This is a genomic window from Natrarchaeobaculum sulfurireducens (assembly GCF_003430825.1).
In the GTDB taxonomy this organism is placed as follows: Archaea; Halobacteriota; Halobacteria; order Halobacteriales; family Natrialbaceae; genus Natrarchaeobaculum; species Natrarchaeobaculum sulfurireducens.
Genome location: NZ_CP024047.1, coordinates 786,845 through 898,636, shown reverse-complemented (window position 1 = coordinate 898,636; position 111,792 = coordinate 786,845). Strand labels below are relative to the sequence as shown.

The window sequence follows — 111,792 nt, the reverse complement described above, 5'->3', positions numbered from 1 at the left end:
CGTACGGCCGAACAGTCGTTCGACGCGTCGTTGGCGTTGCGGTGAGAGGGTGGGCCCAACGGCGTCGAGTTCGCCCCGCAGCCAGTCGACGAATTCACAAAACGGCTCGACGGCGTGGAGGTCGATCCACTCTGCGTAGTAAAACGGCAGGTCGGCACCTGCACTCGGCGGGCCGTCGGCGTCCGGGTCGCCGTACTCGGCGGCGACGGCCGTCGCCCACGTCTCGTAGATCCACTCGGCGGGGACCAGCACGGCGAGCGTCTCGGCGTAGCCACCCTCGTGAACTGCCCGCCCGAGCAGGTCGACGAACGCGGCCGTCGGTTCGGTGAGGTCGGGGTCGATTCTGTCGACCTCGAGAACGTCGAGCGCATCGAACGACCGCTGGAAGTAGTCGTTTTCCTCGTCGGTCACCGTCTCGAGGAACTCGACGAACGGCCGCTTCGAGTCCATGCCGGGCGCCTGGCCGATCGCGTGGCCAAACGCCCCCACGAGTTCGTCGACGAACGCGTAGTCCTGGACGAGATAGGCGGTGTAGGCGTCCGTCGAGAGCGTCCCGGCACCCAGTTCGTCGACGAACGAATGCTCGATTGCCGCCGACCAGGTCGGCTCGGATCGCTCTCGAAGCCAGTCGGTAAACCGGGCCTCCCCGTCGATTTCGGCGGTGTAGGCCCCGAAGCTCTCTGGGACGGATGCCGTATCGGCTGCGTCGCTCACAGCTCCCACCCCTCGAGCGTGTACGCCATTTCCCAGAAGCGGTACTCGAGTTTCGCGCTCGTGAGGAACGCCTCTCGCATGGGCTCGTGCGCACCCGGATAGCGCTCGCCACACTCGTCGACGAACCGACGACACCACGCAGTCGCCTCGCGAAATTCATCGCTGGTGTACGTTTCGATGAACGGAGTGTAGCGATGTTCTTCCTCGGCGAGGACGGCCATATGCTCGGCGACATCGAGATACCCTTGCATACACGGGAACAGGGCGGCCGCGATCTCGGCGACCGATCCCTCGTAGGCCGTCCGCAGGAGGAAGCTCGTGTACGCGACGCAAGTCGGGGCTTTCTCGACCCTCTCGAGTTCGGCTCTGTTGATGCCGTAGTCAGCCGCGAACTCGCGGTGGAGATCCAATTCGAAGTCAAGCACCTCGTGGGCGACGCCCAAGAGGTGGGTCATCGTCTCCTCGTCGCGCGCTTTCGCACCCGCGATCGAGAACAGCCGCGCGTAATCGAGCAGATACCGGTAATCTTGCTCGACCCAGTGGCGAAACGCGGCCTCCTCGAGCGTCCCGGCGGCCAGTTCCGTCACGAACGGGTGGCGCTTCTGTGCGTCCCAGATCTGTTCGCCCTCCTCGAGCAGGTGTTCGCTGAACATCATCGAGCCGGACTACGCGATTCACACAGATATAACTAGCTAGTATAAGCCGGTTGTACGCATGGTGGCAACGTCGATAGCGGTGTGCCAGCCACCGTGCTCATCGACCGCACGCCGCGTGAGATGCTCGAGGGCGATTTTTGAGCCAACAGGTCGAAACACAGGCATGACAGAGTCGCTCACCGTCGTCGCAGTCGCACTCGTCGCCGGCTGTGCCACCGGTCTGAGTGCACTCCCGACGCTGTACACCGAGCAGGTGAGCCACCGCGTCTACGACGGGGCGCTCGGATTCGCCGCTGGCGTCATGGTCGGTGCCGCGGTGTTCGCGCTGATCGTCCCCGGACTCGAGTTCGGCACGCCCTGGGAGGTCGTCGTCACGGTGACCGCGTAGCGGTACTCCCCTGGCGGCGAATCGGGAGAAGTCCGAATCGGGACGCGTCCCTCGGCACTCGAGCGTGGGACCCGCCAGTGCCAGATCGGCAGATACGACTCGGCGACCGAGGACGGCCTGGGACTGCTCGACAGCGTCGAGATCGAAAATTTCGTGCGCTTCATCCGGCAGATCCTCGAACCGAATCCGTCAGAGCCGCTTGCTCACGTACGGCCCGTCCTGGTGGTAGCCCAGCTTCTGGCGGTAGTACTCTCGAGCGCCGATACCCGAAATAACGCTGAGTTTGTCGTATCCGGCGTCGGCGGCGAGGTCCTCGGCGCGTTCCATCAGACGGCGGCCGTAGCCCCGGTGTTGGTGCTGGTCGGACGTCCCCTCTTCGCCCATCGTGACTTCCGAGCCGTAGACGTGGAGTTCGCGCACGAGCGCGGCGTTCTCGAGTTCGGCCCTGACCGGATCGTTCGGGAACCGAAGCCGGCAGAAGCCGATCAGCAGGTCCTGCTCGAAGTCCTCGACGGAGATGAAGTGTTCCGTGCCACCACAGGCGTCGTACTCCAGCACGTCGAGGTCGACCTCCTCGGGTTCGGCGTCGTTCATCCCGACCTCGCGACAGCGGATACACTCACACGACCAGCCGTGTTCGTCCATACGCTTTCGGGCGAGTTGCCGGAGGTTCGACTTCCAGACGCCAGCGTCGATGAAGTCAGCCGGGATGTCTCGCTGGACGCGCTGGAGACGCGTGTAGCGAGGGATCATGTCCTTGATTTCGGCAACGAGTTCAGCGGCTTCCTCGTTGCCCAGCGGCTCGAACTCGCCTTTGTGCCACCAGTCGTAGGTCGCCGTTCCGCGGACGATCAGCGTCGGGTAGATCTTGAGGTAGTCGGGCTTCCAGGCATCTTGCTCGAAGATCCGTCGGAAGTCCTCGAGACACATCTCCGTGCTCATCCCGGGCTGGCCGGGCATCATGTGAAAGCCGACCTTGAAGCCAGAGTCACGCAGGCGCTGGTTGGCCTCCATCGACTCCTGGACTCCGTGGCCGCGGTGCATCTCGCGGTTGATCCGCTCGTAGGTCGTCTGGACGCCGACTTCGACTTTGGTGCCGCCGAGTTCGAGCATCCGGTCGATCTGTTCGGGATCACACCAGTCGGGTTTGGTCTCGAAAGTCGTCCCGATGTTGCGTATGTCCGCCGTTTCGTTCTCGGCGATGACGTCTTCGACGTATTTCCACTCGTACTCGTCGGGATCCTGGGCGAAGCTGACGCCCTCTGCGGGCTCGGGTTCTTTCTCGACGTCGAAGTCGTTCATCGCCTCGAGTGCGCGCTTTACGAACCACTCCTGATAGTCGTGAGAGCGGGCGGTCATCGTCCCACCCATCAGGATGAGTTCGACCTTGTCGACGGGGTGGCCGATCTCGCGCAGTTGCTCGAGTCGAAGCGTGACCTGTCCGTACGGATCGTAATCGTTCTGGACCCCGCGGGCCGCGGCGGGCTCTTCGCCCGTGTAGCTCTGTGAGGACGAAAACTCCGAGTCCGGTCCACCAGGACAGTACAGACATTTCCCGTGGGGACAGCGCTCGGGCGAGGTCATGATCGCGACCGGGGAGACGCCCGATGCGGTGCGGACGGGCTTGCGCTGGAGGACCGCCTCGAGCGTCTCTCGGTGTTCCTGGGGGGCGTAATCGAGCAGTTCCGAGTTTTTCGGCACCTTCGGTGCCGAGTGTTCCGAACAGGCCTCGAGTTTGGCCTTTTCGACGTCGTCTTCGTCGATCTCGCCGGCAAGGATTCGCTCGACGAGCGTCTCACAGACCTGCTCGAACGCCTCTGTTTCGGTAGGTTCGGGCGTCTCGGTGCTCACTACACGAGGATGGTCTCCCGTCGCGAATAAGCGTGTCGGAGTCGAAACTGGCTGTTTCCCTCGACTCGTCTTACGTCTCGCTCGAGTCGGGAGCGTGCATCACAATGCCGATGATTTTTGCCGACCGGCACCTAGGCTCGACCGATGCACGAGGTCGAGGTCACCGTCGTCGTCGAGCCATCGCCGCGGGAACTGCTTGCAATCCTGTCGCCGCGGGCCATCCTCGAGGCCGCCGAGATTTACGACGTTCGCTCGCTCGAGCCGACAACCGACGGTGAGCGCGCCGTCGTCGTGTTCGACGGCGAGGAGCTGACGATCAGCTTCGTCGAGCGCGAAAACGGCTACGAGTACACCTTCGTCGACGGTGGCGACATGTTCGCGAAACGCCACTCGGCGATTACCGTCGAACAGGGAGCGAAAACCCAGGTCGAGGCGACCACACGCTACACGTTCGACTCGTTCTGGTCGTTCGTCCTCGACCGACTGGCGGCCAAGACGGTAACGAAAGAACTCGAGACGACGATCGCGAACCTCGTCGCGGAGGCAGCCGATCAGGACGCCGACGCAAGCGCGTCGACCGACTCGCTCGAGAACGCAACCGACGGCTCACACGAACCCGTCTCTGACGGTTCTGATCACTAGTTCTCTCGCGTCGGCACGCGCTGTAGGGTTTGTCCGTCACCCGCAGGGTTGGAAGAGAGCGGCCGCTTTCTGGGTGTCGGTCGATAACGTCGAGAAGTGTCGCGGATCAGCTTTCGGGGCCTGATCAGGCCAGCGTTTCGACGAGGGCGTCGATCGCTGCGTCACGAACGGCACCGCGTGCGCCCGGCAGGAACGCGACGTGGCCGTCGGCACCGCCGACGACGTGAACGCCAGCATCGGGGACCTGCTCGGCGATTGCGTCACCGAGTTCGCGGACGTCGACGGCGTCGGTCGCTCGAACGTGGAGTTCGTCTTCGCCGACACCGAGGGTCGCAAACGGCGCGTCAGAGCGGTCGCGTTCCTGTCGGTGAAGTTCGTCGAGCAACAGCACCGTCGTCGGGAAGTTGTACCGGTGCGTGAACGCGGCCGTGTCGAGAACCGTCAACGTCACGCCGTCCTGACCGCGGATCGTGCTGTTGTCCCGTGCAGTCTCGAGTTCGGTCTCGAGTTTCGCGCGGAACTGTTCGGAGACGTGAGCCGCGAGGTCGCCCTCTCGTGCCTCGCCGTTGAACAGCAGGTCGGCGACGAGTTCGCGTTTGTCCTTGTACGACTGGTAGTAGGCCTCGAGCGAGACGGCCTCGCGTCGCTCGGAGAGTGCGGTCTCGTCGTAGCCGGCGTCGGTCGCCAACTCGAGGTACGCCTCGGGAGTGTCCTCCCAGTAGCTGACCGCGGGCAGGTGGCCGAGGTCCTCGCGAACGTCGTCGTTGACGTGTGCAGCGACGTTGGCGGCGAGCGCCGTCGAGGTGAGGTCGTCGACGTTTGCGCCCTCGAGCGAGGGGGCAACGGCGACAGAGACGGCGTCGGTGACCGCTTCGTCAGCGCGACTGTCGTCGATGACGATCGCTTCGGCGTCGTACATCGAGAGCAGGTCGTAGCCGTGGACGGACTCCTCGGTCGAGCCAGCGTCGACGAGGATGACGAGCGGGAGCTGCTCGCCGTGGCGGTCGCGAGCCTCGAGCATCGAAGTGACGTCGTTCGTCGCGGCGTCCATGTCGTAGACGCGGTCGTCGAGCGGTCGGCGCTCGAAGTAGTGGTACTCCGCGTCGTCGCGGGTGTGTTTCTCGCGGATCAGCGGGAGTACGGCACGCTCGATCGCAGCGCCGGCGACGTAGCCGTCGGCGGTTGCACAGTGGCGGACAACGATCGGACGAGCTTCCATGACGGCTCGTCGGATCGCCGTCGCAGCCTCGACGATCTGGCTCTCGACGGCGGCGATGGCACCGTGGTCGGCCAGCAGCGATCGGTCGTCAGGGCTGGCTTCTCGCTCGATTGCGGTTTCGAGGCGGTCGACGACGGCCGCGCGCTCGTCGGCTTCGAGGACGTCGAGCGTCTCGGTTTCGACCTGGAGGTCGCCGTGGTGGCGTTCGACCTCGCCTTCGAGGGCGACGACGTCGTCGACATCGACGTCGGGGTAGGCGCGGACGCCGGCTTCCTCGAACGCCGCACACTCGACGGTGCCAGTCTCGTCGCGGAGTTCGAACACCGTCGGGCCGCTAGTCTGGCGAACGCCGGTGATTTCGCCCTCGAGCCGGACGACGGAGCCGACCTGATTGTTGATCGCTTCGATCGTCGTTCGCTTGAGCGCCGGTTCGGGCTCGGGCGTGGCGTCGGCCGCATCGTCGGTCGACGGCGTCGACGCGGCGGCGGTTTCGGTTGCGACGGAGCCGCTGGCGCTGGCGACGGCTTCCGTCGCGTTCGCGGTGGCGGCACCCTCGTCGGGTGTGCCCTGGGACGGTTCGGACGACGTGTCGGCTTCGCCATCGTCGTCGGCCGAGTCCGCGTCAGCGTCCGCGTCGTCTTCGAGGTCCGCTGGACGGAACTCCTCGTCGGCGGTTTCGATCAGTTTTCCGCGGAATTCGCGGTCAGACTGTCGGATCGACCAGCCGAGGTCGACGTTCCCGTTGTCGCGGACGTCGAGAACCTGGACGAAAACCTCGTCTCCAGGTTCCCACTCGAGGCTCTCGAGTCGTCGGTCGAGTTCGCTTCTGTGCAACAGTCCAGTAACGTGATCTCCGACGTCGATGAAGACGCCGAAGTCGGCGTAGCCGTCGACGGAGCCCCGGTAGTAGCGGCCGGGGGTGAGGTGCGAAGGTGCGGTGCCACGAAACTCGAAGACAGCGTCCTCCTCGTGACTCTCACAAATCTCGCCGTCAACGGGCGTGCCGCAGATGATACAGTTACCCATCTACTCGGTTCAAACAGGTTCGGCCTAAAACGGTTGTCGAAATGCTTCCGCGATGGGTGCCCGCGACGATCACTCGAAGACCGGCGAGTCGTCCTCGAGTGCCTCGACGTCGCGGACGATCTTTCGGACGTCCTCAGGGAACAGCGACACCTGTATCTCGTTGCCGTCGTCGTCCTCGAAGACGAGTTTGACGCGTTTGTCACCGAACTCGCGCGCCTCGGCCGATTCGACGTCGAACAGTTTGACGGTCGCCGACTTGTTCGACGGTCCGACGTTCTTGATCGATCCCTCGTTCAGCTCTACCATGAAGTCCTCGAGCGTCAGCGCGAGCATACGCGCTGTACGGGCCGCTAGTAAAAAACGCCACGGCATCGTCGACGGTGTCCGCCGATCACCAGCGAAGCGACTGTCTGTGCCGCGGCCGCCGTCTGTCGAATGGCCGGCCCCCATCCAGAAGTGGATGCTCGACCATGCACGGTCGCGAATGCGACCGACCGCATGCGTGGTGTGTCAGGTCCGCCTGCGGCATCTCGACCATCCAAGAGCGGACGTATAAATGATGGTGATTGTACACACGCGACAGCCAGTCGTTTACCGCGACTCGAGTGTGCCGACCCCGACAGGAACGCGGCTCGAGCATGTGACCTCGCGGCCGATATCGGTACGTGATCGCTCCCAGCCGCACACATCTCCCACCCACTTTTAAGGGAGAGACACGCTAACCAGTAGAGTGATATGGAGCTCACCTGGCATGGCCACTCGACGTGGCACGTCACCGTCGGGGGTACCGACCTGTTGATCGACCCGTTTTTCGACAACCCGAAAACCGATCTCGAGCCGTCGGACGTCGACACGCCGGACTACGTCCTGTTGACCCACGGTCACGCCGACCACATCGCCCATGCGGGCGAGTTCGCCGAGGCGACGCTCGTCGCGACGCCAGAGATCGTCTCCTACTGCCAGGCGGAGTTCGGCTTCGAGGACGCCGTCGGCGGAATGGGGATGAACCTCGGCGGCACCGTCGAGTGTGGCGATGCCACCGTCACGATGGTCCGGGCCGACCACACGAACGGCATCATGACCGAGTACGACGTCGACGCGGGCATGCCCGCCGGGTTCGTCATCGCCGACGGTGACCCAACGGCGTCCGATTCGACGACCATCTACAACGCCGGAGACACCGCCTTGATGTCCGAGATGCGCGACGTGATCGGCGATCACCTCGAGCCGGACGCTGCGATCGTCCCCATCGGCGACCACTTCACCATGGGCCCGAAACAGGCCGGCGTCGCCGTCGACTGGACCGGCGCCGACCACGCGTTCCCACAGCACTACGATACGTTCCCGCCAATCGAGCAGGATCCCGCAGACTTCGAACGCGCGGTCTCCGACGCCGACGTCCACGTCCTCGAGGCCGACGAGCCGTTCGAGCTGTAATCACGTTCCAACAACTGGGGTTTTTCAACGGACTTGACGGTACTGTCCTCGAGAACAACGTTTAGGAAGCCGGCCGTGGACTGCTCCAGTGTCATGGCGAAAACCGTCACCACCGTCTCTGAAGAAGGGTTCAGTGCCACGAACGAGATCCGCGAGTTCGAGACCGCGATCGACGCCAACGGAGAGGACGCACCGGACACACTCGGGGCGCTGCTCGCCGCGTACGCCTCCTGTTACGTCCCTGCGCTGCGCGTCGGCGGCCAGCAACGCGGCGTCGACGACCTGGGCAAAGTCAAAATCGAGTCGACCGGCGACCTGAACGACGACGACAAACTCGAGTCCGTCTCGTTCGACGTACACGTCGAAGCCGACGTCGACGACCAGACGGGAGAGAAGATCATCGAACGGGCCTTCGAACTCTGTAAAGTCCACGACGCGCTCAAAGACGAGTTGCACGCCGACTGCACGATCGAAGGCGACGCGTTCTAACCAGAGTCGGCTGACGACGGATCCGACCGCGCTCGATTCTCTGGAGTGGCTAACGACAGCGATGTCGAACGAACAGTGGGTGAGTACGGGCGACGACACCATCGCGGTGGCGGCGCAGCCGGGATCGGGCGATAGGAAGCCACCCTCGATGAGCTGGTCGATGAGCCCGCCACGTGATCGGCCGTCCTTCTCGTCGCGGTCATTCGAGGGGAAATCCGGAGCGGATAGCAGCGGTTTTCTCCGCTCGGGAGCGCCCACGTATTTGAAAAAAGCTGACGTCGGCGGGCTGTCAGAGGCGATTTGCCCTGTGGAATTGTCACTCGAGATAACCCAGGCCGCGTAGCTGTTCGGTGATCTCTTCGAACTCGGCTTCGGTTAGCTGGCCCTGTTTCTGGTGCTGGATGACGATGCTGCGAAGCAGGAAGCGGACGAGGTCGCTCGTGCTCTGAAAACTCGTTCCGTCGATCGTCTCTTCGACCCGTTCGGCGAGATCTTTCGGGATCGAAACCGTGGTGTACTCGGTCATATACGATACTCCGTCGCCGCCCCCAAATGCGTGTCGACGGGCGACGGGCGTCGGCAGTCTTCGTAGCGGTTTTGCTACCGGACGACGAATCGGGTTCTATGGGAGTGCGGCCACCATCGAGCGGAGACGACGAGGAACCGAAAAGCGTCGAGTTCGGAATCGCTGCCGTCGACGCCCGACTACGGGACGGCGACCTCTCCTTTCCGGCGACGAAAGACGACGTCGCAGCGGAGCTCGGTCACGAACGCATCCCCTACGACGTCCACGGCAACGACATCGCGCTAGGCGAGATGCTCGCAGAAGTCGACACCGAGGAGTTTCGGTCCCGACAGGAGCTATTGAACGACCTGCATGAACCCTTCGAAGCGTATCGAGAGGCCAATTCCGGCGGCGTCTTCCAGCAGGTCCGGTCGATGCTTCCGTTCTGAAAAACGTCGTATTACGGTTCGATCGACGCATCCTGTTCGTCGACGCCAACCGTCGATCGTCGCTCTCCGATCGTCTCCGGCGGTCGAGCGGCCTCGCCCGCTGCCAACGGTTCTTTCTTACTCGTCGTCGGACTCGCGTGCTTCGCGCGTGATCTGCTCGAGCCGGCGTCGCTGTTCCCGGTGGAGCGTGACGAGCATGTCCGACAGAACGCCGAACATCAGGAGTTGAACGCCGACCAGGATTGCGGCAGCGGAGACGACCGCGAGAATTTCGTGGCCGATGCCGTACTGGAGCCACCGCCAGAGCACGTACACGGCGATGAGGCCGCCAGTGACGATCCCCGTGAGACCGAGACTCCCGAAATAAAACAGCGGGTTGTTCGTCTTCGCGAGCGAGTACAGCGCGAGGATAATGGTTCCACCGTCCGTGATTGGATGGAGATTCGTCTCTGACTCTTCGGGGCGGGCGCTGTAACTGATCGGGACGACCGTCGTCTCGACGCCGTGTTTGACACACTCGACGGCGAGTTCGGTCTCGATCGTAAAGCCATCGGAGTCGAGCGAGAGCCGTTCGAAAGAGTCCACCGTGAACGCACGGTAGCCCGACAGGATGTCGTCGTAGTCCGGGCCGTGGATGAACCGGAACGCGCGGTTGATCATCCGGTTGCCGAAACCGTTCAACGCTTTCATCGCGTCGTCGTCCATGTCCGCAAAGCGGTTCCCGATGACGTGTTCGTAGCCGCGTGAGAGAGGCTCGAGCATCGTCTCTGCGTCGGCGGGATCGTACGTCCCGTCGCCGTCGACCATCAGGACGTACGGCACGTCGAGATACTGGACAGCTTCACGAACCGCCTGCCCTTTCCCATCGCCGGACTGGACGATGACACCAGCGCCGCGCTCACGAGCGATCTCCTGGGTCTCGTCGTCAGAGTCGCCGTCGACGACGACGACGTTCGTAAATCCCTCCTCGTAGAAGCCGTCGATCACGTCGCCGATCGTGGCGGCTTCGTTCAGCGTGGGGATAAGGACGCAGACGTCCTCAGCCGAAATTTCGCGCGTCTCGTCGGTCATCGTGAAGACCTCGCCACCGTCTCCACGGAGCCGTGAATCCGCGCGAACCGCGTCGTGTTCCATCGACCGAACTGTCTCCCCTGTGCCCGCAAAAGACTACTGATTGCCCAGTGGGCTCGACGAGGCGAGGACATCGTCACGCTCACTGACTCACCAGGTCAATCCCTCGTACACCTCGAGATCGGCCGCGTCGACGTCGATCCGGCGACCGTCGACGACCACCCGCCGGGCCATCCCCGCGAACGAGCAGTCGTCGAACTCGGGCCAGTCGGTCGCGACGACTGCGCCGTCTGCTTCTTCGAGTGCCTCGCTCGCCGAGTCGGCGTACGCGGCCGGCAGATCCGGATAGCGCTCGCGGACGTTGTCGATCGCAACCGGATCGTAGGCGACGGGCCGGGCACCTCGTTCGTCGAGCCGGCGGATCACGTCGAGCGCACGGGACTTGCGGACGTCGTCGGTGCCGGGCTTGAACGAGAGGCCGAGAACGGCGATCCGGGCTCCCTCGAGGTCGACGTGGTCGGCGAGCAAGTCGACCAGCCGTCGTGGCTGGCCGTCGTTGACGGCGACGGCGGCGTCGAGCAGGTCTGGCTCGTACCCCTGCTCGCGAGCACCAGCACGGAGGGCGTCGACGTCTTTCGGGAAACAGGACCCACCCCAGCCCAGCCCCGAGCGCATGAAGCGTGCAGAGATTCGGTCGTCGAGACCGACTGCCTCGAGCACCTCGTAGGCGTCCGCGCCGTACTCCTTGGCGACGTTGCCGAGCTCGTTCACCAGCGAGACCTTCGCGGCGAGGAAGGCGTTGTTGGCGTACTTGATGAGTTCGGCCTCCCGAAGGTCCGTCTCGACGAGGTCCGTCTCCTCGCTCGACAGGATAGGATCGTAGAGCGCTCGCAGTGTCGACGCCGCGTCGTCGCTGGTCGTGCCGAGTACGACCTTGTCGGGCGCTAAGAAATCCGAAACGGCCGTGCCCATCCGCAGGAACTCGGGGTTCATCGCGAGTTCGAGCCCCTCGCCGACCTGGGTGCCGGATTCGGCCTCGAGGATCGGGCCGACGACCTCCTCGGTCGTCCCGGGGAGGACGGTCGACTTGACCACCACGAGGTGGTCGTCCTCTTTCGTCGCGAGCGCCCCGCCGAGCGATTCCGCTCCGGCTCGCATCGGCCCCAACTCGAGGCTGCCGTCCTCGGTACTCGGCGTCGGGAGACAGAGGAAGGTGACGTCGGTGTCACGAACTTCGCCGTAGTCGGTCGTCGCCCGGAGCCGCGTCCCGGCGTGGTCGGCGATTCGTTCTTCGAGCCCCGGTTCGTGGATCGGGGCGTCGCCAGCGTTGATGGCGTCGACGATGTCCTGATCGATCTCGACGTTGACGACCTCGTGACCGAGGTCTGCGAGACAGGCGGCGATCGTCGTGCCGACATAGCCGCTGCCGACGATAGAGACGTTCATACGGAGCGAAACGACGGCGTCCGGTTAGTCGTTTTTGGGTGCTGGCCTCGAGCGGACCGTTCCCTGCGATCGGAACGACGGAGCGATCGGCCGAGAGCAGAGGCCTCGAGACGGGTGTGAACCCCCATATGGCGTGTCCGACGAGCGACTCTCCAACACGAGCGGGGTACGGCGTGGGCTGTGTATCAGGACGATACTTCCCGGCGTGAAGCAGTAGTTTTGACTGAGAAAACTGTTATCATGCGAGCATATGTATGTAAACCATGGTAAGTAATGGCATACAACCGACTCCCTCGAGTTCTCCGATCGGAGACGTCGCGTATCTCGCGCGGTCTGAACACCGCGTTCCGGCGCTCGTCGCGGTGACCGACCGGCCGCGGAGCCGATCCGAACTCTGCGAGCTGACCGGCGTTTCATCGTCGACGATCCGACGGACGCTCAGGGAGTTCGAAGACCGATCCTGGATCCGAAAGGAGGGATACCGGTACACGACAACGCGGCTCGGCGACGCGATCGCGTCGGGGATGACGGATCTGATCGGCCTCGTCGAGACCGAACGAAAGCTGCGCGACGTCTGGCACTGGCTGCCGGATGAGGTGAGTGCGTTCCCGGTCGAGACGTGGGCGAAACTGACGGTGACTGTCGCCGAGCCCGATTCGCCGTACTGTCCGGTAAATCGGTTCGAGTCGCTCCTCACACAGACGAGCAAGCTACGCTTTCTCCGGCCCGAGGTCGCCCTCATGGAGCCCGTCCTGGACGAACTCTTCGGGCTGATCGACGACGGTGCGGCCGTCACGCTGGTCGACCGGCCGAGCTGTCACTCGTACTTTCGATCGACGTATCCAGAGCGAAGTTCGGAGATGATGAGCCGAAATAATTTCACGGTTCTGGAACACGACGAACTCCCGTCGTACGGAGTTGGGCTCCTCGACGACCGCGTCATCATCAGCTGTTACGGGCGAGACAGTGGGTCAGTCAGGGCAGTGATCGATACCGACGTCCCGGCGATTCGCGAGTGGGCGGAGTCGGTTTACGCGTCCTACGAGTCGGACGCTCGGCCACTCGAGCCCCAGCCTCTCGAAGAGCCACTCGAGTGAGCGAGCGACGACCTGGCTCACGGCGTTTTCGACGAGTTCCCCGAGATAGCAAGTGGCGGCGTTTTCGACGAGTTCCCCGGTAGAAGGAGAGCGGCGCGTGAAACGGGGACACGGTACGGTGAGATCGCAGCCGGTGGCGTCCGTGCAGGGAGTGAGCGGGCGGCACCACTCGCCGAAACACCACTGAGTAGCTACACCGGTTTCGACCCGGTAGCGCCTTTCGGGACGACGGTCGCGCCGTCGTCTTCGACGCCGACGCAGAGCACCGAGTGGGGTGCAAAGTGGGTGTCGGTCTCGAAGTACCCGAGGTAATAGATGTCCGTACAGACCATCACCGGATCGCCGGCCGCGAGACGGTCCCGGATTCGTTCGCGGACCGGGCCCCACGCCTCGCCCTCGTGGTTGTCGACACCGATCTCGAGCAGTTCGAAGAACGTCCCCTCGATACGCGGTGGTCGGCCGACGAAGCCACGAGACGGGCTGTCGGGAAGCTCGAAGTACGTGAAACCGAGACCGGTAGCCAGTCCGAAACAGGTCTGTTCGTCGTCTTCCCAACCGTAGTGGTCGGAGAGATTTCGAAGCGACGTCGACCCGCAGTGGCGACCGGTCCGGTGACGGTAGTCAGACACCAGCACGTCCATGCTTGCTCGTATCGTCGCAAAGCGAAGAAAGATTCCGTGGGTGTGCGTCGACCCCGTCGAAGACGACACCTCGAGGGGTCGACGGAACCGTTCAGGGCCAGAGTCCCCTCGAGTCGTGTGCGTCGGCGATCCGGGAGAGGGCAACGACGTACGCCCCGTCACGCCAGGTCACGTCGCGGTCTTCGACCGCCGTGCGGACGGCGTTCCAGGCGTTTTGCATCTCGGTCTCGAGTTCCTCCTGGACGCGCTCGGGCGACCACTTGCGGCGGTTGATGTCCTGGAGCCACTCGAAGTACGAGACGGTGACGCCGCCGGCGTTCGCGAGGATGTCCGGGATCACCGTGACGTCGCGTTCCTCGAGGATGGCGTCGGCGGCGGTCGTCGTGGGTCCATTCGCGCCCTCGACGACCAGGTCGGCCTGGATCTCGCCGGCGTTGTCCGCCGTGATCACGTTGCCGACGGCCGCCGGTACCAGGACGTCGACGTCGAGTTCGAGGAGGTCGTCGTTCGAGAGCGTGACCAGGTCGTCGCGTTCGGCGGCATAGCTGGTGACCGCCTCGGGCTCTTCGTCGTGGGAGGGAATTCCGGCAACATCGAGCCCATCTGGGTCGTAGATCGCGCCGTTGACGTCCGAGGTGGCGACGACAGTCGCTCCCCACTCCTCGAGCAGGCGGGCGGCGTTCGCCCCCACGCTGCCGAAGCCCTGGACGGCCACGGTGACGTCCTCGAGCGGGCGGTCGTAGTACTCACAGGTCTCTCGGGTGACGATGGCGACGCTGCGGCCGGGAGCCTCTTCACGGCCGTAGGAACCGCCGACTGCGGGCGGTTTTCCGGTGACGACGCCGGGAGTGGTCTCGCCTTCCTGCATCGAGTACGCGTCCATCAGCCAGGCCATCGTCTGCGGGTCGGTTCCCATGTCGGGAGCAGGGATGTCGACCGTCGGACCGATCACCTCGCGCAGCTCCTGGGTGAACCGCCGAGTGAGTCGCTCTTTCTCGTCGGTAGAGAGCGATTTTGGATCGACGACGATACCGCCTTTCGCGCCGCCGAACGGGAGATCCATCACGGCACACTTCCAGGTCATCCACATCGCGAGGCCAACACACTCGTCGCGGCTGACCTCGGGGTGATAACGCAGTCCGCCCTTGTATGGGCCGCGGACGCTGTCGTGCTGGGCGCGAAAGCCGGTGAAGACGTCGACGGTCCCGTCGTCGCGCTCGAGTGGTACCGTCACCTCGTGGACCGACGCCGGGTGCTCGAGCCGTTCGTGGATCGCGTCGTCGATCTCGAGCGCCGCGGCCGCGCGGGCGAGCTGGCGGCGTGCAGTCTCGAGGGCGCTCTCGTCCGCAGATTCAGTCGGTACTTCGTCCGAAACGGGCTGGTATTCGCGTCTGGTCGCCATCGTCACTCGATCGCCGTCCCTCGGTTGCGCATGTCTGTCCCACAGTTCGGACACGACTGTGGGGCTGTCGCACACACGATGGTTCCGCAACTAAAGCACTCGTACGTCGATTCCTCGAGGGTCTCGAGTTCGATCGTTCTCGTAGGCATGGATGGATACGCCTCTGTCGCGTACTTCCGTCCGCAACGTTATAGGCGTTAAAGGGATATTAGGATATAGGTTTTGGTTAAACATTCGTAGCTCGCCACTCGCCTGGCATCGAGTACAGTCCGATGGTCGGGTGGCAACCGATTCGGCCTGTAGTCGCGACCCTGGCTCCGCTGGTGGGGGGCCGTCGAACTCACACGAACGTGCGGTCCCAGGCGGGGAAACCGACCGAAATGACCATACTTGTGGAACCGTGGATACCGGTATGAACCGCGCGGAGAAGGCTGGCCTCCAGTTACGGGCCGTCGACGTGTTGCGGATGTTGAAAGAGACGCGAACGTACGACGAACTCGCTGCCGAAACCGGGCTTCCAGCGGGAGACCTGAACCGGTACGTCAACGGTCACGTCCTTCCGGGGACCGATCGTGCGCGCGAGATCGTCGAGGACCTCGGACGGGACGCACTGGCGACGGAACTCGAAGCACGCATCCGAGTCGACGACGAGGGCTACGTCGACAACACCGGGACGGTCTTCGACCAGCCGTTTCTCGACCTCGCCGCGCCCGTCGTCGCGAACAGCTTCGAGTTCGAGCGGCCGGACGTCGTGCTCACTGCTGCGACCGACGGCATCACGCTCGCCGCGTCGCTCGCGAGTTACTACGGAACTCGCTGTGCGTACGCAAAAAAACGCAAGGAGACCGCCGTCGAGGAGTTCATCGAAGCCCGCGAGCGCCTCGAGTCCGGCATCCAGCTTACTTACTACCTGCCGGCGTCGGCGATCGAACCGGGCTCGTCGGTACTCGTCGTCGACGATCTGATTCGATCGGGCGAGACCCAGGAGTTGCTGCTCGACATCGTCGAGACGGCAGAGGCCGACGCCGCAGGGGTGTTCGCACTCATCGCCGCGGGCGACGACGGAATCGAACGCGCACGCGAGCGAACCGGCGCACCTGTCGGGGCACTAACGTCGATCTGAACGACGGGCGGTGTAGTTGGGCGACTGTAACAATTTATCATATACGATCGTTTGCGAGGAGATGTTCAACTCCCCACCGTCGTTTCGATACAATCCGGCCGAAAGTATTCGCTCGGGGTCACCGTTTGTCGACCTAAACACGACCTAAAGCGTCTGAAGACCGTGCTAGCGACTAGCACATCATTAATCATTAAGTTTATGCTGGTGCCCCTTGTTCGTGGAGGTACGCGCATGACCAAGACAGTCATCCTCGGCGTGATCGGTTCCGACGCCCACGTCGTCGGAATCACCATCCTAGAACGGGCGTTTGAGGCAGCCGGATTCGACGTCGTCAACCTGGGCGTCCAGACCTCTCAGGAAGAGTTCGTCGACGCGGCAACCGAAGCCGATGCCGAGGCCGTACTGGTCTCGTCGCTCTACGGCCACGCCAAACAGGACTGTCAAGGCTTCCACGAGCGACTCGTCGACGCGGGCCTCGAGGACGTGACCACCTACATCGGCGGTAACCTGGCCGTCGGGCAGGACGACTTCGACGAGACCCGCCGATTCTTCCGCAGTCTCGGATTCGATCGCGTCTTCGACTCCGAGACCGACCCAGAAGAGGCGATCGCAGCACTCCGGGCCGACCTGGACATGCGCTCCTCGGAAGCCGAACAGGAGAGTCACACCGTCCGCGCCTGAGTGGCCGAAATAACGCTGCGCTTTGCAGTAGTGACCTGCCTCGGGATCAAGCCCTGAGCTACTCGCCTCGTTCATCTGTAGCCTACCAGAAAACTGTTCGGTACGGCGAACGAAAACGGATGAGAGCGACGCTTAGCGAACGATCGCGACCGGTACCGGCGAGCGGCGAGCGACGGTTTCGGCGACGCTCCCCAGAAGGATTCGACTCGCACCGGTCCGGCCGTGGCTGCCGATCGTGATGTGATCGACGTCGTGGTCTGCCGCGTACTCGACGATCGAGTCCGCTACGACGCCGACGGCGTGTTCGGTCTCGATCTCGCGGTCGAGGGCAGCCGCCTGCTCGCGGGCTTCCTCGAGGAGTTCCTCGGCTCGCTCTTTGTTGCGTGTCTCGAGTGCTTCGTAGTTCGTCTCGGCACTTTCCTGGATGTTCGCTACACCGTAGAAGCCACGCGGGTCGAGGACGTGCAAAGCCGTGATTTTCGTGTCCGGATACTCCCGGCAAGCGAACTCGAGGGCCTCGGTCGATTGGTCGGAGTCGTCGACGGGGACGAGAACGTGTTCTGGCATACTCGCTATTCTTTGGGGGAGACCCGTAAGTTCGTTCCCCTCTTCCCACGGTGAGGGAACGACGACTATCGGCTAGCGAACGATCGTCACCGGCACCGGTGACCGTCGCGCAATCGTCTCAGCGACGCTTCCCAGGAGGATCCGACTCGCACCGGTCCGGCCGTGGCTGCCAACGGCGATGTGATCGACGTCGTGGTCGGCCGCGTACTCGACGATCGTTCGCGAGACGCCACCGACGAGCTGTTTGGTCTCGATCTCACGGCCGTGGTCGGCCGCTCGCTTCCGGGCCGACTCGAGAATCTCTTCGGCGTAGTTCTCGTGGTGTGCTTTGATCTGCTCGTAGTTCGCCATCGCACCGCCTTCAACGCCTGTCGCCGCATAGAAATCGCCGGGATCGACGACGTGGAGCGCGGTGATCGACGCGCTCGGGTACTCGGTACACGCGAACTCGAGGGCATCGATCGACTTCTCGGAGTCGTCGACGGGGACGAGAACGTGGTCTGTCATAGGAGCGACTACTACGGGCTCGGGTTTAACTTCCGGTGGGTCCGGTCGCCGGTCTACCGAGGTACTTCACAAAAAACGGTTCTCGTTCGGACGGTGGGTCTGGTCGATCGACCGCGTTATTTCGCGCGGCCCTGGCCGCCGTTGTTGGACGGACGGACCTTTTCGGCACCCTTGCCGCGGGTGCGGAGGCCGCGGTTGTCCTTGCCTGCGTTCGTCAGCCCACGGAACGCACGGTTCGTGTGGGCGTCGTCGCAGATCCAGTTGAGATCGTCGTCGTTCTCGATCGCCGGGTGGTTCGGATCCACGAGGATCACTTCGAACCACTTCTGGCTGCCGTCTTCCCCGACCCAGTAACTGTTGAGCACGCGCAGGTTGGGGTACTTGCGGGAGACGCGCTCTTCACCGATGCGCTGGATGTTTTTGCGTCGACCGATGCGGTTGACGCCCTGGCGCTTGGATCGACGACCGGCCTTGAACCGCTGCTTGCGGGCCGTCCCTTTGCGGACGGACACGCGAGCGACGACGATGCCCTGTTTGGCCTTGTAGCCGAGTTCGCGGGCCTTGTCGAGACGCGTCGGTCGCTCGATGCGCTCGATCGCGCCCTGCTTTCGCCATTCCTGTTTGCGCTGCCACTGGAGCTCCCCGAGCTTGCCGTCGTCGGGGTCCTTCCAGGCGTCTTTGATGTGTGAGTAGAAGCTCTTTGCCATGGATTTGCCTGCGGACGTTTCCTGGTTCAATCTCGCGTCGCGAGATCACATCCCGACCTGTGGGCGTGATGCCGTACAGGTGCCCGCTGTCGTCCGCGTTCCCAGCGAGTCTGACAGAAGGTATCCAGCGTTCGTGTATAAGCGCTTCGAAGCCGCCGGAACCGGTCGGCAACCTCGAGTTTGTGCCCGCTTTCGACGTTCTCACAGCCGTCTGCGATCGGTCGAGCGTCCGGTCGTCACCGCTCGATCGGGACCGTATAATCCGAGAGAATCCAGGCGTCGTCGTTCGTCGGGTGACCGATGATCGCGAACGTCGTCGAGTCGATCCGGTACTCGTCGTACGTCTCTTCGATCGTCGGGACCTCCGCTCGAGATGGATTCGTCCGACTCATTACCCCTCGCCCCTGAACTCGGGGGCCGAGTCGTGGACGGTATCGTCGACCGTCACTCGCCCCTCGCCCTCGACGAGGACCGAGTGCCCGGCGTACTCGAAGGTGACATCGAGGGCATCGGCAGCCGTCGAGTCGAAGAGGCGGTCGAGTGCCTCGGGATCGATCGCAGCGTACAGGGGAGCGTGGAGTTCGGTCGGGTGGACCTCTCGGTGCCTTGCCACCGCGTCGACGATCCGCATACTCGCCCGATCACCGTCCGGGATGTCGCGCAGCCTCGTACTGTGAGCCATTGTCACTACGGTAGTCGACAGTTCGGTTGTGGCTATCCGTTACGTGTATACGGCGCGCCCGCGCGGGCAATTACAGGTATAGCCCCCGGCCAAAACGCGGCTGGTAAGCCGCGATACGCTCGAGTTACAGCGGAGAGCGCGCGAACGCCCTCGAGTTGGTGGATCGGTGCGTATGAACTCACCTGCCGGACTCCGTGCGACCAGCCACGACGTGTTGCGAAGATAGGGAATAATGCATAGGCCCAGGGAAGACCAGTCGCCAGACTGAGTGGTCTCGCGTACCTCTGGTCACGAGTGACTAACCTGATTTTATTAGAATTGTGGAAGACAGTTTCCGCGAGCAACAAACAGACTTTCAATCAGAACACTAATCAAATGATTGTAATCAGTTTCGGGGGCATTTATCCATTATATTTTAATATTTGATATATTACTGCTTTTGTGATTTATATATTACTCTGCAGGTGGGATATAAAAAATGAATAAAAGCATAGCTAATACAATTCCTAATAATAATCCAAATAAGACAGACTGGTTTGTTGAATACCCAAGAAATAAACTAGTGGCAATTGCCGCTAAACTAGCGCCAACTCCACCAGCGATTGCTCGCTTTATTCTGCTAGTTGAGATTCTCATCGGCTAACAGAACGAAAGCTGGGAGCAAAATTCTTCGGATTCAACGATATCGCTTCCTGGCGCACATGCATCTGTCCCAAGATAATCAATAACAATACATGCGATGCTAACGATAGCAGCACAAGCTAACGCACCAATTCCACCTGTAACAATAATACAAATGGTTCCAATAGTTACTCCGCATCCTACAATACAAGCCGTCTCAAAGAGTTCTTCACATTCTCCACACGACACGTCAATACTTGGGGCACCAGGAATGTCGTCATAGCTTGGAAGATCATCCCAATCATCAATCTCTGGCAATTCAATATCTCCGTGTCCAACAAGTGGTGATACATCCCCAGACTCAAACTCAGCAGAATCTTTCTCTACTCCATCTTCGGAGAGCGTATATCGTGTCACTGCTACCAGCGGTTCGTGATCCTCGGAAACCACTTTGATTTCAGCTTCATCCTCTCCTTCTTCAATTGATCCATTGAATTTTGTTTTCACAGCTTGTGTTGCCTGAATTTCACCGTCACTAATAAGAAAGGCAACGTCCGCGATATCTTCCCCTTCTTGTTTAACTGGGAAAGATACACCGTAAACTTCAGAGTCTTCATCGTTATTTCGTTGATAAACATCTGCTTGACCTTTGTTGATTGTTGCATCCAGTTCATCCCTGATGAATGTCTTATACTCATCAAACTCAGGACTTTTTTTAGCAATTTGAATTTGTTCGCGAGCCTCATTATTTTCAACTGGAACAACAAGTGGATCACTGTCTTCACCAGCTGCTATCCCTGAACTTCATTAATCCTATACCGGCAGCACTAGCTGCGCCTACCCTTTGAAGGACTGAGCGACGTGATGGAGCATTATTGTCATAGTTGCTGGCTTCAGATTCTGTTCTACGGTCAGTATGGTTATTTTCTGCCATCGCTCTTCTGTAGGAGATTGTTGATACTGCTCAGCTGTCGCTGTGGAATCGAAGAGAGCAAGGACACCGCGTCAGCGGTGTCCGTTAGGCATGATTCCGCTAGATGTGTTTGGGTCGGAATCGGTCGCAGCGGACCTGTTGCAGCAGGTTCGCTGGCGTAACGGTGTTACTTGCCCTCGCTGCCGTTCTGACCTGACGGTCAAGAACGGCAGCTATGGGCACTTTCAGCGCTATCTCTGTAAGAATTGCGACCGCACGTTCAACGACAAGACCGGCACGATCTTTGCCCATTCGAAGGTCGCGCTCAGGAAGTGGCTGTTCTCGATTTACGCATTTCTCCGGTTTAACACGAGTCTTCGCCAACTTCAGCTAGAGATCGATGTTCAGTACAAAACGATCTACCAGCGCGTCGAGCGCTTCACGAAGGCGCTCGACGCCCCGTCACTCGACCTCGTCGGGCCGGTCGAAATCGACGAGATCTACGTTTCTGCAGGGTTGAAAGGCCGCGAGCGCGACCAAGAGTCGCGCTCGCGTGGCCTGTCCACGCGTGGACGAGGATCGTACGACCAGGACAAACCGCCGGTGTTCACGATCGTCGATCGTGGTACCGGCGATCGGTACGTGATCCCAGCGAAATCCGCCGATGAATCGACTATTCGGCTCCTTCTCGCAAACCGCGAGAAGGAGCCACTGACCATCTACACGGACGGATTTCGTGCCTACGATCCGCTGGCCGAGGACGACGCATTCGACCGCGAATACGTCGTCCACGGCGACGGCGAATACGCCGACAAAGACGTTCACGTCAACACCTGCGAGAGCCACGGATCGCTGCTGCGACCGTGGTTCTCGCCTCATCGAGGCATCTCAAAAGATAAGCTCACACAGTATCTCCGAGCGTTCCAACTTCGACGAAAACTACTGCGGAAACCAGGGCGAGAGGCACTCAAACACGCTGTCAAAGCTACGCTGTGAAATCAACAAAGTGCTACACAAGAGCGAATCAACAAAGTGCTACACAAGAGCGTTCTGCCATACATTCAGATAGTAATGACAATTACCAATAAGTATTTCTAACGATATTTGACTATTCATAGGTCTTGGCACTATCTAGTTTACCCCCTCCGTTGGCGTCTGTCCGGTTAGTCTCTGGTGTGGTCGCTGTGTGTTATAGTAGTCTACGAACTGTTCAATCTATTCTCTGATACTTGTCCGACTGCCGACTCACGAGTCATGGAAGCGGTCGATCCGGATTTTGAGAGTATGAAGCCACTTTTCGATGTGGTCCCGATCGACATAACCAAGGGACCGTTCAATCCTAATCGAGAAAAGGAAGTCAGATAGCCAGCACTATCAACGAGAAGCTCAGACTCGGCGAGATCGTGTTTCTCAGTGAGTCCATGCAGAAACGCAGCAACTAAATCGGTTCCCCCTCGTCCAATGAGCACTACGTCGGGAATAATTTTCGTGTCGAGATCCATTGTAGCATAGATCAAGGACCGGTCGCCGCTAATCCTGACAGTGGTTTCATCAACCGCGACCCGCGACGGCTACGCTGTCGGAAGATCTGGTACGCTGTCAGCCAGCCGACGTGCCCAGTTCCAGAATGCTTGGTGAGTGCATTTAGTACCAGATAGAAAAATCAAATTAATCTTTTTAATCCAGTTTAACATCGACAGATGAACAAAATCCGACGATGTTATGGATCTCACCCATCGGTTGACGGACGCAACGATATTAGTCCTCAGACTCGGTCACCGGATGCTCGAACAGTCGCTCACCTGATTTCGCACAAGTGACCGCTATCACATCGTATGATCGACAGCAGGACTCGACCGTTTCTTCATCCATCGTGACATCACCACCGGTCATCGGACACGTCTCGAGGAAGAGCCGCAAGCCGTTGAGCAGCGCCCCTTTTTTGTCGATGGTGAGCGATGTCCACTCCTCGACCCACGAATCGAGAACACGAGCGGCGGTCACGTCCGCGACGAGGGCTGCCTGTGATGGCCACTGTCCAATTCGGCGGTTGTCGCGTCGGAGGACGCGGGCATCACCATGATGGACAATCTCGAAGCCCCCCTCTTCATCCGTGAGTCCGACCGCAACTGCTGCGTCCTCGGCCTTGAGCGCGTCCGCATCTATGCGATTGATCTCCTCGTGCCACTCGATTCTGAATGACTCGGTGAGACAGAGATCCTCGACCTCCGCACACGGTTCGATGATGTCGTGCTCGAGGAAGAACGCTTCGGGGGTGATCGGGTCTGCGTCCGCATTTGTCCGGTCCTCCGTCTTCGTTCTATCACCGTCCGCAACGGCTGCGTCGGTGGACTCGGTGTCGCCCTGCGTCGACGGCCGCGATTGTGGTGCCGCAGGTGACTCGTTGGGTTCCGACTCAACGGGCCCGAAGCCGCTGTAGGTCGTCGGTTCCGGTTCCTTTCCAAACAATCGGAGCAACGACGGTGAGAGGTATCGCTTCGTGAGTGTCGGGGTTCCCGGGACGAGATATCCGCGTAGGTAGATCAGCACTGCCGAAACGCCGATAGTGATTGCTGCAATGAACTTCGATTTTCGCGCGACGATGGCACCGAGAACGGCTGCGATGATCGCATTGACTACGGTACAGGCTTCGCAACGGTTCTCACCGGTATACTCCGGCTGATGTAGTGCCCCGAGTACGGGTTTTTTCATGGACATATGATTGGCACCATTTATTTATCATGCTTACGGTAACAAGCTTTCGCTGTGAATATTGAAGATGGCCACTAGTACCGTTCCAAGCGCCGACTGATGGGTGAAACCGGCCGACTGCCATCAGTTCCACTTATCAGTTCAGGTTTGGAACGCCACTAAGTTAACACGGGTACTCTTTAGGATGGCAGAGCACCAATCTGTGCTGTGAATTTATATACTATGCTACGTAATTCTTGAGTAGTGACAGCAAGCGCGGCACAGGCCCCGACGGGGTCACGGTGGACGCGCCTCGGTCCACCCAAGCGTCTGGATTCTGCTGGCTACGAATCTACACCGAAGGATTACGAAGTAGAAGGCCTCTACGCGACGAACACTGGCGACCTTGTCGAAGCCCGGTCGTTCGACATGACGTTCCGGGAGATGGTCGATGGGGCTCTCAAGTCCTATCCCTACGAGCAACAGCACCGCTACGACCGCGACGTCTCTCTGGAGGACCTCGTTGCTGAAGTCCCCGCTTGCTACTTGCGCTTCTACGATACGTATGATCACGAACAGGGCAGCCCAAAGCCCTGGGAAGCTATCTTCCGAGCGCACGTGCTCCGCTGCGTCAAGGGCTGGAAGAACGCAACAGCCCTGTACAAGTACCTGAAGCAGAAGCCGTTCCTCTGCACGCAGCTTGGCTTCGAGGACATCCCCGACCAGTCCACGCTCTGGCGGGCGTGGGAAGATCGCCTCGCCGAGGTTCAGGATGCCGTCCGGGACGCTGCCGAGGTCGTGGTAGACATCGCCCGCTACCATGACATTCCCGCTCCTGACCCGGATTTTCTACCTGACCAGCCAACGGGGACGGTTACCAAATCCAAGAGCAAGGATACGCTTGCCCGCGAGAAAGCCCGGGAAGTCTGGAAGGGTGCGAAGCCGATCGTCGAGGACTGCTTCGAGCTGGAGCGTGGCTCGAACGCGTCGATTCCAGAGGGCGCGTTCTGGGAGCAACAGGCGTACCTGGGGATGCGAGTGGACATGCACCCGAACGATGGCGCAGGAAACTTCGCCGACGAATCCACCCGCGACAAAACGCCGTCAGGCGATTCGCACCGGCTCCAGACCCGAACGCTCGGCGTCGAAAAGATCCGTACGATGCTCCGCGAGACTGCCCGAACACTCGTCGCCCGCGCGAAGTCGAAGGATAAGATGGGCCGGGAGGTGATGGCCGCGATCGACATCACCAAGGGGAGTCCGTGGCAAGGCGAGGTCGAGCGCGACGAGGACGGGAAGAACAAGGACCCGTGGATTCTCGGGTACAAGGGCAACGACGGCCCGTTCTTCCAGTGGGCCGCGATCAAGATCGTCGGCCATGACGTGCCGCTGATCCTCGATGCGGTCCCGGTAAAACGTGGCCGGAAGCGGGCCGACATCGTTGATAATCTCCTCGATGGCGCAACCGACATCGTACCCGGACTCGACCTCGTGATGATGGATCGGGAGTTCGCACATGACGCCGTGAAGGACGCCTGCGAGAAGCACGGCGTGGCGTATCTCAACCCTGGAAAGGTTCTCTCCAGCAGCGACCACGAGCGCCACATCGCCCGACTCACAACTGAGGACAAGGACTTCGACGTTGTCGAGCAAGAGCGCCTCGACGACGGCCCGACGCGGAAGGCGATCTATCTCCCGAAACGCGAATGGGAACGCGAAGACGAGGGCGACGATGGAACGGATGTAACAATCCGCCAGGAACTGCTGGACGAGTTCTCGGATGTCGCCGATGCCGATCCACTCTCGGAAGACCGAGACAGCGACTCGCCGCTCTCCAACCTGCTCGACGACATCCGTGAAGAAGAAGAGGCCGAGAGCGACGAGAAGGTCGAAGCACCGACGGTGCCCTTCGAGACGAACTACGAGCTGGTTGACGTCGATCCCGACGACGAGCAGGAAATGAAACACCAGATCGGGCGCATGATGGCGAAGTACCGGCGCAGATGGGGGATCGAGAACGGCTTCAAGAAGCTGAAGACGTTCCTCGCGGAGACACAGTCGCCCGACCACCGGTTCCGGTACTTCAACTTCGCGTTCGCGTGCGTGCTGTACAACTGCTGGCGGCTCGTCGACATCTTGGTGCAGCTGGAGATGGACGGCGAGGTCTCTGACGAGCCGTCGATCACGGCGAACTCGTTCCTGACGTTCGCCAAGAACAGCTACGGCCTCGACCCGCCGGACTAACCCCCTCGTTTCCTCTGGGTCCCCCTCACTCGGGAGCGGAAGCACTGTCCTGAGCGGGACTTCTCCGGTAATTTTCTAAACGCTATCCGATAGGTTTCTCTGAAGCGCGTTCTCAACGACTCTCGAACATTTATTTCGGTATCCTTAGTCGTGGAACCTGTGCATTATAGAGCCACCTTAGCAACATCAGAGCCACCATTTTGTATAGCGAATAAGCGTTTATCTGGGTCCGAGAGTGGAAGTGAGATCGCTCTCCCTCGAGAGGTAGACTCCCCGGGAGAGCTGCTCGAGGACACCCGCGGGAGTGAGAGTCGTCCCACACAGGGTTCGTAACGGTCGCGAGTGGACGACCGTGGAATTCGCCGAGTGTCTCGGTCCCACGGCGGACGTCCATCGGCTGTGGGTTCCTCGTCTATCGATCCGGCTGGCAGTCGAATCGTGGTCACAACCCATCGCCTCCAATTCATCCTCTGTTCAATTGAAGCGCTACTCATTTATTCACCCACAGGACTGATTTGGCCATACACATCTTTTAGCCACTTTCGCCCCGATAGCGCATCTAACTGCACTGCGTCTGAGAGCATGTCGCAACAGTTAATTGAAAGAGCACTCAAGTGACTGGCGATGGCACAAGCGACCGACCGATTGCAGCGGTATCTCGACGACGAACTCGGGGAGTGTCGCAGCGAGGACGTCGAGCGCCGACTCGAGGAACTCACCACGTTAGAGGCCGGACTCGGGATGGAACGAGTCGAGGCCGAACTCGACGTCCTGTCGGCGCTGTCCAACGAGACGCGGTATACCCTCGTCCGCGTCCTCGTCGCGGCCGAAGAAGAACTCTGCGTTTGTGAACTGAACGCCGTCGTCGACGTGACCGAAAGCGGCCTCAGTCACGCCCTCTCGGCGCTCGTCGAGGCGGGACTCGTCGAGGGACGAAAGGACGGCCGCTGGAAGAAGTATCGGGCGACCAACCGGGCTGTGGCGCTCGTCACGGTTCTCGAGGGGAGCGTGAGCGTCGATGAGTGACCTCGACCACGACCACGGGGCCGACTGTGACTGTCCGGACTGTGGCGACCCACGGTCGATGGATTTCCTCGATAAGTATCTGACCGTCTGGATCTTCCTCGCGATGGGGATCGGTGTCGGACTCGGCTACGTCGCCCCCGGTGTCGTAGAACCGATCCAGCGGTTCCACCTCGTCGAGATCGGGCTGATCGCGATGATGTACCCGCCGCTGGCGAAGGTCAACTACCGCCAGCTGCCCCGCGTGTTCAGCCAGTGGCGCGTGCTCAGCCTGAGCCTGCTGCAGAACTGGTTGATCGGCCCGACGCTCATGTTCATTCTCGCGGTGATCTTCTTCAGCGGACTGGTCCCGCCGTTCCCAGCCCACCCCGAGTACTTCCTGGGCCTGATCTTCATCGGGATGGCCCGCTGTATCGCGATGGTGCTCGTCTGGAACGACCTCGCCGACGGCTCGAGCGAGTACGCAGCCGGCCTGGTGGCGTTCAACAGCGTCTTCCAGATTCTCACCTACGGAGTCTACATCACGTTCTTCGCGCTGTTTCTCCCGGAGGCGCTCGGGATGGACGCGCTGGTGGCTGGCATCGACGCGTTCGACATCACGATCACCCAGGTGTTCTGGGCGATCGCGATCTTCCTCGGCATCCCCTTCGCTGGCGGTATCCTGACCCGGCTCGGTGGGGTTCGCGCCAAAGGCGAAGAGTGGTACGAAGAGCGGTTCGTCCCGAAGATCAGCCCCGTCACGCTGATCGCGCTGCTGTTTACCGTGATCGTGATGTTCGCCACGCAGGGCGACCGAATCCTCGTACAGCCACTCGACGTCGTCTGGCTCGCGGTCCCGCTGACGATCTACTTCGTCGTGATGTTCCTCGTCAGCTTCGCGATGGGGCGTGGCATCGGCGCGGATTACTCGACGACGACCGCCATCGGCTTCACCGCCGCCTCGAACAACTTCGAACTCGCGATTGCGGTCGCCGTCGCCGTCTTCGGCGTCGGCTCCGGGGTCGCGTTCGCGACCGTCATCGGGCCGCTGATCGAGGTGCCGGTGCTGCTCGCATTGGTCTACGTCGCCATCTACTTCCAGGAGAAGTTCGACTGGGCTGGCTACGAGACCGGACAGCTCGAGAGCACGAAACCGACGGACAAAGACGTGACGCCAACAAAAACGGACGATGACTGACACACACACTACGACGTTCGAGACGCTCTTGATCCCGACCGACGGAAGCGAGCCGGCCGAAGCCGCCGCGCGACGCGGGTTCGACCTCGCAACACAGTGTGACGCGGACGTCCATCTCCTCTCGGTCGCGGACAGCAGTATCGCTACCGGGGCGGGCTACGCGGGCGATTCGCCGTCGATCCGCAACCGACTTCGAGAGCTGTCGAGTAACCGGGCGGCGTCCCTGCGTGACAGCGCGGTCGAACAGGGAATAGCGGCGACTGCGGCGGTCCGCGAAGGGATACCAGCCAAGGAGATCATCACATACGCTACGGAACAGGATGTCGATGCGATCGTGATTGGAACGGCCGGACGTGGGAGCGTCGGGCGTGCGGTCGTTGGTAGCGTCGCCGACAAGGTCGTCCGAACTGCACCGGTTCCGGTGATAACAGTTAACCCGAAAGCGACGACGCCCGGGTCCGTCGACTCGGTTCTCGTCCCGACGGATGGGAGTGAAATCGCGGCAGCAGCAGGCCGTGTCGGCTTCGGTTTCGCCGAGGAGCTTGCTGCGACCGTCCATCTGCTTTCGGTCGTCGAGGCTGCTCGCCCAGCGTGGCTATCGGCGCTGACCGACGGTGAAGACACATCCGACGAATCGCTCCGTGCGGATTCACGCGAGGCGTTGGATACACTCGCTGCGGATGCACGGGAACGCGGCCTCGACGTCGAGACGACGGTCACGGAGGGGACTCCTGCCGACGGGATCACTGACTACGTAGAATCTGAGGGGATCGACCTGATTGCGATGGGGACGACAGGTCGTGGCGGACTCCCCGTGAAATCACGTTCGAAGGAATCCAGGAGAGCGACTACGTCTCACCATGGGCTGTTCAGCCGACGACGTCTGTCCGGCGGGCTGGGCCGGCGAGAACCGGGACTGGAACCTCGAGGACCCGGACGGGAAATCGGCGGCCGACGTCGGTCGAATTCGCGACGAGATCCAACAACGTGTGATCGACCTGGTCGACGAAATCGAATCGGCGTAGGAACCACCTCTTTCCAGTCAGCAACCCGGGAAGGTCGACTCGACAACCGTCTTTTTGAACCGCCACGAGGTCGCATGTCGTTCGTGAGCTCCGACCAATGAATTCGAGGTCCACGATTCGCGAGACTACCACCGTCTCAGCGGGTCATCGGCGAGACTACCACCTTCTCGGTGCTCACCGACGAGCCGACCAAGGATCTCCGAAACGAGGCTCACAAAAGAGTGCACTAGACGACGTTCGCCACACTCTCGAACGACCCGTCGGCGATCGACGTCGCGAGGTCCCCACTCGAGACGTCCTCCGGGACTTTCCGTGGATACTTCCGACGGAAGTAGCCGAGGAGGTTCTCGACGTCGCGAGCCAGGAACTCCGCGGCGTTTTCGTGGTCAGTCGGGACGGCCTGTGGCCAGTCGAAGATCGTCACGCCGTCCTCGCCGACGAAGACGTTGTACTCGCTCATGTCCGCGTGGACGTATCCCGCGTCGTGAGCACGCGTGAGTTCGGAGAGTAACAGATCGAGCACGCCCAGCACCTGCCCGTCCGTGAGTTTGACCCGCGAGAGTTCGACGCCGTCCATCTTCTCCATAACGATGGCATGGCGGTTCTGGTCGATCGGGCGCGGGACCGAGACGTCGGGAAACAGCGACTCGAGGATCTCGTATTCGCGTTCGGCCGCCTTCCGGGCCGTGTACATCCAGGAGACGTGGCGGTTGTCGGATGTGTAATCTCGTTCCTTGTGGACCTCCCGGAAGTTGGTGTAGCCCTCGCGGTGGTACTTCAGGGCCAGCGGCTTGTAGGATTTGACCTCGTAGACGTCGCTTTCCTTGCCGACTCCGAGCGGCGAACCGAACTCCGAGATGGTATCGCGCTCGACGAGTGCGCGCAATGCGAGCAGATCGTAGCCCTCGAACTGGAGGGTGTAGCCTTCGTACTGAATGGTCTTTTTCTCGACCAGGCCGCGTTTGAGACAGCGCTCGAGTCGATACGTCACCTCTTCGTCGGTGAGGCCGGTGAACTTCGGGAGCTTCTCGCGCTGGACCCACTCCGAAAAGCGCATCCCCTGTTCGATCCCCGAAAGGAGATAGAAGTCCTCGTCTTCGAGTTCCGGGAGCGTTCCGGCGACGTTCCGCACCATGACTCGAGATAGCCGGTGTGAACGTAAAAACGTCGTGACACGGGCGTTGGCCGAGAGAGTAGTCATCATAAACAGAATTATGCGATATCAAATACGAGTAGGTTCACAACCCCCGGCTTCGCAGTCTGGAGTTCGACAAACCACCAACTGAGTAACAGCTATCTGATGCAACGGCTCGAGAACACTTGGGTACAAACTATGGGATGACGGAGGACTCTCACTGGCGGATGATAAAAAGACTGTCTCGGCGGTCTCTGGAGACCTACTTCACCTCACAAACTCGGTTGAGAACCATCGTCCCACGGGGGAGTGGTTGCCAATCCGTGAGCAGATCGTCCAACCCAAAGAACCGATAGAGAAGACAGCAATCAGTTGAAACAGTTCTCCTCGCTGAAGGCGGTTTGGTGTCTTCGAGACGGTTTGGACTCGGTGGTGACGTTTGTTGAGACCACGACTGACTGGTTCGAGGTGACTAAACGGTTTTCAGACGTGGCCACATGATCACACCGACTGATGGGAGATTAGCTCTCACAGGCCTTGCATTCGAGGATGTCCTGACTGAATTTCTGTGCCGCATTGACACTGTGTTGGTAATACAGGCTTTTGATTCCTTTCTTCCACGCACCGATGTAGAGCTCATTAATCTGCTTGACACTCACTTCACTAGGGTCAATAGAGACATTGATGCTCTGTGCTTGGTCGATGTGTTTCTGTCGCTGTGCAGCCTGATTTATGATGGCCATTTGTGGGATTTCCGAGAACGTCTTGAACACCTCCTTTTCCTCATCGGTGAGGAACTCGAGATGCTGAACGCTGCCGTCCTTGGCCGCGATACTATCCCAGACGTCTCGAGTATCCTTTCCACGTTCGGCTAACAGCGCTTCGAGGAACCGGTTTTTCTGCGTCGCCTTCAACTTGGCACCATCTCGAACGAAGTAGTTCGACTTCAGTGGTTCAACGCTCGGACTGACTTGTCCAAGAATCACACTGCTGGATTTCGTTGGTGCGACGGCCATCGTCGTGGCATTCCGTCGCCCGTACCCCTCAAGAACTTCCGGCTCACCAAGCTCTTTAGCAAGCTCTGCACTCGCCTCGTAGCTATGCTCCTTGATGGTTTGGAACACTTGCTCGTTCTTTTGCATTGCCTCCATGCTGTCGAACGGAATCATGTTCTTTTGAAGGTAGCTGTGCCAGCCGAGGACACCGATCCCAATAGCTCGGTGGCGTTTGGCAAACCGGACAGGACGCTCCATGAATTGTACGTCGGCTGCCTTCTGGATGAACTCCTCCATTACAGCGTCGAGGAAACGGGTCAGTGTGCCGACCGCATCAGTCTCTTTCCACTCATCAAAGTGGAGCGCGTTCATGCTTGAGAGACAGCAGACGAAGCTCTCATCCGGTGTGGCAGGGAGCGCGATCTCGGTACACAGGTTTGAGGCGTTAATCTCGTAGTCTTTGTCCTTGTAGACCTGAGGTTTCCCCTCGTTCATGTTGTCGCGGAAGATGATGTAGGGGACACCAATGTTGATCCGCGTTTCGACGATTTTGGCCCATGTCTCTCGCTTTTCTGCATCGCCGTCAAGCATCGCTTGGAACCACTCATCACCGATGATGACACCGTAGTAGATGTCCTGTACCGGGTCGCCTTCGGTTTTGATGTTCAGCCACTCATCAAGGTCATCATGCTCAACGTCGATGTATCCAGCGAACTGGCCTCTCCGGGTTTCGCCCTGGCTGACAACGTTGATGATGGTGTCGAAAAGTTGCGTGAAGCTGTAACTTCCGTTACTCTTCCCGTTGTTGGTGATCGGACTGCCTCGAGGTCGAAGTTCGCCGAAATAACCGCTTGTCCCACCACCGAGCTTGGTCATTTCACCCACCTCGGCTTGTGTGAAAAGAACACTCTCCATACTATCCTGCATATAACTGCCGAAACAACTGATGGGGAGGCCTCTGTCAAGTCCGAAGTTCGCCCAGACCGGGCTGGCAAGGCTGTAGTACCCCCGGCTCATGTACTCGTAGAACTTGTCTGCGAAGCCACCCTCATCGAGGATCTCTTCGGCACGTTCTGCAATCTGTCGAATGCGCTCTTCAGGCTCAACGCCCTCGAGCAGGTATCCTTCTCTGAGGAATTCCCTGCTGTTTTCGTTTAGCCAGTAAAACGGTTTCTCCTGTTGTTCCGTGACGAGTTTGTATGCTTGTTGTGACATTTTAGAACATATCCTCCGCAGTAACGCTCTGGGTGTGCTTGTTGTACGTGGTAGATCGCTTGCTGAAGAAGTCGTTATCCTTCGTCATCATGATGTCCTCATCGAACCAACGCGTCTCTTCGAGTAACGCTTCGTCGGGTTCGAAGATGGGTTCGACGCCCACGTTTTCGAGGCCCTGGTTGAATCGGTCCCGGAGATACGCGTTCACGTGTTCTCTGGGGAGGAATTCCAGTTCGCCCTCCTCAAAGATCCAGTCAAGAATTTCCATTTCAGCCTCGTATGCCTGCTCACAGGCCTGTTTGACATCGGCCTCGAAGTCCTCATCGAAGAGACCGGGGTTTTCCTCGCGGATGGTCTCTACGAGTTCGACACCGAACAGGCCGTGAATCTGTTCTTCCTTGCTCGTTGCCTCGACAGCGTTTGCAATCCCTTTGAATTTCTTTTCGTGCTTATCGAAACTCGTCATGATGAGAAACTGGCTGAACAGCGAGACGTGTTCAACGAACGTGCTGAACAGCAGAATACTCATTACGTACTCTTTGCGGTCATCAGTCTGACCGCGCTCTAGGTACTCGTTGAGGTAGTCGATTCGCTGCTTGATCGCAGGCTCTTCCGTGACTTGCTTGAAGTCCTCTGTGATACCGAGTACGTCGAGGAGATGACTGTAGGCATCCATGTGACGGACTTCACTATCGGCAAACGTCATGCCCACACTCCCAATTTCGGGTTTGGGCATCTGCTTGTAGATGTCCGACCAAAACGTCTTCACCTGCACTTCGATCTGCGCGATGGCCAGCATCGTCCGCTTGATGACCGTCTTTTCTGCAGGTGTGGTGTTAACCTTGTAATCTTGCACGTCACCTTCGAAGTTGAACTCAGTGTGTACCCAGTAGCTATTCCGAATAGCTTCGACATAATCGAGGAGTTCCGGGTACTCGTAGGGTTTGAGTTGGGTTCGCTCCTCGAAGATGTCAGTCTGTGTCTCTGTGACTGCGTCCACATCACTGTCAGATGGAGTGTGGAGAGAGTCGCCCGTATTCATTGAAAATCACCTTGGGAGCCATTGGCTGATGCATCGGCAATCGATGGGGCTGTACCGTAACCGCTAATTCGTGCATGCTGTGGCGGAGCAACCTGTTTGGTATTCATGTTGGTTGAGTTGTTTTTATTTTATGCCACCGAGGGGTGCGAAATTTCTTCACCGCACCCCACTATACTGGGCTGGTGGACTGTGCTGATCTGAGAGCACGTTGTGTATCCGTTACCTGTTGCTGTCGTGTTGTGGTCTTAGGGTATGCAACGTCATTGGTGGTCAAAACACCGTCAAGGACACCGCTGAAGTCTTCTGGGTCTGAACAACTCTTGTACACAGAGACGAACCGAACGTACGCGACTTTGGCAAGCTCTCGAAGGTTCTCGAAGACGAGGCCTCCGATGAGGCTGGACGGGACGATTCGTTCGTCGCGTGTTTGGAGGTCTGCTTCGATGGTGTCCACTAATTCAGTAACTTGAGCATCGACCACAGGACGTTTCTTCACAGCCCGGATAATACCGTCGCGGACTTTCTGCTCGTCATACGGTTCGATGTTGTCGTCTCGCTTCTTCACTTGGAATGAGTTCCATTCCGGACGGTCGTCTCTCCTGAAGCGGAACAAACAGCGTTCGCATTCGTGGCGACGGCGCACTGCGTCCCCGTTTGTATTGGTTTCTGTATCAAGCACGCGGGTTTGGTCATTATTACAGTCTGGACAGTTCATGTGTCGATGTGGTGCTCTCGTCAAACCATCTGTCTGTGTGGTGCCAGAGGACGCAACTGTAACATGTGCTATCTTAGGGAGACTAATAAAGATATGCAATTCAGTTGCACTAGAACAAATTTACTTGAACTCACTTCTTTTGCATCAACGATAGGCACCGATAGTGAGCTCTCGCTTTACCAACACATTGGCACACCAATACGTTAGACTGAATCAAAACCCTAACCTAACTACAGCGTTAACGGCATTTTAATTCTGTTCGATTGGTTCCGAAACGACATGTCATGTTGAATTTCTCAAATCCGCCCCTGGTAGCCTATTGCTCGACTTAGCCAAAATCTTCCCCAATCACACCAAGACCTTGACCACTGGCGTCAGTGACTTCCACACCACCCCACTCGGTCATGGCTTGCGCCGTTCGCTCCTTTAGGTAGCGTGAGACCACCGGACTCACCGACAATGCGAACGGGCGCTTTCCGTCCGTGAGCAGATGGGGCTTCTTTCGCAGCCTATCAGAACCGACGGATTCTGAGGACGTCGATTCGGGACAGCCCGTCCCTACTTGCTTCAGTCCGCGTATCAGGATGTTGTAGTCCGCGTTCCAGCACCTATATTTTGAACACCTGACAGGGAGTCACTCGCGGGCACGTGCTGAAACTGCCCGGTAGACGCAATCTGATTGATGATGAGAGTGATGACAACTGCAGTCTCACCTACTCCACGAGACGAGATCATCTCCTCTCTTGAAGAGCAGACGGAGGACCTCTGGCATATTCACGATCACATTACAGGCGGAGCAGCGCAATGCCACGGCCTGAAGGCCGTGGATACGCGCGTAAGCTTGATTGGGCTGTATCCCGTAAACGGCAGTACCGGAGTTCCCACGTTGAGAAATGCCGTCTTCGACGGCACTACGGCTTCGCCGTAACTTCTCACGTGGTAACAAATCCGATCGAACCAGTCCACGACGTAACACTAAGCGGAACCCAGTTCCGCGAGGGCAGCGGAATCTTCGATTCCGCCAGACTTCGGGTGACGCGAATCGTGGTACCGTACGGGCTGAATACCCCGCCGTGGAGCGACGAGCGGTATTCGTCGCGTCGAAACGCCGACCGAGTGTCGGACGGAAGGCCCGTTTGGCCGGGCTAGACGCGCTGCAACGCACGTCCTTGGTCACAACTGGACGGCGACCGTCGACGTGGGACGCGAAAGCGTACTTCGCCACCGAGGAAACGCGCAACCTTGAACTCCGCTTCGCGGATTCCCGCGTCTTCAGGCGCGGGAGGAGGTCAAGCACATTCTCACCACTCTCGCCATCGGCAGATCGCCTCGAGGCGGAACTCCGGGGCGTTCTGTGATATGGACCACTACACCGTCTACCGGTGGTCGAACTGACGGCGCAGCGACCCGAAAACGCTGTCTCAGCGGTCGTGCGGATACTGTGCTGTGAGCACGTCCAACGACAAGGGCTGTCGAAAACAGCACTCAGAAACGAATCCGTCAGGGTGATGCGTCGAGATCCGACTCCAGGCGACTCGAGTCCGAACCACGAAGCGTCGCGACCAGCGACGGCACTCCTGCGTCCTCGAGCGCGTCCTGGTAGCGAAAGACTAGGCCGCCGAAGCCGGCGAGCCAGATCAGATCGAGGTACGTCGCGACCAGTTGGCCGACGAACGCGTCGGTCAATCCGAGGTTCTGTTCGGAGACGATCCCCGTGAGTATGAGGCCGCCGAAGACCAGAATTACGAGGTTTCGGGTCTTCGCGTAGAGCAGTTGGCGGTCGCCACTGACGGTCTGTGCCGACCGTGTAAGTGGACCTATCAGGATGTAGATCATGGCGATCAGGGACGCAAAAATCGCCACCGAAACCACGGTCCCGGCGATGCCGCCGACGATCCAGCTCACAAAGGTCCCCCAGAGACACCCGAGGATGAATGCGAGTAACCCGACGACGTAGCGGCGGTCTGCGTCAGTGACAGCCCCGACAACTGCACAGACAGCAGCCCACCCGACCGTGTAGCCGAAAAACCGTGCGACGGATTCCTCTCGACCCGTCGTCGCGACGGTCAACACATCAGCAGCCATGAACAGGTAGGCCCCGCTCATAGCACCACAGGCGACGACAACGGCGGCTCCGTACGCACGAAGCTGCGATGGCAATCTGATAGTCCAGAGCAAAAATACGAGAGCCATCAAGCCAATGAGCGCACTCGAGAAACCAAAGAGGGTCGAATGCTCGATCACCGGCCGACACCCCCGACCGTGAGAGAAGCGGCCGCGTCGAGTGTACCGGGTAGCTGTTCGCTCCTGGCGAACGAAGGCCCCCACCTGGAGCAGTCCTCGGATACGATACGTCTACGGCGATGATCGGTTAGCTGATTGAGTTTGACGTACATGTGAGTCAGTGCCCCGACGGCGTTCGTCGGCGGCGGTCACAGTTGTGTCTTCGAGAACTGATTTCTAGTGCGACAGTAAAACACTTGTTGCCGCGCAGAAACTCACAAAACAAATAGGGAGAATTCTCTCGAGGCGGGACGAACTTGATAGATCAGTGTGGCTGGCCAGCGGCATCGACGCGTGATACCGGAACCACTTTGCTCGCCGACAGCATGGACCAGTCTATGACCGAACTCGCGGGCGAAGCGTGGCGACTCATCGTCGATGACGCACGTGATGGAGCCACTCAGATGGCACTCGAGGAGGTCGCCGCCGAGACGGCCCTCGAGGACGGCCTGCGGACGGTGCGAGTGTACGCCTGGGAGCCGAGTACGCTCTCGCTGGGGTATCGACAGGACGCCGAGACGGTCGACTGGGAGGTCTGTGATCGCGAGGGAATCGACGTTACCCGACGCCAGACCGGCGGCGGTGGGATCTACCACGACCGATACGGCGACATCTCGTATACGATCGTCGCGCCCGCCGACGAGGTCCCGGGGAACCTGATGGACTGTTACGACCTGTTCTGTGAACCGGTGCTCGAGGGGCTCCAGCGGATGGGCGTCGACGCCGACTTCGCGGCGGTCGAACAGGACTCGATCTACCAGCCGTCGTGTTACCTTCGGGACATCAACCCTGCCCACGACGTCGTCGCCCCCGCGAACGCGGGCGAAGCGGCACAGAAAATCAGCGGCAACGCCCAGTACCGCCAGCGTGACGTCGTCATCCAGCACGGCTCGATTAGTTACGATCTCGAACCCGAGGCTCACCTCGGTGTCTTCGAGACCGACACCGATGGAGAGACGTTCACCGACCGCGTCACGAGCATTCGTGAGCAGGCCGGGATCGATCGCGAGGAGGCAGTCGAGACCCTGGCGACGGCACTCGGTGAGTGGTGTGACGCCGAGGATGGGACGTGGCGTGCGGCCGAACTCGAGGCTGCGGCCGACCTCGCCGAGCGAAAGTTCGGCGCCGACGCCTGGATTCGGGACCGCGAAGTCCTCGAGGCGAGCGAACAGTGACGAGCCGCCGCTTTCGAGAGTCGACTCGAGGCGCTGCGATCGGTGGCCCGTGAACGTCGGTCCGAAGTACCTATCACGAACCGGTACTGACGAGCGTCCATGAACGTCGGCGCACACGTTTCGATCTCCGGCTCGCGCGTTTCCTCAGACGAAGAGACCCCACCGTACGACGACGTCCGCAACGCGGTCCACCGCCAGCTCGCCTTCGGCGGCAACTGCGGACAGATCTTCACCACCTCACCACAGGTCTGGGCCCAGCCCGAGATCAGCGACGAGGCCGCCGACGGCTTTCGCGAGGAAAGCGACGAGTTGCTCGAGGGACCGTGGGTGATCCACTCGGCGTATCTGGTCAACCTCTGTACCCCGAAAGAAGACCTCCGACGAAAATCCAAAGAGAGCATGCAGGCCGAACTCGACGCTGCTGCCACGCTCGGCGTTCCGTACGTCAACGTCCACCTCGGCGCTCACACGGGCGCTGGCGTCGAAGGCGGGCTCGACAACGCTGCGAGCGTCATCGACGACCTCGAGGTGCCAGACGGGGTCCAGATTCTCATCGAATCCGACGCGGGCAGCGGTACGAAACTCGGCGGCGAGTTCGAACACCTCGCGGGCATCATCGACCGCACCGAGACCGACATCGGCATCTGTATCGACACCGCCCACACGCTCGTCGCGGGCAACGACCTGACGACGCCCGAGGCCGTCGATGAGACCGTCGGCCGGTTCGACGACGAGGTCGGCCTCGAATACCTCGAGTACATCCATCTCAACGACTCGAAACACGACGTCGGCACCCACAAGGACGAACACGCCCATATCGGTGAGGGTTACATCGGTGAGGACGGCATGAAGGCGATCGTCAACCACCCCGATCTGCGGGACCTGCCGTTCGCGCTCGAGACGCCTACCGAGGACGGCCGTGGGTTCGCCTGGAACATCCAGAAGGTCAAGGAACTGCGCGACGACGGTTGATCCCGTCTGGAGAGTTTTCACCCATCCGCTCGGAGGGTAGCGATACCATCTCGAGTACCTACGTATACGACGTCGTCGACGGCTATCAGTGGGCCATCGGCATCGATATCCCGTCGCCACAGCTCCTCGCCACTCTCGGCATCGAACGCGATCACGGGACGATCGTGGTTCGTTGCGTGAACGAGAACTGTCTCCCCCGTACTGATCGGTGATCGTAACCCTTCGGGACCATCGGGTTCGTACCGCCAGGTGACGTCACCTTCATCGAGACGAAACAGTTCGGCGAGTTCTCCGACCGAGGCGGTGACGAACACAGTTTCGTCGTCGACGACAGGGTGTCTCGGCCGGGGTGTAAACTCGACCTGGTCGAGTCGGTCACCGGACGTCCCATCGTGAACAGCTACTACGCCGTCGTCGATCCCATCACGTTCGAGCTGCCGGGCAAGATATACGCGACCGTCCGCAACCGCTGGCGACAGCAGGTGGTCGTGAGCAGACGCGCCGTGATCGTCGGCGTCGATCTCGAAGTGTCGGTCGAGTTGACCGTCTGTGACCGCATAGGCGTACAGCTCGCGGCGACCGACGCCGTAAAGCAGGTCGCCGTCGGTCGCGACCCCGGCGAGCGCCCCCTCGAGTGTCTTCGCCTCGACGACGTCACCGGTGTCGGCGTGAAGCCGACGGAACTCACCGGAGACGTCACCGACGAAGAGCCAGCCGTCTCGCTCGAGAAAGCCATGGGTGAAGAGGTCGAGCCGCGTCGTCCAGGCCAACTCGCCATCGAGCGTCAACGCCGTTACGCCGCCGCCGAAGGAATAGAGACGGTCGGCGATCGCTGCGAGCCCGGAGCCATACGTCTCGACAGTTCGTGACCACGTTTCCGTACCGTCATTGGGGTCGAGTGCGACGACTGTCTCGTCGACGGCCGCATAGACCGTTCCGTCGACGACGACGAGTGACGAGATCCGTCCGTCAGCGTCCCACGACCACGACGCTCGAGGGGGCGACCGGGGTGGCTCGGCATGTGGGTTAGTCGCGCTTCGGCCAGCGTCGTACGCTGGAAGCGGCCACGTACCTGGCTCAGGGACCCAATCTACGGGGACGGTTCGCTCGGGCGGACCGAGCCGTCGTTCACGGATCGAATGCGAGAGGTCGGTACACCCAGCACTCGAAATCGAGACACCACACGCAGCTGTCGCGAGAAACGAACGGCGGGAGGGCGACATCGTATTACTTTTCTGACCGGAGTGGATAAATTTTGTGTCAGATGTAGTTCGCTCGAGGCGCACACTGAGGACGGCTGCGGCTTCGCTTATCCCCTCGAGCCTCGAACGATCACGGTCGAACGGAAGCCCTACGTGGCCGGACTGAGAGTATCTCGACAGTGACGTCCGCTCGATCGACCCCCGTACTCGGTATCGTTCTCGGAATAGTCCTCGTCGCCATCGGAATCGGGGCCTACGTACTCTCGAGCTTTGCAAGCCTGACAGCGCTCGTACCGGCCGTCTTCGGCGTCGTCATCGCTGCACTCGGCGTGGCGGCCCGTCGGACCGAACGACGAAAACTCGCAACCCTCGGGATCGGTGTCCTCTCCCTGCTCGGCGTCCTCGGATCTGCTCGGGGAATCCCCGACGTGATCGCGCTCCTGACCGGCGGGGCCGTCGACTCGACCGTCGCCGCCGTCGCGCAGGGCTCGATGATCCTCATCGGACTCGTACTGGTCGCTGCCGCCGGTCGCGATCTGCTCGGGTAACGAGACTGGGACTGCTCGCCGGTAGAACCGTCGAACCGAATCGACCCGTTTTTACTCGAGACGACCGAACGCCCTCGCGTGCGGAAGTTCTCCGAAGCCTACCTCGAGCGCACCCGCCAGGGCATGTGGGAGGATTCTCGGGACGCCCTCGAGCCGCTGGCACTCGAGTCACGCGAGCGCGTGCTCGACGTCGGCTGTGGCACCGGCGAGTTGAGTCGGGTCCTCGCCGCCGAGTGTCCGGGCGAAGTGATTGGCTGTGACGCCGACCCCGCGTTGCTCGCGGCTGCGAACGGCCACGTCCCGACCGTCGCAGGCGACGCTGGCCGCCTGCCGTTTACCGACAACGCGTTCGACCTCGTGGTCTGTCAGGCGCTGTTGATCAATCTCCCCGACCCCGCTGGCGCGCTTTCGGAGTTCGCCCGCGTCTCGAGCGACCTCGTTGCCGCCGTCGAACCGGACAACGCCGCCGTCGAAGTCCACTCGAGCGTCGACGCCGAAGCCGGACTCGAACGCCGCGCCCGGCGGGCGTACATCGACGGCGTCGATACCGACGTGGCGCTGGGAGCGGATGCCCGCGAGGCGTTCGAGACGGCAGGGCTCGAGGTGCTCGAAACACGGCGATACGACCACGTTCGGACGGTCGAACCACCGTATTCAGAAGCGGCCCTCGCTGCAGCCGCTCGGAAGGCAACCGGTTCCGGGCTCGCCGACGACCAGGAAACGATGCTCACCGGGTCGATGACCGAGGCCGAGTACGACGCTCTCCGGCGCGCCTGGCGCGAGATGGGCCGGGACGTCGTCGACCAGATGGAAGCACGCGCGTACGAACGAGCGGAAGCCGTCCCGTTTTTCGTCACCGTCGGACGGGTACCCTGATCGGAACCGGCCGCAAAACGGGGTTTCGGGTCAGTCGTCACCGTCGTCACGGTAGCCGAGCAACGACACGAACATGCCGACGAGGCCGATCACGACGATGACCACGCCGGTGATCAGATCGATGAACGACGCCAGCGCGAGCGTCGATCCGGCCATCACGAGTGCGACGTTCGCGAGCAACGCTACCCGAGGTGACTGGAGTCGCTCGCGGAGAGACGGTCCCATACGACGGGAAACCAACGGGAGGAGCAAAACTCTTGATACTCAGCAGGGCTCTGCGCGTCTTACGACGTGTCGGCGTCCGGATGGACCTTATTCCGATGACCGGTTAACCGCTCGAGGACGGGATCTGAGGGAAGGTTCGGAAGATCCACACTCGCGGCTGTGGACGTCTGTCCGGAGGTCGATTAGACGACGTCGCCGCGGATCGTCACTCCGTCTTGATCCTCGCGCCAGGCGTGGAGTTCCTGTGCGGCAGTCGTCGCCTCTTCGTCGTCTAAGCCGAGCATCTCGAGGGCCGCCGAGAGCGTCGGGAGGGCGAGTTCGCTCTCGCGGAGTTTCCGGAACGCGTCCTCACTGCGGGTCCCGTCGACCCAGAGACAGACCCCTCGAGGGTCGAGTAACTGGGTGTAATCCTCGCGGAGCTTCGCCCCACGGAGGCGCTGGCCGACGTTGTCCTCGAAGGAGGCGTTACACACTTCGAGGTGGATCGGTTCGTCGACCTCGAGCAAGTGGGCGGCGAGGCATTTTTCAGGCGCAGCGTGTCCGTTCGCGTTCGCCCGTAGGTAGTCCGGATACTCGAGGGCCCAGTCTGCACGAACCGACTTGCCGACGCCCTCGATCCCGTGGGAGTCCCGGAATCGCTCGGCTGGATCTGTTTCGTCGCTCGAGCCTGTGGTCCTACTGCTGTCGTCGCGCATCAGAATGTCTTTCGTGAGGTAGACGTCGAGTCGATCGACGGGGTCGACGCCGAGGGCGATGTCGCCGAACGCCCAGATTTCGCGGACGGGAACCGGCATCCGTTCGTCCTCGACGGTGTCGACGAGTTTCTCGAGGCGGTCGACCGCGTCTCGACGACTGAAATCACTCATCGTCGGCGTATCGGGGTCCGACGCTCAAAACGGTTTCTCGCCGAGCCGACTCTCAGGGTGCTTTCGCCGTATCGGTCGTCACGTAGACGGTCTTGCGGACGGTCGCGTGAACCGTCCCGTCGGCGTCGATCAGGTCGACGGTGTAGTGACGGTCGACCGCGTCGGTATCCGTCGCCTCGAGGTCGGCTTTGACCGCCGCTATTTCCGCGTCGGACATCGTGAATCGGGCGTAGAGCGTCTCGCGACCGGGCTTTTTGAATCGAATCTCGGCTTCCTTGTCCCAGACGACGTAGTCGTTTCCCAGCCGTTTCAGCATCATCATCATATGGAAGGGGTCGAGCGCTGCGTACATGCTGCCGCCGAAGGTCGTCCCCACGTAGTTGCGCGTCAGCCACGAGTGAGGGAGCTTTACGCGCACTTCGCTCCAGTCGGACGCGATATACGTGACACGACCGCCCGTCCGCCGGTACGCCGGAAACAGGTTGAAGCCGAGCCGATAGAGTCGAGATCGCAACGCATCGAGCATGTCCTCTCTCGAGCGGACACAGTGAAATCTATTGGCAAACGTCAGGTGCGTGGCCGGCAGTTTGCTCCAGAGCCGACGCCCGGGCTGTCGCCCGTCTCGCGTTGTGTCAAGCGCGCAGGTTTTTGTCGGACGACGGTGAAGGTATCCACATGAGACACAGAGTCTTCAACGAGGACGGCAGCGAGGAACTCGTCTTCGTCATGGGCTGGGGCAACCGCTGGACCCACGAGAACGTCAGCTGGCTGATCGGGAAGCTGACCGACGCCGACTACCGGGTCCACGCCTTCGAACTGCCCACGAACATCGAGGACTTCAAAACCGACTGGCTCGAGCCGATCGCCGAGTACGTCGTCGATCTCGAGGAGTATCAGTTGCTTGGCCACAGCGCCGGCGCGCTTATCGGCCAGGCGTTAGACGGCGCGGACAACCACGTCTACCTCAGCCCGTGGTGGGGGTATGGCGACCACTACCCGGACGCAGCCCTCGAGGTCGCCGCGAAGGTCCCCTCGAGTTTCCCGTTTCTTCCCGTCGGCACCTGGGACGAGCAGGTCCTCGGTCGGCTGGCGACCGACCACCAGCTTGCGACCCTTCCGCGGTGGGTCTCGCCCGCGTTCGTTCGCGAAACTCGCCACGCCCAGCGAGAACTGCTGACGATCGACCACGACGCGGTCGTCTTCTGTTCGCTTCGCGATCCGCTGATCGACCACCACGCGATCGGCGAGCGCGTTCCCGCCGAACACGTCGTCCTCTACGACGGCGGCCACGAACTGTTCTCCTCACCCACCCGCGAGCGCTACCTCGATCTCTTGCTCGAGTCGCTCTCCGACGGCGCGACGGTCGTCGAAGAGGGCGCTCGAGTACCCGTTTGAGCGTCATCCGAGCTTTTGTGACCGCGAGGAGGAGTATCCGACGTTTGCCGTCCCGTTGTCCAGACGAAACCGTGATGCGTGCCGGTCCACAACGACTCGCTGATGGAGTGTACCCGCTGTGACGACGAGGCGGTCATGCACGCCGCCTACTCGGGGGCCCACCTCTGTGAGTCGCACTTTCTCGAGTCGGTCGAAAAGCGCGTGCGCCGACGCGTCAGACGTGACGATCTCGTTCCCCGGGAGGCAACGCCCGAGAACCCCCAGACGTGGGTGATCGGCCTCTCCGGCGGGAAAGACAGCGTCGTCCTCACCAAGATCCTCCACGACACGTTCGCGGAGGATCCCCGTATCGAACTCGTCGGGCTGACGATCCACGAGGGCATCGAGGGCTATCGCGATGCGAGCCTCGAGGCCTGCGTCGAACTCGCCTCGGACCTCGACATCCGCCACGAGGTCGTCAGCTACGAGGAGGAGTTCGGCATCCGCATGGACGACGTCGTCGAGGACGATCCCGAGAACATGGCTGCGTGTGCCTACTGTGGTGTCTTTCGACGGGACGTCCTTTCCCGGTACGCAGACGAACTCGAGGCGGACATCCTGCTGACCGGCCACAACCTAGACGACGAGGCTCAGAGTGCGCTGATGAATTTCCTCGAGGGTGACGTCGCCCAGATCGGCAAACACTTCGACGCGAGCCTCGGCCCGCTGTCCGAACGGAAAGCCCAGGACGAGTTCGTCCCGCGGGCGAAACCCCTCCGGGACGTCCCCGAGAAAGAGGTCGCCCTCTACGCCCACCTCGAGGACCTCCCCGCCCACATCACCGAGTGTCCCCACTCGAGTGAGGCCTACCGCGGCGAGATCCAGCAGTTGCTCTACACACTCGAGGAGAACCACCCCGGCACGCGACACTCGATTCTCGCTGGCTACGAGGAACTCGGCGGAATCGTCGCCGACGAGTACAGTGGCGAGGACGGGGCCGACCTCCGTGACTGTGCTGAGTGTGGCTCGACGACGACTCGAGAGATCTGTCGGAAGTGTTCGCTGCTCGAGTCACTCGCCTGAGAACCGGTGTGGAGTGTGTACGACATGTCTTACCCCTTCGTGGATAGTTCCAGGAATCCGACGAACGCTCGCTGAAGTTCATAAGCGGTCAAGGCAGAGGTACCTCGGGGCTCGACGCTGAATGTGCCTTTCCAGGGACCCGAACCCAGCACGCCCACACATATATGAATGTTCCAAACATATATTGAGGAGAGCCACCTCTAGCTAGATATGACCGAGTTCGATCCCACCCCTGAGTCCGACGATACCCAGCGACGGTGGCAGACCGGAACAGACACGTTCGGCCGTGTCTACGACGTCGTCCTCGGGATTACGTCTCCGACTGCGTACACCGAGATCGCAGCGCTTGCGGACTGCTCTCCAAACGCGGCGAAAAAGCATCTCGACCGCTTGGCGGAGATGGGTATCGTTCGCGCCGATAGAGACAGTCGCCCGGCAACATACGAACGAAATGAGGGGTATCTCGAATGGCAGGATGCCAGTCGAATCGCAACCGAACTCTCTGTCGACGAGATCATCGACCGTGTGGAGGCGCTTGAAGCCCAGCGAACGGAATACGAAGCCCGGTTCGAAACGGGGGACCCAACGGCGGTCAACGTATTTGATCACGATAGTCACGACACTATTCACGAGCGGATGACCGCAGTCAGCGAGTGGCAGGGTGTGATTCGGAATATCAGGCTGTACGAACTTGCTCGCCAGCTCTCCCAGAACGACGGGCGTCTGATTCCGGCATAAATGAGCCAGCCACCGGATGATTCGACGCCACACTCGACGGGTCCACCGGATCGACAGACACTGCGCCTACTGGAGCGACACCTTTCGTCGGATTCACTCGTGGCCGAGACTGCGTTTGACCCGGATTCCTACGAACCTCGACTGCTTTGTGGTCTGCTCGACGCTGGACGATACCCGGACTCAGTGACTGTAGCCCGTCTCGACATTCGGTGGTTTACGACTGGCGATTTCTCAGTTCACTACGTCGAAGAACACGAGGACGGGGAACGCTGGGAGTGTCGCTGGGACCGGCACCCGAACACGCACAACACCCGGTTGCACTTTCATAAGCCACCGTCTGCCACCGAAATTACTGACCTCGAACTTCCGTCACTCCATCCACTCGAAGTATACTCCACCGTCCTCACGGCAATAGAGCAACGTATCGAGACTCTGTGGTCGATACAGTGATCTCGTGAAGGGGGATGGTTGTTTTGGGCGTCCAGGGACTCGAGCGCGTCGGTAAGTTCGTACTCGCCGCTGTCGGCGCGATCGACCGTCAGACAGGCCTCGATCAACGCGGCGAAATCGTGTATCTGGACCCCGCCAGCGATGTAGCCCGGTTTGGCCCTCGTTGTGTCTACCGAGGCGGTGATCGATCGAACGATCCCGTCGTCGGTCAGCTCACAGCGGGCCGTCGCCGTCGCCTCGTTTCTCGAGACTCGGTCGAGGACGACCGTCCCGTCGATGTCCGGATCGGCGTATCGGTCGCGAGCCTCGAGAGCGCACAGTCATCGAAGACGTTGTCGCCGTTGACGGTCAGCACGTCGGTGGGTGCAGCCGACGGCAGCGTGCGCTCGGCGTCGGACGAACGCGACGAGAGCGAGATACTGTAGCCGTCTTCGGCGGCCCGACAGACGGCGTGTGCAAGTCCCTTCCGGTCGTGCTGGTGAGCGTAAACGATCGGGACATCCTCGTAGGAATCGCCGACGGTCTCGACGATCTGGTCGGCCCGATAGCCGACGACGAGGACGATTTGGTCGACGTCGACGGCCACGAGTGCGTCGAGACAGCGAGCGAGCAACGGCTTGCCGCCGACCTCGAGCAGTGGCTTTGGCTTTCCGTCCGTAAACGGCCGTAATCGAGAGCCTCGGCCCGCAGCGAAGACGATCGCGTCCATAGCTGAGTTGTCGGTAAGCGATGATGGCCAGTCGCTCGAGTCTTACGCTGGACTCGAGTGCGTGAAAAGCGAGAGAAGCAGGAGCTTGAGTATCGACTGACTCCGCCCGGATTAGCGGATGACGTCGACGCCGTTCTGTTTCTCGAGTTCGTTTCGGCCGCCGTCGCTCTGGGCACCGAAGTTCGGGCCTTTGACGTTGTTGCTCGCGTCGAAGTCGCCGTCGTCGAAGCCTTCGATGCTCGCACGGGATCGGTCGGCCTGCTTCTGGGTGGTCGGCCCGAGGACCTGGGCGCTCTGGACGCCGGTCATGATCGCCATGACGCGGACCTTGCCCTTGTAGTTCTCCTGGATCCGGGCACCCCAGATGACGTTTGCCGACGCCTCGAGGCGCTCGGTGATGTTGTCGGCGATGCCCTCTGCCTCTTTCAGCGTGAGGTCGGGGCCGCCAGTGATGTGGACGAGTCCGCCGCTCGCGCCGCGGTAGTCGACGTCCAGCAGTGGGTGGTTCATCGCGTCTTTGACCACCTCGTCGGTCTTGTTCTTGTCCTGAGTCTCGCCGACGAGCATCACGGCGACGCCACCCTGGTTCATGATCGTGGACATGTCCGCGTAGTCCAGGTTGATCAGCGAGGGCTGGGTGATCGTCTCCGAAATGCCTTTGACGGTTTCGGCGATGATCTGGTCCATCACCGAGAACGCCTTGCCGATCGGGAGGTTCGGGACGTAATCGAGCAGCCGGTTGTTGTCGAGGACGATGATCGAGTCGGCCTGTTCGCGCAGTTTCTCGAGACCTTCCTCGGCCTTGACGGTTCGGGCGCGCTCGACGTTAAACGGCGTCGAGACCATCCCGACGACGATTGCCCCCTGTTCTTTGGCGATCTTCGAGACGACGGGGGCAGCACCGGTTCCGGTACCGCCGCCCATGCCTGCAGTGACGAACACGAGGTCCGCATCGCCGAGAACCTCTTTGACCGTGCTCTGGGCCATCTCGGTGGCGCGTTCGCCCATCGACGGATCGCCACCGGCGCCGAGGCCGCTCGTCAGCGACTTGCCGACGAGGATCTTCGTGTCGGCCTCGATCATCTTCAGGTGCTGTTTGTCCGTGTTGATCGCCACGGTGTCGGCACCGTCGACGCCGATGTTGTACAGCCGGTTGATCGTGTTGTTGCCCGCACCACCACAGCCGACGATGACGATCCGCGGATCGCCGAACTCGTCGTCGCCCATGTCGGCGTCCATCTCTCGGGCTTCCTGTTCGGCGTTCTCGAGTGCGTCTTGTACGATATCCTGCATCGTTACACCTTGGCCCAGTTGCGTTTGCCGGACTGTTCGGTCTGTCCGTCGTATTGCTCGTTGATCATCTCGCGAACGGCCGACCGGATCGCCTCGCTCCGGTTCGGAAATTCGCCCGAGTCGACGAGTTGCTCTACCTCCTCGATCTGCTGTTTCGGAATTCGCAGTGTCACACGCTCCATGGTTGTATTCCCCGTTGGGTAAGACGGCGCGCCCCTGTCAGACGCATTGTGTCTTACACGGTTAGCCGCTCGTTCGCAGCCGATTTCGGCGTTAGCCGAGTTCTGTAAGACGACCGTCTTACGCGAGTTAACCGAATACTGTCTTAGATAATAAAACTTTCGTCAGACGCGAAAATCTCTGTCTTACACCAGTCGAGGATACGGGCTATCCTGACTCGAGTACGTCCGCAGCCGGCGTTCGGCGACCACAGCCCGGACAGAACGACCAGTCCGACCGAAGTTCGTCCCCACACTCACAGAACAGCCGCCGCGTCGCTTTTTCACCACAGTTCGGACAGTACACGTGATCATCGTCGACGTGTTCACCGCATTGTCCACACTGAGTCTGCTGGGCTGTCTGACGGCGAGCTGGCGCGGCGGGCTGTTCGTCAGTGGGCTGTGGCGCAGCTTGTGGCGACTCGTCGGTCGCGGTCGCGTCGGCCCCCTCGAGCGTGATCGTGACGTTGACGTCCTGTGTGTCAGGCGCGTGTGCGCGCAGTGGCTGTCCGACGCCGAGGTCCGCCAGACGATCAGCGAGCAGTTTGTCGACTCGATCCCGCACCAGGTCGTCGATTGCGCCGGTCTGTCCATCACGCCCCGTGCGATCGTCGACCCGCCGGTCGCGAGACGACTCCTCGAGGTACGAACGCAGCGCCTCGCGAAGCGCTTCGCTCTTGGATACCTCGAGCGACTCGAGTTCCTCGATGAGATCGTCGTCCGCACGGAACGTGATTTTACTCATACCAGCCGATGCTACTGTGTTAACAGCCATCCTATATCAATCATTCTTCCGTTCATCCCGGGCGAGTCGACGAGAATGATAACCCTTATGTCTCCCTCGGCGGCTACAATTGAGTAACCGCCCTTAGCTCAGACTGGTAGAGCAGTCGACTGTAGATCGACTTGCCCCCCGTTCAAATCGGGGAGGGCGGATCCAGTTTCTCGCCGTTTTGTAGTTGCACCCGATAGCGGCGTTTACGCACACTTCAGGCCCCCTATCCAGAGGTTCGCGTTCGCGAAATCGGGCCAGAAATGTGGATTTGAACTTGAAACCAGTTGGGGGCGCTTGAAGTCTGCCAAGACGTCCATCTACCGGCCTGTAGAGCCCATGTCACCAACCAGTTCGCACGTGTCTTCGGTGACGGTTGCGACCGTGCCAACTTTTGTGGCGAAGGCGACACCTGTACTCGACTGAGCTGTGGTCTGCCGCCGGGCTCAAGATCCCGATCTCCGACCTGAAGACATCAACCTGGGTGTGCTGGATCTGTGACATGGATTCTCGAGTGATTCGAAAAGATCGTTTGTTACGATGAGTCAAGACGAAGACTCAGTTATGTTCGTCGATCCAGCGACACCATTCATAAAAATCGTCAGCGCCGCACTGGTCAGCGATCGAGCGAAGCGTTCCAGTTTTGATCTCACGGTGTTGCGGGACGTCGACGTTACGAACTTCACCCGTTTCGGGATGCTCGTATCGGAGCCGGACGTGGCTTCCAGTGTGCGAAACAGGAACGTAGCCAAACGAGGTCAGCACTTTCACAACCTCGCGACCGGAGAACGTCGTTCGGACCATCCGTTACCGCATGAAATCCGGCCGGTCGTCTTCGTTGACATCCGCGAGATCGTCAGGCTCGAGGTCGAACTCATTCCGAAGAAATTCTTCGGCATTGTCGATCGGTTCGCCGCCACCCTCGTGCAGCTCAAGAACTTCGGCCAGTTGCGCGAGCGCTTCCGCGCGCGTTTCGCCGCCACGGGCGAGTCCCGTCTCGATATCCTTGGCAGTGACACTCCCGTCGCTCTCATAGTAGAACTCTACGCCCTCCGTGCGATCGTTGCGGGTAGCACTCGCCATCTACCCTCGAATAGGACGAAGAGGCTGATAAACGTTGGTTCCGGCTCCAGCCAGTTCACTTATTGACAGACTCGAGATCGTCCGCATCGATTACCGACAGGCACCTCCCTCGAATCCTGCTGTATCTCGGTTCCACGTCAGACTCGAGACTGGCGTCCGTACCCGACGAGATACGAGCCCCCGTTCAGACGAGGTCGCCGTCGTTCATCGCGACCGTCTCCGAGACGACGAACTTCGCCAGCGTTCGTTTCGAGTGGGTGCCGACGAGGTGGTCCTCGAGTTTCTGGTCGCGGTCGAGATCGTCGTGACAGAGGGGACACTCGACCGGTGGTCTGATGGCCATACGTCTGACAGTGGTCCGATACCGAAAAGTCACGGGCCGGCATTTTGGTCCCTCGCCTGGCGTCAAGAATCACGGATGGCAGAGTTCTTAGATCGGATAGGGAGCGGGGTGATCTAGTAAGTGAGAGTCGGGTAGCAGCGTAAGACAGCGACGCAAGCGAGCGGCGACCGAAAAAGCGGAGATATCGTCAGTTCACGGCGTCTCAGTCGCCGGCCTGGGCTTCGCCGATCGGCGTCTCGTCGGTTTCCTCACCGTCTTCGATAACCTCGCCATCCTCGGCGTCCTCGAGGTCGGCGTCATCGTCCTCGACGTCACCCTCCTCGGTCACCTCGTCGGGGTCGTCGAACTCGACTTCTTCGAGCGCGACGTCGACCGTCTCACCCTCGACGACTGCCGTCTCGGGGACCTCGGTCTCGGCCTCATAGCCCTCGAAGCCGTCATCGCTCGGGACGACGACGGAGACTGTGTACTCCTCGAGCGCCTCGACGGCGCTGTCGGTGTAGCCGTCCTCGACGCCGAGTTCGTCGTCGGTGGCGTACGGAACGGTCAGTTCGAAGCTACCGTCCTCGGCGAGTTCGGCCTCTTGGACGTAGGTGAACTCCCGATCCGTGTTGGTTTCGAGCTCGAGGGCCGCGCTAACGGTTGCATCCTCGACGTCGCCGACGTCGTCGACACTGCCAGTGAGCGTCGCGCCCTCGACGCGTTCGTACGTGCCGACTGCGGAGCCCTGACGTTCGTCGAAGACCTCGACGTCGAACTCAGGGTGTTGCTCGAGTTGCATGAGTTCCATTTGCGTCTGTTCGTCGACCATCCGGTTGACGAACACCTGTGGGTCGCCGCCTTCGCCGAGGAGGACCTGATCGGTGTCGGTGTCGATGATCGCGTAGCTCACGAACGTCGGCATGCGCTGATCGTTCTCGTGGACGAGTCGGTAGTGTTCCATCCCGACAGCGTCGTCGAAGTACAGCTTCGAGAGTGTCGTGTTATCGTACGGGACGGTTGCGAATCGGTCGGCGACTTCGTCACGTTCGATCTGTTCGTTCGCTTCGACGTCCTCGGGCGTCGAGTAGTGTGCTGGGTCCGGGCCCGTCCACGTCGCGATGGCGTTGAACTTCCCGCCGGCCATCAGATCGTCGATCATCACGTAGCGGATGTGCTCGTGCGATTCGTCGGCATCCTCGGCCATCGCCTCGAGTTCCTCGTCGGTGTGGTCGTCGGGCGATTCGCCGGCGGCGATCGCATCGAGGATCAGTTCGGATCGCTCTTCAGACTCGGCGGTCAGGAACGCCGACGACGATCGTGCGTTCGACTGGAACGGATTCGAATGGGGAATCCGTTCACCCTGGACAGTGATTAGGTGACCGTAGTCCCACCACGACATCACGCCATACGACCCTTCTGGGTAGTCGTACGTTCCATCGTCAGGGATGTCATAGGTGCCGAAGTACTCGAGTTCATCCTCGTAACCGGCGCCTGCCCAGTTTCCGGGCTCGGGCGTGTTCTCGTTGAGCCAGTGGTTCGAATCCTCCCAGACCATCGCCTCGTTGTGTGGGCCGACCATCTCGCCGCGCTCCCACGCCGTCGAGTCTTCGGCGGCGACCGGCGGAAGCAACGGAGCGAACAGGAGCAAGACCACCATGAGCAGGACGATGACTTGGTACCCCTCGAGTTGTCTGATCGAGTCGACGCCGCTTCGGATGTCCAGATCGAAGAATCGGACGACGTCTGCAACGAAGATGGCATTGACGACTGCGACCGCGAGGACGAGGTAGTAAGCAAAGCGAATCTGGGTCGCAGCCATACTGATCAAGAACAACGACCAAACGACGATTAGCGTGTGCTCAGCACGGAACTCGCGGCCGAGGAAGGGGCGAGCAACGAGGAGCCCGAGTCCGGCTAACATCGTATAGAACGCCGTCCCAAACTCGTCGAAGACGTGAGCTGTGAAGTCCGCCGGAGGCTGGGCCTCCTGAATCGTCAACGCCCCTGTGCCCGGGTCGAGAGGCAAGAGTCGACTCGTGAGGTTACCAACGATCGTACTGTACAGATCTGGAAGAACAACCGCCATTGCCCCGAATACGGCGACGATCAGGCCCGCGATCGCAACAGGGTAGTAGCGTCGATCAGCGTCGTACGCGTTCCACTGGCGCGCAAACCATGCCATAAACGCACATCCCACGGCAACGAGCGCAGCACTGACGGGCTGTAGGTAGCCGAAACTCGTCACGCTGGTACCAGGCTCTTCGATCAGCAATGCCGTCACGAGTGCCGTAACTCCGAGGCCAACGACACCGACGAACGCGACGTGATCCGGCGATACGCCTCGAACGTAGTCGAGACAGAGCTGGACCGTGAAGTATGCTGCGAAAATTCCGATCAACACCACACCGGGTGGCCAGACCCAGATGTACAGCGAGAGTGCGATACCTGCGAGTGCGCTGTAGATAGCGGGTTGTTTGAGCGTGTCCCAGTCCTTGTCGACGACTAGCTCGTAGATCGGCTGTTCGCGTTCGGCGACGCGAAGCGCGATCATGAACGCGAGGATCGCGATCGCCATGAACAGGACCTCGGCGACGTGGTGCTGGAGCTGTCCGGTCGTCGATCGCTGGAGGAACTGTCCAGGTGCCAGCGCGAGGAGAACGACGGCGACGATCCCGCCGAGAGTTCCGCCGAGTCGGCGCCCGATGTAGAAGACGGGGATCGCGACCAGTGCGGCCATCACCGGAACGGCGATCAGAGCGACCGCATAGAGCGTCTCAGTGGATGGATCGCCGAGCCCGACGATCATCGCCGCAGTGACGATAAGCTGGTCGAACAACGTCCCGAACTGGCCGACGTACCGACCGTCGGGGAAGCTCGTCCAGATTTCGTACGGCATCGTGGACGGGTAGTTCTCGGCCGTCCACTCGATCGTCCGCCAGTGATACCAGGAGTCGACCGCAGCGAGCGACGGACTGCCGTCCCGCATCGCGAAATTATCGTAGGCCTGGATACGAACCAGGAACATAAACAGCATCACGACCCCGATCACGGGGATGTGATACCACTCGTCCCACCGCTCGAGGAGCGAGGCTTCGGCTCCCTCCTCGATCCGTTCGGTTTCCGTACTCATTAGCACGAACGAGACCCAAGTAACGAATAAGCCTTGTCATCTATCCGCGGTGTTTTGATATCGCCACGGAAACCACGCAATTTTCCTGACAGTCACGACACTGTCACCCGTTCGGTCAGCTGACGTCGGCTCAAGCGAACGAAAAGGCTTATTCAATGCTCGTGGGTACCGACCGGACGATGAAGGTCTCCGTCGTCATCTGTACGTACGCGATGGAACGATACGACGTCTTCTCCGAGTGCGTCGACAGCGTCCTCGAGCAAACCTACGAGCCGCTCGAGGTCGTTATCGTCGTCGACGGCAACGAGGAGGTCTTCGATCGCGTTCAGGACGACTACGGAGGCCTCGAGGGCGTCGTCTTACACTGTAACGAGACGAACCAGGGTATCTCCTACAGTCGGACGCGTGGGGCCGAAATCGCAACTGGCGAGGTCGTGGCGTTTATCGACGACGACGCTGTTGCCGAGGCGGACTGGGTGGCGGAGTTGGCTCGAGTGTACGAAGAGAGCGACGCGATCGCGGTCGGCGGGCACGTGAAACCGGATTGGGTGACCGAGAAACCCGACTTCTTCCCCGCGGAGTTCTACTGGCTCGTCGGCTGTGACGAACGCGGGATGGGCGAGCATATGGAAGAGCTGCGTAATACGTATGGGTCGAATATTTCGTATCGTCGTGATGTCTTCCTGAACGTCGGTGGGTACGACGAGAACACCGGCCGGAAAGGTGATCGGCACATCCAGGCCCACGAAGCGCCCGTCTGTATTCGGATGGCCAACAAGTACGGCAAGGGTGTGATCTACAACACCGACGCCGTGGTTCACCACAAGTTATTCGACTATCGCGGGGAGTTCCGGTGGCTGGTGTTCCGCTCGTTCTGGCAGGGGTACTCGAAGCGAATTATGGACCTGCTGTTGCCAGAGGCGTCCGGTGACAAGAACGAGTATCTGGGACAGCTGATGCTCGAGTTCGTGCCGTCACGGCTGAAGGGTATCTTTCGCGAGCCCTCGCTCCCGAAGGTGAAACAGCTCGTGACGATCTTTATTTTCACCGCCGCAGTCGGGTTCGGCTATCTCTATGGGCTGGCCGATGTCGATCGGTCTGAGTTGATTGCCGGCCGTGACGCTGCGGCAGGCAACTGACGCACGGGTTTTCAGTCTTGTACTGTATCCTCGAGCGTTCGCTCACTCTTCGAGTCGTGGCATGCCCTCGAAGTTCTCGTGTCGGTCCCTGGTGAGGAAGCCAGCGATGACGGCAGTCCCATGTTCTGCGAGGAGATCGGTGAATTCTGTAGTCGAAGGCGTGGCGGGTTCGATGGCACGGTTACGGCTCACTGATCCCTCGCGATGTCTCGTGAGCGCGGCATTATTCCTCAGTCTCGAGCGTCCCCTCGAATAGCCCGCGAATTATAAATTTCTACGTGTACAAGTACGTGTATGGGTACGAAGACGATAACGATCACGGAAGACGCCTACGAGAGTCTGAAAGAGCACAAGCGCGAGGATGAAAGCTTCACCGAAACGATTCTTCGGATCACCGGTGGGGAACGCGATGTCATGAAGGGATTCGGTGCTATGAAAGACGTCGACGGATTCGCGGACGCAGTCGAGTCGTCTCGCAAGCAACTCGACGACGATCTCCGCGAGCGTGAGACGCAGTGATCGTCTTCGATTCGACGTTTCTCGTCGATTACCTCAACGAGGAGGACGCCGCGGCGGCGTTCCTCGAGGAGCACGACGGGAAGCCGTTTTTCGCACCGTCGCTCGCGTTGTTCGAAGCGTACCGGGGCGCAGCACGGTCTGCTGGACGCGACGGCATCGAACGGGTCACGACGGGCTTAGATTGGATCGAGCCGTTGGACCTCACCGAGCCCGTGGCTCGCGAGGCCGCCACGATAGAAGCCGAGTTGCTCGAGGACGGCACCCCGATCAACCTCGGCGACATCCTCATCGCGGCGGTGTGTCGACACAACGGCGGCCAACTCGTCACGCGGGACGCAGATTTCGATGCGGTCGACGATCTCGAGGTCGTGAGTTACTGATCTCCGATTCGAGGGACGGCTTTGCGGCCTCGAGCTGGTCTCGGAACTCCTCGTAACGGGACACCTCGAACGCGCCGGGGTGAACCGATATCGTGGCCAGGCAGTCCGTTCGTCAGTTCACTCCACCGCTCCGGTCGATATGAACGGATTTTCCATCATTTTTAGATATCCGACTTTTCGAGTCGGGGAACGTCCTCGAGGTCTTCGTGCCGATCACCGGTGAGATACTCCTCGTAGTACCCCAGTCCGCGAACGGCGGTGAGAGTGCTCGAAAGTGCACCGAAGGAGAGTCGGTCGCTCGTTGGAAGATCCCGCTCGGGGCGTTTGATGCCGCTGGGTCTTGGTGGGACGCCGGGTGTGCCGTAGCGGTCGGGGTGATAGCGTTGCAGCTGACAGAGCCCGCGGCCGACGCGACGATCCTTTTTGGCGTGTGCACGGAGGGTGTTTCTCGTCGGGTGGTACATCGTCACGTCCTCGGCGAAGTGGAGGTCGTATCCGGCGTCGTGAACCCGGTTGCCGAACTCCTTGTCACCGCCGGACTCGAGGCGATGGTCGAACAGCCCCACGTCCTCGAAGACGGCTCGGCGGACGAACAGACAACAGGTCGGGGCGAAGTGCTGGGACTCGAGGTACTGCTGTACGGGAAAGCCCGTGTGGTGATCGTAACGGGCCGGGAGGGGTGGGTTCTCTGGGGGGGTGAGCTCGACGTTACAGCCCATGTAGTCGGCGTCTGTGGTTTGGAAGGTGTGGAGGGCGGACTCGAGCCAGTCCTCGGGGACGGTCATGTCCGCGTCGACGAACGCGAGGAGGTCGCTATCGGTGTTGCGGATGCCCGTGTTTCGGGCCGCGTAAGAGGACTGGAGCTCGGTCTCGTGGAGGAGAGTGAGGTGGTCGTGGTCTGTTTCGTAGGAGCGGACGATGTCCGGGGTAAGGTCGGTGGAGTCGTTATCGACGACAACTATTTGATGGGAGGTTGTTTGGGTGAGGAGGGACTCGAGGGTGGTCTGAATACCATCGGGGTCGTTGTAGACGGGGACGACGATAGCGGCCTTCGAGTATACCATCCTATGTCGACGAAATAAATTGATTATTCGTGAGTATTAAGTTAAATTCTACATTATAGTACATCTGTTAGCTATGGCTCTAAAGAAGTAATTGTTTCTTTGATTACTTCTTCTAGCATGTTTGTATTAACACGAAGATCAACTCGCTGTGGCTGGCATCGAAGGCGTCGATACTTGAGTCCATTGACTTCGGCTATGCGTTGAAACGTAGTACTTTTTTTTTGTCCATAAAGTTCGATGACAGTAGCGTTAGTACTAAACACACAGTTGGTTAGACCTGCACCATGTGGTGCAATGATTAGGCTCGCCTGAGCAAATAATGATGCTTGTTCATGAACAGTCATATCACTCAAAACGACCGGGCGAATGTTGTACTCGGTGAGTACATTTTTAACCGAAGATTCATTCACTATTCGTCGAAGAGTTGCATCATTTCTAGAAATGAATATCCGCTCGGTACCCTGTTTATCTGCTACACCGAACATTTCTTGAAGCCATTGACAATCAGCAGGTGTCGGTTCCGGATGAGATGGGACAACGAGAGTTGAAGCGTGGACGGCCGGTTCACGAAGACGCGCTGTATGTCCCGCCCATCCGACAGCATTTAGTCCTTCGATCATCCAGTCTGCTGGTGACGCAGGTATCAACAGTGTTGGACGGATGCCAGTATGCTGGGCATAGGCCTCTAGCGGCCGAACTCGAAGAAGACATTCAACCGTCCAATGAAAGTAGTTCTTCCACTGCGGAACGATTGGGGTGACAGCCTCATATGTCGACGAAGCCGAAATAGATCCGCAAGTGGATGAGGACCTAGAAAACAATCGCCGACGCGCTGAGCGAATACCGTGTGTTGCACCAGCGGATGCAATCGCAACCTCTAGTCGCCGCCGTTCATGCCATGGATCACTTACCGTGTCGGCGATTGGTCGTTCACCAACTATGCCGAGTCCTGACGGACCAAGAACGCTCCCATCTGAAAAGCTCGTCACAAAAGGTTCGGAAACGTCTTCACGACGAAACGCGTCGTCCGGTGTATTGGGCGTATCTGAATCCTTAACAATGACATTCTGGTATCGACCGTCAATGGGTGAACAACGAACTGTGTCTTCCGCCAGTGCGAGTTCTTCCTGCGAGATTGGATCAAGTTGATCCACCCAAGACGACACGATCCCCTTTTTTAAGATCCAATCTCGATAAATTCGAGTGTTGACCGCTTCAAGTGTCGGCACCATGCCGTCATTGCTGTATTTGCGTTGAAGTTGGAGTATACTGTTGACGACCACACTTGTTGGGTTCATCTACAAAATGTTATTTGAGCACGACTTGGAATAGTATTCTGAACTGACTTGAGGCCGACACACCAATAACTACTGGTCCTCTTCTAATCAAAACATCGGTATCAAAAGGTGTATTCAACTTGGTTCTAAAGTTCACGGTCCCACAACCACAATTTTGGTGAGATGAAAACACATAGACTAATAGTGGTATTGAAGTTTGAAAATAATCCCAATATGACATCATTACAATAAGATCGGTACCCTCAGTTACGTCCGGGTGTACAATTCTCTAAGAGTGATCTCTTGTGCGTTCACAGGAATTATATCATCCCAAATCTAACGTGGAATTCCGAGCAAGACCCATGCGACGACTAATTCACCGACTTTACCGGCTTTATTATAGAGGTGGCCCATCAGCCGTTTTTACAGGGGCACTTCGCTTTCTTCGGTACAGGTATCCAGCGTCACAGGTATCCCTTCGATCGAAGTTCAACAAAGTAAAATACTCGGCATATTCTGATCCACTCGCTGTTATTCAGATCTCACCGGCTGATGTGAACACGTGGACGGACCGGTTCGGTACATATCACCATATAGGCGCGATACGCGGGGGCGATTGGGACCTAAAAGCAAAATCGTTCGAAACTCACCCAAAATACAAGGCAGTCAAACGACGGTTCGTTGACGGAGTGTCGTGGAAAGAAACAGGCGTATTTGACTATATGCGCTCACGGATCGAATCAGAAGGATGTCTCGACGGCTGTCGAACTCCCTCGGACATTGGGGATCGATATTCAGATATAGATGTGCTTTACGAACGTATCAAGCATGATGGATATCGTTCCCATCGAGAAGTCTCCAGCGAATCAGATTTTGAGGCAATAGCTGACGAGGTGATTGTTAACATTGGTCGAGACGGGCAGCTCGTCTTCAACGGTACCGGATGGCACCGACTCTCAATCGCGAAGATACTCGATATTGACAAAATTCCTGCTATTGTTGGTGTTCGACATAAGCTGTGGCAAACACTTCGAGAGCGGTTAAACAATACAAATACACAGAATGTTGAACCGACTTTATGTACACATCCTGACCTTCAGCACATATTTGAAAGTTAATATCTTCTGCCGAAGTACGAACTTTCCTTGAAGAACATAAAGTGTCTACTCAAATAGTAAGTGAGATTGGCAGGACGACTAGCAGTATCAATCATACGAGGCAACCAACACCAGCATATTTGCACAATTAGTAATAAATCAGACGAAGAACATCAAAGACTTTAATATAAAATGGTTCTTTGAAGATTGAAACATTATCTAATTCGTAATTCCACTCGGACCTCTCAAAGATTAGTAGGATCATCCGATATCAAAATAATCTTCGATCGGTGAGATACACCTCCAAGCACAAAAACAACGGCAGCCCGGTCACCCGTACGATTGACAGCACGCCATGAGCTTCACGGATTCGTTACCGAATGTAGTGCCGTGTTGAATAGATACTGAGTCACGGTTACAGCGGCTCACAGAGTGGTTCTATGTTCGAGATGGCGAACATGAGGATGATTTCACGGAACTGTCGATACCAGCCGAGCGCTCGCACGGCATCGCCGAGCGAGCGCTTTGTTGTCGAATACGAAGTCTCGGCCATCCAGCGCTGAGAATAGCCTTTTGTCCGGATGAGCGCGTTATGTCCCACCGTCAACGGTCTCGATCCACGCTGTAAGATGAGTGGCTCGACACCGAGTGCGTAGAACTCGTATTTCGTGATCCAGTTGTGGAACGCTTTGTCAGCAGCCACGGACAGCAGGTCGTCCGCGTTCCGGCGGACGACCTGCGGCCCGGTCTTCGTATCGTGTTTCCACCGGGCCGAAATATGTACGTCAAGGACGGCAAGAGACTCTCTGTCGGTTAATGTCGTCACTTTCAGTGTTTGAACGTTACTTCCCGACCGCTGGCGATAGTACGACGAGGCCGAGCGGCGGTCGAAGAACGTGCTGTCGAGTGCTGCATGTCCGGACTGCGGGTGCTGCTGCGCTGAAACGCGCAGCAGCGCCCGCCACACCCACATTTTCAGCCGGTCGAACGATTTGTAGATCGTGGTGTAGTCCGGTAGATCGTCTCGATCTAAGTCGAGTGCGTCACGAATCTCGGCCATATACTTCAGCCGATTCGGCGTTTCGCGGTAGCTATGGTCTTCTTCGAGACGAAAACAGTGCAGAACGACGTGTTTCCAGCGGGCGAACCCGCCGCTGGCGGGCTCGCCCGCGTGTTTCCCCAACGCTTGTTTGACTAGGTGCCGACACTGCTCAACGAAGTCGAGGAGATCGACTTCCATGGATAGAATCGATTTCCTCGGCTTCGTCCTTCTACTCCGCGATATGAGCGGATTAGATCGCTATTCAACACGACAGAATGTAGTACACTCAAGCGAGCACGGCCCACGGCAAGCGGGCGGTTGTCGGCTATGGGAACATGATTCCCTTCGAGCCACATCCAACTACCGCGGGTCGCCTGCAAAAGAACGCTGAGTCGAACCACACTGGTGTGGCCGTCCAGTCAGTCGCACTCTCGTACGAATGAAAACCACCGAACTCCCGATCTCGGGTACGACCGACGACACTGGCGCCGGATCTCCACGCTGTCGACCGTCGGGCAGGGAGACATACTCGAAGTTGCATGAGACTACCGACGGGCCGCCTACGGAACTACTATACGATCGTAAAGGTACGAACTCTACATGGCGGACGTTGGGATTTCCGGAATCCGAGATCTGGCAAAACGTTCGTTGAGAACGCTTCGTCAAGAGGGTCTGCACCGATTCATTCTCTACGGGACGAGGTATCTGAGTTGGAAATTACAGATACATCGGCTCGTTCGATCCCTACCAAGCCCGATAGCAACAGTGGTATACATTCTGATTAGGAGAACAGTACGCCGAACGGTATGGCTGCTCAACAGAAGGTACCCACACAGATACACCGATGCGGATCCGTACAAACGAATCCTCGTTGACCCGTCGTCGATTGAGTACACGAGTGGTGCGTCGAGACGACGAGGGTGGGCCATAGATGGTGAATGGGACAGGCGCAGTAAGCATTTCGTGCAGCGGACACGTCCAAGGGCGATTGAACAGCGCTTCGTTGACGAACTCGAGTGGGACGAAACGGTCCTCGCCGACAAATATGATACGTCAACGCTCGAGGACCGTGGAGCGGAGATTGACCGACTATATAAACACATTCGCGATGGGGGATATAAATCGCAACGACAACTGCTCGAGGAATCCCCCAAGACTGCCTGGGAGGGACTCAACGACGCGATGCACCCACTCGCCAACGAGATTGCCGTTGACATCGGTCGTGACGGAGAGCTACTGTGGAACATGTGTGGCCAACACAGGCTCGCGATCGCGAACGTGCTCGAGATTGACCGAATTCCCGTACAGGTGTTTCGCCGCCACGCCGAGTGGCAAGCGATACGGGATCGTGCACGACGGGGAGAAGAGATTCCGGAAGATCTCCACGACCATCCGGATTTGGTAGACGTACTCGGAGACGAGTAGCACCTGTTGCAAGTAAGAATATCCTTAAACCACCCGTCCGTTACTCACGTAATACGACTCTTCATGCGTCTCGGCCAAACTTCCGTCATCTACCTCGTTTCGAAACTGCTTGGTTCTCTTCTCGGCTTCCTCGCCACGATTTACTTCACACGAACGCTGGGTGAAGAGATCTATGGTTTCTATGCAATCACACTCGCGCTCGTCTCGTGGCTGGGGATCGTCAAGAGCGTCGGTTTCGGGCAGGCGATCGTCAAGCGCATGAGCGAAAACGAAGAGCCGGACGAATACCTCGCTGCCGGAACGACGATCAAGGCAATACTCACAAGTCTCGTCGCGATCGGCGTCTTGGTATTCCGAGAACAGGTTAATGCGTACGTCGGCCAGCCGGTTGCTGAGTTCGTCGTCCTGTTGCTGGTCGTTTCGATCTTCAGCGGGCTGGTCAATGCTGCGCTCAAGGGGACACATCGAGTGTACGTCTATGCCCCGCTCAGCACCGCCAAACAAGGTGCCCGGAGCGTCATGATGATCGTGCTCGTCTACCTGGGGTGGGAGCTTTCGGGGATGCTCCTCGGCCATGCCGTCGGGACCGCTGTAATTGCCACGATTGGACTACTCATCGTTAGACCGACGTTTGCCCGGCCACGGTGGCGACACGTCGTCAGTCTGTTCGACTTCGCGAAGTTCTCCTGGCTTGGGAGCATGCGAAAGAAAACGTTCAGTGACATGGACATCATTGTGCTCGGACTCTTCGTTTCTGCAGGCCTCACTGGTATCTACGCGGTCGCCTACACGCTCGCGAAGTTCCTCGACATCTTTGGGAGTGCAATCCAAACCACGCTGTTTCCCGAGTTAAGCAAGAGATCCACGTCCGATGACATTGACATGGTCCGGACGCTCACCAACGACGCACTCTCGTATGCAGGACTATTCTTGATCCCCGGAATCGCCGGCGCAGCAATCCTTGGCGACCGATTGATGCTCATCTACGGCGACGGCTTCGAGATCGGCGCACAGGTGCTGGTGATACTGCTCGTGGGGATCCTTGCGTACACCTATAATAAACAGTTGCTGAACACCCTCAACGCGATTGACCGACCAGACCTCGCGTTCCGGGCCAACGCCGTCTTCATCGGGGCAAACCTCGTGCTCAACGTTGCACTCGTTTACACCATTGGCTGGGTCGGCGCGGCGATCGCCACGGCCAGTTCTGCTGCTATTGGTCTCGCTTTCGGCTTCTACTACACTCGTCGTCACGTTGGGTTCAGCATCCCTTTTGGGGAAATTTCGAAGCAGTGTTTCGCCGCTTTGCTCATGGGCGTCGTCGTCTACGCCGCTCGAGCGATCGGCGAACCGCATCCGATCGCCGCCTATAATGAAGTGTTTGTCGTCGCGCTCGTTGGTTTCGGCGCGCTCATCTACTTTTTCGTCCTGCTTGGGATCTCGAGTACCTTTCGAACCACAGTCTCGCGGAATCTGCCGTTCGACGTTCCGCTAATCTAGAACGACGACTGCCAATGTGTTCGAAAAGACATCGTTCGCTTACCTGTCCGGCTCGAGATCAGTGACCTCGAGGTTACCCGCGAGGTAGGCACGCCCAGTATCTGTGAGTTGGTAGAGCCCGCTGCCGTCGGACTCGAGGAGATCGACGTCGGTCAGGACACCGCATCGTTTGCTCACGTACTGTCGGTCGTAATCGATATTCGCGGAAAGGACCTTCGGTGAAATTTGGATGTCGTGATCGTCGAGAAAGAGGAGAATCTCGTAGTCGACTGGCTTCATCCACGGGACCCGCTCGACCATCCTGTCGGGATAGCGCGAGACGGAGACTGAAAAAGGAGCACTATCCGTGAGCTGCGCAACTACGTATGTTGTATCTGTAAAACCACGTTCGTAGTTAGAGTTAATAGTTGAGAGCCCAATAGGTCTGCTGAAGAGAGACTACGTGGACGTACCCACAACTGAAGAGAAGTCGAACCCGTAGATTCGGCTCAAAGCTGCGTCGACGTCCACATTGCAACTGATAGAGCGATGCCAGAAAGAGATTCACGAAACCCCAACCGACTGAACGACCACCCTCGAGACGACCATCCTGACCACTGTCTGACCCGCCACGCCCACCTCGAGGCGATCGACCAGCTCGCGGCGTCGGTGCTCGAGGACGTTACGAACGATGCGGATCTCGAGCCCGAAACGGCCCGCACCGTCGTCAGGCACGTTCGAGAGGTTCGCGCGGAAGTCGAAAGCGTTCGACGGGCGCTCCCGGAGGATGCGGATATCGAGGTCCCAATGGTCGTCCGCCGTGGCGTCGGCTCGAGATCCGTGCTCGGCCCCGTCACTGACTGCAGTGAGCAGAGTCGGGACGAACCGCCGGGCTGACAGGCGCTGTCGTCGGCCTGAGGACCTTGGGCCGCGTTGAGTCGAGTTTCCGACAGCTTCGAGCACATGCTGTCAGACGGGAATCTGGCTTACTGGCATCTAGAACGCCTTTCGAGGGGGTGATCTCGAACGTATAGCGAGAACGCAGCAGATCGTCCGCCAGCGACCATTGGTCGCTCACAAAGTATATGTCGACCCACCGGAACCAATCAAGACATGCAAGCAGTCGTCCTGGCCGCGGGCAAGGGCACCCGCCTCCGGCCGCTCACCGAAGACAAGCCGAAGGTGCTCGTCGAGGTCAACGGCAAACCCCTCCTCGAGGACGTCTTCGACAACCTCCTCGAGATCGGCGTCACCGAGTTGATCGTCGTCGTGGGCTATCAGAAAGAGCAGATCATCGAACGCTACGGCGACGAGTACGACGGGGTCCCCATAACGTACACCCACCAGCGCGAACAACTGGGACTCGCCCACGCGATCTTGCAGGCCGAGCCGTACGTCGACGACGACTTCGTGCTCATGCTCGGGGATAACGTCTTCCGCGGCAACCTCGGCGACGTGATCAACCGCCAGCGGGAAGACCGCGCTGACGCCGCGTTCCTCGTCGAGGAGGTTCCCTGGGAGGAGGCCTCGCGCTACGGCGTCCTCGACACCAACGAGTACGGCGAGATCGTCGAAGTGATGGAGAAACCCGACGACCCGCCATCCAATCTCGTGATGACCGGCTTTTACACCTTCACGCCGGCGATCTTCCACGCCTGCCACCTCGTCCAGCCATCCGATCGTGGTGAGTACGAACTCCCCGACGCGATCGACCTCCTCATCCAGTCCGGGCGAACGATCGACGCCATCCGGATGGACGGCTGGCGTATCGACGTCGGCTACCCCGAGGACCGCGATCGTGCCGAAGAGCGGTTAGCGGAACCGGCCGAACCGGTATCGGACTAACTGCTGAAGCTGCCGTCTCGGAGCCCGGTTCCGAGGGCAACCCAGCCGTCCATCAGTCTACGATCGAAAGCTCCCCCTCGGGGACGATCCGCCGAACCTCCTCGAGCCCCGCCATCGCTTCTGTTCGTCCCTCGAACGGCCGCACGCTCTCGAGGACGGTCGCGTCGTGGTCGTCGACCAGCCGCCAGCGCCAGTCTCCGTCGTCGACGTACAGTTCGAACGTCGTGGCCTCGAGCGTCAGCACGGTCGTGTCCTCGAGTGCCGACCGAACCGTCTCGAGGGCCTCCCGTGCCTCGTCGGGTGATGCAACTTCGTCGGCCGGGGTCGCGACGACCCGACCATCCGCGGCGAGCAGCCGCCAGCGCCACCCTCCGTCGTCGGTCTCCTCGAGGACGAACGACGCACCTGTACGGTCGATCCGATCGGCCAGCGGCGCGAGTCGTCGCACCTCGTCGACGACTTCCCGGACTGCCCCCTCACTCTCTACTCCATCGATACCGGCAGCGACCGGTTTGCGGCCAGCAGTGACCAACCTCCAGTCCCAGTCGCCGTCGTCGCACTCGAGTCTGAGGGCCGTCCCGTCGACGGTGAACACGGGCGCATCCGTCACGTGCTCCCGGATGGTATCGACGACGTCCCGAGCTGACTCTTGGTCGAGAAACGGGACGCTCGAGTCGGCCACCGGCTCGCGGTCGCGCTCGAGGACGCGAACGTGCCACGCGCCGCGGTCGTACAGCTGGAGGAAGTAGTCGCCCACGTCAGTCACCGGTGCGTCACCGGCGACCGCGCGGAGTTCTTCGAGATGGTCGAGCAGTTCGTCTCGGGTCGCGTAGCCGTCGCCGTCGACTGCAACGACCTCGCCGCCGGGGAAGACGTACCGCCAGTGCCACACGTCGGTCGCGTAGGGCTGGACGAACGGACGCTCGACGCAGTGGACGGATGCCTCGAGATCCTTACACACCCGTTCGACGGCCTCCTGGGCCCCCGCCGTCGTCGGATGCGCCCTCGAGCCCAGCGCGAGGTGTTTCCCCGCGTCGTCGACGAGCCGCCAGCGCCAGCCGGCCTCGTCCTCCGTCTCGTCAGCGTACAGTTCGAATGCGGGGGCGTCGACCTCGACCACGTCCGCGCCGGTCGCCCTGTCGGTCAGCGTCAACATGGCTTCGGCGGCCTCGCCACGGGAGTCGTGTGCCGCGTCGCTGTCGGCCAGCAGGCTGCCGTTCTCGTCGAGCAACCGCCAGCGCCACTCGCCGGAGTCGGTCCGGTACAGTCGGAACGCCGCCTCTTCGGGTACGACGATCTCGGCCGCTGCGGCCCGCTCGCGGACGCGGTCGATAGCCACTTCAGCCGCGTCCGGATCCGAAACGAGGCCGATCCCCAAAGCGAGGACCGTCCGATCCTCGCTGACGAGCCGCCACCCCCACTCGCGGCGATCGTCGGTCGCCCCGCTCGAGTCAGTCGCCTCACTCGAGTCGCTTCCGTCGCGCGGTCCACTCGAGTTGTCCTCGTTCTGGTCCCCGTCTCGCGATTCGTCCGGTGAGGCGTCGGCCCCCTCCCCGTCGGTCCGAACGACGGCGGACTCCGTGAATTCGGCGGAGTCGGTCGGGGACACATCACCAACGTCCATCGCTGGGAAGACCTCGTAGGCTGCCTCTTCGGCCTCGAGCACGGGCGCCTCGCCGACGGTGTCGGCGAAGGAGTCGATCCCTCGCGTCGGTTCGTCGCTCGGGGAGCCGTCCGGCGAGTGGGCGACGATTCGGCCGGTGTCGTCGACCAGTCGCCAACGTCCGCCGTCGCCCGACTCCACCGGAAACCGTTCGTAGGTGGGCTCGCCGGCGACCGTCACGTCCGCCGTCGCGAGCGCCTCGCGGACCGCGTCAGCCTCGTCTTCGGCCCCGTGTCGGTCCTCGAATCCGCCGACGGAGTCGACTAGAACCTCGTCGTCTTCGTCGACGAGTCGCCACCCCCACTCGTCGTCCGCGTGGAGTTCGACGCCGACGTGATCGACGCAGAGGACACGTGCGGACTCGAGCGCCTCGAGAAAACGATCGATGGCTGCATCGGCTCGTTCGGGGTTTGGATAGCCCGCGGCGCTCTCGGCGAGCGGGTCCCGTTTCGCGTCGAGCAGCCGCCAGTGCCACCGGCCCCCGCGGCGAACGACCGTGAACGCGCCTGTCCCGACCTCGAGCGCGTCGGCGTCCGGCCCGCGAGTCGTCAGGAACGCGACCGCCGACTCGGCTTCCTCGCGGTCGTCGAACGCTTGGGGCGCGTCGGCGAGGATCGTCCCGTCCGGCCGGGCCAGCGTCCACCGCCAGGTGCCGTCCTCCGTCTCGAAGAGCCGAACCGCCGGCTCCGAGAGTTCGCGAACGCTGGCGTCGGCCACGACGTCCCGGAGCGACTCGATTCGGTCCGTCGCCTCCGCCTGTGAGTTCGGCCGGTCCACGCTCTGAGCAACCGTCTCGAGGCGACGAACCCGCCACGCCCAGTCGCCGTCGACCTGCCGAACGTCGACGTGGCCGCCCTCGTCCGCCGTCTCGAGGATCGGCGACGCATCGTCCCCGGCAGGCTCGTGCTGTGAGCGCAGAAAGCGCACCAGCGAGTACACGATGCCGAGGACCGCGAGGCCGAGCAGGGCGGAGACGACGGGGTGGAGTTCGAGGCCTCGCTCGCTCCAGCTGACCCAGGAGAGCGTGCCCGCCGACGCCGTCGCCGCGTGCTCGAGGATCCCTGCGACGGCGACCGACGATCCGTATCCGACGCTCGAGCAAGCCATGCGTAGCAGTCCGAACCGCCGGCCAGCCCATAATAATGGAGCGCTTACGGGACGGTCTCGGACGAGAGTGGGGCAGTCGCCGGCTCTCGAGTGGCTACCAGCTTCGTCGTACAGTTGGACGGTTCAGATCGTCGGCCCGTTTCGGTTGAACGGTTGTAATACCACGAAAGCCCCTGGCTCGCTCGACGACTGCGACTCGGTGCGCTCCTCGGACATCGTCCTGCGGTGCTTCCGTCGTCTCGTTCGCCGAGCGAGCCAGCCCCTTTCAGTCCCACCCGTGTCGGCTGGTTTGACAGGCCACCGCAGGGTGGGACTGAAAGGGGCTGGCGGTATCCGGGAAGACGGGCGATGCAAGCACGCGAACGGAGAGAGCGCGCGCAGCGAGCGCATCGACCGGATACCGGCAGGGGCTTTCGTGGTGGTTTCACTACTCGAGCGGATCGAGAGACGATTTCCACCCGAGAGGTAGTGTTCAAATGAAAGACACGATCACGCGGTAGCGCGTTTCCAGGTCCGAAGATCGACTACCTGCCCATCCAGTTCGTCGGGGTCGGCCTCGAGGGCCGCCCAGCGGAACAGGTCTGCGGCCGAGTCGGGGTCCCGTCCCTGTCCGCCGGTAAGGTCGGTCGCGACGATTCCCGGATCGACGACGCCGACGACGTAGTCGGTGTCAGTGGCAAATCCGCGGACGACGGCTTCGGCGGCGGCTTTCGAGACCGCGTAGGAGCCATAGCCGGGTTTTGCTTTCCGAGCGACCGCGCCGCTTGGGACCAACACGCGAGCGTCTTCGGTCAGGTGGGCCAACGACTCACGAATCGTTGCGAAGACGCCGCGGACGTTGGTCTGCCAGTGATCGTCGAATGCGGCGTAGGGTTCGTCGTCGGTGGCCGTCTCGCCGGGCGGCCCGTGGTAGACGCCTGCAGCCGCGACGACGACGTCGACGCCGCTCGAGTCGCCCGTTTTCGAGGCCACTTCGAGCAGTCGTTCGACGTCGAGTTCGTCCCGGACGTCGGTACGGATGCCCGCCGCAGTTGCACCGCGCTCCTCGAGGTCGGAGACGACGGCGTCGATCGCGTCAGCGTCTCGAGCGCCGACGACGACCGTCGATCCCTCGGCGGCGAACGCCTCGGCGACAGCGCGACCGATCCCGCGGGTACCACCGGTGACGACGACAGTGTGTTCGTCCATACATCACCTACAGTCAGTGGTTACAGGAAGCTATCCCCAACGTATGCAACGACTGATGTCAGAGGGCCGTTCGAGTCGACGAACCGCCTGGGCTGACGGGGGCCGCTGACGGAGCCACATCTGACGTGAATAATCCACCTCGGTGGCTGAGCCCGACTATCACGATCGATGACTGGTCTCCCTACCTACGTGTGAGCTATCTTTATGTCCGTCCCACCGGTGACATTTAGGTATGCAATCGCTGGCCGGCGAGTCGGTCGTCGTGATCGGTGGCGGAATTGGTGGACTCTCGACGGCCTGCTATCTCGCCGACGCAGGGGCGGACGTTACTGTCGTTGAGAAGAACGAACAGCTCGGCGGTCGAGCCAGCCGCCTGGCGCGCGATGGCTTTCGGTTCGACATGGGGCCGTCGTGGTATCTGATGCCTGATGTCTTCGAGCGGTTTTTCGGTCACTTCGACCGAACGCCGAGTGACTATTACGAACTCACGCATCTCGACCCCCACTATCGAATCTTCTTCAAGGACGACGACCGGGTGGATGTCACGCCCGACCTCGAGCGGACCAAAGAGATCTTCGAGGAGTACGAAGCGGGCGCTGGCGAGACGTTAGAGCGCTACCTCGAGAAGTCCCGCGAGAACTACGAAGTAGGGATGGAACACTTCGTCTACGAGGACCGCTCCCGACTTCGCGACTACATGACCCTCGACGTCGCCCGCCAGGCCCGCGGGCTCTCGTTGCTGGGGTCGATGCAGGGGCACGTCGAGGACTACTTCGAACACCCGAAGCTCCAGCAGATCATGCAGTACACGCTGGTCTTCCTGGGTGGCTCGCCCAAAAACACGCCGGCGCTGTACAACCTGATGAGCCACGTCGACTTCAACCTCGGCGTCTGGTACCCCGAGGGTGGGATCGGCAGCGTCGTCGACGGCATCGTTGAACTCGGCTCGGAACTCGGCGTCGAGTACGAGACGGATCGCCCCGTCAGCGCGATCAAGGGTCGCGAGGGGGCGTTCTTGCTCGAGACGCCCGACGGTCCCCTGCGCCCGGACCTGGTGGTCAGCAACGCCGATTACGCCCACACCGAACAGGAGCTCCTCGCACCCGAACGCCGCGGCTACGACGCCGACTACTGGGAGAAGCGGACGTACGCCCCCTCCGCGTTCTTGCTCTACCTCGGCGTCGAGGGTGACGTTCCCGAACTGGCCCACCACACGCTCGTGCTCCCGACCGACTGGGACGACCACTTCGAACAGATATTCGACGACCCACAGTGGCCGGACGACCCAGCCTACTACGTCTGTGTCTCCTCCGAAACGGACGACGATGTCGCCCCCGAAGGCCACAGCGCCCTGTTCGTCCTCGTTCCGATCGCACCCGGCCTCGAGGACACCCCCGAACGCCGCGAGGAGTACCGCGACCTGGTACTCGAGGACCTGGCCGACCACACCGGCGAGGACCTTCGCGAGCGAATCGTCCTCGAAGAGCGGTTCTGCGTCGAGGACTTCGCCAGTCGGTACAACAGCTACCAGGGGACCGCACTCGGGCTAGCGCACACGTTGCGCCAGACGGCGCTGTTCCGGCCGCCACACCGGTCGAAAGAAGTCGATGGACTCTACTTCGTCGGCGGTGACACGACGCCCGGGATCGGGATGCCAATGTGTCTCATCAGCGGCCAACTGACCGCAGAAAAGCTCGTCGAAGACCACGGATGACGGTGGCGACGAACGACGGTGTCATCGACCGGCTCCAGTACCTCGTGGTGCTCTCGAGGCCGCGGTTTTGGTTTTATCTCGCGGGACCAGTCGTCGTGGGCGTCGCTTACGCTGCCGAAACCCAGAGTGAACTGTTCGCGCCGGCGGCGGTAGCCCTGTTTGCGTACTTCCTCCTCCCAGCGAACGTCTTCCTGTATGGGATCAACGACGTCTTCGACCGGGAGATCGACGTCGAAAACCCGAAAAAGGCGTCGAAAGAGACACGATACGGCGGCCAGCGCTGGGTACCGGTCGTCGTCGCCGGCTGTGCGGCCCTGGCGCTGGCGCTTGTCCCCCTCGTGCCGACGGGGGCGCTTGTCTGGATCGGCGTCTTCCTCGTCCTGGGAGCGGCCTACAGCGCGCCGCCGGTCCGATTCAAAACTACGCCACTGTTCGATTCGGTCTCGAACGGCCTCTACGTCGCCCCAGGCATCGCGGCCTACGTCGCCGTCGCGGGAAGCCAACCGCCCATCCTCGCGATCGTCGGCGGCTGGCTGTGGGCGATGGGGATGCACACCTTTTCGGCGATCCCCGACCTCGAGCCCGACCGAAACGCGGGGATCCGGACGACGGCAACCGTCCTGGGCGAGCGTCGAACGTATGCCTACTGTGGCTGTTGCTGGCTCCTGGCCGCGCTCGCCTTCGGTGCGGTCGACGTCAGACTTGGTGCGGTGATGGCGGTCTACCCGCTGCTCGTGGGAATTATCGCCGGCTCGAGCGTCGGCGTCGATCGGGCCTACTGGTGGTTTCCGGCGATCAATACCGCCGTCGGGACCATCTTGACGCTGGGTGCCCTTTGGGTGATCGTGCATGGATGAGGACGTGGATGTCGGAACGCGAGAGTCGTCGAACGGGAGCCTCCTCGAGGATCGAGCCAGCCTTCAGCGGCGGCTCGAGGGGGTAATCAGAGAGAACCGGTTTACGATCGCCGTCGTCTTCCCGTTTATCGGTGCGGTGACGCTGGTTGCGAGCGCCGAGGGGCTGCTCCCGGAGCCGCTCGAGTACAATCCACTGTTGATTCTCTTCGGGACGTTCGTGATGCGCTCCCCGCTGATCGTCGGCTTACTTCCGAAGATCGGTTGGTGGGCGCTTGGCTGTCTCGGCGCCCTGACGGCCTACACCTATGCGATCGAGATCGTCGGCGTGCGAACCGACTGGCCATACGGTGCCTTCGAGTACACAATCTCACTCGGGCCGATGTTGCTGGGCGAGGTTCCACTGGCGCTGCCGCTATTTTTTATCCCGCTGGTGGTGAACGCCTATCTGCTCACGCTACTCGTGTTCGGCTCGTGGACGCGACGGGCGATCGTCAGGATTCCCGTCGCGATCGCCGCCGTCGTTGCCGTCGACGTCGTTCTCGATCCGGCCGCTGTCGCCGTCGGCTTCTGGGCGTTCGACCCGCCAGGGGTTTTCTACGGCGTGCCCATCTCGAACTACGTCGGCTGGGTCATTTCCGGCACCGTCGCCGTCGTGCTCGTCGACCTCGCGTTCGACCGCGCTGACCTGCTAGAACGGGTCCGTGAGTGTGAGTTCGTCCTCGACGACCTGGTGAGCTTCGTGCTCCTGTGGGGGATGATCAACCTCCTCTATGGCAACTGGCTCGCCGCCGGCGTCGCCGGCCTCTTCTGTGCGGGCCTGTTCAGCACGGACCGATACGACCTCGAGATGGTCCGGACGGCGCTGCCCGGCTACTCGGCAGTCGGTGGAGACGGTTCCGGGAACTGAACGAGAAGCGAGCCGGTCAGCGGACGATCGTCACCGGCACCGACGAGCGCCGGGCGATCCGTTCGGCGACGCTGCCCATGAGGATACGTCCAGCACCGGTTCGACCGTGGCTCCCGACGATGACGTGGTCGACGTCGTGGTCCTCGACGTACTCGAGGATCGTCCGGGAGACACCCCCGAGGACGTGGTCGGTCTCGATCTCGACGCCGGCGTCGTCGGCCGTCCGCCGGGCAGACTCGAGTAACCCTTCGGCGTTCGCTTCGTGATTCTTGCGGATCTGTTCGTAGTTGGCCATCGAACCGCTCTCGATGCCGGTGGCCCGATAGACGTCGCTCGGGTCGATGACGTGCATGGCCGTAATACGGGCATCGGGGTACTCCTCGAGGGCGAACTCGAGCGCTCGCGTCGAACACTCGGAGTCGTCGATCGGAACGAGAACGTGAGAGTTCATACTAGCCGATACGGTAGACCGGCATAAATATACTGTCGGCGGCGCCTTTCGATCGGCTTACCGGTGCGTTCGAGGCTGAATCGACCGGGTGCCGGGACGAACTCAGCGCGTCGGAACGCGGCCACCGTGGCCGGGGCCTCGGGTGTCGGGCTCGAGCGTGGGGACCGCCGAGACGCGCTGGAAGACGGCTTCGGGGTCACGACTCCAGTGCCAGTGCCAGCGGGTCTTCGCCAGGCACCAGAGCTTGCGCGTCGTCGACAGCGACGGCTCTCGTGTGAGGACATCGTACTCGTTCGCCCGGATCACCGCGTGGTGTTCGGCGTACAACACGGAAGCGAGTAACACCGGCAGTTGGCAGTCTTCAGGAAGGTACCGGATGCCGGCGACGCCCTCGCGGTAAAGCGTTTCCGCTCGCTTGAGTTCCTCGGCCATCGCCGCAGCGAACGACTCCGAGTACTCGAGGCGTTCGATCTGCTCGTTCGAGACGCCGTGGCTCCGTAGGGTCTCCTGGGGGAGATAGATTCGGTCGCGGTCGACGATATCCTCGCGGACGTCCCGCAGGAAGTTCGTCAACTGGAACGCCTCACCGAGTTTGATGGCGTGGGGGAGAGCCGTCTCCTCCATCTCGGGTTCCATGATCGCGGTCATCATCACGCCGACGGCAGCCGCCGACCCACGCATATACGATTCGAGGTCGGCGTACGTCTCATAGCGGCTGGTCGTGATATCGGTCGCCATGGCGTCGATAAACTCCTCGACTTCCGAGTCGTCGATCCCGTAGCGGTCGCGAAGCTCCTGAAAGGCTTCGAGGACGGGCTCGTCGGGGTCGACCTCGCCGAGTGCCTGCGCCCGAAGCGACTCGAGTTCGGCGCGCTGGGTCGCTGGCGGGGCGTCCGCAGCGTCGTCGACGACCTCGTCGGCGATCCGGAAAAAGCCATACAGGACGTGCGTCGCGTGACGCACTCGTTTGGGAAGAAAGCGCGTCGCGAGGTAGAACGTCTTCCCGGTCTGCTTCTGAATTTCCTTGCCGGCGTCGATGTGTTCCTGTTGCATTCTCGGTCTCGTGTTTAACCCGAGGCTGGCGGGGTGCTAGTGTTACGACAGATTGCTATAAAATACCATCCCCTCACTAGTGGGGTGTTCATTCGAAAGGTATCGTAAAGAAAGACAATATGGACTCGGTCGGACGGCATCCGAAGCAACGACGAGACTCACTCCGAGTGACGACCGATCGCCGTATCGCCCTCGTACAGTTCCTCGAGCAACTTTCGCTGGGCCGTCCGGAGGTGCTGGTGGAACGTCGACCGCGAGATGTCCATCGACTCGGCCAGTTCCTCACCGGAGACGTTTCGAGGCCACTCGAAGTAGTCGGCCACGTACGCCTTCTGAAGGGCCATCTGCTGGCGGTCCGTGAGGGTCTGCTCGAGCGTCGCGATCAGGTCCTGTGGGGTTCGCGTCGGCTGTTCGCTCTCGTGGTAGCTGATCAGTTCGACCCGGTCGTAGTGGCGCTCGAGTAAGTCGTACACCGATCGGGCGGACTGGCCGTTGGCGAGATCGAGCGCGAGGTCGGCGATGCCGTCGGTGACGTCGAACCGCCGAACGACGGTGCCGTGTTCGACGAGCGTCGTCACGATACTGTCGACTAGTTCGAGTTCGAGCAGCGTGCCGTCCTCGTAGGTCACGAGCGTCGTGGCGTCGGCGACACCCTCGAGTTCGACTGCCGGTTCGGTGACTGCCCCGGTTCGATCGACATAAAAGAACGCGAGCGGCGTTCCGTCGTCGTAAGCGAGACCGCGATAGGTGACCGTCGCCTCGAGGGCCTCGGCGAGGGCGGTCACGAACAGCGACGAGTCCTCGATCGCCAACTCGAGTTCGACGACGGACTCGGTCGTCAGCATCCGCCGGCTCTCGATCGCGTTCATCGCGGTCGCGATCGTTCCGGCGAGCGACTCGAGCACCAGCAGTTCGCGATCCGAAAACGCGCCGGCGTCGGCCGCGAACAACACGAGGACGCCGTACGTGACGTCACCGTACGAAAGCGGTAACGCGGCGACAGACTGATAGTCGGATTCGGCCCCGACTGGCCACCAGTTGTCGGCGTCGCGAAACGACGAGAGATCCTGGACGACGTACGGTTCGCCGGCCTCGAGCGCTCTCACGGCTGGGTGGGTTTCGTCGGTACCGAGAACGAGGTCGCCGTCTTCGAGCGGGACGTCGCCGGTGCTGGCCCACTCACGCGGCGAGACGCGCTGGTTCGTCACGTCGACCCGACCGACCCACGCGAGGACGTACGGCTCGGTCGCTGCGAGGCGCGAACAGACGCGGCGTTCGATCTCCTCGCGCGTTCCCGCGCCGACGGCGGCATCGGTGACGTCGCGGACGAGTCCGTCGATTCGCTCTAGAACGTGCTCGAGCGCCCGGTGTTCGTCGCGCATTCGCTCGGCAGACTCCTCGGCGGCGAGTTCCGCCAGCTTTCGCTCGGTGATCTCGAGGTGGACGACCGAGACGCGAACGTCGTCGTCGACGGTAAACCGGTTCGCCCGCATCATGAACCACTGCCGACGCGTGGGCGTGTGACAGGGATACTCCATCACGAACGTCTCCTGTTCGCCCTCGAGCACGGACTCGAGGCCCTCGACTGCCTGTCGGGCGTACTCGTCGTCGTCTTCGAACATCACAGCCGTCGCGACGTAGTTGACGCCGACGTGGTCGGTTGACTGTTCGTCCGATCCAAACTCGCGCCAGGCCCGGTTCGTCAGGAGGATCTCGCCGTCATCGTCGATGACGGCTACCGTCACGGGAAGCGTCTCGAGCGTCGCCGCTGCGAGGTCGTTCCGGCTACCCATCGGCGCCACCTACGTCATTGAGCGACATAACGAAACCGGACGAGCGAGACGCCGACCGAGTAAAACGATCGGACAGTTTCGGGGGGATGTCCAGTCCTCACACGGCCGATTCGACGCGGTCGCCACCATCACGCTGGCGACCTCCCAGTGAAAGTGTTTTCCGTGATTCTTGTGACCACACGCATTTTGCTCGCACGAGTCTTTCGAGTTAGGTGACCACTCGTGAACGGCATTGCAGATGGCAGAGCCATCGTTAGCGGCGGTGGTTCGGGTATCGGACGAGCGACAGCGACGCGATTCGCAAGCGAAAGCGCACAGGTCGTCGTCACGGACGTCGACGTCGACGGCAGCTACTCGATCCAGTAAGCGACGCGATCGGTTTTTCAGAGCGGACTACTCGAGGAGGAAATCCGGTAGCCCGGACTACTCGAGCAGTTCGTCTCTGAGCATCGGCAGGAACGTGCCGATGTCGGTAACGAGGCCGATGGCCTGGGCGCTGCCGCGATCGAGCAGCTGCGTGACGGTGGCGGGATTGATATCGACGCAGACGGTTTTCGTCGTCGAGGGCAGGCAGTTGCCGACGGCGACGGAGTGAAGCAACGTCGAGAGCATGAGCACGAGGTCGGCATCCTGGGCTTGCTCGCGGATGGCGTCCTGGGCCTCGATCGCGTCGGTGATCGTATCCGGCAGCGGGCCGTCGTCGCGGATCGAGCCCGCGAGAACGTATGGGACATCGTTTTCGACACACTCGAACATGACGCCCTCGGAAACGACGCCTTCGGAAACGGCCGCCTCGATCCCGCCGAGACGGACGATCTCGCTGATCGTGTAGATGTGGTGTTTGTGGCCCTTCCGTGGGTGCTCGAGTGACTCGGTGTCGACGCCGAGTGAGGTTCCGTAGAGGTCTCGCTCCAAGTCGTGGACGGCGAAGCCGTTACCCGCGCTGAGTGCGTCGACGTAGCCCGTCCGAACGAGGTCTGCGAGGGCGTTTCGACCGCCGGAGTGGACGATCGCCGGCCCACAGACCGCGAGGACGGTCCCGTCGTCCTCGTTGGCCGCACGCATCTCGTCGGCGATCTCTTCGATCAGTGACGCGGACGGGCGCTCGCTCGAGACGCCGCCTTGCATGAAGCCGAACGAGCCGGTGCCGTTTCGCGGGCGCTCGGGCGGGTCGACCCGGATGCCGGTGTCGCCGGTGACGACCAGGTCACCCGCTTCGATCGCGTTGAGGACTGTGGTGTGGACTCGTGGTGTCTCGCCCGAGCGGTCGACGACGAGCGCACAGTCCATCTCGACGTCCTCGACCGGGAGCCACTCGCCGTCGACGCGGACGACCGTCGGATGGTTCGTCGTCGAGTAGAAGTCAACCGGGACGACGCCGTCTTCCGGTGCGGCCTCGAGCGTCGCGTCGCGTGGGTCCGTGACGGTCGCCCCCTGTTGATTGAGTTCGTGGAGGATCGCCCGAAGGTCCTCCTCGGTGTCGGCGGTGACCCGCATTCGACAGTACGTCTCGGCGTGTTTGGTGCGACCGACTTCGAACTCCTCGACTTCGAACTCGCCGCCCATGTCCATCACGAGGCCGAAACAGGTGCCCATCATCCCTGAGTCGATGATGTGCCCCTCGAGTTCGACGGTTCGCGAAACTGTCATCGAACGCTCTTTGTGCCGGGGAATCGTCAATGTGTGCGTCTTCGGCCGATCGGCCCGCCCTCGAACAACGAGTCCGGCCATCCTCCCTTCGAGCAACGAGAGTGTCTTCACTCGGGGCCGTTTCGTTGCTCGATGTTCATCAGGGCAGTTCGTGCGAAACAGCAAGCAGACGGATCGAACCCCTGGCTCACGAATTCTGATTCGACGGGCAACACTTTTGTACATCATCGTGGATATTCTCCTTGGAGATCACCGTGCAGGACAGCCACACAGCCCAGCGGACGATCGAACTCTGGGTTCGGTCGTTCGCACCGACCGCGACGGGCCCGACAAGAGAGCGGGCACTCGAGCAGGTCGCACGCCTCGAGGCGACCGGCACGGTCGAGTCCGTCTCGGTCGACGGCTGGGGAGCGGAGATCGAACTCGAAACCCTGTCAGAACGCGTTCCCCAGATCCGGAAGATCGAACGCCGCCTCACGGCGTTCGAGGAGTGGGCTGGCCGAACCGATCGCGACCTCGAGCCGTTTTTCCGACGGCGACAGGTCGAGTCGACGATCACGGGAGAGCGCCACGATGTCTACCGACTACCGACGGTCGCACTCGCCGAGTTCGACGAACGCGGTCTCGTCCACGTTGCCCCCTGTCGTGACGATGACCGCACGATCGACGTCTTCGACCGGTTCGACACGCTGCGTGCGGACAGTCGCCGCGATCGGCTCGTCCGGTTCGACGGTGATCCCGACGATCGCCGAGACGACTCGATCTCCAGGCGGGTCCGGTCGAGGCCGACCGAACCGGACCCCCACGTAGAACCACACTCGCCCGGGCCGTACTGACTCCTCGAGTCACGCGCTCGGCGTATTCCCCATTTCGGTCGACAGCCTCGACGAGCGTGGCGTGTTAACTTATATACAACACGACGTCGTACGCATTCGTATGGCCAGCGACTCAGCCACTGCCAACCTGTCACGGTGTCGCAACTGCGGCTTCGAAGCACCCGGCGGCGGAGACGAGTGGATCAGGATCGAGGTCCCGAAACTGGGTCGGATGACCCAGTGTCCGAACTGTGAGAGTACGGACGTCATGACACACCGTTAGACGACTCGGTGACCGACAGTCCTGCCACGTTCTTCGTTCCGGTGGACAGACACGTCCGGGTCGACTCCAGCCTCGAGCGTGCCGAGCGAACGAACACCTCGAGGTCGATCCAGTCTCGAGTACACGCCTGGATAGACTCTTGGTCTTCACGCTCCTAGATGGAACCATGTCACAGCACTCCGAGGACCACGACCTCCCCGAGACTGACGCCGAGTGGCGAGAACGACTCGAGGACGAAGCGTATCGGGTCCTCCGCGAAGCAGGAACCGAACCACCGTTCAGCGGCGAGTACGTCGATCACGAAGACGACGGCAGCTACAGCTGTGCCGGCTGTGGGGCGACCCTGTTCGACTCGGACACGAAGTTCGAGTCGGGCTGTGGGTGGCCGAGTTTCTACGACGTCGACGACGACCGGATCGAGACGCACCTCGACACCAGCCACGGCATGCGCCGCACCGAGGTGTGCTGTGGGAACTGCGGTGGCCACCTCGGCCACGTCTTCGACGACGGGCCACAGCCGACGGGAAAACGGTACTGCATCAACTCCGTGGCGCTCGAGTTCGACGACGAGTAACGAGCGAAAAGCGACAGCGACCGCTGGCGTAGTTGGCACCCGGTAGGGGCCTTGTTCTCCGTGACCGGCCCCGTCAGATCCCGACGTACAGGGCCGTAACGACGAACAGGAAGTACCCAAATACGAACAGATAGACGAGGGCGATGAACGCGTGTATCGGCGCGTTCGGGTACTCCCGAAGGAGCTGTTGCAAGAGGGTACCGCTCTGGAAGTCGACATCGAGGGGTACCTCGAGACTGTCGTAGCTGGCCATGCTACGCAGTTCTCACCACCAGTGAATAAACGTTTAGGGCGACCGATGCCGTCCGCGATCGGCCTAACGGTCCGCTGGCTATCCCTGCAGGAAGTCCGGCTCGGTTCGTTTGTCGTCGCGTTCGGCCTCGAGGTGACTCCTGAACGCGTCGATCGAGACGTCGTACTCCTGGTCTTCGAATCGGTCACGCACGGAGATGTTTCCGGCTTCTTGCTCGTTGTCGCCAACGATGATCTGGTAGGGAACCCGGTCGTCGTGAGCCGCACGGATCTTTCGCTCTAACGTCGAGTCGCGGTCGTCGACCTCGACGCGGAAGTCGTCGAATTCAGCGGCGATCTCGCGGGCGTACTCGAGGTTGTTGTCGGAGATCGGCAGGACGCGCAGTTGTTCGGGGGCGAGCCAGAGCGGGAAGTTGCCCTCGAAGTGCTCGATGAGCATCATGAAAAAGCGCTCGTAAGAGCCATAGAGCGCGCGGTGGATCATGACCGGCTGGTGGTCCTCGTTGTCCTCGCCGACGTAGGTGAGGTCGAACCGCTCGGGCATGTTGAAGTCGAGCTGGACGGTTGGGCCGTCCCACTTGCGTCCGATCGCGTCCTCGAAGGCGTAGTCGATCTTCGGGCCGTAGAAAGCGCCGTCACCCTCCTCGAGGTCGTACTCCATCGCACGGTCCTCGAGAACGGCCTCGAGCTGTTCTTCGGCGCGCTCCCAGATCTCGTCGCTGCCGACGGACTTCTCCGGGCGGGTCGCAAGCGCGACTTCGTACTCGAGATCGAACGTCTGTAAGACCTCGTCGATCGAGTCCATGATCGCCTCGACTTCCGCTTCGATCTGGTCGGGGCGAACGAACAGGTGGCCGTCGTCGATCGTAAACGCCCAGACCCGCGAGAGTCCCGAAAGCTCACCGCGCTGTTCTTTGCGATACACTTTGCCGTCTTCGGCGTAGCGAACCGGGAGGTCGCGATAGCTCCAGGAGCCGTCGTCGAAGATGGTCGCGTGGCCGGGGCAGTTCATCGGTTTCAGCCCGAACTCGTCGTCGCCGAGCTCGAAGACGAACATGTCGTCGGCGTAGTTCTCGTAGTGGCCCGATTTCTGCCAGAGGTCCGTCTTGAACAGGTGGGGCGTCTCGACGTAGTCGTAGCCCGTGTCCTCGTTCAGGTCGGTGACGAAGTCCGCGAGTTCGTTCAGGATCGTCTTCCCCGGCGGGTGATACAGCGGCAGTCCGGGGCCGGTGACGTCCTGGATCGAGAACAGGTCCATCTCCCGGCCGATCTTGCGGTGATCGCGCTCTTTGGCCTCCTCGCGGCGCGTTAGGAACTGCTCGAGGTCGCTTTCGTCCTCGAAGGCCGTCCCGTAGATCCGGGTCTGCATCGGGTTCTCCTCGTCGCCGCGCCAGTAGGCGCCAGCGATCTCGAGCAGTTTCACGGCGCCGATCTCGCCCGTCGAGTCGACGTGGGGGCCGGCACAGAGGTCCTCCCACTCGCCCTGTCTGTAGAACGAGACGGTCTCTTCCTCGTCGGCTAACTCCTCGAGCAACTCGAGTTTGTACGGTTGGCCTTCGAGGCGGTCTTTGGCTTCCTCGATCGAAAGGTCCTCGCGTTCGATTTCGTAGTCGGCGTCGATGATCTCCTCGATCTCGGCTTCGAGCGTCGCGAGATCGCTCTCGTCGACCTCGAGGTCGTCGAAGTCGTAGTAAAAGCCCTCGTCCGTCGGTGGACCGATCGCGAGTTCGACGTCGTCGTAGTGTCGGCAGACGGCCTGGGCGAGACAGTGTGAGGCCGAGTGACGCATCGCACGCAGGTATTCCTCGCCGCCCCCGTCGGTGACGATCTCGAGTTTGACACCGTCGTAGACCGGCTCCTCTTTGGCGACGAGGTCACCGTCGAGTTTGCCGGCGACCGTATCCCGGCCGAGGCCGGGACCGATCTCGTAGGCGCAGTCTTCGACCGTCGCGTCGGCGTCGACCTCGAGTTCGGAGCCGTCTGGCAGTACTACCGCGATCCGTTCCTGTGAATCTGAGTCTGACATTGGTGTAGCTGTTGCTGGGTATGGAACTTCGGTGAGAAGTTCGGTTGCGTGTCCGCGTCTGCCGCTCGACCGTGCGTCGATCGGACCACGGCGAGCGGTAGGTGTGAGTGGTTAAAAACGGGCGAACGGCCCTGTAAAGCGGACACCTACCATCGTGGATGCGAGTTGTCTCGAGCGGGATAAAAACGTTGTGATGGACGCCGTTCTGACGGGTGCCCCAACGACGGACGTCCCCGTTCGACCGGCAGCGTGGAGGATCGACCCCCCAACGTGGAGTCGTCGACGACTGTGTATGCACGCAGCGACGGTCGGAGATACGAACGCTTAAACATCGCTCTTGTGTAGAAGTCACTATACTATGAACAGAGACAACGACGGTCGACGATCATCTCGCGGACTCACACTGCTGGGTGGGCTCGTCGCCGGAGCGGTCGGAACGGTCGCCGCGATGGCCGCGCTCGGCCCGCGACTACTGATGGTCGAAGACGAGAGTCCGTATGGCTTCGCGGAGACGACCGATCGCTTCGAGTCCGCGGTCGAGTCGACTGACTGGAAGATACTTCACGTCCACGACCTCCAGGGAAAGATGGAGAATCACGGCTACGTGGCCGATCGCACCACCGTCTACGAGATTTGCTCGAGCGAGCACGCCTCGAACATCCTCACGCGCGACGACGAGCGAGTCGTTTCATCGATGATGCCCTGTCGGGTTTCGGTCTACGAGACGAGCGACGGCAGGGTCTACATCTCGCGGATGAACGCCGGACTGGTCGCCACCGTCTTCGGTGGCGTGGTCCGTCGGACGATGGACGACGCCTACACGGAGAGCGAAGCGATCGTCGACGCAACGGTTGACCCATTCGACGACCCGCGTCCGTAACAGAGGCTGTCCGAAAGAACCAACCGATCGATTCGTTCGGTATTGTTTTGGTCGGTCACGACCGACTCGACTCATGGGCGAGCGTTACGAGTACGAGCCGATCGGCGTGATCCACACCCCATTCGAGTCGCCGGTGGACATGCCGATCCAGCCGATTGGCGACGCGACGACCGAGGGGACCGTCGAACTCGAGGACGGCTACGCCGACGGAGTGGCTGATCTCGAGGGATTTTCTCACTGCGTGCTGTTGTATCACTTCCACGAGACGGCCGACGACGTCTCGATGCGCGTCGAGCCGTTTCTGGATGCCGACGCGCGCGGACTGTTCGCGACGCGTGCCCCGAATCGACCCAACCCGATCGGGCTCTCGGTCGTCGAGATACTGGCTGTCGACGACGGCGAACTCACGGTCGGCGGCGTCGACGTGGTCGACGGGACGCCGCTTCTCGATCTCAAGCCGTTCGTTCCCGACTTCGACGTCCCCGAAGACGTGACGGCGGGATGGCTCGAGGGTGCCGCCGAGGACGCTCGGTCGACGCGCGCGGACGACCGGTTTCACTGAGTTGCCCGCCGATCGACAAACAGCGGCGTCGCCAGCCGTTGGGCCAACGGCTTTAGTCCCGGGTCGGCTACGTGCGGCCGTGGTCTTCGATCCATCAGACGACGATCCGTTCGCCGACGATCCGTTCGAGGACCCCTTCGCGGACGACCCGCTCGAGGATCCGTTCGCCGACGGTCGGACCGATACCGGGAGCGACGGGGCCGATGACATCGAGAAGACCCTCGGCGAGATTCCGCGAGCGACGTTGCTCGCGTTCATCGTCGTCGGCGTACTCGTCCACGCCGGACTGTTCGCCGCCGCGCTCGGGCTGATGCTCGTCGGCTTTCGTGGGCAGTGGCTCATCGGTGGTGGACTCGCCGCCGGCGGATTCCTGGCGCTTTTCGGTGCCATCGTCCAGTACCGCCGATTCAGACGCGCCCAGTGAGTCGCTCGCCCGTTACTCGTCGTCTCGATCCGCGAGTAACTCGCTCGCCGTCACGAGGGCTTCCATCTCGACGCCAGCGTCCTCGACGTTTTCGCGGCCGCCTTCCTCGCGGTCGACGACGATCAGCGCGCGCTCGACGGTCGCGCCCGCCTCGCGCAGGGCTTCGATCGCGTCGACGAGACTCGTCCCCGTCGTGACGATGTCCTCGAGCACGACGACTTCCTCGCCTTCCTCGAGTCGCCCTTCGACGACGTTACCGGTGCCATACTCCTTGCGCTGCTTGCGCGCGATCACGTAGGGAACGCCGGCACTGATGCTGGTCGCGGCGGCGAGCGGGACGGCACCGAGGGCGACGCCCGCGAGTTTGTCGTCCTCGTCGACTCGAGCGGCGAAGGCGTCGGCGACGACCTCGAGGCAGTCGGGGTCGGTCTCGAAGAGATACTTGTCGACGTAGTACTCACTCGTGCCACCATGGGCGAGTTCGAACTCGCCGAACTGGACGGCCCCGGACTCCCGAAGCGCGTCGATGAGGTCCTGATTTGGCATGCTCGAAGGGGCGCGCCCCGACGAAATAAGCGGTGTGGAACGTCGCCGGTCGACGGGGCGACCGCGGATTCCGCGACGCGGACGTTTTTGAGGGGTGCTGTCAACTGTGCAAGTGATGACGCCGACACGCGCCAACGAGCCCCATCCCGACGTCCAGCGCTTTCTCGACCTGTACGAGTCGCTCGAGGCCGCCCACGACGTCTACGAGCGGATCGAAGCGGACCTGCGGGCGGCGCTCGAGTGAGCGAGCGCGGCCGTCGTTCGATCGGCAAAGCGGAGTGTTTTTGTTGCTGTCATTTGGATTGGGAATATGAAACGCCGGTACGCGATCGTCGGAGCCGTCGTCGCACTCGCCGTCGTCGGAGTGGGAACGGCGATACTCGTCACGCCGTCCGCCGAGACCGCGTCATCGCCGGCAACGTCGGACGAACTCGAGGGTTCGTTCACGGTCTCCGAGCGGATCACCGTCGACGGGACCCGTTTCGTCGAGCGAACAACCGTCGTGGACGAACGCGCCGGTACGCAGCGACAGCAGATCTCGTTCGAAAACGGTTCGACGGACAACTACTGGGACCCGTCTGGCAACCAGTACGCAAGGCTCTCAGCCGCCTCCGAACGGGAACTCGATGATTCCCTGGAGGACACGCCGGGAGCGGTCCTCGAGCGATCCGCCGCTGACCATACGGCCGTCGTCGCGCTCGACGAGGAAGCGGGCGTCCGAGAACCGATCGAATCGCGGTATCCTGACCCCCTGATCGCCGATATATTCGCCAACATCGCCTACGCCGACGTCGGAACGATCGAGGCCAACGGAACCCACACGGCGGAGTCGGCAACCGTCTACGAACCCCGCGAGGGATGGACCGACGGCCCCTCCAGGCTGCGGTACGTACGCCACGCGGACGGCGAACTCCACGTGGGCGAGGCCGATCGACTCTACTACGCGAACGTCTCACTCGAGGCCATAGACGCCGAGACGCGCCTCGAGTACCTACTTGAGCACGACGAACGGGAGACGCTGACGATGACGTACGAACTCGAGCGCGATACCGAGGGTTCGGCCCCCGACTGGCTTCCCGAAAATGCAACAGTGTCCGATCAGTGAGCGTTACCAGGGCTCGTTTTTCAGGCCGAGTTTGTACGCGAGCATATTCGTCGTCACGTGGAGAATCGGCGTGAGCACGACGACGACGAGGATCACGTCCCAGGTGAACACCTCGAAGAACCAGCCGGGAGCGAGCAGCGCCGCCAGCGGGAGCGAGACGACGACGAAGTCCAACTGATCGAGGCCGGGGAACATCGCGCCGCGCTGACGGCCCGTCCGGCGCTTGAGGAACGACGCGAGGATGTCGCCGAGCATGGCCCCGGCGGCGAGGCCGAGCGCGGCGAGCGGTTCGAACGCCGGCACGTCGACGCCGACGGCGGCTCCGACGTCGTCGGCGACGACCGTCAACAGGCCGGCGACCGCGAGACCGGCGAGAATGCCGGCGGCCGTCCCGCGCCAGGTCTTCCCATCGCCGAGAACGCGCTTGTCACCCCACGTCCGGCCGCCGTCGATCGGACGGCCGCCACCGGCCAACACTGCGGCGTTGTTCGGCACGTAGGCGGGCAACATCGCCCAGAACGCGACGACGATCGTCTCGAGTACTGCCATAGACGGCGCGACGAACTGGTGTGTCTTAACCTCCGGTGGTTCGGTCCCGGCCACGCTCGACAGCTACCTACACAGAATCTGTATTCTATGTAAACGAAAAAGTTTAGGAACTGGTCACCGAGTCGGATGGTAGAGGATCTATATCATGGTATGGGACGTCTTCGACGAGAGCGAGTACGAACACCGGCTATCACGGACCCAGGAACGACTGCTCGAGGAGGATCTCGACGCCATCGTCGTCTCCGATCCGGCGAATATGAACTACCTCGCGGGATACGACGGCTGGTCGTTCTACGTCCACCAGGCCGTGATCGTCACCCCAGAGCGTGACGAACCCGTCTGGGTCGGTCGGGATATGGACGCGGGCGGTGCGCGTGCGACCACCTGGCTCTCCGAGGAGAACATCCGAGCCTACAGCGACGATCACGTCCACTCGCCGTACGACCTTCATCCGATGGACTACGTCGCGGGCGTCCTGAAAGAACTCGAGGTCGCGACTGGCCGGATCGGCCTCGAGATGGACGCCTCCTACTTCACCGCCAAATCCTACACCCGGCTCCAGGGGAACCTGCCCGACGCGACGTTCGTCGATACGACACTGCTGGTCAACTGGGTGCGCGTGAAGAAATCGGCCCAGGAACTCGAGTACATGGAGCAAGCCGCCCGGATCTCGGAGCAGGCGATGCAGGCGGGCATCGACGCAATCGGCGAGGGCGTTCCCGAGTACGAGGCGGCGCGGGCGATCTACGACGCCTTGCTCGGCGGCACCGACGAGTTCGGCGGCGACTACCCCGCGATCGTTCCGCTGATGCCGTCGGGCGACCACACCGACACTCCGCATCTGACGTGGACCGACCGGCCGTTCGAAGACGGCGACCCGGTCATCATCGAGCTCTCGGGCTGTCGCCACCGCTATCACTCGCCGCTTGCGCGGACGACGTTCGTCGGGGACCCACCAGATGAACTCGAGCGGACCGCCGACATCGTCGTCGAAGGGATCGAAGCGGCCCTCGATCGTGTCGAACCGGGCGTCACCTGCGAGGCCGTCGAGGAAGCCTGGCGCGAGACGATCGCCCAGTACGGCCTCGAGAAGGAGGATCGGATCGGCTACTCGATGGGGCTTGGCTATCCGCCGGACTGGGGCGAGCACACCGCGAGCATCCGGCCGGGCGACGAGACGGTCTTAGAGGAGGACATGACGTTCCACATGATCCCCGGCATCTGGACCGACGAGATCGGCATGGAGATCAGCGAGACGTTCCGCATCACGGGCTCGGGCGCGGAGACGCTCGCGGACTTCCCGCGGAAGCTGTTCACGAGCTGAACTGCCCGCCGGTCAGTCGGAGGGTTGGCGCTATCGATCGGTTTCAGTCGTCTCCTTTCTGCTGTTCGTCGTCCGTTCCGTTCGTCGTCCGTACCCAACCATCGCTCGCGAGTACGAACTGACTGGTCCCACCGATTGGTCCCGCTCGCCGTCGCGTTACGCCCTCGGCCTCGAGGGAAGCGACCCAAGACAGCTCCGGCAGTAGGTGTAGAAGGCGTTGTTTTCCGTGCCACATGCCTGGCACGTGACTGCTCTCTCGTCGGAGGTGCGTCGAGAACCCATCACTGCAGATAGTCCGACGCGTCACATAGCTCTCGTCCAGACGTTCGCAAGCGTGGCCAACCGACCGGTCAGGTGTCGATAAGTGTCCCTCGAGCAGCTATGTCGGGTCGAGGACGACGTTTTCGAGGTCCCCGTCGCCCTCGAGCGCGTCGACGTTGTGTGCGACGATCTCGGCCAATCGGTCCCAGTGTTTCGGCGTGTGCCCACCCGTGTGGGGCGTGATCAGGCAGTTCTCGAGGTCCCAGAGCGGGTGGTCGTTGGGCAACGGCTCGGGGTCGGTGACGTCGAGAGCGGCTCCCCGGATCGCGTTCGACTGGAGGGCAGCGACGAGGGCGTCGGTGTCGATAATCCCTCCACGGGCGGCGTTGACGACGACGGCGTTCGGAGGCAGCGTCGCGAGTTCCTCGCTCCCGACGAGTCCGCGCGTCAGGTCGTTCAGCGGGCAGGCGAGGACGACGTACTCGCTTCGGGCGAACGCCTCGTGAATGTCCGCCTCGTCGAAGCCGAACACCTCGTCGGTCGGGCCGCCTTTTTCGGGCGTATAGCGGATGCCGATCGTCTCGACCTCGAAGCCCTCGAGGCGCTGTGCGATCTCCTGGCCGATCGAGCCGAGGCCGACGATCGTCACCGTCGAGCCCGTGAACTCGTCCGACTGGAAGTGACGCCACTCGCCGTTTCGCTTGCGTCGCCACCCTTCGTGGAGGTTGCGTGCGAAGACGAGCATGTTCGCGATCGACTGCTCGGCGATGCCAGGGGCGTGGATACCGCCCGCGTTCGTCACCGTCACGCCGTGATCCGCGAGGGCGTCTATCGGCACGTGGTCGGTTCCGGCGAACGTACAGGCGAATAACTCGAGGCGGTCGGCGTCCTCGAGAAGTGTCTCCTCGACCGTGATGCCGGTGACGACGCGGGCCTGCGGGACGAGTTCCCGCTCGTCGGTCGGCGTTCGAGCGAGCGCGACCTCGGCGTCCGGCAGGTGCTCTTGTAGGGTCTCGGCGTACGATTCCATCGACAGGCCTTCGGTCCCCTCTCGGAGGACGACGACGTCCGGTTGACTCATGGTGATATCGGGCGTCTCGAGGACGCTTTGCGTTACGATTGCGAGCGGCCGACTTATCCTTTTTGTGTACCTCGCGTCAACAGCAATTGTGTATAATTAAGTCAGTGGGGCACGCTACACACCCACATGAACGAACCTGTACGGGATCGGCTTGCGACGCTGCGACGGGGTCTGCATCGCCACCCCGAGCCGGCCTGGCGCGAGTTCTACACGACCGCTCGGCTCGTCGAGGAACTCCGTGCGATCGGCGTCGACGAACTCGCCATCGGCCCCGACGCGTACGACCCCGGAGACCGGATGGCCGTCCCCGATGAGGAGGCGCTTGCGCCCTGGCTCGAGCGGGCCCGCGAGAACGGGGCCGACGAGAAGCTCCTCGAGCGGATGGCCGGTGGGAACACGGGGGCGGTCGCGGTGCTCGAGCGCGGTGACGGCCCCGCCATCGGCCTTCGTGTCGACATCGACGCGCTGTTCATCGAGGAGTCGACGGCCGCAGAACACGATCCAGCCGCCGAGGGCTTCCGGTCCGAGTTCGAGGGGACAATGCACGCCTGCGGCCACGACGTCCACATGACCTGGGGGCTTGCGGCGCTCGAAGCGATCGCCGAGAGTGACTTTTCAGGGCGATTCGTCGTCTTCTTCCAGCCCGCCGAAGAGCAAAGCGGCGGTGGACAGCCGATGGCCGAAAGCGAGTTCGCCGCCGATCTGGACTACCTGCTCGCCGCCCACGTCGGCCTCGATCACCCGACGGGTGAGGTCGTCGCCGGCATCGAGAAACCGCTCGCGATGTGTCACGTCGACGTAACCATCGAGGGAACCTCGGCTCACGCGGGGAAAGCGCCGAACGAGGGCGACAACGCCATGCACGCGATGGGGACGGCGATCGAAAACGCCTACGCGATCCCACGGCACGCAGACGGGATGACCCGCATCAACGTCGGCTACGCGGAAGCCGGAACCGCGAGCAACGTCATCGCCGAGCGAGCCCACATGGAGGCCGAGGCCCGTGGCGAGACGACCCACCTGATGGAGTACGCCAAAACTCGACTCGAGCGCGTGATACAAAGCGCGGCCCGAATGCACGGCTGTCGAGCGGACGTCGACGTGGTTAGCGAGTCGCCTCGGGCCGACAGCGACCCACAACTCGTCGACGTGGTCGCAGCGGCCGCAGGGGAGGTGCACGGGGTAGAACGCGTCGTCCCCACGGCCGAGTTCGGCGCGAGCGAAGACGCCACCTTCCTCATGGATCGCGTCCAGCGAGAGGGCGGACTCGCCGCCTACCTGATCGTCGGCACCGACCATCCGGGAAGCCACCACACACCGACGTTCGACGTCGACGAAACCAGCCTGGAACACGGCGTCGACGTCCTCGTCGGTACGGTTCGGGAACTCGAGCGGCGACATCCGATTCCACGAGGGGACGCCGTCGGCGGGCAGTAACTCGAACCGAACCCCGACATCGGTGGCTCAGGCCGCGTCGGGGAAGAACCGACCGTGAAAGCCGAACGGAGCGACGTGCGGGAGTGTCGCCCGTGCCCGCTCGGAGAGCGTCTCGGCGTCGAAGACGAGTACGAGCGACTGCGCCGCTTCGACGTCGATCGCAGTTGCGAGGACGACCCCGTCGTCTTCAGCGGCACCACCGGGGCGAGGGACGAATCGCGGCTCTTCGACGTACCAGCCGGACTTCCACCACTCGGTGGCAGTCCCCGTCTCGAGGTCGAGCTTGACGAGGCCGTTCGCCCCGCGGCGGTCGGTCGTCTGGCCGTAGAGGAACCGGTAGGGTCGACTTCGAGCGCTCGGCGCGACGGTCGGAAACTCGAGGCCGCCGGGATAGCGCGTCGCCTGCTCACGGACGACTCTATCGTCAGACGCGTGCGGGTCGATCCGGAACCGCCGGAGTCGTCCGTCCGGCGCCGCGTCGAACCCGTCCTGGGAGAGCGCCTCGAGCGTCAGGCCGTCGACGACGTCGCCGTCGGGGAAGGCGACGAGATCGAGGACGAGCGTGTCGTCGTCCTCGAAGGCGTTCGCGTGGTGAAAGGTAAAGAACGGGTCAGTTCGGGGCTCGGCGACGAGGTCGCCGGTGTCGCGGTCGATCACCACGAACCGGACCGGTCGATCGTGGTCGTAGACCAGGGCGTCGAGTAACCCGTCGTCGCCCCACGGGGTAAGCGCACGCCAGATGGCGATCCGCAGCGGCGTCTCGACGAGGACGACGTAGTTCGGCGTCACGGAACAGTCGTGGACGTAGCCGGGGCCGATCGCGGGAACCGAGGCGATCAGCTCGCGGGTCGCGGTGCCGTTTTCGATCCGGTAGACGTGATACTGGGGGTTCCTACCGAACGTCGTGGCGTAGCCGATCGTCTCCCCGCTGGTCGGGTCGACGGTAAGGTGAGCCGTCGCGAGGTGTTCGGGGAGGTCGTCCCGCCACCGGAACTCCCCGTGGGTCTCGAGCGTGACCGGATCGAACGCGACCCGGCGCGGCGCCTCGGTGAGTGCAACGTAGTGGTCGCCAAGGCGGGCGACGTGTACGGAGGCGTTGTCGGTCGGCGTCGGCGGGCCACGGGCTTGGACCCAGGCCGCGAGTCGGCGAGCGAAGCCGACGTCGGTACCGAACTGGCCCTCGAGGCTGCCGTCTCGAGCGGCCGCGTGCGCCTCGGTTCGTAGGAATCGGTTGGTGTACCGGATCGTGCCGTCATCGAACGCGTAGCGGCGCAACATGGCGAGGCCGTCGAACCAGTGGGAGACCCTGTCGTCGCCGCTTTCGAACCGGCCCGGCCCGTTCCGAATCAGCGCCCCCGAGAGCCACTCCGGGACCGACCCGCTTGTCGGGAGCCGGTGGTCGGTCACCTCCGCCTCGAGCGATCGAAAGCCGGCCAAGAGACCGTCGTCTGCCGTCATCGTCTGCATATCGGCGTGGGCACCTATCAAACCGGAGCCTACAAAAGAACTCGACGGGGAGACAGCGGGCCGATCAGGCGGCAGTCGTGTTCGTTCCGACGGCTTCGATGGCGTCACAGAAGATGCCGACACCGAGTTCGATTTCGCGGGCGCTCGAGTCGAGCGGCGGGAGCAGGCGGATCGTCTTCGTGCCACAGCCGAGGGTGAGCAGACCGCGTCTGAGCGACGCTTCGACGACGGCGTTCCGTCGCTCGTGCGTGTCGAATTCGATGGCGAGCATCAGCCCCTTCCCGCGGACGTCCTCGACGTAGTCGGGCGCGTCGTCGGCCAGCAGTTCTTTCGCCTGCTCGCCGCGGGTCGTCGCGTTCTCGAGGAGGTCGTACTCCTCGATGGCCTCGAGGGTGAACGCACCCATCATCGAGCCGAGCAGGTCGCCGCCGCCGAACGTCGATCCGAGCCGGTTTTTCTCGGTCGGGAAAATATCGGAGCGCGAGATGGTCGCACCGACGCGAAGCGCCTTCGCCGCCGAGATGACGTCCGGTTCGATGGGGTAGTGATCCGAGGCCCAGATCTCGCCCGTTCGGCCGACGCCCGACTGGATCTCGTCGACGACGAGCGGAATATCGTACTCGTCGCTGACGGCACCGACCTCGGCCATGAACTCGTCGCTGGGGAAGCGATAGCCGCCGACGCCCTGAATCGGCTCGAGCGCGATGAACGCGACCTCCTCGGGGTTGACGTGGCCACCCTCGGGCGCGAGGGCGTTGCGGAGCTGTGAGCCCTCGCCGGCGAAGAAGCCACAGTCACAGCTGTCGGGATCGCAGGCACGGTCCGCACAGAACTGGACGGTCTCGATGCCGTCGATCTGGGGGTAATGGCGCGTGTAGACCTCCTTGGACTTCGTTAACGAGAGGGTCCCGAGGGTTCGACCGTGGAAACTGCCGGCGAAGGCGTAGCCGTACTTCGCCGGCGCGCGGTGGTCGTGTGTGATTTTCATCGCGTTCTCGATCGCCTCCGCGCCGGAGTTCGAGAGGAACACGGTGTCCATCCCGTACCGACTCGAAACCTCGACCAGTTTGTCCATCAGGTGACTCGAGCCCGGCACCGACGACTCCTCGGGGGTCGGGCCGGCGCCGAAGTACATGTCCTGGCCGGCGATCTTCATCGGCTCGACGAGGTCGAACTCGCGGAGCTTCGACGTGATCTTCTCGTTGTTGTATCCGAGGGGGGCAGCGCCGATGTGGCAGGTGAAATCCAGAAGGACGTTGCCATCGACGTCGGTGACGAACGGTCCGTCGGCCTCGCGGGTGATGTCCCAGACGAACTCGTGGGAGTATTCGCTCGGTGCAGCGTTTTCGCCGTGGAACGCAACCCACTCGCGGGCGTTTGGGCCGGGGAAGGCGTCCACGTCCGGTTCCGCTGTGTCCCTATCCATACACAGATTATGTGTACAGCGTACATTAAATATTGTTATGAAGTGGCCGTGGCACCACGCCCGAGCCCGTTGACTGCCAGTCACAACGAGGGCAGAAAACAGGTTCGATCGACCGTCAGTCGTCGTCAGAGGGCTCCGCACTCGGTGCCGGTTCGTCCGTTCGGTCGGGGCTCGAGCCGATCAGAACGGATCGATCCTGCAAGAGGACCCGACCGTGGTTGGCGCTGAAGTTTCTGGCCAGCGAGAGCATCGCGAAGAGACAGACGAACGCGAAGGGCGCGCCCGTGATGACGACCGCCTGCTCGAGTGCGCCGGCACCACCTTCTCCACCCAGCAACATGAGAATCGCGGCGGTCAGTCCGAGCACGAGGCCCCAGAAGATGCGGTTGACGTTCGACGGCTGTGCTTTCCCGCCGGTGGTCATCATCGAGACCGCGAGCGTCGAGGAGTCCGCCGAGGTGACGAAGAACGTCGTCACGAGCACGAGGAACGCGATCATGAACGCTGCGCCGAACGGGAACGCCTCGAACATGATGAAGCCGGTCACCTCCGCACCGGCTTCGAACGCCATCACGTCGGCGAAGCTGGCGATTCCCTCGTGCTGGAAGAAGACGGCTGTGCCGCCGACGAAGACGAACCACGGGATCGTGGCAGCCGAGGTCGCGACGATCCCCGTAAAGGCCACCTCGCGGACGGTTCGTCCCTTCGCGATCCGGGCGATGAACAGCCCGGCAAACGGCGACCACGAGAGCGCCCACGCCCAGTAAAAGACCGTCCAGCCCTCCACCCACGCGGCCCCGTCGGCTCCGGCACCAGCACCGGTGTAGAGACTCATGGCAACGAAGTCACTGATCATGCCGCCGATCGCCTGCGAGCCGAGCAACAACAGGAACATGGTCGGTCCGACGATGAACGTCGCGATCATCATCACGGCGAACAGCCCCATGTTGAAGTTCGAGAGCCGACGAATGCCACGGTCGATCCCGAGCACCATCGAGATCGTAAACAGGATCGTCATCGCAGTCACGACCAGCAGGATGCCACTATCTCCCAGGTCGACGCCCCAGGCTTCGTTGAGGCCGGTCACGAACTGGCTCCCGATGAAGCCCAGTGACGTCGCGACGCCGCCGATGGTCGCGAACACGGCGAGCACGTCGATCACCTTTGCAGCCGGTCCGTCGAGGTTCTCCTTGCCGAGAATCGGCGTCAGTGCCGACGATACCCGTAGCGGGACGCCGTCGTAGTTGTACGCGAAGTAGCCGATCGCGATGCCCATGATGGTAAACACCGCAAGTTGGGGCAACGCCCAGTGGAACAGCGTCTGCTGGACGGCCAGCGGAATCGCCTCCGCCGAGCCACCCTCGACGCCGTACAGCGGATTCGGATCGTCGTAATAAAACAGTGCTTCGGTCGGCCCCCAGAAGACGACCCCCGCAGCGAAGCCCGCGGAGTACAGCATCGCGAAAAACGACAGGAAACTGTACTCCGGATCTCCGTCACCGAGTTTGATCTTCCCCCACGGCCCGACGATCAGGAACAGAAGGAAGACGACGATCAGGAACACGATCACCAGCAGCGCCCAACTCAGATAGCTGAGCATCTCGTCGTGAACCAGTTCGATCGTCCCGGCGACGAACGACCGATCGAGGAAGAACGCGACGATCACACCCACCGAGAGCAACGCACCGAAAACGAAGACGATCGGATCGAGTTCCTCGAGGAACCGATCGATCGCCCCAGAGTCCTCCGCGCTCACGAGTTCTCACCTCGAGCGTTCAGCAGACAACCCGCCGTTTCTGGACACCTATCCCGATCGTACACTGTGGTGAGGGATGACATACCGCGACACATGTGAAGAAGGAGCATAAATATTTCTTTTCCGTATCTGTCATACACAGATTGCGTTTATTGAAATGCTCAACTGATCAGCTCTCCGACACCGTCTCGAGTGGATACTCGTTAAAATTTGTAGGTATATCTGGAGAGTCTCCAGATCTGCAGAGTATCGTCGCAAATATGGCCAGTTCTGGCCGTTTCTAAACCAACAGTCAACTACTCGAGCAGCCAACCGCTCGAGCAAATGAGCCGATTACTCGAGCAGCCAACCACTCGAGTAGCCGTAAAATCCAGACCGTACGACGTGTCGTGGTTCCTCGAACGAGTGTCAGTTCGTCAGCTCTTCGACGCTGCGTTCTCGAGCCTCGGCGCTCTCGGCGATTTTTCGTGTATACTGGTCGACGCTGTCTTTGATCTCCTCGCGAGTGGACTCCGGCGAGAACTCCTCGGACATGGTCAGTAACCGAACGAACGCGCGCAGTTCCTCGTCGGTCAGCTGGGCGAACTCCTCGTTCTCGAGTTTCTCGATCACCTCGTCGACGTCGATCTGACCGACTGGGTCGACGTTGAACTCGACGTTGACCATGCGGTAGTTCGAGCCGGCGAGACGCTGTTCGGCTTTTCCCACGCCTTCAGAAAGCATGTCCTTGAACGGGGTGTGATAGCCCATCGTCCCAAGATGAAGGAACGCGAGCATGTCCGTGATACCTTGCGTATACGCGTCGCGTTCGTCGTCATCAGGGTCGAAGACGGTGTTGCGATCTCGTTCTTCCAGGTACTCGAAGAGGATGCTGAAATCGAGAACCGCGTTTCTGACGCGCCGTCGGATCCGGTTTCGCTTCTGTTTTTTCGAGTGGTCGGTGTAATCGGTCTTTCGTCCGAGGAGGAAATCGCGATCCGAAGGGGTCAGAATCCCACGCGGCCGATCGGAGTCGGCTGCTGGCCGAAGTGACTCCGGCACGTCGTCCTGGCTCATACAAGGGAGTCGGGTATCCCAAGGATTAACCTTTCTGTTCGCCCGAACGTGTCGATTTGGACATATGTTGGCATCGGTCCGACCGCCGTCGGCTACAAACGCCGGTGCCCACACTCGAGGATGGCCTCGGTCAACACGCCAACACCGATCTCGAGACTCTCCTCGTCGACGTCGAACGTCGGCGTCTGGTGGTTCGTCGGATGGTCGGTGCCGACGAGAACGTACGACGCCAGCCCGCCATCGTCCTGGACGCGCTCCATGAGATACGTCGCGTCTTCACTCGCGCCGAACTCGGCCGTCTCGACGACCTCGTGGATACACTGCGTTGTCTGGGCCACCTCGCCGACGAGATCTCGCAGCGCGGGATCGCTGTCGACGCTCGGTGACTCGCTGATCACGCGCGGCGTGACGTCACAATCGTGCATCTCCGCGGCGGCATAGAGGACGCGCTCGAGTTCGGTTCGCGTATACTCCATCAGCGCCGTCGTCTCACCACGGACCTCACACTCGAGGGTGATCTCCTCGGCGATGACGTTGCTCGCCGTGCCACCGTGGATCGAGCCGACGTTCACCCGGGTCATCCCGTCTGCGTGCCGTGGGATCGCGTAGGCGTTCTGAATGGCCGTCGCGACCGCCTGCATCGCGTTCGCCCCCTCGTTGGGTGCCTTTCCGGCGTGGGCACTCGCTCCCTCGAACGTGACGGTGATGTGTGCCATTGCCAATGGTTTCTGGACGCCGGCAACGATGGCTCCCGTCGGATGGTCTAACCCGAGGTGGACTGCAAACAGGTACTCGACGCCGTCGAGGTATCCACCCTCAGCCATCGCCTTCCCGCCACCGCTGATCTCCTCTGCTGGCTGGAAAAAGACCGTAAACGTCCCCTCGAAGTCGGTTCGTTTGACCGCCTCGAGCGTCCCGATCCCCATCGCGACGTGTGCGTCGTGGCCACAGGCATGCATGTAGCCCTCGTGTTCCGACCGGAACCCTTCGTCAGCCGGCCGGTGGCCGGGATCGGCGGACTCCCGGATCGCCGTCGCGTCCATATCCACGCGCAATCCGACGGAGGGGCCCTCGCCACGCTCGAGGACGGCGACGACACCCGTGTGTCCACCGGCGGTCTTTTCGAGGATCTCCTCGCCGACGCCCGCCTCGCGAGCGCGCTCGAGCCAGGGCTCGAGGGCCTCCTCGTCGGGGACCGCCATCCGTGCGTCGGTCGCGAGACACTCCCGGCCGACTGCGATCTCGTCGACGCCGATCCGCTCGAGTTCGTCGACGATCCGCCCGGTCGTTCGGAACTCACGCCAGCCGGGCTCGGGACAGCGGTGAAACTCCCGTCGAAGCCCGCGTAGGTCCGTTCGTACGTCCTCGAGCATTCGTGGGAGTCGTTTACGCGACAAGCACTTAAGTATAGGCCGTGGCGTCGACGTTGCCGGTTTCACAATCGACGGGACAGTATCGAAAGACGCAACCGGACTACGAGGTGTCGGCGGCCACGTGTTCGATCGCCGCGACGACGACGTCCATCGCGATTTCGGCGAGCTCGTGGGTCAACACGAGCGGCGGGAGGAACCGGAGCACGTTGCCGTGGCGGCCGGCCGTCCAGACCAGCACGCCGTGTTCGAAACAGTACTGCTGGATGGCGTCGACGGCGTCGCCGTCCGGGGCACCGTCCTCGTCGACGAACTCCGCACCGATGAACAGCCCCTTGCCGCGGACGTCAGTCAACCGGTCGGTCCCGTCGGCGGCCGCTCGAAGCCGACCTCGGATGTACTCGCCGACGTCGCGGGCGTGAGCGAGCAGATCGTGGTCCTGGATGTACTCGATCGCACGGGTGCCAGCGCGCATGCCGACGACGTGTCCGCGGTACGTGCCAGCGTGATCGCCCGGCCCCCACGTGTCGAGGTCCTCGTGGTACATCGTCGCCGACAGCGGAAAGCCAACGCCGCCGAGAGCCTTCGCGGAAGTCATGATGTCTGGGGTGACCCCATGCCAGTCGCTGGCCCACCATTGCCCCGTCCGGCCCAGGCCGCTCTGGATCTCGTCGAACATCAACGGGACGTCGTTGTCGTCGGCGAGGTCACGCAGCCCCTGCAGGAACCCCTCCGGCGGAACGATGATGCCGCCCTCGCCCTGGATCGGCTCGACGAAGATTCCGGCCGGGTTCGCGAGCCCGCCGTAAGGGTCCTCGAGCACCGCCTGGACCTCCTCGAGCGCGCGGGCACAGGAGAACGAGCCACAACACTCCGAGGCGGGCCGGGAACAGATCGCCTGGGCGTCCCCGGAACCGGCGTCGGTCGACGGCGTCGGATACCTGACATGGGTGACTTCGGGCATGAGCGGCGTGTACGCTTCCTTGAACTTCTTGTTCGAGGTGAGCGTCATCGCCCCCGGCGTCGCGCCGTGGTAGGCCCCACGGAAGGCGATGAGGCCGTCACCGCCGGTGTTGTACTTTGCGAGCTTGATCGATGCCTCGACGGCGTCGCTGCCTGTCGGACCACCGAAGACGACACGGCTGTTGCCCTGCAAGCCGTCAGGGGCGATCTCGTCGAGTTTCTCGATCAGCTCGAGTCGGGCCTCGGTCGGGAAGTCGACCGTGTGAACGAACTTGTCGGCCTGCTCGTGGACGGCCTCGAGCACGTAGGGGTTCGCGTGACCGACGTTCAAGACGCCGATGCCCGCGAACATGTCGATGTAGGTGTTCCCGTCGGCGTCGCGGATCGTCGCGCCTTTGCCCGACTCGAAGGCGATCGGGATGTCGTTCGGATAGGCGACCGCGCTGCTGTCGATCTCGCGTTGTTTCTCGAGCAGTGCCCGTGTGTTCGGTCCGGGAACGTCGTCGACGGACGGTGCGTCGTCGTAGTGTAGCTCCTCGATCGGCGGTCCTGCCGTCATACGTACCCCGTCGCAGAACGTGCGTATATAATTTATCAACGATAACCACACAGATAGTACACAGATATTGAATACACCTCGAGCAGTCGGTTCACTCGGGCCTATTCCTTGCGGTGAGCTACCAACCGCTCTTGGTGTTGTCTCGTAGCAAGCGTATGATCCCATCGACCACGCGACGACGGTGTACGACCGAACCGGCACCGACTTCGAGATTTAGATGCTGGTTGACGTTCGCAAAGCTGCCCAGTACGACCTCGCAGGCGGTGCGACGTCTATAGGTGAGCGTTAGACGGATAGGTGAGCGTCAGACGGGCGACCGTCTCGAGGGCGGCTTAGGCGACCGTCTCGAGAGCAGTTCGGAGTTCGTCGACGGCATACTCGAGCTGTTCGCGCGTGATCGACAGCGGCGGCTGGAACCGCATGACGTTCTTGTAGTAGCCGCCGACGCCCATCACGACGTTCGACTCCTCGCGGAGGTAGTCGCCAACCTGTCCGGCGAGGTCGGCGTCAGGCTTGGGCGCGACGTGCTGTGGCCCTTCCCCGGACGGATCGACGAGTTCGACACCCCACATCAGGCCGAGGCCCCGCGTCTCGCCGACGACGTCGAACTCCGACTCGAGCGTCTCGAGTTCGGCCGCGAGCCACTCGCCCTGCTCGCGGGCGTTATCGACCAGTCCGTTTTGAAGTTCATCGATGGTGGCGAGTGCGGCCGCACAGGCGACGGGGTTGCCGCCGAACGTCGAGAGGTGATCGCCGGAGTCGAAGGCGTCTGCGATCTCTGCCGATGCGGTGAACGCACCGAGCGGGAGGCCGTTGGCGATCCCTTTCGCCTGCGTGAGGATGTCGGGGACGACATCGAAGTGCTCGGTCGCGAACAGCTCGCCGGTTCGGCCGTAGCCGGTCTGGACTTCGTCGGCGATGAGCAACGCGTCGTGTTCGTGGGCGATCTCCTGGACGCGTCCGAGCCACGCTTTCGGCGGGACGACGATGCCGGCTTCGCCCATCACAGGCTCGACGACGATGGCCGCGAGATCACCGCTCGTGTGCGAGCCGATTACACGCTCGAGGTCGTCGGCACAGCTCGCGTCACAGGGACCGCCGTCACACCGCGAACAGCGGTAGCCGTACGGCGGCGAGGTGTGGGAAACGTCGTTGATCGTCGGGGCCATACCCTTCTTGTAACCCTTGTTTCCGGTGAGCGCGAGGCTCCCGAGGGTTCGGCCGTGAAAGCCCATCTCGAGGGCGATGACCTCCTTCGAACCGGTGTACTTGCGGGCGAGCTTGACGGCACCTTCGACCGACTCAGTTCCGGAGTTACAGAAGAACGTCTTCTCGAGGTCGCCAGGCGTTACCTCGGCGATCTTCGCAGCGAGATCGGCGACGGGCTCTGCCGGGTGGAGATACGAACAGCCGTGAACGAACTCCTCGAGTTGGTCGGTCGCGGCCTCGACGACGGCCTCGTTACCGTGGCCGACGTTCGTAACCGAGATCCCCGAGAACAGGTCGAGGTACTCGTTTCCGTCGAAGTCTTCGAAGGTGCAGCCCTCGGCCCGTTTTACGGGGACGTGCAGGGACTTCCAGATTGGCATCACGTGGTCGTCGTAGCCGTCGACGACCGACGAGTTCGAGGATTGCTCGGACATTGCCACGTGTTTTGGACTGTGTTCTAATAAATTGTGCTATATGGGAAAATACACATTCAGTCCCGGATTTTATGGCAGCAAATCCCGTTAGCTTGCGAGCGTAGCGGCGATCGGGCGCATGCGGCGATCGACTACTATAGTAGCCACTGCACGTCAGTGCGTACCTGCTCGCCAGCTGGATCGGCGATCAGTGTGTGACTCGGTGCAGTTGTTACTATACGAACCGACAGCCCGGACGATATCGCAGCACACACCGGCATTCCCAAGTCGACGGTTCAGTATCGGCTCTCGCGGCTCAAAGAAGACGGCGTCGTACTCGACGATCGCTACGACATCGACCTCGAGAAATTCGGTCTCCGAATCACGGTGATCACCGAGTACGACGACGAGTACCACGAGCGGGTGATCAAGAACTCGCCCCCATCGAGGGCGTCACTCAGGTTCACTTCACGATGGGCGACACCGACTTCATCGGTATCGCACATCTCACGGACCGACGGATGGTCCACTGGCTCATTCGCGATTACGAGGTGATCGACGAGGCCGTCCGAACTCGAGACGCTGCTCGAGGCAGCGGTCGAGACGGCTGTCGACGAGTAAGGAGAACACCTCGCCGTTCACGGGAGAGGATGTCAACCCAAAAGGAAGGGCTCTTTAGCCCATGGTGTGAGTTGCAGTACATGGCTTCGTGGAAACGGGACTTCGCGAGCGGGCTGATCGTTCTCGGCCCCATTCTCATTACGCTCTACGTCGTCTACTGGCTCTACGGTCTCGTAGCGGGTATTACCCCCGGGCTCATCCTCGAGCCGGACGCTCTCGAGCCGCTTATCCCCGGCGATGGTCCACAGGCCCAGGAGACACGGGAACAGCTCGCGCAGTTCCTCCGCGTCGTGGTCACGCTGACGGTCTTTACGATTCTTACCCTCTCTGTCGGCTATCTCATGCGGACGACCATCGGTAGTCTCGTCGAACGCGTCGTCGATAACGTCGCCAACCGCGTCCCAGTGATGCGAGTGGTCTACAACGCCTCGAAGATGGCCGCCGAGACCGCCTTCGGCGAACAGGAATCCCTGCAGAAACCGGTCAAACTCGAGGTCTGGAACGGGCTCCGTATGACCGCGTTCATGACGGGCAAGAAGACCGACGACGGCCGCCACGTGCTCTTTCTTCCGACGTCGCCGAACATCACGACCGGCTTCGTCATCGAGGTTCGACCGGACCGGTTCACCGAGATCGACGAAGACGTCGAGGACGCACTCACCCGTGTACTCAGTGCGGGTTTCGGCGACGCAGATCGCCGTGGCATGGACGCCGGCGTTCAGATCGACGTCGTCGACGAGCTGTCCGGCCAGTCGACCACGCGTGCCGACTCGAGCGAGGACGGGACAGGAACCGCGGCGAACGACGACTAACCGAAAAAGGAACCCCAGTCGACGCGCTTACTCGACGTATTCGAACCACTCGTCATAGGCGTCGGTCTTGCGCTCGACCACGTCGAAGAACTCCTGTTGAATCTCTCCGGTGATCGGTCCGCGCGACCCATCGCCGATGACGACGTTGTCGACTTTCCGGATGGGGGTGACTTCGGCCGCCGATCCGGTGAAGAACAGTTCGTCGGCGGTGTTGAGCTCTCCACGTGAGATCGAGACGTCGTCGTGGACCGTATAGCCGAGGTCCTCGGCGAGTTCGATCACGGTGTCACGGGTGATGCCGTCGAGGATCGACTCCGAGAGTCCGGGCGTGTAAATCTCACCGTCGCGAACGAGGAAGACGTTCTCACCTGGACCCTCGGCGACGTTGCCCTCCTTGTTGAGGACGATTGCCTCGGCGTAGCCGTTGCGACGGGCCTCCTCGCCCGCGAGCATGCTGTTGACGTACAGTCCGGTCGTCTTCGCGTTCGTCGGGATCTGACTCGAGGCGTGCTTGCGCCACGAGGAGACCATCACGTCGATGCCGTTCTCCAGGGCCTCCTCGCCGAGGTAGGCACCCCAGGGCCAGACAGCAATCGCAACACGGGTCGGACAGTCTTTCGGGCTGACACCCAGCGAGTTGTAGCCGTAGTAGGCGAGCGGGCGGATGTAACAGGAAGGCAGTTCCTGCCGTCTGATGAGTGCTTTCGTCGCCTCGGTCAGTTCCTCGACCGTGAAGTCGATCTCCATCTCGTACGGCTTGGCCGACTGGAAGAGTCGTTCCAGGTGTTCTTCCCAGCGGAAGATAGCCGGCCCGTTTTCGGTGTCATAACAGCGCGCTCCCTCGAAAACGCCGGTCCCGTAGTGGAGTCCGTGAGTGAGCACGTGAATCTGTGCCTCGTCCCAGTCGACGAACTCTCCGTCCATCCAGATCGTGTCGACGTCCATCTCGTCGAATCCCATGATCGAATCTGTTGTACACCACCGTACTAAGTGTTCGCGATTTTATGGACGGAAAGTTCGACACCGTCGGCCGCCAGCTGGTTCACAGTCCTCGTCGCGTGCGGCCGGGCACGGCGCGTTCGACGATCGAACCAAAACCCAGTAAATAACGGGTTTACAAGTAGCCCTATGCACAAAGAGCTGAACCGACGGCGTTTCGTACAGGTCGCTGCGGGTGGCACCGTCGTCGCCCTCGCCGGCTGCCTTGGTGACGACGATGACGACGAGGAACTCGAGGAATCTGCCGACGATAGCGACGGCCACGACGACCACGAAGACGACGGCGACAATGACGACGGGGAATTCGAGGGAAGCGAGGGGATGATCTACGCCTTCGCGCCGAACACTATCGCCATCATCGATCCCGAAGACGGCGAGGTCGTCGACGAGATTACCGACGGCCTCGACGACGAAGGCTGGGGCGATCCGCGTATCACGGCCGACTATAGCGAAATCTACGTTATTCGAGAGTCTCCATCGCAGGTCCTGGTGATCGACACCAAGGCACGCGAGATCGTCGACGAGGTCGATATCGGACCCGATGCGACTCACATGTACCATCCGAACGACGAGGAGATGTGGGCCCACAGCGACGACGAGGGAACGTTTTACGTCATCGATACCGACTCCCACGACGTGACGGAGATCGTCGAGTCCGGCCTCGAGAACGAAGGCCACGGCAAACTGCTCTACCACGAGGACTTCGGCTCGACGGCCTATGCGACCAACGTGAACGATCCCGGCGTGGCCGTGATCGACCTCGAGAGCTACGAGCGCAGTGACTTCATCGAGTTCGCCGACGAGGACGACCAGGGGACCCACTACAAGGCCTATAGTCCCGAGAACGGGCGTGCATACGTCGAGTTCGGCGACGAGACGGTCGTCGTCGACACCGAGACCGACGAGATCGTCGACACGTTCGACTTCGCGGGTGGAATGTATCTCTCGTCCGACGAACAGGTCCTCGGCGTCCTCGACGGCGACGAGGTCAGATTCCTCGACGCCACCAGCGAGGACAGCGAAGAACTCGGCGTCGTCCCTGTCGGCGACGGGCCCGACGCCCTCCGGTACCACGAGAGCGAGGACACACGCTACGCGATCACGGCTCACACACAGACCGACGAGGCCTCCATCATCGACGTCGACGAACTCGAGGTCGTCGACATCGTCGACGTCGGCGACATCGAACGACCCGAAGACGCACACCACCTCCACCGGTCCGGCGTCGCCGGGGACGGCTACTTCGTCACGCCCGCGGACGCCGATGGGATCGTCGCCGTCGTCGATATCGAAGCCAGCGAGGTCGAACACGTCGAGGTCGAAGACGGCGTCGACACCGTCCAGTACGTCGGTGACTCCGGCGTCGGCTACTCCGGCAGACTCAGATAATGACTCCGAGTACGGCCGACTCAGTCGAGCGACGATCGGTTATCGGGGCCGCTGGCGGACTCGCGATCACGGCTCTTGCTGGCTGTCTCGGCAATGGTTCCGACGGCGCTGCAGACGACAGCGATGACGACAGCAACGGAGACGAACCCGATGCTATCGGTAGTGACGGGCTCGTCTACGCGTTCTCCCCGGATCGGATCTCGATCCTCGACCCCACCGAGGGCGAGGTCGTCGACGAAATTACCGACGGGTTCGACGACGAGTCGTGGGCAGACCCACAGATCACACACGATTACGAACGGATATTCGTCGTCGAAGAGTCGCTCAGTCAGGTCCACGTTCTCGATACCGAAACACGCACGCACGAAACCGCAATCGACGTCGGTCCAGGTATCAACCACATCTACCACCCAGTCGACGACGAAATCTGGGTACACGCTGACGACGAAGGCACATTTTACGTGATCGATGTCGACACGCTCGAGGTGAGCGAGATCGTCGAGTCCGGCCTCGATGGGGAAGGCCACGGCAAGCTCCTCTACCACGAGTCGATGGGCGACACCGGGTACGCGACGAACGTCAACGATCCCGGAATACCTGCGATCGACCTCGAGGCCTACGAACGAACGGCGTTCCTCGAGTTCGGCGAGGCTGGTGGGACTCACTACAAGGCCTACGGCCCGAGAAACGGTCTCGCGTACGTCGAGTACGTCGGTGGGACGACTGTCGTCGACACCGAAACCGACGAGATCGTCGACGAACTCGATTTTACCGGCGGGATGTTCCTCTCGCCCGACGAGGATCGACTCGCGATCGTTGACGACGAGGTCCATTTCGTGGACGTAACCAGCGAGGAGAGTGACGTCCTGGCTAGCCTCGCGATCGATGGAGGGCCCTCGACGGTCCGCTTCGGACCGGCGGGAGCGTTCGCCTTCGTCGCGAACGCCGAGTCGGCCGACGTGGCCGTTATCGACGTCTCCGAACTCGAGGAAGTCGACCGACTCGAAGCCGGTGAAACCGACAGCCGGAATCGGATGGCTGTTTCCGGGGAGGACTACTTCATTACGCCAGCTGATGGAGACGAGTCGGTCGCCGTCGTCGATATGACCGCCCAGGACGTCGAGCTAATCGAGGTCGGCGATTCCGTCGATACCGTCCAGTACGTCGGTGACTCCGGAACCGGGTATACAGGTCGATACCGATGACCGACCGCGACCGGTCTGTCCGTTTGAGCGTAACGCTTCTTCTGATCGTCCTCGCCCTCGGAGCGTTGGTGCTGGTGAGTATGACGACGCCGGTCGCGGCCCACGCCTACCTGAGCGAGACCGACCCCGGCAACGGTGAGCAAGTCGACTCGCTGCCCGAGGAGGTGACGCTTTACTTCTCGGGCGATGGCGTCGTCAACGCCGATATCACCGTCGAAGGTCCCGACGGCGAGGTCGTCTCCGACGAACCGGAGATCGACCCCGACGACACCCAGGTCGTCGACGTCCCCATCGACGAAACAGCCGCTGTGGAGGGGATGTACACCGTCGACTGGGAGGTGCTCGCCGACGACGGCCACACGACCTCGGGATCGTTCTTCTTCGCCGTTGGTGACGAGCCACTCGACCGTGACGCCGTCCTCGAGGCGTACGAAGACGACGAGGCCGACGAGTCGGTGCCGCCGCTCGAGGCAGGCGCGAAGTCGGTGTTGGTCGTCGGCGTCGTCGGGCTACTCGGGGTACCAGCAGTCGCGTTGTTCGCGGTAGGACCGGCGTTCGCTCGAGCCGGCTCGAGTCGACAGGAGACCGTAAACCGTCGGCTCTCCGTACTGATCGCGGTCGCTGCGTTCTGTACGCTGGTCGGTGCGCTCGCGCTCGGTATTGGCAGAGCCGCCGGAACCGGGGCGCTCTCTATCGGTACGCTCGTCGAGTTCACCGAAACGCCGCTCGGGCAGGCCTGGCTCCTCCAGAGCGTGCTGGCTGTCTCGCTCGCCGGGCTCGCCGGAGTCGGGCTCAAGCGGTTGGTCTCGAGACGGGGGCTCTACTGGGGGACGTTCCTCGGCGGCCTCCTCGTCACCCTCTCGGTCGCCTGGACGAGCCACTCGGCGACTGCCATCGACCGGCTGAACGGGACGATCATCGACTTCGTCCACCTCTTCGGCGCTGGGCTGTGGGTCGGCGGGTTGGCCGTCCTCGCGCTCGCTGTCGTCCCGGCGATCCGAACCGCCTCGCCAGCGGACGGCGCGGCGCTGCTCTCCCGGACGGTTCGTCGGTTCTCCGTTCTCGCGCTCGTCGGCGTCACTCTCGTACTCACGACCGGGTTCATCCTCGCCTCGTGGCACGTCCCGACGGCCGACGGCCTCTTCGAGACCGACTACGGGCTCGTCCTCGTCGCCAAACTGGCCCTCGCAACGGTCGCACTCGGGCTGGGGGGACTCAACCGGTTCGTCCTGCTCTCACGGCTCGAACCGTCCGTCCCTTCCCGCCCGGCCGACACATCGAGGCCGGTGAGCACCGACGGGGGCACCGAGTCAGCCGATCGGGAGCGATCGATCGGACAATTCGTTCGCAGCGTCCGCCTCGAGTTCGCCCTCTTGGTGGCCGTGTTGGTGCTCTCGGGTGTACTCACGTCGGCCCCGACGGCCGCAGTCGCTGGTGAAGGCGACGAACTCACGGAGTCGACGATCGAGTACGAGTACGACGACGTCCTCCTCGAGGTCACCGTCTTCCCCGTCGCCGAAGACGAGGCTGACGACGCGCTGACTCTCACGGCGGACGAACCGATCGTCTTCGAGGCCGCGTTCGTCGAAGACGGCGAGCTCGTCGAGTCGGAGCAGTCCGTCCGGTTGCTGCTTAGCGACGAGGACGGCTCCGATCAAGAGGTCGAACTCGAGGAGATCGACGACGGAGGTTACGCGACCGTCCAGCCGCTTTCGAGTGAGGGGACGTGGGAACTTCGTCTCACCGGCGCGCCCGGCGGAACCTACGTAAGCGAGTGGATCGACGCGACCGTCGTCCCCGCGGCGGACGATGCCCACGACCACGGCGATCACGGCGACGAGAGCGATGGCAGCGATGACAGCGATGACAGCGACGACGATCTGGTCGTTCACGACCACGGGCACGATCACGGCGATCACGACCACGGAAACCACACCACCTCCATCGACTACAGCGACGAGAGACCGTCGTTCTTCCAGACGCTTTTGCGGTTCGTCGCGGTCTTAACGGTGGTCGTAGGCGGTCTGGCGGTCACCCTCGAGTCGCTATGGCTCCGGGCAAACTGGGACGACTGAACGTGGACGGTGGGACACACCGGTCGGTTCGCGGCCGATCCGTTCGTTCCTGTATCCGCGACATTCAGCGAACAGTGACATCCTCCTCGCCGTAGATAGACGGGAAAACGGTCCGAACGATGCGTTACCTCGAAGGATCAGGCGGTCCCTCGAGCAGATCGTCGACGAGGCGGGTGAAGCGATCGAGTAGTCGGTCGGGAACCGTGGGTTCGATCGTCGAGAGCAACTCCCCAGTTACTTCCGGATTGGCCAGCTCGAGCGTCACGCGGTTGCGTGCGTCGTACCGTTTTTCGACGACTTCGCGTTCGACGAGCCGGTCGAGGTGGTACTCGAGCGTGCTGCGGGCGATGCCGAGTTCGCCGGCGATGGCAGCGGGGCGAGCGGGTTCGTGTTCGATCAGATAGACGACGATCTCGCGTGTGGTTTCGCGTCGGAACAGTGCGAGGGCGGCGCGTTCCCACTCGTCGTATGCGGGCGGATAGTAGTGGGTCCGACCGTAGTACTCGTCCCGGACGAGTTCGTCCTCGTCGATCAGCCGTCGAACGTGGTACTGAATCTGTCCCGGTGCAAACGCCGACTCTCTGACGAGTTCGTTGAAATGAATCCCGGCGTTTGCGTGTACGTGTGTCCTGATCTCCTGTCGAGTGGTGCTCATTGGAATCTGGATGTGTCGGGTACTGTCGCTACTCGAGTGTAGCGCCAGCGCCTTCATAACCAGTTTGCTTCGTTCCCACTGAGTAAGAACGGGTCATATGACCCGTCACGCTCGGATCGGTCGCATAGAAATGACCGAAGCACATAGGTAACTCTCGCACCGATACCGACCAGCGGCAATGAATCACACGACCCCGTTCCAGGTGGACTGGCTGCCCCCCGAGTTCGCACCAGTGCTCTTGCTCGTGATCGTCCTGGCGGTCACCGGAACGACGGTTCTCTTTCTGTGTGGCGTCGTTGCCTACTGGCGTCGGCGCTCGTTTCGGTACCTCCTGATCACCATTGTCCTCGGCCTGCTGGTCGCACGGTCGATCGTCGGTCTCGCAACGGTGTTCGGACTGATCCCCATGGCGGTCCATCACCTCATCGAACACAGTTTCGACTTCCTGATCGCGGTGCTCATCCTCTATGCCGTCTACCGAAGCGGCGCGGGTCGAAGCGACCCGACACTGGAGTCAGGAGGAGACTGATCGAAGCCGACAGCAGCCGAACGGAGCCGGGACCCATACTGTTAGACGGAAGTCAGTGAAGCGCATTCGCGGGAGGGGAGCGACGAACGCTCAGACGAGTTCTGTCCGGCAGTATCAGCCGAGGTGCTCGAGGACCGTCCGGCCCTCGAGGTAGACGAAGTCGTGACGGTCGGCGTACGCCCGGGCGTCGACAGGGGTGAGCGCCTCGCCGGTTTCGTCGTCGAGCATCTCACAGACGACGACGGCCGGAGACAGGTCGGCGGCCTCGGCGAGGGCGACGCCGAGTTCGGTATGACCCTCACGCTGGGCGAGCAGATCGGGGGCGGCTTTCAGGAGATGAACGTGTCCGGGGACTCGAAACTCCGCGGCAAACTCGACGGCTTCGGGTGCAGCGGCGGCTTCACCGAGTGCTCGGATCGTTCGCGAGCGGTCGACGTCGGTGATCCCGGTGTACGTTTCGCGGTGGTTGACGGTCAACGAGAACGACGAGCGTTCGTCGTACCCGAGGTTGTGGCAGCCGGCGGCCGGATGGTCGATCGCCTCGGTATAGAACGGAAGGTCGAACGCCTCTGCGATCTCGTGGCCGAGTGCAGTACAGACAAGTCCGCCGGCATCGTTTCGCAGCCTGGCAACGGCCTCGGGGGTGACCGCGTCGGCGTGGTAGATGAGGTCGGTTTCACCCTCACGATCGGCGGCATCGTGGACTAACACCGGCTCGCCCGCGTGCAGGGCGTCGAGGGCGCGTACGAACGTCCCTGCTTCGTCGCTCCCGTCGACGCCGGCGCTCGCCGTCGTTCTGTCCGCGTTCGACCGAGGGCCGGCGTGGTGGCCCGTCATTCGCGATCACCAACGGAGACCGTGACGTGATCGTCGTCTTCGAGCCCGAGTTCCTCGCGGAGTTTCACGGGAGCGATAACCTCGAGTTGGTCGTCGTCGTGGTGGGTGCGCTCGGGCGCGATGGTGTGGGCATCGACGTAGCGCTCGCCGGTCGCCGTCTCGATCGTCGCCGGATAACAGACCGCCGGCCCATAGGTCCGCTCGTCGTCCTCCCAGCCGTCGATCGGGATCGGCTCGAGCGAGGAGACGGCGCTGCGCCGACGAACGCTGTCCTCGCGAAGTTCGACGTTTAGCGTGCCGGGAAACGGCTCGTAGCCGAGTCGGTCCTCGAACTGACGGTTGTAACCGGGTAAGGAGATGTAGTGGCGGCCTTCACCCATTCCACTGGTGACGATTCCCTCGAGGGCGACCTCGGTGTCGCGCTCGAAGATCCGCCGGTAATCCTCGTACTCGGCGTGAAGGACGCGCTCGCCTTCGTCAGTGACCGAGACCCACTGGCCGTCACTGACCGTATCTCGCTCGAGCAATGTCGCGCTCTCGAGTCGCTGGAGCCGACGGGAGGCCGTCTGGTTCGACGCGTCGAGCCGATCGGCCAGCGCCGAACAGGAAATCTTGACGTCACCCTCGAGACCGCCCTCGAGTGCGAGCAACTTGAGAACGGCGAGTTCGTCGTGCCCGACGGCAGACTCCGCTGTGGCTGACATAGCTCTAGGTTTGAGCGGTGCCCTCAAAAGCATACCGAATATGGCATGCATAACAGAACTGCGATGGTGTTGTCGGTAGTTTACTCGAGTGACTCCCGATCCGATGTCGAAATTCGGGAGGGCGCTGGGAAAAACCCACCGGTGTTTTGACGCCTAGAACCCGTCAGTAATCGCATCGTCGATTTCTCTGACGCGGTCGGCGTCGAACGTATAAAAGCCATCCCAGACCCGAGGCTCGACTTCGTAACAGACGAGCGCCCCAGAGTCCGCCGCCGAGGCCGCGCTATCGGGTCGGTAGACCACGAACCACGATCGACGATACTTGGGACCGGTTCCCGAGTGAATCGTCGCCCCGAGCGACGAGTCGATACCGTCGTCGACCCCATAGACGTAAACGTCGACGTCGGTCCCTGCGAGCTGGTCGTAGACTTCTTTCGTGCCGAGTTCGTCCTCGATTCGAGAAAGCGTCTGGAACGCCGAACGAATCGTCCCGGAGCCACCCTCACACGCGAGTTGTTCGATGTACCGCGAGACGATGATCAACAGCAGTTTCTCTTTGTGTGCCAGCGGATACCCCCGTAGTCGGAGTCGGGTGTCCTCGAGCCCGGCTAATACGTTTGGAAGCTCGATCTCGCCCAGTCCGCGCGCTCCGGTCACGAACAGGTCGGAGTTGATCGCGAGCAACGACTCATAGAGGGCGTTCATCGACGAGGCGGCGACTGGTTCCCCATCGTCGAGCAACACCGCCAGGTCGTCCTCGTCGCTCGTCGTCACACCGTCGAGATTCGCATCGGAGACGTTTCGAAAGACGGTCTCTGCGTTCCCAGTGGCCTCGATGTCGATGCCATTGCCGTCGAACGCATCGGCGAGCATCGCCTCGAGCGGTCCCGGCTCGTCGTCGTTCACGACGGCAATCGTGTACGTGGTCGGTTCGAGCCGGTCGACGAGGTGCCGTATCGTCACTGCCGACCGTACGTTACGGTGAGAAAAAAGCGTTATTGCCGACCAGATCCCCCTCGAGTCGACAGTTCAGCAGTCCGGCGATCAGTCGCCCGTAACTGGATCGCGCGCCCAGAACTCACTGTCTTTTTTCAGTTTTGGGACCCACGTATCCGTCGTCTTCGAGAGCAAGGCGACTCTCGAGGCCGGTACGTCCTTGCACTCGGTAAACGCAGGCATGTGCGCCATGACGTCCTCGGCGAAGGAGACGACGGCCTCGTGGTCGGGCATCGACGAGCGGTCCAGGCGACCCCGCGAGTGGCCGACGTGCATGTAGGCTTTCAGTTCGATAAAGTCGGGGTCGGCGAGCTGGTAGAATCCGGCATACCAGTCGGGGTGGTGCATGTTCTCGCCGTCGACCAGCGTCGTCCGGAGGACGGTTCGAGTCTCGTCTTTCTCGGCGAGGATGTCCATCGTCTCGAGCAACTTCTCCCAGGCGTCGTCCTCCATCGCCTTGACGACCTGATCGAAGGTGTGTCGTTCCGGCGCATCGACGCTGACGTACAGCTGCGTTGGATTACACTCCCGCAGGATGTCCGGCCGAGTGCCGTTCGAGACGAGGAACGTGGTGACGTCACGGTCGTGAAACGCCTCGAGCAGCTCCGGCAAGTAGGGATAGAGCGTCGGCTCGCCATCGAGCGAGATGGCGACGTGGCGGGGTTCCATCGCCTCTTCGAATACCTCGCGAGGAACCTCTTCGTTGCCGCCAAACCCCGAGAGGAGCCTCTTCTGAAGGTCGAGCGAGGCGTCGACGACGGCCTCGGGGTCGTCCCACTCGACGTCCTCGAGTTCGTAGGCGTGGCCACGGTGGTCTCGCCAGCAGAAGACACACCGTTCGTTACACCGGACGACCGGCGTCATCTGGATACAGCGGTGTGACTCGATTCCGTACCAGATGTTTTTGTAGCACTTGCCCTCCCCACGCAACGCGTTAGCCGTCCAGCCACAGGTCTGGGCAGCCGTGTGACGCTCGCTGTGGTAGTCCGGTGAGTCGACCTGGCTCGGACCCCCGTCGGAATCGCTCATTAGGGACGGCGTACGACCTCGAGGGCAAAAACGTCCGCGTTCTCGTTGAAAGCGATCGACGAGTACCAACACGCGGCACAGCGGATGGCAACGGCTGGGTCGGAACACTCCCAGTTACCGACTGCCGGGTAGAGATACAACCAAGCAAGCCGTCCGACGGGGGTCCCATCCGTCGGTAGTCGCCCCCGTACTGGCATGTGCCGACTGACTTCCCAGGGCCAACACCCGACTAACAATAGCCGACTGTCGGGTGTACCGCTGTAGGATCGTCGGTTCCCACACTCGAGGGCAGTTCGGGGGCTCGCGACGAGTGGAACCGGCGGCGTCCAGTAATCCGTTCGCTATGACAGTCGACACAGGCTTCGAACGTGGTCTCGGGCACCGAACCGTGGCTCGAGCGACAGGCACAGAACAGGGCCGTCCGAGAGAGACACGAACGGCAGAGACAAGCCCCAACACCGGTGGGACTGGATGACGACCCTGTCACACCTCCCACGGACGCTCTGGTGTACCGGTAAGTACTACGTAAAAAAGA

At 61.5% G+C, this 111,792-nt stretch carries 113 protein-coding genes, 1 tRNA gene and 3 pseudogenes (2 of these 117 only partly in view); 51 read left to right on the top strand and 66 right to left on the bottom strand.

The window, feature by feature from the left end:
- Both AArc1_RS05615 and tenA read right to left on the bottom strand, forming a co-directional pair.
- On the bottom strand, window positions 1–714 hold the 5' portion of the coding sequence (locus AArc1_RS05615) for a TenA family protein (RefSeq protein ID WP_117363443.1). The gene continues 54 nt to the left of window position 1, outside the view; the window shows 714 of its 768 coding nt (coding positions 1–714); the start codon lies at window positions 712–714; its stop codon lies off the left edge, out of view.
- Window positions 711–1,370 (bottom strand): thiaminase II, encoded by a 660-nt coding sequence (gene tenA, locus AArc1_RS05610; protein ID WP_117363442.1) that lies wholly within the window; start codon window positions 1,368–1,370, stop codon window positions 711–713. The genes AArc1_RS05615 and tenA overlap by 4 nt, the downstream gene beginning before the upstream one ends.
- A 163-nt stretch (window positions 1,371–1,533) precedes the next feature.
- Here tenA and AArc1_RS05605 point away from each other — a divergent pair.
- Window positions 1,534–1,755 (top strand): annotated as a pseudogene (locus AArc1_RS05605) (ZIP family metal transporter); the annotation flags it as partial.
- Window positions 1,756–1,947: 192 nt separating this feature from the next.
- On the opposite strand, the gene AArc1_RS05600 reads toward AArc1_RS05605, so the two are convergent.
- On the bottom strand, window positions 1,948–3,609 hold the full coding sequence (locus AArc1_RS05600) for a tRNA uridine(34) 5-carboxymethylaminomethyl modification radical SAM/GNAT enzyme Elp3 (protein ID WP_117363441.1): 1,662 nt from the start codon (window positions 3,607–3,609) through the stop codon (window positions 1,948–1,950).
- Between the two features lie 144 nt (window positions 3,610–3,753).
- Here AArc1_RS05600 and AArc1_RS05595 point away from each other — a divergent pair, with 144 nt between their 5' ends.
- The gene (locus AArc1_RS05595) at window positions 3,754–4,251 is read left to right on the top strand and encodes a hypothetical protein (RefSeq protein ID WP_186336654.1); all 498 of its coding nucleotides are present in this window, start codon (window positions 3,754–3,756) and stop codon (window positions 4,249–4,251) included.
- Between the two features lie 124 nt (window positions 4,252–4,375).
- On the opposite strand, the gene AArc1_RS05590 is transcribed toward AArc1_RS05595, so the two are convergent.
- Entirely contained in the window at window positions 4,376–6,496 is a 2,121-nt protein-coding gene (locus AArc1_RS05590; protein WP_117363440.1) for a DHH family phosphoesterase, read from the bottom strand.
- Between the two features lie 69 nt (window positions 6,497–6,565).
- A complete protein-coding gene (locus AArc1_RS05585; RefSeq protein WP_117363439.1) occupies window positions 6,566–6,829 on the bottom strand; it encodes a hypothetical protein in 264 nt (87 codons plus the stop codon).
- 402 nt (window positions 6,830–7,231) lie between these two features.
- On the opposite strand from AArc1_RS05585, the gene AArc1_RS05580 reads away from it, so the two are divergent.
- Window positions 7,232–7,933 carry a metal-dependent hydrolase gene (locus tag AArc1_RS05580; protein WP_117363438.1) on the top strand — a complete coding sequence of 234 codons (702 nt, stop codon included), beginning with the start codon at window positions 7,232–7,234 and terminating at the stop codon, window positions 7,931–7,933.
- A gap of 93 nt (window positions 7,934–8,026) precedes the next feature.
- Window positions 8,027–8,422, top strand: coding sequence for an OsmC family protein (locus tag AArc1_RS05575; protein WP_117363437.1), 396 nt, complete (start codon window positions 8,027–8,029; stop codon window positions 8,420–8,422).
- Window positions 8,423–8,738: 316 nt separating this feature from the next.
- On the opposite strand, the gene AArc1_RS05570 is transcribed toward AArc1_RS05575, so the two are convergent.
- Window positions 8,739–8,948: a ribbon-helix-helix domain-containing protein gene (locus AArc1_RS05570; RefSeq protein WP_117363436.1), complete on the bottom strand. Its 210-nt coding sequence runs from the start codon at window positions 8,946–8,948 to the stop codon at window positions 8,739–8,741.
- A gap of 98 nt (window positions 8,949–9,046) precedes the next feature.
- Between AArc1_RS05570 and AArc1_RS05565 the strand changes: the two genes are divergently transcribed.
- Window positions 9,047–9,376, top strand: a complete 330-nt coding sequence (locus AArc1_RS05565) for a DUF5789 family protein (RefSeq protein WP_117363435.1) — start codon at window positions 9,047–9,049, stop codon at window positions 9,374–9,376.
- A 117-nt stretch (window positions 9,377–9,493) separates the two neighbouring features.
- Here AArc1_RS05565 and aglJ read toward each other — a convergent pair whose 3' ends face one another.
- Window positions 9,494–10,510: an S-layer glycoprotein N-glycosyltransferase AglJ gene (gene aglJ, locus AArc1_RS05560; RefSeq protein ID WP_117363434.1), complete on the bottom strand. Its 1,017-nt coding sequence runs from the start codon at window positions 10,508–10,510 to the stop codon at window positions 9,494–9,496.
- 87 nt (window positions 10,511–10,597) lie between these two features.
- Complete coding sequence (gene aglM / locus AArc1_RS05555) at window positions 10,598–11,893, bottom strand: UDP-glucose 6-dehydrogenase AglM (RefSeq protein ID WP_117363433.1); 1,296 nt, start codon at window positions 11,891–11,893, stop codon at window positions 10,598–10,600.
- A gap of 263 nt (window positions 11,894–12,156) precedes the next feature.
- Between aglM and AArc1_RS05550 the strand changes: the two genes are divergently transcribed.
- Window positions 12,157–12,990, top strand: a complete 834-nt coding sequence (locus tag AArc1_RS05550; RefSeq protein ID WP_117363432.1) for a helix-turn-helix transcriptional regulator — start codon at window positions 12,157–12,159, stop codon at window positions 12,988–12,990.
- A gap of 191 nt (window positions 12,991–13,181) precedes the next feature.
- On the opposite strand, the gene AArc1_RS05545 is transcribed toward AArc1_RS05550, so the two are convergent.
- From AArc1_RS05545 to AArc1_RS05535, 3 genes are all read right to left on the bottom strand, one after another.
- On the bottom strand, window positions 13,182–13,631 hold the full coding sequence (locus tag AArc1_RS05545; RefSeq protein ID WP_117363431.1) for a BtrH N-terminal domain-containing protein: 450 nt from the start codon (window positions 13,629–13,631) through the stop codon (window positions 13,182–13,184).
- A 91-nt stretch (window positions 13,632–13,722) separates the two neighbouring features.
- Entirely contained in the window at window positions 13,723–15,033 is a 1,311-nt protein-coding gene (gene gdhB, locus AArc1_RS05540) for a glutamate dehydrogenase GdhB (protein WP_117363430.1), read from the bottom strand.
- A 2-nt stretch (window positions 15,034–15,035) separates the two neighbouring features.
- A complete protein-coding gene (locus tag AArc1_RS05535; RefSeq protein ID WP_117363429.1) occupies window positions 15,036–15,182 on the bottom strand; it encodes a rubrerythrin-like domain-containing protein in 147 nt (48 codons plus the stop codon).
- A gap of 263 nt (window positions 15,183–15,445) precedes the next feature.
- On the opposite strand from AArc1_RS05535, the gene AArc1_RS05530 reads away from it, so the two are divergent.
- Together AArc1_RS05530 and glmS are read left to right on the top strand one after the other, a co-directional pair.
- Window positions 15,446–16,156, top strand: coding sequence for a phosphoribosyltransferase family protein (locus AArc1_RS05530; protein WP_117363428.1), 711 nt, complete (start codon window positions 15,446–15,448; stop codon window positions 16,154–16,156).
- Window positions 16,157–16,387: 231 nt separating this feature from the next.
- The gene (gene glmS, locus AArc1_RS05525; protein ID WP_117363427.1) at window positions 16,388–16,837 is read left to right on the top strand and encodes a methylaspartate mutase subunit S; all 450 of its coding nucleotides are present in this window, start codon (window positions 16,388–16,390) and stop codon (window positions 16,835–16,837) included.
- A gap of 132 nt (window positions 16,838–16,969) precedes the next feature.
- On the opposite strand, the gene AArc1_RS05520 is transcribed toward glmS, so the two are convergent.
- The 6 genes from AArc1_RS05520 to AArc1_RS18820 all read right to left on the bottom strand — a co-directional run bounded on the left by AArc1_RS05520 (window position 16,970) and on the right by AArc1_RS18820 (window position 20,428).
- Window positions 16,970–17,404, bottom strand: coding sequence for a universal stress protein (locus AArc1_RS05520; RefSeq protein ID WP_117363426.1), 435 nt, complete (start codon window positions 17,402–17,404; stop codon window positions 16,970–16,972).
- A 72-nt stretch (window positions 17,405–17,476) separates the two neighbouring features.
- On the bottom strand, window positions 17,477–17,911 hold the full coding sequence (locus tag AArc1_RS05515) for a universal stress protein (protein ID WP_117363425.1): 435 nt from the start codon (window positions 17,909–17,911) through the stop codon (window positions 17,477–17,479).
- Window positions 17,912–18,027: 116 nt separating this feature from the next.
- The gene (locus AArc1_RS05510; RefSeq protein WP_117363424.1) at window positions 18,028–18,618 is read right to left on the bottom strand and encodes a 50S ribosomal protein L15e; all 591 of its coding nucleotides are present in this window, start codon (window positions 18,616–18,618) and stop codon (window positions 18,028–18,030) included.
- Between the two features lie 236 nt (window positions 18,619–18,854).
- Complete coding sequence (locus AArc1_RS18940; RefSeq protein ID WP_186336653.1) at window positions 18,855–19,010, bottom strand: hypothetical protein; 156 nt, start codon at window positions 19,008–19,010, stop codon at window positions 18,855–18,857.
- Window positions 19,010–19,300: a HalOD1 output domain-containing protein gene (locus AArc1_RS05505; protein WP_117363423.1), complete on the bottom strand. Its 291-nt coding sequence runs from the start codon at window positions 19,298–19,300 to the stop codon at window positions 19,010–19,012. The genes AArc1_RS18940 and AArc1_RS05505 overlap by 1 nt, the downstream gene beginning before the upstream one ends.
- Window positions 19,301–19,939: 639 nt before the next feature.
- Entirely contained in the window at window positions 19,940–20,428 is a 489-nt protein-coding gene (locus tag AArc1_RS18820; protein WP_161958287.1) for a halocin C8-like domain-containing protein, read from the bottom strand.
- A gap of 517 nt (window positions 20,429–20,945) precedes the next feature.
- Between AArc1_RS18820 and AArc1_RS05495 the strand changes: the two genes are divergently transcribed.
- Window positions 20,946–21,830, top strand: coding sequence for an IS1595 family transposase (locus AArc1_RS05495; RefSeq protein ID WP_117363421.1), 885 nt, complete (start codon window positions 20,946–20,948; stop codon window positions 21,828–21,830).
- A gap of 135 nt (window positions 21,831–21,965) precedes the next feature.
- Here AArc1_RS05495 and AArc1_RS19280 read toward each other — a convergent pair.
- A pseudogene (locus AArc1_RS19280) lies at window positions 21,966–22,603 on the bottom strand (integrase core domain-containing protein).
- Complete coding sequence (locus AArc1_RS05480) at window positions 22,593–23,546, bottom strand: hypothetical protein (protein WP_117363419.1); 954 nt, start codon at window positions 23,544–23,546, stop codon at window positions 22,593–22,595. The pseudogene AArc1_RS19280 and the gene AArc1_RS05480 overlap by 11 nt, the downstream one beginning before the upstream one ends.
- 408 nt (window positions 23,547–23,954) lie before the next feature.
- Between AArc1_RS05480 and AArc1_RS05475 the strand changes: the two genes are divergently transcribed.
- From AArc1_RS05475 to AArc1_RS05460, 4 genes are all read left to right on the top strand, one after another.
- Window positions 23,955–25,769, top strand: a complete 1,815-nt coding sequence (locus tag AArc1_RS05475) for a transposase (RefSeq protein ID WP_117363418.1) — start codon at window positions 23,955–23,957, stop codon at window positions 25,767–25,769.
- 624 nt (window positions 25,770–26,393) lie between these two features.
- Window positions 26,394–26,795, top strand: a complete 402-nt coding sequence (locus AArc1_RS05470; protein WP_117363417.1) for an ArsR/SmtB family transcription factor — start codon at window positions 26,394–26,396, stop codon at window positions 26,793–26,795.
- A complete protein-coding gene (arsB, locus tag AArc1_RS05465) occupies window positions 26,788–27,969 on the top strand; it encodes an ACR3 family arsenite efflux transporter (RefSeq protein WP_117363416.1) in 1,182 nt (393 codons plus the stop codon). Before AArc1_RS05470 ends, arsB begins: the two co-directional genes overlap by 8 nt.
- Window positions 27,962–29,095 carry a universal stress protein gene (locus AArc1_RS05460; protein ID WP_117363415.1) on the top strand — a complete coding sequence of 378 codons (1,134 nt, stop codon included), beginning with the start codon at window positions 27,962–27,964 and terminating at the stop codon, window positions 29,093–29,095. The genes arsB and AArc1_RS05460 overlap by 8 nt, the downstream gene beginning before the upstream one ends.
- Window positions 29,096–29,220: 125 nt before the next feature.
- Here the strand turns inward: AArc1_RS05460 and AArc1_RS05455 are convergent, their stop codons facing one another.
- The 5 genes from AArc1_RS05455 to AArc1_RS05435 all read right to left on the bottom strand — a co-directional run bounded on the left by AArc1_RS05455 (window position 29,221) and on the right by AArc1_RS05435 (window position 36,202).
- Window positions 29,221–30,129: a serine/threonine-protein kinase RIO2 gene (locus AArc1_RS05455; RefSeq protein ID WP_117363414.1), complete on the bottom strand. Its 909-nt coding sequence runs from the start codon at window positions 30,127–30,129 to the stop codon at window positions 29,221–29,223.
- Window positions 30,130–30,650: 521 nt separating this feature from the next.
- The gene (locus AArc1_RS05450; RefSeq protein ID WP_117363413.1) at window positions 30,651–32,339 is read right to left on the bottom strand and encodes a ribonucleoside-diphosphate reductase subunit alpha; all 1,689 of its coding nucleotides are present in this window, start codon (window positions 32,337–32,339) and stop codon (window positions 30,651–30,653) included.
- A gap of 1 nt (window position 32,340) precedes the next feature.
- Window positions 32,341–33,381, bottom strand: coding sequence for a ribonucleotide-diphosphate reductase subunit beta (locus tag AArc1_RS05445; protein ID WP_117363412.1), 1,041 nt, complete (start codon window positions 33,379–33,381; stop codon window positions 32,341–32,343).
- Between the two features lie 169 nt (window positions 33,382–33,550).
- Complete coding sequence (nrdR, locus tag AArc1_RS05440) at window positions 33,551–34,096, bottom strand: transcriptional regulator NrdR (protein ID WP_117363411.1); 546 nt, start codon at window positions 34,094–34,096, stop codon at window positions 33,551–33,553.
- A 1,500-nt stretch (window positions 34,097–35,596) separates the two neighbouring features.
- Complete coding sequence (locus tag AArc1_RS05435; protein ID WP_323368560.1) at window positions 35,597–36,202, bottom strand: rhodopsin; 606 nt, start codon at window positions 36,200–36,202, stop codon at window positions 35,597–35,599.
- Window positions 36,203–36,717: 515 nt separating this feature from the next.
- On the opposite strand from AArc1_RS05435, the gene AArc1_RS05430 reads away from it, so the two are divergent.
- Entirely contained in the window at window positions 36,718–37,554 is an 837-nt protein-coding gene (locus AArc1_RS05430) for a lipoate--protein ligase family protein (protein ID WP_117365790.1), read from the top strand.
- Between the two features lie 99 nt (window positions 37,555–37,653).
- A complete protein-coding gene (locus AArc1_RS05425) occupies window positions 37,654–38,526 on the top strand; it encodes a deoxyribonuclease IV (RefSeq protein WP_117363409.1) in 873 nt (290 codons plus the stop codon).
- 17 nt (window positions 38,527–38,543) lie between these two features.
- Here the strand turns inward: AArc1_RS05425 and AArc1_RS05420 are convergent, their stop codons facing one another.
- Complete coding sequence (locus AArc1_RS05420) at window positions 38,544–39,749, bottom strand: outer membrane protein assembly factor BamB family protein (RefSeq protein WP_117363408.1); 1,206 nt, start codon at window positions 39,747–39,749, stop codon at window positions 38,544–38,546.
- Between the two features lie 158 nt (window positions 39,750–39,907).
- Between AArc1_RS05420 and AArc1_RS05415 the strand changes: the two genes are divergently transcribed.
- Together AArc1_RS05415 and AArc1_RS05410 are read left to right on the top strand one after the other, a co-directional pair.
- A complete protein-coding gene (locus AArc1_RS05415; RefSeq protein WP_117363407.1) occupies window positions 39,908–40,276 on the top strand; it encodes a hypothetical protein in 369 nt (122 codons plus the stop codon).
- Window positions 40,277–40,354: 78 nt separating this feature from the next.
- Window positions 40,355–41,152, top strand: coding sequence for a class I SAM-dependent methyltransferase (locus tag AArc1_RS05410; RefSeq protein ID WP_117363406.1), 798 nt, complete (start codon window positions 40,355–40,357; stop codon window positions 41,150–41,152).
- Window positions 41,153–41,182: 30 nt separating this feature from the next.
- On the opposite strand, the gene AArc1_RS05405 is transcribed toward AArc1_RS05410, so the two are convergent.
- From AArc1_RS05405 to AArc1_RS05395, 3 genes are all read right to left on the bottom strand, one after another.
- Window positions 41,183–41,377 carry an MFS transporter gene (locus AArc1_RS05405; protein WP_117363405.1) on the bottom strand — a complete coding sequence of 65 codons (195 nt, stop codon included), beginning with the start codon at window positions 41,375–41,377 and terminating at the stop codon, window positions 41,183–41,185.
- Between the two features lie 182 nt (window positions 41,378–41,559).
- Entirely contained in the window at window positions 41,560–42,243 is a 684-nt protein-coding gene (locus tag AArc1_RS05400) for a DUF7095 family protein (RefSeq protein ID WP_117363404.1), read from the bottom strand.
- A gap of 52 nt (window positions 42,244–42,295) precedes the next feature.
- The gene (locus AArc1_RS05395; protein WP_117363403.1) at window positions 42,296–42,769 is read right to left on the bottom strand and encodes a DUF4442 domain-containing protein; all 474 of its coding nucleotides are present in this window, start codon (window positions 42,767–42,769) and stop codon (window positions 42,296–42,298) included.
- Window positions 42,770–42,918: 149 nt separating this feature from the next.
- Between AArc1_RS05395 and AArc1_RS05390 the strand changes: the two genes are divergently transcribed.
- From AArc1_RS05390 to AArc1_RS19655, 4 genes are all read left to right on the top strand, one after another.
- A complete protein-coding gene (locus AArc1_RS05390) occupies window positions 42,919–43,638 on the top strand; it encodes an alpha/beta hydrolase (RefSeq protein ID WP_117363402.1) in 720 nt (239 codons plus the stop codon).
- A gap of 102 nt (window positions 43,639–43,740) precedes the next feature.
- Complete coding sequence (gene ncsA, locus AArc1_RS05385) at window positions 43,741–44,700, top strand: tRNA 2-thiolation protein NcsA (RefSeq protein ID WP_117365789.1); 960 nt, start codon at window positions 43,741–43,743, stop codon at window positions 44,698–44,700.
- Between the two features lie 210 nt (window positions 44,701–44,910).
- Window positions 44,911–45,438, top strand: a complete 528-nt coding sequence (locus AArc1_RS05380; protein ID WP_117363401.1) for a winged helix-turn-helix domain-containing protein — start codon at window positions 44,911–44,913, stop codon at window positions 45,436–45,438.
- Window positions 45,439–45,888, top strand: a complete 450-nt coding sequence (locus AArc1_RS19655; protein WP_117363400.1) for a hypothetical protein — start codon at window positions 45,439–45,441, stop codon at window positions 45,886–45,888.
- Between the two features lie 208 nt (window positions 45,889–46,096).
- On the opposite strand, the gene AArc1_RS05370 is transcribed toward AArc1_RS19655, so the two are convergent.
- From AArc1_RS05370 to AArc1_RS05355, 4 genes are all read right to left on the bottom strand, one after another.
- Window positions 46,097–46,597: a sugar phosphate nucleotidyltransferase gene (locus tag AArc1_RS05370; protein WP_228442391.1), complete on the bottom strand. Its 501-nt coding sequence runs from the start codon at window positions 46,595–46,597 to the stop codon at window positions 46,097–46,099.
- A gap of 111 nt (window positions 46,598–46,708) precedes the next feature.
- Window positions 46,709–47,890: a cell division protein FtsZ gene (ftsZ, locus tag AArc1_RS05365; RefSeq protein ID WP_117363399.1), complete on the bottom strand. Its 1,182-nt coding sequence runs from the start codon at window positions 47,888–47,890 to the stop codon at window positions 46,709–46,711.
- A 2-nt stretch (window positions 47,891–47,892) separates the two neighbouring features.
- A complete protein-coding gene (locus AArc1_RS05360; RefSeq protein ID WP_117363398.1) occupies window positions 47,893–48,072 on the bottom strand; it encodes a ribbon-helix-helix domain-containing protein in 180 nt (59 codons plus the stop codon).
- 205 nt (window positions 48,073–48,277) lie between these two features.
- Entirely contained in the window at window positions 48,278–48,853 is a 576-nt protein-coding gene (locus AArc1_RS05355; RefSeq protein WP_117363397.1) for a double zinc ribbon domain-containing protein, read from the bottom strand.
- A gap of 117 nt (window positions 48,854–48,970) precedes the next feature.
- Between AArc1_RS05355 and AArc1_RS05350 the strand changes: the two genes are divergently transcribed.
- Together AArc1_RS05350 and AArc1_RS19770 are read left to right on the top strand one after the other, a co-directional pair.
- Window positions 48,971–49,044: transfer RNA gene (locus AArc1_RS05350), tRNA-Tyr, on the top strand.
- 123 nt (window positions 49,045–49,167) lie between these two features.
- Window positions 49,168–49,350 carry a DUF7563 family protein gene (locus AArc1_RS19770; RefSeq protein ID WP_449289246.1) on the top strand — a complete coding sequence of 61 codons (183 nt, stop codon included), beginning with the start codon at window positions 49,168–49,170 and terminating at the stop codon, window positions 49,348–49,350.
- Window positions 49,351–49,438: 88 nt separating this feature from the next.
- Here the strand turns inward: AArc1_RS19770 and AArc1_RS05345 are convergent, their stop codons facing one another.
- From AArc1_RS05345 to AArc1_RS05335, 4 genes are all read right to left on the bottom strand, one after another.
- Window positions 49,439–49,684, bottom strand: coding sequence for a type II toxin-antitoxin system HicA family toxin (locus tag AArc1_RS05345; RefSeq protein WP_117363396.1), 246 nt, complete (start codon window positions 49,682–49,684; stop codon window positions 49,439–49,441).
- 3 nt (window positions 49,685–49,687) lie between these two features.
- Window positions 49,688–49,963, bottom strand: coding sequence for a type II toxin-antitoxin system HicB family antitoxin (locus tag AArc1_RS05340; protein WP_117363395.1), 276 nt, complete (start codon window positions 49,961–49,963; stop codon window positions 49,688–49,690).
- Window positions 49,964–50,147: 184 nt separating this feature from the next.
- Window positions 50,148–50,306, bottom strand: a complete 159-nt coding sequence (locus AArc1_RS18935; protein ID WP_186336652.1) for a hypothetical protein — start codon at window positions 50,304–50,306, stop codon at window positions 50,148–50,150.
- A 202-nt stretch (window positions 50,307–50,508) separates the two neighbouring features.
- A complete protein-coding gene (locus tag AArc1_RS05335) occupies window positions 50,509–53,418 on the bottom strand; it encodes an oligosaccharyl transferase, archaeosortase A system-associated (protein ID WP_117363394.1) in 2,910 nt (969 codons plus the stop codon).
- A 179-nt stretch (window positions 53,419–53,597) separates the two neighbouring features.
- Here AArc1_RS05335 and aglG point away from each other — a divergent pair, with 179 nt between their 5' ends.
- Entirely contained in the window at window positions 53,598–54,557 is a 960-nt protein-coding gene (gene aglG / locus AArc1_RS05330) for a glucosyl-dolichyl phosphate glucuronosyltransferase (protein WP_117365788.1), read from the top strand.
- A gap of 42 nt (window positions 54,558–54,599) precedes the next feature.
- On the opposite strand, the gene AArc1_RS18650 is transcribed toward aglG, so the two are convergent.
- Window positions 54,600–54,749 (bottom strand): hypothetical protein, encoded by a 150-nt coding sequence (locus AArc1_RS18650; protein ID WP_154670619.1) that lies wholly within the window; start codon window positions 54,747–54,749, stop codon window positions 54,600–54,602.
- 102 nt (window positions 54,750–54,851) lie between these two features.
- Here AArc1_RS18650 and AArc1_RS05325 point away from each other — a divergent pair, with 102 nt between their 5' ends.
- Both AArc1_RS05325 and AArc1_RS05320 read left to right on the top strand, forming a co-directional pair.
- Window positions 54,852–55,076 carry an antitoxin VapB family protein gene (locus AArc1_RS05325; RefSeq protein WP_117363393.1) on the top strand — a complete coding sequence of 75 codons (225 nt, stop codon included), beginning with the start codon at window positions 54,852–54,854 and terminating at the stop codon, window positions 55,074–55,076.
- Window positions 55,073–55,456: a type II toxin-antitoxin system VapC family toxin gene (locus AArc1_RS05320; protein ID WP_117363392.1), complete on the top strand. Its 384-nt coding sequence runs from the start codon at window positions 55,073–55,075 to the stop codon at window positions 55,454–55,456. Before AArc1_RS05325 ends, AArc1_RS05320 begins: the two co-directional genes overlap by 4 nt.
- A 161-nt stretch (window positions 55,457–55,617) precedes the next feature.
- On the opposite strand, the gene AArc1_RS05315 is transcribed toward AArc1_RS05320, so the two are convergent.
- The 3 genes from AArc1_RS05315 to AArc1_RS05305 form a co-directional block, all read right to left on the bottom strand.
- Entirely contained in the window at window positions 55,618–56,520 is a 903-nt protein-coding gene (locus AArc1_RS05315; RefSeq protein WP_117363391.1) for a glycosyltransferase, read from the bottom strand.
- Window positions 56,521–56,591: 71 nt separating this feature from the next.
- The gene (locus AArc1_RS05310) at window positions 56,592–57,818 is read right to left on the bottom strand and encodes a glycosyltransferase family 61 protein (RefSeq protein ID WP_117363390.1); all 1,227 of its coding nucleotides are present in this window, start codon (window positions 57,816–57,818) and stop codon (window positions 56,592–56,594) included.
- 1,491 nt (window positions 57,819–59,309) lie between these two features.
- The gene (locus AArc1_RS05305) at window positions 59,310–60,134 is read right to left on the bottom strand and encodes an IS5 family transposase (protein ID WP_117363389.1); all 825 of its coding nucleotides are present in this window, start codon (window positions 60,132–60,134) and stop codon (window positions 59,310–59,312) included.
- Window positions 60,135–60,536: 402 nt separating this feature from the next.
- Between AArc1_RS05305 and AArc1_RS18435 the strand changes: the two genes are divergently transcribed.
- On the top strand, window positions 60,537–61,361 hold the full coding sequence (locus tag AArc1_RS18435; protein WP_133412323.1) for a hypothetical protein: 825 nt from the start codon (window positions 60,537–60,539) through the stop codon (window positions 61,359–61,361).
- 63 nt (window positions 61,362–61,424) lie between these two features.
- Window positions 61,425–62,861, top strand: a complete 1,437-nt coding sequence (locus AArc1_RS05295) for an oligosaccharide flippase family protein (RefSeq protein WP_117363387.1) — start codon at window positions 61,425–61,427, stop codon at window positions 62,859–62,861.
- Window positions 62,862–62,900: 39 nt separating this feature from the next.
- Here AArc1_RS05295 and AArc1_RS05290 read toward each other — a convergent pair whose 3' ends face one another.
- Window positions 62,901–63,161, bottom strand: coding sequence for a MarR family transcriptional regulator (locus tag AArc1_RS05290; protein WP_186336651.1), 261 nt, complete (start codon window positions 63,159–63,161; stop codon window positions 62,901–62,903).
- Window positions 63,162–63,389: 228 nt separating this feature from the next.
- Here AArc1_RS05290 and AArc1_RS05285 point away from each other — a divergent pair, with 228 nt between their 5' ends.
- Both AArc1_RS05285 and aglF read left to right on the top strand, forming a co-directional pair.
- Window positions 63,390–63,737 carry a hypothetical protein gene (locus AArc1_RS05285; protein ID WP_117363386.1) on the top strand — a complete coding sequence of 116 codons (348 nt, stop codon included), beginning with the start codon at window positions 63,390–63,392 and terminating at the stop codon, window positions 63,735–63,737.
- A 216-nt stretch (window positions 63,738–63,953) separates the two neighbouring features.
- The gene (aglF, locus tag AArc1_RS05280) at window positions 63,954–64,685 is read left to right on the top strand and encodes a UTP--glucose-1-phosphate uridylyltransferase AglF (protein ID WP_117363385.1); all 732 of its coding nucleotides are present in this window, start codon (window positions 63,954–63,956) and stop codon (window positions 64,683–64,685) included.
- 52 nt (window positions 64,686–64,737) lie between these two features.
- On the opposite strand, the gene AArc1_RS05275 is transcribed toward aglF, so the two are convergent.
- Window positions 64,738–67,455, bottom strand: coding sequence for a YegP family protein (locus AArc1_RS05275; protein ID WP_117363384.1), 2,718 nt, complete (start codon window positions 67,453–67,455; stop codon window positions 64,738–64,740).
- Between the two features lie 489 nt (window positions 67,456–67,944).
- Window positions 67,945–68,643 carry an SDR family NAD(P)-dependent oxidoreductase gene (locus AArc1_RS05270; protein WP_117363383.1) on the bottom strand — a complete coding sequence of 233 codons (699 nt, stop codon included), beginning with the start codon at window positions 68,641–68,643 and terminating at the stop codon, window positions 67,945–67,947.
- A gap of 232 nt (window positions 68,644–68,875) precedes the next feature.
- Between AArc1_RS05270 and AArc1_RS05265 the strand changes: the two genes are divergently transcribed.
- The 3 genes from AArc1_RS05265 to cruF are packed head-to-tail and all read left to right on the top strand — an operon-like array spanning window position 68,876 to window position 72,121.
- Window positions 68,876–70,357 (top strand): phytoene desaturase family protein, encoded by a 1,482-nt coding sequence (locus tag AArc1_RS05265; protein ID WP_117363382.1) that lies wholly within the window; start codon window positions 68,876–68,878, stop codon window positions 70,355–70,357.
- Window positions 70,354–71,214 carry a prenyltransferase gene (locus AArc1_RS05260; RefSeq protein WP_117363381.1) on the top strand — a complete coding sequence of 287 codons (861 nt, stop codon included), beginning with the start codon at window positions 70,354–70,356 and terminating at the stop codon, window positions 71,212–71,214. The genes AArc1_RS05265 and AArc1_RS05260 overlap by 4 nt, the downstream gene beginning before the upstream one ends.
- Window positions 71,207–72,121 (top strand): bisanhydrobacterioruberin hydratase, encoded by a 915-nt coding sequence (cruF, locus tag AArc1_RS05255; RefSeq protein ID WP_117363380.1) that lies wholly within the window; start codon window positions 71,207–71,209, stop codon window positions 72,119–72,121. Before AArc1_RS05260 ends, cruF begins: the two co-directional genes overlap by 8 nt.
- A 16-nt stretch (window positions 72,122–72,137) precedes the next feature.
- Here cruF and AArc1_RS05250 read toward each other — a convergent pair whose 3' ends face one another.
- The 3 genes from AArc1_RS05250 to AArc1_RS05240 form a co-directional block, all read right to left on the bottom strand.
- Window positions 72,138–72,572: a universal stress protein gene (locus tag AArc1_RS05250; RefSeq protein ID WP_117363379.1), complete on the bottom strand. Its 435-nt coding sequence runs from the start codon at window positions 72,570–72,572 to the stop codon at window positions 72,138–72,140.
- 102 nt (window positions 72,573–72,674) lie between these two features.
- Entirely contained in the window at window positions 72,675–73,625 is a 951-nt protein-coding gene (locus AArc1_RS05245; RefSeq protein ID WP_117363378.1) for a phytoene/squalene synthase family protein, read from the bottom strand.
- Between the two features lie 158 nt (window positions 73,626–73,783).
- Entirely contained in the window at window positions 73,784–75,418 is a 1,635-nt protein-coding gene (locus AArc1_RS05240) for a bacterio-opsin activator domain-containing protein (protein WP_117363377.1), read from the bottom strand.
- A 222-nt stretch (window positions 75,419–75,640) separates the two neighbouring features.
- Here AArc1_RS05240 and AArc1_RS05235 point away from each other — a divergent pair.
- Window positions 75,641–75,766: pseudogene (locus AArc1_RS05235) on the top strand (short chain dehydrogenase); the annotation flags it as partial.
- Between the two features lie 75 nt (window positions 75,767–75,841).
- On the opposite strand, the gene AArc1_RS05230 reads toward AArc1_RS05235, so the two are convergent.
- Window positions 75,842–77,068, bottom strand: a complete 1,227-nt coding sequence (locus tag AArc1_RS05230) for an ornithine cyclodeaminase (protein WP_117365786.1) — start codon at window positions 77,066–77,068, stop codon at window positions 75,842–75,844.
- Window positions 77,069–77,322: 254 nt separating this feature from the next.
- Here AArc1_RS05230 and AArc1_RS05225 point away from each other — a divergent pair, with 254 nt between their 5' ends.
- From AArc1_RS05225 to msrB, 3 genes are all read left to right on the top strand, one after another.
- Complete coding sequence (locus tag AArc1_RS05225; protein ID WP_133412322.1) at window positions 77,323–77,904, top strand: HTH domain-containing protein; 582 nt, start codon at window positions 77,323–77,325, stop codon at window positions 77,902–77,904.
- Window positions 77,905–78,004: 100 nt separating this feature from the next.
- Window positions 78,005–78,166 carry a hypothetical protein gene (locus AArc1_RS18930; RefSeq protein WP_186336649.1) on the top strand — a complete coding sequence of 54 codons (162 nt, stop codon included), beginning with the start codon at window positions 78,005–78,007 and terminating at the stop codon, window positions 78,164–78,166.
- 166 nt (window positions 78,167–78,332) lie between these two features.
- Entirely contained in the window at window positions 78,333–78,740 is a 408-nt protein-coding gene (gene msrB, locus AArc1_RS05220) for a peptide-methionine (R)-S-oxide reductase MsrB (RefSeq protein ID WP_117363375.1), read from the top strand.
- A gap of 73 nt (window positions 78,741–78,813) precedes the next feature.
- On the opposite strand, the gene AArc1_RS05215 is transcribed toward msrB, so the two are convergent.
- Entirely contained in the window at window positions 78,814–78,993 is a 180-nt protein-coding gene (locus tag AArc1_RS05215; protein ID WP_117363374.1) for a hypothetical protein, read from the bottom strand.
- Between the two features lie 78 nt (window positions 78,994–79,071).
- Window positions 79,072–81,018, bottom strand: coding sequence for a threonine--tRNA ligase (gene thrS, locus AArc1_RS05210; protein ID WP_117363373.1), 1,947 nt, complete (start codon window positions 81,016–81,018; stop codon window positions 79,072–79,074).
- A gap of 358 nt (window positions 81,019–81,376) precedes the next feature.
- On the opposite strand from thrS, the gene AArc1_RS05205 reads away from it, so the two are divergent.
- The 3 genes from AArc1_RS05205 to AArc1_RS05195 all read left to right on the top strand — a co-directional run bounded on the left by AArc1_RS05205 (window position 81,377) and on the right by AArc1_RS05195 (window position 82,884).
- Window positions 81,377–81,898, top strand: a complete 522-nt coding sequence (locus tag AArc1_RS05205) for a DUF302 domain-containing protein (RefSeq protein ID WP_117363372.1) — start codon at window positions 81,377–81,379, stop codon at window positions 81,896–81,898.
- Window positions 81,899–81,971: 73 nt separating this feature from the next.
- Window positions 81,972–82,460 carry a tRNA (N6-threonylcarbamoyladenosine(37)-N6)-methyltransferase TrmO gene (gene tsaA / locus AArc1_RS05200; RefSeq protein ID WP_117363371.1) on the top strand — a complete coding sequence of 163 codons (489 nt, stop codon included), beginning with the start codon at window positions 81,972–81,974 and terminating at the stop codon, window positions 82,458–82,460.
- Window positions 82,461–82,539: 79 nt separating this feature from the next.
- On the top strand, window positions 82,540–82,884 hold the full coding sequence (locus AArc1_RS05195; RefSeq protein ID WP_117363370.1) for a DUF7322 domain-containing protein: 345 nt from the start codon (window positions 82,540–82,542) through the stop codon (window positions 82,882–82,884).
- 12 nt (window positions 82,885–82,896) lie between these two features.
- Here AArc1_RS05195 and pyrE read toward each other — a convergent pair whose 3' ends face one another.
- Complete coding sequence (gene pyrE / locus AArc1_RS05190) at window positions 82,897–83,430, bottom strand: orotate phosphoribosyltransferase (protein WP_117363369.1); 534 nt, start codon at window positions 83,428–83,430, stop codon at window positions 82,897–82,899.
- 115 nt (window positions 83,431–83,545) lie between these two features.
- On the opposite strand from pyrE, the gene AArc1_RS19475 reads away from it, so the two are divergent.
- Entirely contained in the window at window positions 83,546–83,674 is a 129-nt protein-coding gene (locus tag AArc1_RS19475) for a hypothetical protein (protein ID WP_267130091.1), read from the top strand.
- A 66-nt stretch (window positions 83,675–83,740) separates the two neighbouring features.
- Window positions 83,741–84,535, top strand: coding sequence for a hypothetical protein (locus tag AArc1_RS05185; RefSeq protein WP_117363368.1), 795 nt, complete (start codon window positions 83,741–83,743; stop codon window positions 84,533–84,535).
- A gap of 3 nt (window positions 84,536–84,538) precedes the next feature.
- Here AArc1_RS05185 and AArc1_RS05180 read toward each other — a convergent pair whose 3' ends face one another.
- On the bottom strand, window positions 84,539–85,084 hold the full coding sequence (locus tag AArc1_RS05180; protein WP_117365785.1) for a CDP-2,3-bis-(O-geranylgeranyl)-sn-glycerol synthase: 546 nt from the start codon (window positions 85,082–85,084) through the stop codon (window positions 84,539–84,541).
- 145 nt (window positions 85,085–85,229) lie between these two features.
- On the opposite strand from AArc1_RS05180, the gene AArc1_RS05175 reads away from it, so the two are divergent.
- Entirely contained in the window at window positions 85,230–86,408 is a 1,179-nt protein-coding gene (locus AArc1_RS05175) for a M24 family metallopeptidase (RefSeq protein WP_117363367.1), read from the top strand.
- A gap of 156 nt (window positions 86,409–86,564) precedes the next feature.
- Here AArc1_RS05175 and AArc1_RS19765 read toward each other — a convergent pair whose 3' ends face one another.
- Entirely contained in the window at window positions 86,565–86,690 is a 126-nt protein-coding gene (locus tag AArc1_RS19765) for a DUF7577 domain-containing protein (protein ID WP_449289245.1), read from the bottom strand.
- A 97-nt stretch (window positions 86,691–86,787) separates the two neighbouring features.
- A complete protein-coding gene (locus AArc1_RS05165) occupies window positions 86,788–87,750 on the bottom strand; it encodes a D-2-hydroxyacid dehydrogenase (RefSeq protein ID WP_117363365.1) in 963 nt (320 codons plus the stop codon).
- A gap of 126 nt (window positions 87,751–87,876) precedes the next feature.
- Here AArc1_RS05165 and AArc1_RS05160 point away from each other — a divergent pair, with 126 nt between their 5' ends.
- On the top strand, window positions 87,877–89,187 hold the full coding sequence (locus AArc1_RS05160) for an amidohydrolase (protein ID WP_117363364.1): 1,311 nt from the start codon (window positions 87,877–87,879) through the stop codon (window positions 89,185–89,187).
- A gap of 27 nt (window positions 89,188–89,214) precedes the next feature.
- On the opposite strand, the gene AArc1_RS05155 is transcribed toward AArc1_RS05160, so the two are convergent.
- The 7 genes from AArc1_RS05155 to AArc1_RS05125 all read right to left on the bottom strand — a co-directional run bounded on the left by AArc1_RS05155 (window position 89,215) and on the right by AArc1_RS05125 (window position 99,427).
- Window positions 89,215–90,654: a carotenoid oxygenase family protein gene (locus AArc1_RS05155; protein WP_228442390.1), complete on the bottom strand. Its 1,440-nt coding sequence runs from the start codon at window positions 90,652–90,654 to the stop codon at window positions 89,215–89,217.
- A 64-nt stretch (window positions 90,655–90,718) separates the two neighbouring features.
- A complete protein-coding gene (locus AArc1_RS05150; protein ID WP_117363363.1) occupies window positions 90,719–92,080 on the bottom strand; it encodes an aminotransferase class III-fold pyridoxal phosphate-dependent enzyme in 1,362 nt (453 codons plus the stop codon).
- 115 nt (window positions 92,081–92,195) lie between these two features.
- A complete protein-coding gene (locus AArc1_RS05145) occupies window positions 92,196–93,836 on the bottom strand; it encodes a BCCT family transporter (RefSeq protein ID WP_117363362.1) in 1,641 nt (546 codons plus the stop codon).
- A gap of 408 nt (window positions 93,837–94,244) precedes the next feature.
- Window positions 94,245–94,892: a hypothetical protein gene (locus AArc1_RS19760; protein ID WP_117363361.1), complete on the bottom strand. Its 648-nt coding sequence runs from the start codon at window positions 94,890–94,892 to the stop codon at window positions 94,245–94,247.
- 92 nt (window positions 94,893–94,984) lie between these two features.
- A complete protein-coding gene (locus AArc1_RS05135) occupies window positions 94,985–96,265 on the bottom strand; it encodes an amidohydrolase (RefSeq protein ID WP_117363360.1) in 1,281 nt (426 codons plus the stop codon).
- Window positions 96,266–96,365: 100 nt separating this feature from the next.
- Window positions 96,366–97,784, bottom strand: a complete 1,419-nt coding sequence (locus AArc1_RS05130) for an aspartate aminotransferase family protein (protein WP_117363359.1) — start codon at window positions 97,782–97,784, stop codon at window positions 96,366–96,368.
- 332 nt (window positions 97,785–98,116) lie between these two features.
- The gene (locus AArc1_RS05125) at window positions 98,117–99,427 is read right to left on the bottom strand and encodes an aspartate aminotransferase family protein (protein ID WP_117363358.1); all 1,311 of its coding nucleotides are present in this window, start codon (window positions 99,425–99,427) and stop codon (window positions 98,117–98,119) included.
- Window positions 99,428–99,643: 216 nt separating this feature from the next.
- Between AArc1_RS05125 and AArc1_RS05120 the strand changes: the two genes are divergently transcribed.
- Both AArc1_RS05120 and AArc1_RS05115 read left to right on the top strand, forming a co-directional pair.
- Complete coding sequence (locus AArc1_RS05120) at window positions 99,644–99,961, top strand: winged helix-turn-helix transcriptional regulator (RefSeq protein ID WP_228442425.1); 318 nt, start codon at window positions 99,644–99,646, stop codon at window positions 99,959–99,961.
- Window positions 99,962–100,107: 146 nt separating this feature from the next.
- Entirely contained in the window at window positions 100,108–100,839 is a 732-nt protein-coding gene (locus AArc1_RS05115) for a DUF502 domain-containing protein (RefSeq protein ID WP_117365783.1), read from the top strand.
- Window positions 100,840–100,866: 27 nt separating this feature from the next.
- Here AArc1_RS05115 and AArc1_RS05110 read toward each other — a convergent pair whose 3' ends face one another.
- Complete coding sequence (locus AArc1_RS05110) at window positions 100,867–101,799, bottom strand: branched-chain amino acid transaminase (protein WP_117363357.1); 933 nt, start codon at window positions 101,797–101,799, stop codon at window positions 100,867–100,869.
- A gap of 168 nt (window positions 101,800–101,967) precedes the next feature.
- Between AArc1_RS05110 and AArc1_RS05105 the strand changes: the two genes are divergently transcribed.
- From AArc1_RS05105 to AArc1_RS05095, 3 genes are read left to right on the top strand one after another with little or no spacing between them, the layout of a single operon-like run.
- Window positions 101,968–103,227: a beta-propeller fold lactonase family protein gene (locus AArc1_RS05105; RefSeq protein WP_117363356.1), complete on the top strand. Its 1,260-nt coding sequence runs from the start codon at window positions 101,968–101,970 to the stop codon at window positions 103,225–103,227.
- Window positions 103,227–104,432 (top strand): YncE family protein, encoded by a 1,206-nt coding sequence (locus tag AArc1_RS05100; protein WP_117363355.1) that lies wholly within the window; start codon window positions 103,227–103,229, stop codon window positions 104,430–104,432. The genes AArc1_RS05105 and AArc1_RS05100 overlap by 1 nt, the downstream gene beginning before the upstream one ends.
- Window positions 104,429–106,507, top strand: coding sequence for a copper resistance CopC/CopD family protein (locus AArc1_RS05095; RefSeq protein ID WP_117363354.1), 2,079 nt, complete (start codon window positions 104,429–104,431; stop codon window positions 106,505–106,507). Before AArc1_RS05100 ends, AArc1_RS05095 begins: the two co-directional genes overlap by 4 nt.
- A gap of 124 nt (window positions 106,508–106,631) precedes the next feature.
- On the opposite strand, the gene AArc1_RS05090 is transcribed toward AArc1_RS05095, so the two are convergent.
- On the bottom strand, window positions 106,632–107,162 hold the full coding sequence (locus AArc1_RS05090; RefSeq protein WP_117363353.1) for a winged helix-turn-helix transcriptional regulator: 531 nt from the start codon (window positions 107,160–107,162) through the stop codon (window positions 106,632–106,634).
- Window positions 107,163–107,340: 178 nt separating this feature from the next.
- Here AArc1_RS05090 and AArc1_RS05085 point away from each other — a divergent pair, with 178 nt between their 5' ends.
- A complete protein-coding gene (locus tag AArc1_RS05085) occupies window positions 107,341–107,691 on the top strand; it encodes a DUF7471 family protein (RefSeq protein ID WP_117363352.1) in 351 nt (116 codons plus the stop codon).
- Between the two features lie 114 nt (window positions 107,692–107,805).
- Here AArc1_RS05085 and ribB read toward each other — a convergent pair whose 3' ends face one another.
- The 4 genes from ribB to twy1 form a co-directional block, all read right to left on the bottom strand.
- A complete protein-coding gene (ribB, locus tag AArc1_RS05080; RefSeq protein ID WP_117363351.1) occupies window positions 107,806–108,528 on the bottom strand; it encodes a 3,4-dihydroxy-2-butanone-4-phosphate synthase in 723 nt (240 codons plus the stop codon).
- Window positions 108,525–109,232, bottom strand: a complete 708-nt coding sequence (locus AArc1_RS05075) for a DUF120 domain-containing protein (RefSeq protein ID WP_117363350.1) — start codon at window positions 109,230–109,232, stop codon at window positions 108,525–108,527. Before AArc1_RS05075 ends, ribB begins: the two co-directional genes overlap by 4 nt.
- 153 nt (window positions 109,233–109,385) lie before the next feature.
- Complete coding sequence (locus AArc1_RS05070) at window positions 109,386–110,195, bottom strand: DICT sensory domain-containing protein (RefSeq protein ID WP_117363349.1); 810 nt, start codon at window positions 110,193–110,195, stop codon at window positions 109,386–109,388.
- An 81-nt stretch (window positions 110,196–110,276) separates the two neighbouring features.
- On the bottom strand, window positions 110,277–111,257 hold the full coding sequence (gene twy1, locus AArc1_RS05065) for a 4-demethylwyosine synthase TYW1 (RefSeq protein WP_117363348.1): 981 nt from the start codon (window positions 111,255–111,257) through the stop codon (window positions 110,277–110,279).
- Window positions 111,258–111,728: 471 nt separating this feature from the next.
- On the opposite strand from twy1, the gene AArc1_RS05060 reads away from it, so the two are divergent.
- Window positions 111,729–111,792 carry the 5' portion of an AAC(3) family N-acetyltransferase gene (locus AArc1_RS05060; protein WP_117363347.1) on the top strand. It continues 740 nt past the right edge of the window, so the window shows 64 of its 804 coding nt (coding positions 1–64); its start codon is at window positions 111,729–111,731; the stop codon falls past the right edge of the window.

Excerpts from the sequence above, each read along its gene's own strand:
- AArc1_RS05100 (WP_117363355.1), top strand. The coding sequence starts at position 103,227 with ATGACTCCGAGTACGGCCGACTCAGTCGAGCGACGATCGGTTATCGGG.
- AArc1_RS05310 (WP_117363390.1), bottom strand. The coding sequence starts at position 57,818 with ATGAACCCAACAAGTGTGGTCGTCAACAGTATACTCCAACTTCAACGC.
- AArc1_RS05260 (WP_117363381.1), top strand. The coding sequence starts at position 70,354 with ATGACGGTGGCGACGAACGACGGTGTCATCGACCGGCTCCAGTACCTC.
- glmS (WP_117363427.1), top strand. The coding sequence starts at position 16,388 with ATGACCAAGACAGTCATCCTCGGCGTGATCGGTTCCGACGCCCACGTC.
- AArc1_RS05390 (WP_117363402.1), top strand. The coding sequence starts at position 42,919 with ATGAGACACAGAGTCTTCAACGAGGACGGCAGCGAGGAACTCGTCTTC.
- AArc1_RS05240 (WP_117363377.1), bottom strand. The coding sequence starts at position 75,418 with ATGGGTAGCCGGAACGACCTCGCAGCGGCGACGCTCGAGACGCTTCCC.
- AArc1_RS05290 (WP_186336651.1), bottom strand. The coding sequence starts at position 63,161 with ATGGTCGAGCGGGTCCCGTGGATGAAGCCAGTCGACTACGAGATTCTC.
- arsB (WP_117363416.1), top strand. The coding sequence starts at position 26,788 with ATGAGTGACCTCGACCACGACCACGGGGCCGACTGTGACTGTCCGGAC.
- AArc1_RS05165 (WP_117363365.1), bottom strand. The coding sequence starts at position 87,750 with ATGAGTCAACCGGACGTCGTCGTCCTCCGAGAGGGGACCGAAGGCCTG.
- AArc1_RS05570 (WP_117363436.1), bottom strand. The coding sequence starts at position 8,948 with ATGACCGAGTACACCACGGTTTCGATCCCGAAAGATCTCGCCGAACGG.
- AArc1_RS05295 (WP_117363387.1), top strand. The coding sequence starts at position 61,425 with ATGCGTCTCGGCCAAACTTCCGTCATCTACCTCGTTTCGAAACTGCTT.
- AArc1_RS19655 (WP_117363400.1), top strand. The coding sequence starts at position 45,439 with ATGAGCCAGCCACCGGATGATTCGACGCCACACTCGACGGGTCCACCG.
- AArc1_RS05435 (WP_323368560.1), bottom strand. The coding sequence starts at position 36,202 with ATGAGCGGGGCCTACCTGTTCATGGCTGCTGATGTGTTGACCGTCGCG.
- AArc1_RS05205 (WP_117363372.1), top strand. The coding sequence starts at position 81,377 with ATGAACAGAGACAACGACGGTCGACGATCATCTCGCGGACTCACACTG.
- AArc1_RS05460 (WP_117363415.1), top strand. The coding sequence starts at position 27,962 with ATGACTGACACACACACTACGACGTTCGAGACGCTCTTGATCCCGACC.
- AArc1_RS05395 (WP_117363403.1), bottom strand. The coding sequence starts at position 42,769 with ATGCTCGATGCGTTGCGATCTCGACTCTATCGGCTCGGCTTCAACCTG.
- AArc1_RS05550 (WP_117363432.1), top strand. The coding sequence starts at position 12,157 with ATGGTAAGTAATGGCATACAACCGACTCCCTCGAGTTCTCCGATCGGA.
- AArc1_RS05590 (WP_117363440.1), bottom strand. The coding sequence starts at position 6,496 with ATGGGTAACTGTATCATCTGCGGCACGCCCGTTGACGGCGAGATTTGT.
- AArc1_RS05230 (WP_117365786.1), bottom strand. The coding sequence starts at position 77,068 with ATGACAGTTTCGCGAACCGTCGAACTCGAGGGGCACATCATCGACTCA.
- AArc1_RS05420 (WP_117363408.1), bottom strand. The coding sequence starts at position 39,749 with ATGTCGCCCTCCCGCCGTTCGTTTCTCGCGACAGCTGCGTGTGGTGTC.
- AArc1_RS05510 (WP_117363424.1), bottom strand. The coding sequence starts at position 18,618 with ATGGCAAAGAGCTTCTACTCACACATCAAAGACGCCTGGAAGGACCCC.
- AArc1_RS05270 (WP_117363383.1), bottom strand. The coding sequence starts at position 68,643 with ATGGACGAACACACTGTCGTCGTCACCGGTGGTACCCGCGGGATCGGT.
- nrdR (WP_117363411.1), bottom strand. The coding sequence starts at position 34,096 with ATGAACTGTCCAGACTGTAATAATGACCAAACCCGCGTGCTTGATACA.
- aglJ (WP_117363434.1), bottom strand. The coding sequence starts at position 10,510 with ATGGAACACGACGCGGTTCGCGCGGATTCACGGCTCCGTGGAGACGGT.
- AArc1_RS05565 (WP_117363435.1), top strand. The coding sequence starts at position 9,047 with ATGGGAGTGCGGCCACCATCGAGCGGAGACGACGAGGAACCGAAAAGC.
- AArc1_RS05305 (WP_117363389.1), bottom strand. The coding sequence starts at position 60,134 with ATGGAAGTCGATCTCCTCGACTTCGTTGAGCAGTGTCGGCACCTAGTC.
- AArc1_RS05130 (WP_117363359.1), bottom strand. The coding sequence starts at position 97,784 with ATGACGGCAGGACCGCCGATCGAGGAGCTACACTACGACGACGCACCG.
- aglG (WP_117365788.1), top strand. The coding sequence starts at position 53,598 with ATGAAGGTCTCCGTCGTCATCTGTACGTACGCGATGGAACGATACGAC.
- gdhB (WP_117363430.1), bottom strand. The coding sequence starts at position 15,033 with ATGGCGACCAGACGCGAATACCAGCCCGTTTCGGACGAAGTACCGACT.
- AArc1_RS05580 (WP_117363438.1), top strand. The coding sequence starts at position 7,232 with ATGGAGCTCACCTGGCATGGCCACTCGACGTGGCACGTCACCGTCGGG.
- AArc1_RS05115 (WP_117365783.1), top strand. The coding sequence starts at position 100,108 with ATGGCTTCGTGGAAACGGGACTTCGCGAGCGGGCTGATCGTTCTCGGC.
- AArc1_RS05505 (WP_117363423.1), bottom strand. The coding sequence starts at position 19,300 with ATGGCTCACAGTACGAGGCTGCGCGACATCCCGGACGGTGATCGGGCG.
- tenA (WP_117363442.1), bottom strand. The coding sequence starts at position 1,370 with ATGATGTTCAGCGAACACCTGCTCGAGGAGGGCGAACAGATCTGGGAC.
- AArc1_RS05105 (WP_117363356.1), top strand. The coding sequence starts at position 101,968 with ATGCACAAAGAGCTGAACCGACGGCGTTTCGTACAGGTCGCTGCGGGT.
- AArc1_RS05430 (WP_117365790.1), top strand. The coding sequence starts at position 36,718 with ATGACCGAACTCGCGGGCGAAGCGTGGCGACTCATCGTCGATGACGCA.
- AArc1_RS05405 (WP_117363405.1), bottom strand. The coding sequence starts at position 41,377 with ATGGGACCGTCTCTCCGCGAGCGACTCCAGTCACCTCGGGTAGCGTTG.
- AArc1_RS05155 (WP_228442390.1), bottom strand. The coding sequence starts at position 90,654 with ATGCAGACGATGACGGCAGACGACGGTCTCTTGGCCGGCTTTCGATCG.
- AArc1_RS05150 (WP_117363363.1), bottom strand. The coding sequence starts at position 92,080 with ATGGATAGGGACACAGCGGAACCGGACGTGGACGCCTTCCCCGGCCCA.
- AArc1_RS05125 (WP_117363358.1), bottom strand. The coding sequence starts at position 99,427 with ATGTCCGAGCAATCCTCGAACTCGTCGGTCGTCGACGGCTACGACGAC.
- AArc1_RS05595 (WP_186336654.1), top strand. The coding sequence starts at position 3,754 with ATGCACGAGGTCGAGGTCACCGTCGTCGTCGAGCCATCGCCGCGGGAA.
- AArc1_RS05095 (WP_117363354.1), top strand. The coding sequence starts at position 104,429 with ATGACCGACCGCGACCGGTCTGTCCGTTTGAGCGTAACGCTTCTTCTG.
- AArc1_RS05325 (WP_117363393.1), top strand. The coding sequence starts at position 54,852 with ATGGGTACGAAGACGATAACGATCACGGAAGACGCCTACGAGAGTCTG.
- AArc1_RS05265 (WP_117363382.1), top strand. The coding sequence starts at position 68,876 with ATGCAATCGCTGGCCGGCGAGTCGGTCGTCGTGATCGGTGGCGGAATT.
- twy1 (WP_117363348.1), bottom strand. The coding sequence starts at position 111,257 with ATGAGCGATTCCGACGGGGGTCCGAGCCAGGTCGACTCACCGGACTAC.
- aglM (WP_117363433.1), bottom strand. The coding sequence starts at position 11,893 with ATGAACGTCTCTATCGTCGGCAGCGGCTATGTCGGCACGACGATCGCC.
- AArc1_RS05480 (WP_117363419.1), bottom strand. The coding sequence starts at position 23,546 with ATGAAAAAACCCGTACTCGGGGCACTACATCAGCCGGAGTATACCGGT.
- AArc1_RS05450 (WP_117363413.1), bottom strand. The coding sequence starts at position 32,339 with ATGTCACAACAAGCATACAAACTCGTCACGGAACAACAGGAGAAACCG.
- AArc1_RS05345 (WP_117363396.1), bottom strand. The coding sequence starts at position 49,684 with ATGGTCCGAACGACGTTCTCCGGTCGCGAGGTTGTGAAAGTGCTGACC.
- AArc1_RS05175 (WP_117363367.1), top strand. The coding sequence starts at position 85,230 with ATGGTATGGGACGTCTTCGACGAGAGCGAGTACGAACACCGGCTATCA.
- AArc1_RS18935 (WP_186336652.1), bottom strand. The coding sequence starts at position 50,306 with ATGGCCATCAGACCACCGGTCGAGTGTCCCCTCTGTCACGACGATCTC.
- AArc1_RS05585 (WP_117363439.1), bottom strand. The coding sequence starts at position 6,829 with ATGCTCGCGCTGACGCTCGAGGACTTCATGGTAGAGCTGAACGAGGGA.
- AArc1_RS05315 (WP_117363391.1), bottom strand. The coding sequence starts at position 56,520 with ATGGTATACTCGAAGGCCGCTATCGTCGTCCCCGTCTACAACGACCCC.
- AArc1_RS05530 (WP_117363428.1), top strand. The coding sequence starts at position 15,446 with ATGAACCGCGCGGAGAAGGCTGGCCTCCAGTTACGGGCCGTCGACGTG.
- AArc1_RS19475 (WP_267130091.1), top strand. The coding sequence starts at position 83,546 with ATGACGCCGACACGCGCCAACGAGCCCCATCCCGACGTCCAGCGCTTT.
- AArc1_RS05340 (WP_117363395.1), bottom strand. The coding sequence starts at position 49,963 with ATGGCGAGTGCTACCCGCAACGATCGCACGGAGGGCGTAGAGTTCTAC.
- AArc1_RS05135 (WP_117363360.1), bottom strand. The coding sequence starts at position 96,265 with ATGCTCGAGGACGTACGAACGGACCTACGCGGGCTTCGACGGGAGTTT.
- pyrE (WP_117363369.1), bottom strand. The coding sequence starts at position 83,430 with ATGCCAAATCAGGACCTCATCGACGCGCTTCGGGAGTCCGGGGCCGTC.
- AArc1_RS05475 (WP_117363418.1), top strand. The coding sequence starts at position 23,955 with ATGACGTTCCGGGAGATGGTCGATGGGGCTCTCAAGTCCTATCCCTAC.
- ftsZ (WP_117363399.1), bottom strand. The coding sequence starts at position 47,890 with ATGCAGGATATCGTACAAGACGCACTCGAGAACGCCGAACAGGAAGCC.
- AArc1_RS05545 (WP_117363431.1), bottom strand. The coding sequence starts at position 13,631 with ATGGACGTGCTGGTGTCTGACTACCGTCACCGGACCGGTCGCCACTGC.
- AArc1_RS05215 (WP_117363374.1), bottom strand. The coding sequence starts at position 78,993 with ATGGCCAGCTACGACAGTCTCGAGGTACCCCTCGATGTCGACTTCCAG.
- msrB (WP_117363375.1), top strand. The coding sequence starts at position 78,333 with ATGTCACAGCACTCCGAGGACCACGACCTCCCCGAGACTGACGCCGAG.
- AArc1_RS05335 (WP_117363394.1), bottom strand. The coding sequence starts at position 53,418 with ATGAGTACGGAAACCGAACGGATCGAGGAGGGAGCCGAAGCCTCGCTC.
- AArc1_RS05110 (WP_117363357.1), bottom strand. The coding sequence starts at position 101,799 with ATGGGATTCGACGAGATGGACGTCGACACGATCTGGATGGACGGAGAG.
- AArc1_RS18930 (WP_186336649.1), top strand. The coding sequence starts at position 78,005 with ATGGCCAGCGACTCAGCCACTGCCAACCTGTCACGGTGTCGCAACTGC.
- AArc1_RS05250 (WP_117363379.1), bottom strand. The coding sequence starts at position 72,572 with ATGAACTCTCACGTTCTCGTTCCGATCGACGACTCCGAGTGTTCGACG.
- AArc1_RS05370 (WP_228442391.1), bottom strand. The coding sequence starts at position 46,597 with ATGGACGCGATCGTCTTCGCTGCGGGCCGAGGCTCTCGATTACGGCCG.
- ribB (WP_117363351.1), bottom strand. The coding sequence starts at position 108,528 with ATGACGGGCCACCACGCCGGCCCTCGGTCGAACGCGGACAGAACGACG.
- AArc1_RS05160 (WP_117363364.1), top strand. The coding sequence starts at position 87,877 with ATGAACGAACCTGTACGGGATCGGCTTGCGACGCTGCGACGGGGTCTG.
- AArc1_RS05455 (WP_117363414.1), bottom strand. The coding sequence starts at position 30,129 with ATGGTGCGGAACGTCGCCGGAACGCTCCCGGAACTCGAAGACGAGGAC.
- AArc1_RS05245 (WP_117363378.1), bottom strand. The coding sequence starts at position 73,625 with ATGCAACAGGAACACATCGACGCCGGCAAGGAAATTCAGAAGCAGACC.
- AArc1_RS05180 (WP_117365785.1), bottom strand. The coding sequence starts at position 85,084 with ATGGCAGTACTCGAGACGATCGTCGTCGCGTTCTGGGCGATGTTGCCC.
- AArc1_RS05495 (WP_117363421.1), top strand. The coding sequence starts at position 20,946 with ATGATTCCGCTAGATGTGTTTGGGTCGGAATCGGTCGCAGCGGACCTG.
- AArc1_RS05360 (WP_117363398.1), bottom strand. The coding sequence starts at position 48,072 with ATGGAGCGTGTGACACTGCGAATTCCGAAACAGCAGATCGAGGAGGTA.
- AArc1_RS19760 (WP_117363361.1), bottom strand. The coding sequence starts at position 94,892 with ATGAGCCAGGACGACGTGCCGGAGTCACTTCGGCCAGCAGCCGACTCC.
- AArc1_RS05075 (WP_117363350.1), bottom strand. The coding sequence starts at position 109,232 with ATGTCAGCCACAGCGGAGTCTGCCGTCGGGCACGACGAACTCGCCGTT.
- AArc1_RS05355 (WP_117363397.1), bottom strand. The coding sequence starts at position 48,853 with ATGAGTAAAATCACGTTCCGTGCGGACGACGATCTCATCGAGGAACTC.
- thrS (WP_117363373.1), bottom strand. The coding sequence starts at position 81,018 with ATGTCAGACTCAGATTCACAGGAACGGATCGCGGTAGTACTGCCAGAC.
- AArc1_RS05535 (WP_117363429.1), bottom strand. The coding sequence starts at position 15,182 with ATGCCTACGAGAACGATCGAACTCGAGACCCTCGAGGAATCGACGTAC.
- AArc1_RS05470 (WP_117363417.1), top strand. The coding sequence starts at position 26,394 with ATGGCACAAGCGACCGACCGATTGCAGCGGTATCTCGACGACGAACTC.
- AArc1_RS05425 (WP_117363409.1), top strand. The coding sequence starts at position 37,654 with ATGAACGTCGGCGCACACGTTTCGATCTCCGGCTCGCGCGTTTCCTCA.
- ncsA (WP_117365789.1), top strand. The coding sequence starts at position 43,741 with ATGGAGTGTACCCGCTGTGACGACGAGGCGGTCATGCACGCCGCCTAC.
- AArc1_RS05285 (WP_117363386.1), top strand. The coding sequence starts at position 63,390 with ATGCCAGAAAGAGATTCACGAAACCCCAACCGACTGAACGACCACCCT.
- tsaA (WP_117363371.1), top strand. The coding sequence starts at position 81,972 with ATGGGCGAGCGTTACGAGTACGAGCCGATCGGCGTGATCCACACCCCA.
- AArc1_RS05185 (WP_117363368.1), top strand. The coding sequence starts at position 83,741 with ATGAAACGCCGGTACGCGATCGTCGGAGCCGTCGTCGCACTCGCCGTC.
- AArc1_RS05575 (WP_117363437.1), top strand. The coding sequence starts at position 8,027 with ATGGCGAAAACCGTCACCACCGTCTCTGAAGAAGGGTTCAGTGCCACG.
- AArc1_RS05275 (WP_117363384.1), bottom strand. The coding sequence starts at position 67,455 with ATGGCTTGCTCGAGCGTCGGATACGGATCGTCGGTCGCCGTCGCAGGG.
- AArc1_RS05380 (WP_117363401.1), top strand. The coding sequence starts at position 44,911 with ATGACCGAGTTCGATCCCACCCCTGAGTCCGACGATACCCAGCGACGG.
- AArc1_RS19765 (WP_449289245.1), bottom strand. The coding sequence starts at position 86,690 with ATGGGTTCTCGACGCACCTCCGACGAGAGAGCAGTCACGTGCCAGGCA.
- AArc1_RS05090 (WP_117363353.1), bottom strand. The coding sequence starts at position 107,162 with ATGAGCACCACTCGACAGGAGATCAGGACACACGTACACGCAAACGCC.
- AArc1_RS05520 (WP_117363426.1), bottom strand. The coding sequence starts at position 17,404 with ATGCCAGAACACGTTCTCGTCCCCGTCGACGACTCCGACCAATCGACC.
- AArc1_RS18940 (WP_186336653.1), bottom strand. The coding sequence starts at position 19,010 with ATGAGTCGGACGAATCCATCTCGAGCGGAGGTCCCGACGATCGAAGAG.
- AArc1_RS05085 (WP_117363352.1), top strand. The coding sequence starts at position 107,341 with ATGAATCACACGACCCCGTTCCAGGTGGACTGGCTGCCCCCCGAGTTC.
- AArc1_RS05400 (WP_117363404.1), bottom strand. The coding sequence starts at position 42,243 with ATGAGTGATTTCAGTCGTCGAGACGCGGTCGACCGCCTCGAGAAACTC.
- aglF (WP_117363385.1), top strand. The coding sequence starts at position 63,954 with ATGCAAGCAGTCGTCCTGGCCGCGGGCAAGGGCACCCGCCTCCGGCCG.
- cruF (WP_117363380.1), top strand. The coding sequence starts at position 71,207 with ATGGATGAGGACGTGGATGTCGGAACGCGAGAGTCGTCGAACGGGAGC.
- AArc1_RS05445 (WP_117363412.1), bottom strand. The coding sequence starts at position 33,381 with ATGAATACGGGCGACTCTCTCCACACTCCATCTGACAGTGATGTGGAC.
- AArc1_RS18435 (WP_133412323.1), top strand. The coding sequence starts at position 60,537 with ATGGCGGACGTTGGGATTTCCGGAATCCGAGATCTGGCAAAACGTTCG.
- AArc1_RS05515 (WP_117363425.1), bottom strand. The coding sequence starts at position 17,911 with ATGACAGACCACGTTCTCGTCCCCGTCGACGACTCCGAGAAGTCGATC.